Origin of the sequence: Pseudarthrobacter niigatensis (genome assembly GCF_030812615.1) — a bacterium.
GTDB classification, from domain to species: domain Bacteria; phylum Actinomycetota; class Actinomycetes; order Actinomycetales; family Micrococcaceae; genus Arthrobacter; species Arthrobacter niigatensis.
Genome location: NZ_JAUSTB010000006.1, coordinates 115,343 through 228,511 on the forward strand (window position 1 = coordinate 115,343; position 113,169 = coordinate 228,511).

The following is a 113,169-nucleotide window of genomic DNA, read 5'->3' on the forward strand; positions in this document are numbered from 1 at the left end:
ACGAGGGTCTGACAATTACAGATCAAGCCGGTGCCGCTGCCTGCGCAGGTGAGCCGGTGCACCGAAGCGGGCCGCCGTCGTCGTACGTTTTCGACGCGAAGGTTGCCTGTCGCAGCCCAAATGTGTGGCGCGAAAAAGAGCACGCGTGGCGTAGAAAAAGACGCGACCCTCACTTTGGCGCGGCAGCCGCTTAAATGGATTCGGCCGCCATTGGGTGGTGACGCCGTTGTCACCACCCAATGGCGGCCGAAGTTTGCCCGGGCACAACCCGGGGACCTCCCCGGAGTGGTCCGGGAGGAAGGGGAAGGGTCAGATGGTGACGGCTCCGTTGGCGGTCTCAAAGGTGACCGAGAGGATGCCCGGCGTACCGTGCGGGGCCACCCATTCCACCGCAACGTCCTCGAGCGGCTTCTCCACGGGCTCACCGAGCCACTCGGTGACGCGCGAGGCGGAACCGGCGATGGTCAGGCAGCTCATCTTGAGGTTGCTCTCGTAAGCGTGGGACGGGTGGAGGGAGGGGTCGCCCTCCCACTTGAGCATGTACGGCACCTGGGGATCGGCGATGAGGCCCAGGATGCCAATTTGCTTCCAGACCAGCTCGCGGCCGTCCGGGAACTTGCGGTTGCCGTTCACGGCAGCGCGGCCCAGGCGTTCCTCGAAGGGGGCGAGGTCGTCCACTTCGACGCACCAGCCCATCCAGCCGCCACCGGCAGCGGAGCGGGCACGCACCGCCTGCCCGAACGGTGCCTTGTCCGACGCCGGGTGGTCGAGGACCTCGACGACTTCGAGGTACTTGTGGCCCGCCAGGGGGATGATCATATTCCGGGTTCCGAAGCGGGGGTGTACGCCACCCTTCACTGCCTCAACGCCGAGGGCAGTTGCAATACGTTCGGTAGTGGCCGCGAGGCCATCGTGTTCACAGGCGTAAGAGACGTGATCCATGCGCATGCGAACATCTTGGCACTTTGTGATCGGGCTCTCAGCTAAGGGTACCCTTACTGGCATTTTGGGTGGCCGCCGTCCCTGTCCAAATGCCCCTGGGCCTGCGCCAAGACCATGTTCGTCACAATGCTGTCCGGGCCGGATTGAAGTTCCTAGACTGGGCCCAGGTCATGAGTGCCAGCGCCAAGCCCCGGCTCGCTGGCCGGCAACCCTCCATCCGCGGTGGGGTGCCCCGGGTGAGGACCAGGCTGTCCGGCAATGGCCGGAGAGCAAGCGCGGCCCGTGGTGCTCCCAGCATGCCGGGCCCATGTCATAGGAGACTGAGATGTCCAACGGATGGTCCTTCGAAACCCGCCAGATCCATGCCGGCCAGGAGCCTGACAGCGCCACCGGAGCCCGCGCCCTTCCCATCTACCAGACCACGTCCTTCGTGTTCCCCAGTGCCGAGAGTGCGGCCAACCGCTTCGCCCTGGCCGAACTTGCACCCATCTACACCCGCATTGGCAATCCCACCCAGGACGCCGTCGAGCAACGGATCGCAAGCCTTGAAGGCGGCCTGGCGGCATTGCTGCTGAGCTCCGGCCAGGCCGCGGAGACGTTCGCAGTGCTGAACATCGCCGAGGCAGGCGACCATATAGTGGCCAGCCCCAGTCTTTACGGCGGAACCTACAACCTGTTCGCCCACACGTTGAAGAAGTTCGGCATCTCGGTGACCTTCGTGGCTGATCCTGACAACCTGGACCAGTGGCGCGACGCCGTGCAGCCCAATACCAAGCTCTTCTTCGGTGAGGTGGTGTCCAACCCGCGCCAGGACGTGCTTGATATTGAGGGCATCTCCGAAGTGGCCCACCAGGCCGGCGTGCCCCTGATCGTGGACAACACCCTTTCCACCCCCTACCTGATCCGCCCATTGGAGTGGGGCGCGGACATCGTCATCCACTCGGCCACCAAGTACCTGGGCGGCCATGGCTCGGCCATCGCCGGCGTCATCGTTGATTCCGGCAGGTTCGATTTCGGCAAAGACCCGGAACGGTACCCCGGCTTCAACACCCCGGACCCCACCTATAACGGCCTGGTCTACGCACGCGACCTCGGCGAAGGCGGCGCGCTCGGCGCCAACCTCTCCTACATCCTCAAGGCCCGGGTGCAGTTGCTGCGCGACCTTGGCTCGGCGGTCTCGCCCTTCAACGCGTTCCTCATTTCCCAAGGCCTGGAGACCTTGAGCCTGCGGGTGGAGCGCCACGTTGCGAACGCCACGGAGGTTGCGCGCTGGCTGGAGGCAAGGGACGACGTCGAGTCCGTCGCCTACGCGGGGCTGCCGTCCAGCCCCTGGTACGAGCGTGGCCGCAAGTACGGGCCAAAGGGAACGGGCGCCGTGGTCGCCTTCAACCTGGCCGGCGGCGCGGAAGCCGGCAAGCGCTTCGTCGACGCACTGGAGCTGCACTCCCACGTGGCCAACATCGGCGACGTGCGATCCCTGGTCATCCACCCGGCGTCGACCACGCACAGCCAGCTTTCGCCGGAGCAGCAGGTTGTGGCCGGCGTTCACCCGGGCTTGGTCCGGCTTTCCGTCGGTTTGGAGCACATCGACGACATCCTGGCTGACCTGGAGGCAGGCTTCCGGGCCGCCAAGGGCACCGGGGCCTAGCCCCAACCGCGAGGGCGCATCACGTGCCGGCCGGCAAGCCGGGAAGTCACAACCAGTCATACTCTTGGCCTGGAGCGGGGGGTGTTTCGTACACTCGAACCAGGTCATGAGTGCCAGTGACAGCCCCGGCTTGCTGGCCGGCAACCCTCCATCCGCGGTGGGGTGCCCCGGGTGAGGACCTGGCCTGCCGGTCAGACGACGGCGGGCAAGCGCGTAGAAGAGGTCTTGCCATGACGGTTACCGTCGCCCGAACCGCCATCCCTGAACACGGAATTGTCCGTTACGCCTCCATCGGGGGACTGGAACTCGAAGCCGGAGGCTACCTCCCGGACGTCACCCTGGCCTACGAAACCTGGGGCACGCTCAACGCGGACGCCAGCAACGCCATCCTGATCGAGCACGCACTGACCGGCAGCACCCACGTGACCCGCGGCGACACCGACGAAGAAGGTTGGTGGGAGCAGCTGGCCGGCCCCGGAGCCCCCGTGGACACGGACCGTTTCTTCGTGGTGTCCATCAACATCGTGGGCGGCTGCTACGGGTCCACCGGGCCGTCGTCGCCCGCGCCTGATGGGAAGCCCTGGGGCTCCAGGTTTCCCCTGGTCACGCTGCGCGACAGTACTGTTGCCGAGGCCCGGCTGGCGGACCAGCTGGGCATCAAGAGCTGGTTCGCCGTCCTGGGCGGCTCCATGGGCGGTGCACGGGCCCTGGAATGGGCTGTGACGTACCCGGACAGGGTGCAGCGCTGCGCCGTGATCTCCGTCGGAGCCGCCAGTACTGCCGAACAGATTGCCTTCGCCCAGGCGCAGACCCTGGCCATCAGGCAGGATCCCAACTTCAACGGCGGGGACTACTACGGCGGCCGGAGTCCTGAAGAGGGACTGGCCCTCGCCCGCAGGATCGCCCACATCACCTACCGGTCCGCCACCGAGCTGGAGGGCCGTTTCGGGCGGGAACCCCAGGCGCCGGAATCGCCACTGCGGGGGGAAGTCCTGGCCTCCCGCGGCCGCTACCAGGTGGAAAGCTACCTGGACCACCAGGGCAACAAGCTGGTGAAGCGCTTTGACGCCAACAGCTATATTGCCCTGACCGAAGCGCTGATGAGCCACGACGTCTGCCGCGGACGGGGAACCTTGGCCGAAACCCTGGCCGCATCCACGGCACGGTTCTTTGTGGCCGCCGTCGACTCCGACCGCCTCTATTTCCCATCGCAGTCCCACGAGCTTGCCCAGGCCCTGCCCGGGGACGTGGATGTCCACCTCATCCGGGCGCCGATCGGGCATGACGGGTTCCTGACCGAAATTGGACAGCTGGGCAGCCAGCTCCGAAGCAGCTTCCTGGCGTAGCCGCCGCCGGGAGGACGGCCGGCAATGTGCATTCCTGCAGATGCCTTCTGCACTATTTGGCGTTGAGGTTGCACCGCGGGCAGACCATACTCAATCGAATCCGGTGTCCGTGGTGTGCATCACACCCCGGGCCCCATCGACTGGTCCCCGTGGCGTCGACGACGACGCCGAAGGAGTTCGCATGAGTACGGAAAACGCCGCCGCGAGGCGTACAGAGGAAACCGACGTCAAGGCTTCAGGCCTCAAGAAAGTCGTTGCCGCCTCCATGGCCGGCACGGTGGTGGAGTGGTACGAATTCTTCCTCTACGCCTCCGCAGCCACCCTGGTCTTCGGCAAGGCTTTCTTCCCTAATTCCCAGACCGAGTTGGACGGCATCCTCGCCGCCTTCCTGACCTACGCCGTCGGCTTCGTTGCCCGCCCCATCGGCGGCATCGTCTTTGGCCATTTCGGCGACAAGTTCGGCCGCAAGCAGCTCCTCCAGGTCAGCATCATCCTGGTGGGCGTCTCCACCTTCCTGATGGGCTGCCTGCCCACCTTCGCGCAGATCGGCTACTGGGCACCGGCCTTGCTGGTCTTCCTGCGCTTCGCCCAAGGCTTCGCCGTCGGCGGGGAATGGGGCGGGGCTGTCCTGCTGGTGGCCGAACACAGCCCCAGCAAGTCCCGCGGCTTCTGGGCCAGCTGGCCGCAGTCCGCCGTGCCGCTGGGCAACCTTTTCGCCACCGCGGTGCTGTTCATCCTTTCCTCTGTCCTGTCCTCCGCCGACTTCCTCGGCTGGGGCTGGCGCGTGGCGTTCTGGCTCTCCGCCGTGATCGTCCTGATCGGCTACTACATCCGCACCAAGGTCAGCGACGCCCCGATCTTCCTGGAAGCACGAAAAGAGGTGGAGGCCGGCCACAAGGGTTACGGTGTTGCCGAGGTCTTCCGCCGCTACCCCCGCGGCGTGTTCACCGCCATGGGCCTGCGCTTCGCGGAGAACATCCTCTACTACCTCGTGGTGACCTTCTCGATCACCTACCTCAAGACCGTGGTCCACGCCGACACCACCCGCATCCTGATGCTCCTGCTCGTGGCACACGCCATCCACTTCTCCGTGGTGCCCGTGGTGGGCCGGCTCTCCGATCGCCTGGGCCGCCGTCCGGTCTACATGGCCGGCGCTGTCCTCGGTGCCACCTGGGGCTTCTTCGCCTTCCCGATGATGGATACCGGCAACGACTTCATCATCCTGGCCTCGGTCATCATCGGACTGCTGTTCCACGCCCTGATGTACGCCGGCCAGCCGGCCATCATGGCGGAAATGTTCCCCACCCGGATGCGTTACTCCGGCGTCTCCCTCGGCTACCAGGTCACCTCGATCGTGGCCGGGTCGCTCGCCCCGATCATCGCTGTGGCCCTGCTGGGTGAGTACAAGTCCTCGGTCCCGGTGGCGGTCTACCTCGCCATCGCCTGCGCCATCACCGCCGTCGCGGTCTTCTTCCTGAAGGAAACCCGCGGCATCTCGTTGCACGACGTTGACGCTGCCGACGCCAAGGGCACGGCAGACCTGCTTGCTGCCAGCAAGAAGTAGGCCCATGAAAGCCGCCGTCCTCTATTCCACCGTTCCCGCCCCGGCCGCCGCAGGGGTAAAGCAAAGCTATGCCGAGTCCCGGCCACTGCTGGTGCAGGAACTGGACCAGCCGGAGCCGCGCACCGGTGAACTCGGAGTTTCCATCACCTTCTCGAGCCTGTGCCATTCGGACCTGTCAGTGGTGGACGGTTCCCGCGCCCGGCCCCTTCCCATGGCCCTGGGACACGAGGCCGTGGGGCGGGTGGTGTCCGTGGGAGACGGCGTCTCCGACGTGTCCGTGGGAGACCACGTGGTTTTGGTGTTCGTTCCCAGCTGCGGCCAGTGCAGGGCCTGCCTGGCAGGCAGGCCCGCGCTCTGCCACCGGGCAGCTGAGGTGAACGGATCCGGAGACCTGCTCCACGGTCCGGCGCTGTTGCGGACGCCGGAGGGCGGGCGCATCAACCACCACCTGGGCGTATCCGCCTTCGCTGACTACGCGGTGGTTGCCCGGGAATCAGTGGTAGTGATTGACGACGACGTCCCGGACACCGTCGCTGCGATGTTTGGTTGCGCCGTGCTCACCGGAATGGGCGCGGTGTTCAACACCGCAGGAGTCGGCCCGGGCCAGTCCGTGGCAGTGTTCGGCCTGGGCGCGGTGGGCTTGTCCGCCGTGATGGCAGCCCGCCTCGCCGGGGCCGCCAGCGTCATCGCCATCGATCCCAACCAGGGGAAGCACCAACTGGCCCGCGACGCCGGGGCCACCGCGGTGGGGACGCCGGAGGACGCGGGACGGCTGATCGGGGAAGCAGCCGGCGACGGCGTCGACGTTGCCGTCGAGGCGGTGGGCTCGGCCGCTGTGATCGCGTCCTGCCTCGAGCAGGTCACCAGGGGTGGCGCGGTGGTCTCGGTGGGCCTGCCCCACCCGTCCGCCGAATTGACCGTACCTGCCCTGCAGTTCGCCGGCGCCGGCAAGCGGCTGCTGGGCTCCTACATGGGTGACGCCGTTCCCGCACGGGACATCCCCAAGTACCTGGCGTACTGGCGGGAAGGCAAGCTGCCCGTTGAGCTGCTGCACACCGACACCCGGCCACTCAGCGAGATCAACGAGGGCCTTGATGCGCTCGCAGCGGGACAGGTAGTGCGGCGGCTCTTCCAGGCCTGAACCGTCGGGCCGGGCCCGCCGGACGCGTCGGGCCTGACCCGTCGGACCGGATCTTCAGCCGGCGAGCAGCACAGAGCGCTTTTTCACCTCGTCCTTCAGGGCCGCGATCACGGCCTGTACCCGGACCGAGCGGAGCGATTCCGGCCTGGCAACGGCCCAGATGGGCAACTGGCGCTCAAACTCACCGGGCAGCACGGGGACGAAATCTTCGCGGTCTCCCACCATGAAGTTCGGCAGCAGCCCTATGCCGGCGCCCTGGCGCACCGCCTCCACCTGGGCGAACACGCTGGTGGCCTGGAAGCTCGTCCTGGGCGTCGGAAGCTGCGATGACCAGCGGGGCCCAAGCTCCGCCACCTGGAGCGCAGACTCCACGTAGGAGACGAACGCGTGCTGCCCCACGTCGTCGAGCGTTTCCGGCAGGCCCTGCTGCGCGGCGTAGCCGCGGCTGGCGTAGAGGCGCAGGTAGTAGTTGCTCAGGAAGATGGTCTGGGCGGTGCTGACGTCTGCCCGGCCCACCACGATCTCCAGGTCCACCCCTGACCGGTTCTGGCTGACTTTCCGGGTGGCGCTCAGCATTTCAATGTTCAGCTGCGGGTTCTGCTGCTGGAGCCGCACCAGCGACGGGGTGACAAACACGGCTCCCACTCCGTCGGTGGTGGCCACGCGCACCAGGCCGGCCAGGGCACTCTGGTCCTGGCTGATCAGGCCTGACAACGAGCCAAGAGTCCTTTCGATCGCCTCCGCCGCCTCCACTGCGGACGCACCAAGCTGGGTCAACTCCCAGCCGTGCGGGCTGCGTTCCAGGGTCCGGCCGCCCAGCTGTTTGTCCAAGGCCAGGATGCGGCGGGAAATGGTGGTGTGGGTGGTGCCCAGGGTCTCGGCCACGGCGTTGAACCGGCCCAGGCGCGCCACCGTCAGCAGGATGAGCAGGTCGTCGGGGCTTGGCAGCCGTCTGGAGTCCACGCGTAGCCTTCCTCTTATGTGCATCGATGCACAGAGCGTCTGTAATTTTTCCCCTTGATTGCACTCTAGCAAGGTGTGATCGTAGACACAGGCATGCCGGCAGTAACGCCGGAATGGAAGCAAAGGAGCTTACGCATGGCAGTTATCGGATGGATCGGCCTGGGAAACATGGGCGGCCACATGTCAGTGAACCTGGTGAAGGCCGGGCACGACGTGCGCGGGTTCGACCTCAACCCCGCGGCACTGGCAGCCGCCGAGGCAGGTGGCGTCAAGCGCGCAGCCAGCATCGCCGAAGCCGTGCGCGGCGCGGACGCCGTGTTTACCATGCTGCCCAAGGGCGAACACGCCCGGGCCGTCTACCTCGGGGAGGACGGCGTGCTCAAGCACGCGGATACCCGCACGCTGCTCATCGACTCCTCCACCATCGATATCGCCTCCGCGCAGGAACTGCACGACGCCGCTGCTGCCGCCGGCTTCCGCTTCGTGGACGCCCCGGTGTCCGGCGGAATGAGCGGCGCGGAAGCAGGGACCCTGACCTTCATGGTGGGCGGCGAAGAGGGCGCCGTCAAAGACGCCTCGGACTACATCGGGCCCATGTCCGGAAACATCATCCCCACCGGCGGCCCCACCACGGGCCAGGCGGCCAAGATCTGCAACAACCTGATGCTCTTCATCAACCTTGCCTCCACCGCGGAGGGCGCTGTCCTGGCTGACCGGCTGGGCCTGGACAAGCAGGTCTTCTGGAACATCGCCTCGGTCTCCTCGGGAGACTCTTGGGCGCTCCGGACCTGGTACCCGGTCCCCGGCGTGGTGCCCACGGCGGCGTCCAACAACGACTTCGCACCCACCTTCACTACCGAGCTTGCCAACAAGGACATCGGCCTGGCCATCAGCGCCGCCGAGGACACCGGCACGCCCCTGGAAATCGGCAAGCACGTCCAGCAACTGTTCCAGCGGCTCATTGACGCCGGGGACGCAGGCAAGGACTGCTCCATGATCATCAAACTCGTGGACGGCTCGCTCCAGCCAGCCGACCAGGCACCGTCCAACTAAACACGCCGCCCAACTGGCCACACCGCCAGCACCGCAGGAAAAGAGACTCCCTTGGAAACCATCCCGCACTACATCAACGGCACCCGCGTCACCGACGCCGACCGTTTCGGCCCAGTCTTCGACCCCGCCACCGGCCGGCAGGAAAAGCAGGTGGCGCTCGCCTCCGCAGCCCGGACAGAGGAGGCCATCGCGGCAGCCCGCGCCGCGCTGCCGGAATGGCGCGCCACCAGCCTGGCCAGGCGCACCACCATCTTCTTCAAGGTCCGCGAAATCCTGACCCAGCGCAAATCGGAACTCGCTGCGATCCTCACCAGCGAGCACGGCAAGGTCCTCTCCGACGCCGAAGGTGAAATTGCCCGCGGCCTGGAAAACATCGACTTCGCCACGGGCCTGTCCCACATGCTCAAAGGCGAACGCTCGGAGCAGGTCTCCAGCGGCATCGACGTCCACTCCGTCCGCCAGCCCGTAGGCGTGGTGGCGTGCATTACTCCGTTCAACTTCCCGGCCATGGTGCCGCTGTGGATGATCGGCAGCGCGCTGGCGTGCGGCAACACGGTGCTGCTGAAGCCCAGCGAGAAGGATCCGTCCGCCGCCGTCTTCATCGCCGAAGCCTTCGCCGAGGCGGGACTGCCCGCCGGCGTCCTGAACGTGGTCCAGGGGGACAAGGAAGCCGTCGACGTCCTGCTGGAGCACCCTGAGGTGAAGGCAGTCAGCTTCGTCGGCTCCACCCCCGTGGCCCAGTCCATCTACAAACGGGCTGCCGAGCACGGCAAGCGGGTGCAGGCCCTGGGCGGTGCGAAGAACCACATGGTGGTGCTTCCCGACGCCGACCTGGACATGGCCGCCGACGCTGCGGTTTCCGCCGCCTATGGTTCCGCCGGCGAACGCTGCATGGCCGTCAGCGTCCTGGTGGCCGTCGGAAACATTGCCGATGACCTGGTCAAGGCGATCTCCAGCCGCATGGCAGACCTGAAGATCGGTGCCGGCACCGATCCCGCTTCCCAGATGGGTCCCCTGATCACCGCGGAACACCGGGACCGGGTGGCGTCCTACGTCACGGGAGCCGAAGGCGAAGGTGCCACCGTGGTGGTGGACGGCAGCTCCCAGCAGTTCGACTCCGACGGGTTCTTCATCGGCGTCAGCCTGGTGGACCACGTCAAGCCGGGCATGAAGGTCTACGACGACGAGATCTTCGGCCCGGTCCTGTCGGTGGTCCGCGTGGACACCTACAGCGACGCGGTACAGCTGGTCAACGACAACCAGTTCGGCAACGGCACTGCCATCTTCACCCGCGACGGGGGGGCGGCACGGCAGTTCGAGTTCGACGTCGAGGCAGGCATGGTGGGCGTCAACGTCCCCATCCCGGTCCCGGTGGGTACGTTCTCGTTCGGCGGCTGGAAGAACTCACTGTTCGGCGACACCCACATGTACGGGCCCGACAGCATCCGGTTCTACACCCGCGGCAAGGTAGTCACCACCCGCTGGCCGGACCCGTCCACCTCCGTGATCGACCTTGGCTTCCCGCAGGTGGACTAGCCAGGTGCACTGAGCGCGACGACCAAGCAACAACAGGCCGGGGACCGTCATTCGGTCCCCGGCCTGTTGTGTGCAGGTGTTGCTAGCCGTTCATGATGTCGCCACGGCGCTTCATGTACTCCTCCATGGACAGCTCACCGTTGCTGTACTGCTGGTCCAGTTCAGCGAGCTTCCGCGCCCGGTACCCCTGGGGAGCTGCCGGCGGCGGCGGTGCAGCCGGTCCGGAGGAGGGCTCGTGTCCATAAGGCTGCTGCCCGTAAGGCGGTTGCTGGGGCTGCTGCTGGAACGGGGGTTCCTGCCCGAATTCCTGCGACGGAGCGTCGTAACGGGGGTCCGCCATGGGCGGCTGCCCGTACTGGTAGGGCGGCAGGTGCTGGCCGCCAATGGGGCCCTGCGGCTGGCCGGCCTGGCGGAAGCCGCCGGAGAAGTAATCCTGCTGGGTGTAGCCGTCACGTGGCTGGTTGCTCTGGGGCCCGGCGGAGCCAGGGAACTGGCCGTAGCCCGGGAACTGGTTCGGACCGGGGAACTGGCCCGGCAGGCCCCGGTCCCGGTCCCGCCGTGTCATGGAGCGCCGGTACGCCCGCATGGCCAGGGGGACAACGAAGGACAGGATGATAATCCAGAAAAACAAGCTGCTCACGGTGCCGCGCCTCTCGAGTGTTGTCCTTCCAGCGTAACCCCGGCAGCCTTAACGGCGGCTGGGTTCGGAGGTTCCCAGCGGACCCTCGCCCGAACCCATCGGAACGCCCGGTCCAAAGACGGGACCCGGCGTCGGACGTTTTGCCGTGATGCCGTCGCCGGAGGACTGGTGGCGCAGGCGGCGCAGCACCCATGGCACGAAGTATTCCCGCGCCCATACCAGGTCGCCGCTCCTTGCCTCGCGCCAGGTCCGGGGCGGCAGCGGCTTGGGCTGCAGGGGTTTCAACGAGTGCTCCACGTTGAGCGCGTCCAGCACCATGGCCGCGATGGTGTGGTGGCCCAGGGGGGAGAAGTGCAGCCTGTCCTGGTCCCACATCTGCGGGTCGCTTAACTGCCGCAGGGACCACATGTCGGCGATGACGGCGTCGTGCCGGGCCGCCACCGTCCGCAGGTTTTCGTTGTAGATGGCCACCTTGCTGCGGATCCGGCCCAGCACCGACGACCCCGTGTCCGGCCCGTTGAACAGGACCACCGTGGCGCCGCCCGTGGAAAGGATCTGGACCACGGAATCCAGTTTCTCGGCCAGCGCGTCCGGGTCCCCGCCAGGGCGGATGAGGTCGTTCCCGCCCGCGGACAAGGTGACCAGGTCAGGCTTCAGGTCAAGGGCGGGTGCCAGCTGCTGATCCACGATCTGCTGCAGCAGCCTGCCGCGGACGGCAAGGTTGGCATAGGCGAAGTCCGGCTGGGTGCGGCCCAATTCCTCCGCAACGCGGTCGGCCCAGCCGCGGTGGCCACCGGGGCTTGAGGGTTCGGGGTCGCCGATGCCCTCGGTGAAGGAATCGCCCATTGCCACGTACCGGGTCCAGGGATGGGAACCGGCGGGCGAAGGAGTAGTGGAAACGGCACTTGCATCAGTCACGGTCCTATCCTGCCTTCCGCTCCGCTGCCTACGCGAACGTAGGTTGTTACTTTCGGGTAACTGTAAGAATGGAAACCATGACTGACGCCGAAGTATTTCCTGCCCCCGTTGTCCTGTGGTCCCATCCGGAAGACCAGCGCGCCGGTAAGCCACTGCTGGTGCTCCTCCACGGCTACGGAGCCAATGAGCAGGACCTGCTCAGCCTGGCCGACATGCTGCCCGGGGACTTCGCCGTCGCGTCGCTGCGGGCGCCCATCGCCATGGGCCCCGGCTTCACCTGGTTCCCGCTGACGGCCTCGATCGAGTACTCGCTGGAACGGGTCAAGAAGGCGTCCGCGTATGTGCTGGAGTGGATCGACAGTATCCGCGCCGGGCACCCGTCCGTCACCCTGCTGGGTTTCTCCATGGGCATGGCCATGGCCACCACGCTCCTGCGCCAGCGGCCCACGGACTTCGCCGCCGTCGTCGGACTCTCAGGGTTCGTAGTGGACGCCGCCGGAGACCCCAGCTTCAGGGACGACGAACTGGACGGCACCGTGCCCATGTTCTGGGGACGGGACCAGCAGGACCCCGTGATCACCCAGGACAAGATCGAGTTCACGATGGGCTGGGTGCGCAGGCACGTCAAGCTCACCAAGGTCCTCTACACGGGCATGTGGCACGGCATCAACCAGCAGGAGATTGGGCACGTGGGGGAGTTCCTCACGCATGAGGTGCTGAACAAGTAGAACGGACGACGGCGGCGGGCCGCCGGGCGCTTAGTCCGCCGTGGGTGCCACGACCCGTATGGTCTGGCCATTGACGGCGACAGTGTCCCCGTTGTGCAGCTGCCGGCCCCGGCGGTCATCGATCTCGCCGTTGACCTTGACCAGCCCGTTTTTGATGAGCTCCGCCGCCTCCACCCCGTCCTCGACGAGATTGGCCAACTTCAGCAGCTGGCCGAGCCGGATCATGGTGTCGCGGATGGGGACGTCCTCAATGGGGTTGCTCATAGAGCAATAATGCCTGAACTAAGGTGGATTCAATGACCTCCCCTTCCCGCCTGCCGGCACTGGCGGGCCTGCCCCTGGCCGTAGGTTCAGGCCTGGCCATCCCCGTCCAGGGCCGCATCAACGGCGCCCTGGGGGCGCGCCTGAATGACGGAATTGCCGCCGCGGCCGTGAGTTTCAGCACAGGCCTGCTGGTCATGATCCTCATTTCCCTGGTGTTGCCACGGGGCCGGGCCGGCCTGGCGGCCATCATCCCGGCCGTCCGCAGCCGCGCGTTTCCCCGCATCTATGTGGTGGCCGGCGCCATTGGAGCCCTGTTCGTCTTTGCCCAGTCCTTCACCGTCGGCATCCTCGGCGTGGCGCTGTTCACCGTGGCCACTGTCACCGGGCAGACCGTCAGCGGCCTCGTGGTGGACCGGCTGGGCATAGGGCCCGCCGGAAAGAAGTCGGTCACCGCCATCCGGATCGTCGGCTGCGTCCTGACCATCGCCGCCGTGGCCTGGGCGGTTTCGCCGAGGTTCAGCGGCGGCGGTTCCGGGGACGGGGCGGCCGGGTTGCTGCTTCCCCTCATACTGCCTGTGGCGGCGGGATTCCTCATGAGCTTCCAGCAGGCCATGAACGGTACCGCCACGCTCCACTACGGCACTCCCATTGCCGCCACCCTGGTGAACTTCGTGGCCGGCTGCATCGTGCTGTGGGCCGCGTTCGCCGTGAAGCTCGCCGTTGCCGGCCCCGGCAACCCGCTGCCGGGGGAGTGGTGGTACTACCTGGGCGGCCCCATGGGCTGCATCTTCATTGGGCTGGGCGCCCTGCTGGTCCGCAGCCTGGGCGTACTGGTCACCGGCCTGGGAATGATCGCGGGCCAATTGCTTGGCTCGCTGGCCCTGGACCTTGCCCTGCCCGCCCCGGGAACCGTCGTCGCGCCGGCCACCGTCCTGGGAACGCTGCTCACGCTCGGCGCGATCATCCTGGCCACCCTGCCCTGGCCCCGGGGCGCGCTTCGCAGGCAGCGGCCGGTACGCTAGGACACAAGCTTTCCCCTGATCTTCCTTCATCCGCCCCGACCCGTTGCCGCTGTGCCGCAGGCACATGGCAGCCGGGGGCCTGACAACCCGCGGACCGCACCCAGCGGCCCTGTAGAAATTGGAGTTACCCCATGGCAGCAAAATCCGTCCTCGACCAGGTCATTTCCCTTTCCAAACGGAGGGGCTTCGTGTTCCAGGCCGGTGAGATCTACGGAGGTTCGCGCTCTGCCTGGGACTACGGCCCCTTGGGCGCTGAGCTGAAGGAAAACATCAAGCGCCAGTGGTGGCAGTCCATGGTCCGCGGCCGCGAGGACGTGGTGGGCCTGGACTCCTCGGTGATCCTGCCCCGCCAGGTATGGGAAGCATCCGGCCACGTGGAAGTCTTCTCCGATCCGCTGGTGGAGTGCCTCTCCTGCCACAAGCGCTACCGCGCTGACCACCTCGAGGAAGAATACGAGGAAAAGAAGGGCCGCCCCGCCGAGAACGGCCTGAAGGACATCGCCTGCGCCAACTGCGGCACCCGGGGCCAGTGGACCGAGCCGCAGGAGTTCTCCGGCCTGCTCAAGACCTACCTGGGACCGGTGGCCAGCGAGGAAGGCCTGCACTACCTGCGGCCCGAAACCGCGCAGGGCATCTTCGTGAACTTCAACAACGTGCTCACCACCTCGCGGAAGAAGCCGCCGTTCGGCATCGGCCAGATCGGCAAGTCCTTCCGCAACGAGATCACGCCCGGAAACTTCATCTTCCGCACCCGCGAGTTCGAGCAGATGGAAATGGAATTCTTCGTCGAGCCCGGCACGGACGAAGAGTGGCACCAGTACTGGATGAAGGAGCGCATGGCCTGGTACACGGGCCTGGGCATCCGCGAGGAGAACCTGCGCTTCTTCGAGCACCCCAAAGAGAAGCTCAGCCACTACTCCAAGGGCACCACGGACATCGAGTACCGGTTCGGCTTCCAGGGTTCCGAGTGGGGTGAGCTGGAAGGCATCGCCAACCGCACCGACTTTGACCTCTCCACCCACGCCAAGGCCTCCGGCACGGACCTGAGCTACTTCAACCAGGCCACCAACGAGCGCTACACCCCCTACGTGATCGAGCCCGCGGCCGGCCTGACCCGGTCCTTCATGGCGTTTCTGGTGGACGCCTACACCGAGGACGAGGCCCCCAACGCCAAGGGCGGCGTGGACGTGCGCACGGTCCTGAAGTTGGACCCGCGCCTGGCCCCCGTCAAGGCCGCCGTGCTGCCGCTGAGCCGCAACGAGGACCTGTCCCCGAAGGCCAAGGCCCTGGGCGCGCAGCTGCGGAAGAACTGGAACATCGACTTCGACGACGCCGGCGCAATCGGCCGCCGCTACCGCCGCCAGGACGAGATCGGCACCCCGTTCTGCATCACGGTGGACTTCGACACCCTCGAGGACCAGGCCGTCACCATCCGCGAGCGGGACACCATGAGCCAGGAGCGCGTCTCCCTGGACAAGGTGGAAGGCTACCTGGCGGCACGGCTGATCGGCGCCTGAGCGTGGCCATCGAATATCGTGAATGGCGGGATGGCGACGACCTCGCGCTGCTGGAAATCTGGGGCGGTCCCGAGACTGCCCAGGCCCGCCAGTTCCGTGGCGCCCTGGCCGTATCCTCCAACGGTGGGAACGGCACGCCGTGGCGGCGCTGCATCGTCGCCGAGGACGTCGTTGACGGCGTCGGCATCCCGGTCGCGGCCGGCGTCGTCTATGAAGCGTCCCTGCACCCGGAACGCCTCTGGGCCTACATTGAAGTCGCCAGGGACCACCGCCGCAACGGCATCGGAGCCACCCTCCTGGCCATGCTGCGCCGCGAAGCCGGACACGCGCCGTCGGGCGTTACCAAGCTCCGCGCCAAAGTGGAACCGGGCACGCCCGGGGCCGCATTCGCCAAAGCGGCCGGGCTGGCACCCATCCAGCGCTCCCGGCTGGTTATCGTGGAGCCCGGAGCCCTCCGGCTGCCCGTCTTCCCGGACAAGGACCACGGCGGCCGCCCCATCGATGGTGAAAACGCCGGTTCCGACATCGTCATGGACCTGGCTACCGGCTCGGTGGAGCTGACGGACGTGGTGGGCCGGTACTACACCTCCATCCACGGCTGGGACTCACCTGGTGTTCTGTCCGTGGGCCAGGTGCAGAAGCTCTTCCTGGATGAGCTCACCGGAGCCCACGGCGCCATCGTGGTCCGGGCCCAGCCGGAATCGGCGTTCGGCCAGGGCGTGGCACCCAGCAAGAAGGGCCGCATCCGGGCGTTCGCCGTCAGCTACGCCGCCCCTGCCGGCCCTGACGACGCACCGCAAACGGAAGTGGGCACGGGACCGGACACTCCCACGGACGTTTTCGTGGGGCACGAGCCCTCGCTTGCCGCCGATGACGCGGCCGAGGCCGTCCGGGACATGCTTGCGCTGATCGCCTACCAGCACCCCGTCATGCTGGAACTGGACGACTCGATGGCCGCGCTGCGCGCCGCCGTCGAACCCCTCCTGGCAGGCGGCAAGGCCCGCCTGGCCGGCGCCGAGACCCTGGTGGTCTCCGACTAAGCGCGCTCCGCTTCCCAGCTGGGTAGCGCCAGGTGCCGTTTTGAGCCGTCAAAACGGTACCTGGCGCTACCTGCTTGGGCTGCGATGCTACCTGGTGCGGGGAGCCCGACGGCGGCCCGCGGCGGCGTCGGCAGCGTCCAGCAGTTGCCGCTCGGCATCCGTGGGCGCACCACCACCCAGCCGCGCCGGCATCCACCAGGCTCCAGGCCCCGGCCGGAGCGGAAAGCCGGCGATGCAGCGGTCGATCCCCGCCTGCAGGGTGCCGCGCAAAGCTTCCGTTGCCGCCTCAACGTCAACGCCGGCCGGAAGCACCACCGGCGCGTCCACGTGGACCCGGACCGGCGCCCGCCAGCTGCGGCGGAAGGAAAAGCCGTGCCCCCGGGTCAGGATGCGGTGGGCGCCCCAGATGGATACCGGGATGACCGGAACCCCCGCCTCCGCCGCCATCCGGACAGCACCCGTGCGGCATTCGCGGACCGTGAAGCTCCTGCTGACCCCCGCCTCGGGGAAAACAGCCAGGTATTCGCCTTCCCGCAGCCTGGCAACGGCAGCCGCGTAAGCGTCTGCGCGGCCCGTATATCCCACCACCAGGTGGCCGCTGGCGCTGATGGCCGGGCCGGCCAGCCAGTGGTCCGCTGCGCCCTGGTGAACCAGGAACCGCAACTGGGCGTGTGCATGGCGCCACAGGAGCAGTTCCAGCACGGCAAAATCCACATAGCCGAAGTGTGTCACGGCGAAAACGGCCCCTTTCCCGCGGACCGGCTGCCGGGATGGCCCCGTCCGCGGCCCGGGAGGGGGCAGGTGCTCCACGCCCGTGGCTCGGAGGTCCAGCTGGAGGGCCCAGCGGAGGAACTGCCCCGTGCGGACGATCAGCCGGTAGAAGCGGTCGTTGGGCGGGGGACGCCACGTCACGGGACCGGTCCCTACAGGGTGACGTGTACGGCGGACTCGGGCAGCAGCTCCACGAACGCACGGGACGGCTGGACGCCGGCGCCCGTGCTTTCGGCGAAGGATTTGATGACAAACCCGGTGGCCAGGGTGTGCCACACGCGGACTTTCCGGAGCATGAAGTGCCCCACGCCCTTGAGCGAGACGTACTGCATGCTCGCCGCGTCCGCGGACGCCCGGCGGGCAAAGGCCAGCGACTGCGAGGGGCTGGTCATATGGTCGGTGGTGCCATGGATGATCAGCACCTTCCGGCTGGCGACCCGGTAGGCAGGGGTTTCGGGGCTCAGCCATGGTGCCAGTGCCACCACGGCCTCCACCTGTGGGTGGTCTGCCGCGCACATGGCGGTCAGCCCGCCCATGGAGTGGCCCAGCAGGAACACGGGAACGCCCGGGTGGCGGTCCGCAATCTGCTGCAGCGCCCAGCGGGCATCCTGGAGCGGGGACATGTCGGAGCCGTTCCAGCCGCGGACGCTGTTGCGCAGGGACCACACCGCCAGCCCATGCTTCCGGCCGGCACGGTGCAGGTCCCTGGCGAAAGGGACCATCCTGGCCGGGCTAAGGTGCCGGGCCTCCACCGGGTCCCGGCTGTGGGCCTTGCCGCCATGCAGGACCAGGACCACGCCCCGGGTGTTGCCGGATGCTTCAAGGACGCTCAGGACCGGCCGATGGGCGGAAACGCGCGGCACCTGCCCAGCCTGTACACCGCCCTTGTCGGGTGCTCCGTTTCTGCCGCCCCCATGCCCACCACGGTTGTCCATGCCAGGTTCCTCCCCATCCGATGGTCCATTTATAAACCCTATGGCGCCGCACGTAGAGTTCAACCATGAGGTTGTACTGCTGATGGGCGCCGGTCACTCCCACGCTTCCTTGGATCATTCGGAGCCGACGCCCCAGGCGATGGCTGCCCGCAGCAAGGCGAACCGGATCCTGGCCGCCGTGCTCATTCCGCTGGCACTGCTGACCCTGGCCGGGATGGCGGCGCTATGGCCATCCGGCAGCAAGGAAGGGGTTTCGCTCGCCAACCCGTACTCCACCGCCCCCGGCGTCACCTTCGATACCGGCACCATCCAGAGCGTGGTGACCGGGAACTGCATGCAGGGGAGTGCCCAGCAAGGGCCGGCCCAACAGGCGCCCGGCCAGCAAGGGGGAGGCCAGCAAGGCGCGCAGCAGCCACCGGGCAAAGGCTCGGACTGCACGTTCGCCTACACCGAGCCCGACAAGGGCGGCAGCCCGGTCAAAGTGGTCATCAACCCGGATGTGGCCTCATCGCACGGGGTCAAGCCCGGGGACCAGATCCGCTACCTGAACCTGTCCAACGCCCAGGGCGCCGGCGGATCGCAGGGATCGCCGGCGTACATCTTCGTGGACTTCGTCCGGACCCTTCCCATCATCCTGCTCGCCGTGCTGTACGCCGTGGTGGTCATCGCCGTCGCCAGGTGGCGCGGACTCCGGGCCCTGATCGGGCTGGTGGGGGCATACTTCGTGCTCGCGAACTTCCTGCTCCCGGGCCTGGTGGAGGGGAAACCGCCGCTGTTGTTGGCCCTGGTGGGATCCACCGTGATCATGATCGGGGTGCTGTACTTCGCCCACGGGTTCTCCGCGCGCACGTCCACGGCGCTCCTGGGCACGGTCTTTGGACTGGCAATCACCGCCCTGCTCGCAGCGTGGGCTACGGATGCGGCCAACCTGGCCGGCGTCGGGAGCCACGACGCCGCCACCCTGGTGAACACGTCGTCCAACATCTCCATCTCCGGCGTGATCCTCTGCGGGCTAATCATTTCCGGCCTGGGCGTCCTCAACGATGTCACCATCACCCAGTCCTCAGCCGTGTGGGAGCTTTACGAGCTTGCACCGGCCAGCAGCGCCCGGAAGCTGTTCACTTCCGCCATGAGGATCGGCCGCGACCACATCGCATCCCCGGTGTACACCATTGCGTTCGCCTACGCGGGCGCCGCGCTGCCCATCCTGATCATCGTCATGCTCTACGACCGGCCCCTGCTGGACACGCTCACCAGCGCCGAACTCTCCGAGGAGGTGATCCGGACGCTGGTGGGTTCCATCGGGCTGGTCCTGGCCATTCCGGTCACCACGCTGATCGCCGTGCTGGTGGTGAAGGCCACCGGGGTTCCGGTGCCGGGTCCCGTCCCGGCAGGCGGAGTCCATCCGCCCGTCGCCGGGCCAGGGGACGGAAAGCACGACGACGGGCACAGCCACGCGGACGACGTCGCGGACACCGGGGCGCTCGCCGCGGCCGTGCTTGAGGAACGCAGCCGGCGCGCCGCCGTCGAACCCGCCGCCGTGCACACCGACGCGCCGGTGCCTCCGGAAGTACCCGCCACCCGCCGGGGCCGGCGGGCGGACCGCGGCTGACCTGCGGACCAGGGGCTGGACCGGCGTTCGCTGGAGGCGGCTACTGGTAGTCGGCCAGCCAGAGGTCCGGTCCGAAGACTTCGTACTGGATGTCCTTCGCCCGGACACCTGCCCCCACCAGGGCGGACCGTACGGCCTGCATGAAGGGCACGGGACCGCAAAGGTAATACTCGGCGTCGGACGGCAACGAGATGTCCTTGACGTTCATGAAACCCGGGTGCACCGTACCGGCGTCGCTGTCCGCGGAGGAGCCTTCACCGTCCGGCTCCAGGAACCACGACGTGAGGGAGGCGTCCGCCAGCGCCGCAAGGTCGGCCGTCACCTGGTTCCGCAGGGCAAAGGAGGCCGGGGAGTCGGCCGCATGCAGGAACAGGACCTTCCGCTGGGAGCCGGACTTGACCAGGTGGGACAGCATGCCGGCCATGGGCGTGATGCCGATTCCCGCGCTCGCCAGCACCAGGGGCCGGTCCGTGTATTCCAGGACGACGTCGCCGAAGGGGGCGGAGAGGGTGACCTCGTCGCCAACGTTGACGTGGTCGTTCAGGAGGTTGGACATTTCGCCGTCCGGCGCCCCCTCCGCGCGTACCCGCTTGACGGCGAAGCGCCGGTGCTGGCCGTCGTCTGCCTGGGTCAGGCTGTACTGGCGGGGCTGCAGGACGCCGTCGGGCATCTGCATCCGGAGGGTGACGTACTGTCCCGGCAGCGATGGCTTGACTTCGCGCTCGTCGGTCCGCTCCACCACGAAACTGACAACGTCATCGGTTTCCTGGATCTTTTCGGCCACCCGCCATGTGCGCCACACAGTTTCCGGGCTGAGCCGGACGGCGTCGTAGAGCCCGCGTTCCTTGTTGATGAGCATGTTGGCCATGAGCCAGTAGACCTCGTCCCAGGCCGCGGCCACCTCGGGTGTCACGGCGTCGCCCAGGACATCCACGATGGCCCACATCAGGTTGTCGTGGACCACCTGGTATTGCTCAGGACTCAGGCCCAGGGAGACGTGCTTGTGCGAAATGCGGGACAGCAGATGGTCCGGCAGGTGGGTGGGGTCGTTGACCAGGAAGCCGGCGAAAGCGGCAACCGAACCGGCCAGCGCCTGTTGCTGCCGGCCATCTGCCTGGTTGCCGCGGTTGAACAGGCCGTTGAGCAGCTCGGGGTGTTCGCCGAACATGTGCTTGTAGAAACGGGACGCGATTTCCTGGATGTGTTCGCCCACCACGGGAAGGGTGGCCTGGATGACGGGATATGAGGTCTCTGACAGCATGGGTAAGTCTCCTTGAAGCGTCCTGGCTGGTGGTCCGTCCCCGCGCCACGCTAACAGCCGGCCGGAACGGGGGGTCAGGTACTTTGGCACTGGCCGGAAGCACCGATTTGCCCGGCTTTGCAACAATGGACAGGTGACTGTTGCTGCAACTCCTCCCGCCCCCAAGCTGGAACTCCCGCCCCTGAAGCTGGGACCCATCACGGTGGACACCCCGGTGATCCTCGCCCCCATGGCCGGCATCACCAACTCCGCCTTCCGCAGGCTCTGCCGTGAATACGGCGGCGGCATGTACGTGGCGGAGATGGTCACCTCCCGTGCGCTGGTGGAGCGGACCCCCGAATCCCTCCGCATCATTTCGCACGACGACGACGAGAAAGTGCGCTCCGTCCAGCTCTACGGCGTGGACCCCGGCACGGTCGGCGCTGCCGTGCGGATGCTCGTGGAGGAAGACCGGGCCGACCACATCGACCTAAACTTCGGCTGCCCTGTCCCCAAGGTAACCCGGCGCGGCGGCGGCTCGGCACTGCCCTGGAAGATCGATCTCTTCACCTCGATCGTGCAGACCGCCGTCAAGGAAGCCTCCAAGGGCAACGTTCCGCTGACCATCAAAATGCGCAAGGGCATCGACGATGACCACCCGACGTACCTCGACGCCGGCCGCATCGCCCGTGACTCCGGTGTCGCCGCCGTCGCACTCCACGGCCGGACGGCCGCCCAGTTCTATTCCGGCAAGGCCGACTGGTCCGCCATCGCCCGGCTCCGCGAGGCGCTGCCCGACATTCCGGTGCTGGGCAACGGCGATATCTGGTCCGCCGAGGACGCCGTCCGGATGGTCCGCGAAACCGGCGTGGACGGCGTGGTGGTGGGCCGCGGCTGCCAGGGCCGGCCGTGGCTCTTCGGTGACCTGCAGGCCGCGTTCGAAGGCAGCGACGTCCGGCACCGGCCCAACCTGCGCCAGGTGGCCGAAGGCGTGTACCGCCACGCCGAGCTCATGGTGGAAACCTTCGGCGACGAAGGTAAGGCGCTGCGTGAGATCCGCAAGCACATTGCCTGGTACTTCAAGGGCTACGTGGTGGGCGGGGAACTGCGCACGCGGCTTGCCCTGGTGACCAGCCTGGAGGTACTCCGGGACACACTGGCCGAACTGGACCTGGACTCGCCCTACCCCGGGGTGGACGCCGAAGGCCCCCGCGGCCGCGCCGGCTCCCCGAAAAGGCCGGCCCTGCCCAAGGACTGGCTGGACTCCCGGGCACTCAACGAGGACCAGTCCAAGGACATTGCGGCAGCAGAACTGGACGTTTCCGGTGGCTGAAGCTTCGGTTGCCGGGCACCGGCCCGCGGGAACCCCCACCGCGGCCCTGGCGCTGCCCGGTTACGACACGCACGATTCCGCCCGCTGGGTGGAGGAGCCGCCCAAGAACACGTACCGCTCAGACTTCGAACGGGACAGGGCAAGGGTGCTGCATTCGTCCGCGCTGCGCCGGCTGGGCGCGAAAACCCAGGTGGTGGCCCCGGACACGGACGACTTCGTGCGCACCCGCCTTACGCACAGCCTGGAAGTGGCGCAGGTGGGCCGCGAACTGGGCCGGGCCCTGGGCTGCGACCCGGACGTGGTGGACACGGCCTGCCTCAGCCACGACCTGGGCCACCCGCCCTTCGGCCACAACGGCGAGTCGGCGTTGAACGAGGTGGCACATGCCATCGGCGGCTTCGAGGGCAACGCCCAGACCCTCCGCCTGCTCACCCGGCTCGAGCCCAAGGTGCTCACGGCTGACGGCCGGCCCGCGGGCCTGAACCTCACCCGCGCAAGCCTTGACGCGGCGTCGAAATACCCCTGGTCAGCCCTGGAAGCGCCGGTGATCCATGGCCAGCGGACCAGCAAGTTCGGAGCCTACGAGGACGACCTCCCCATCTTCACCTGGCTCCGCGAAGGCGCCCCGGAACGCCGGAGCTGCCTGGAAGCCCAAGTCATGGACCTCGCGGACGACATCTCATACTCGGTGCACGACGTGGAGGACGCGATTGTTGCCGGCCACTTCCAGCTTCGCTGGATGGACAACCCGGACCACCGCGCCCGCGTGGTGGGCTACGCCAAGCAGTGGTACCTGCCGCACAACGACCCCGCGGCCATCGATGCCGCACTGGCCCGGCTGGAGGCCACGGATGTCTGGGTGCGGGAGGCCGATGGCAGCCGTAAATCGATGGCGGCGTTGAAGAACATGACCAGCCAGCTGATTGGCCGGTTCTGCCAGAGCGCCCTGGAAACCACCCGTGCCGTCTACGGGCCGGAAAACCTGACGCGCTATAACGCCGAACTCATGGTTCCCGACGAAACCGTCATGGAAATCGCGGTGATGAAGGGCCTGGCCACCACGTTCGTGATGACCACCGAGCACCGGCAGCCCATCTACGAGCGGCAGCGGGAAGTGCTCCACGCCCTGGTCACCGCCCTCAGCGCTACGGGGGACCGGCACCTGGAGCCGATGTTCGCGGCAGACTGGCGGGCGGCGGACGACGACGGCGCGCGCCTGCGCGTCGTCATCGACCAGGTGGCGTCCCTGACGGACGGCTCCGCGCTGGCCATGTACGAGCGCCTGGTGGGAAGCCTGCCCTCGCTCTGGTGACCAGCCCTGGTGCGGCCGGACGTCCCTGCGATCAACAGCTTCCTTAAAGCATCTTCACAGGAAGGAGGCGCACCATGGGAGGAAAGACAGGCCGCTAGGAACGGGAGCTGGTCATGAGTACTCGCAGCAGGGGCAAGCGCCTTGCCACCGGGATCACCGCGGCCGTGGGCGTTGGCAGCTTCGCCGCCGCCGGGGTCGCGGCATCCGCCGTCTACGCCGCAACGCCCTCCGTGATCGCCAGGACCACTCCCGCCACCGACACCAGCACCACACAGTCAAGCACGCCCAAATCTGACGACGATAACCGCGGGACCACCAAGAACAACACCTCACGCCGCTCGAAAACCTACGGCAGTTCCGGCAGCACCACGCCGGTCCAGCCGGGAAAAGGCAGTACCGTCCATGGCCGGTCATCGGGGTCCTGACATGGCAGGCTCCGGCAGGGCCGCTCCCGGCGCAGCCGGCACCTGGACCGCCGAACAACCTTCGCATGCGAGCAACACTGCGTCGCCGGACAACACAGCACGGGCCAGCTGGACTGTCTGGGAACTTGAGGCATCGGTCACCGTCACCGATCCAGAACTGCTCGCCGCCGCCGAAGAGGCCGTCCGCGGCGTTGTAGCGGCAATCGACCTCGCCTGCAGCCGCTTCCGGGAAGACTCCGAACTGATGATGGTCCAGTCCCGGATGTCGCAGGGCGTAGGCGTCAGCCCCCTGTTCCGGCTTCTGCTCGAGCGCGCACTGGAGGCGGCCCGGCTCACCGGCGGCGATGTGGACCCCACCCTCGGAGCTGAGCTGGCCGCCTTGGGCCATGGCCCGGAATGGCAGAGGCCCGGGCTCACCAGCATCCCGGTGCCGCTGCAGCCCGCACCTCCCCGGCGGCCTTCGGTACCGCGGGCACCCGGCTGGACCCGCCTGAACCTCGACGCCTCGACCCTGACCCTCCCGGCCGGCCTCCGGCTGGACCTGGGAGCAACAGCGAAGGCAGTCGCAGCCGACCTCGCCGCTGCCGCCGTGCACCAGGCACTGGGTTGCGGGGTGCTCATCAACCTGGGCGGCGACCTGGCCAGCGCAGGCCCGGGGCCGCGGGAGGACAGCGGGCCCGGCCAGTGGCAGGTCATGGTGCAGGACCTTCCTGCCGACCCCTGCCAGCAGGTCTCCCTGGCCCCGGGCTTTGCCCTGGCCACATCCAGTACGCAAAAGCGCCGCTGGAAGCACCAGGGGACCGAGGTGCACCACATCCTTGACCCCCGTTTTGGCCTGCCGGCCGAGCCGGTCTGGCGGTCGGTGACCGTTGCCGCCCCCACCTGCCTGGAAGCGAACGCGTTCAGCACGGCGGCAGTCGTCCGCGGCTTCGCTGCCGTGGACTGGTTCCGGGCCGAAGGCATAGCTGCCCGCCTGGTGGACAGCCGGGGCAGGGTGGTCACCACCGGGGACTGGCCTGCCGACAACGGCAGCCCTTCCCTGGCCGCCGGCGGAAGCTCCCATGCCGGGGGTGGCCGCCGTGGATGAAGCAATGTGGGCGTTCGGGCGGGTCAGCGGCTTCGTGTCCCTGGCACTATTCACCGTGTCCGTGCTGCTGGGGATCCTCAACAGGTCCGGCCGCCCGCTGCTGGTGCTGCCCCGGTTCTCCATCAGCCTCCTGCACCGGAACATAGCGCTGCTCGCCACGGTGTTCCTGGGGCTGCACGTGGGATCCCTGCTCCTGGACTCGTTTGCCAAGCTGAACCCGGTGGACGTCGTCGTCCCGTTCCTGGGCTCGTACCAGCCGTTTTGGCAGGGACTGGGGACGGTGGCCCTGGACCTCGTCCTCGCGGTGGTGGTGACGGGCCTGCTGCGGCACCGGATCGGGCAGCGTAGCTTCAAGGCCGTGCACTGGCTCAGCTACGGCGTCTGGCCGGTCGCCATGGCGCACGCCCTCGGCAACGGCACCGACGTCTCCAGCGGATGGTTCCTCCTGCTGGCCGTCGCGTCAGCGGTCGCCGTAGCGGCGGCCCTGCTGTGGCGCCTGAGCCCTTCCTTCCTCGAAACCTCCCATGCCAGGCAAGGACGCGTCCTGTGACCCACCCCCATGACACCCACCAGCCGGTGCCGCTCCACGCGGAACAGGACAGCCTGCGGCAGCAGCCGCGGCTCCTGGCCGCAGGCCCAGGCGCAGGCTGGTCACAGCATCTTGAGGCGTTTGGGCCCTGGGAAGCGCAGGCTGCCGGACCCGGGCTGCTGGACACGCTCGCCGCAGCCGGGCTCACCGGGCGGGGCGGCGCCGCGTTCGAAACCTGGCGCAAAGCCAGTGCCGCTGCAGGGTCCGGAAGGAAAGGCATGTTCGCGGCCAGGCCGGTGGTGATTGCGAACGGTGCAGAAGGCGAACCCCTGAGCTTCAAGGACCGGACCCTCCTGGCCCATGCACCCCACCTGGTCATCGACGGGCTCGTTGCCCTGGCCGAGGCACTGGGCGGCGCAAGCATGTACATGTACGCGCCGGCGGCCAGTCTTCCCCGCGTGGAACAGGCCGTCGGCGAACGTCCCCGGGGCAAGCGGATCCGCATGGTCCAGGCTCCCGAAACCTTCATCTCCGGTGAGTCGAGCGCCGTCGTCAACATGATTGCCAACGGCAGCGCCATCCCCACGGACCAGCGGCCCCGCCTCAGCGAATCCGGCCTCAACGGCCGGCCCACGCTGGTGGTCAACGTCGAAACCCTTGCCCAGGTTGCCCTGATTGCCCGTTACGGAGCGCCGTGGTTCCGCCAGGCGGGGACACCGGCTGACCCCGGCACCCGGCTCGTGTCCGTTTCCGGCCCTGCCCCGGTACCGGACGTCGTGCTGGAAGTGCCCGGCGGTGCACAACTTTCGGCGGTCCTGCAGGAGGCCGGGATGGATCCTGCCGCCCTGTCCGCCGTCCTGGTGGGTGGCTATCACGGGCGGTGGGTGCGGCCCGCCGCGCACGCGCTCTCTCCAGCGGGGCTGCCCGGCCGGACCGTCCGGCCGGGAGCAGGCGTGATCCATGCCCTGGACCTGCAGGCGTGCGGCATCCAGGCCACTGCCAGGATCGTGGGCTACCTGGCCGACCAATCCGCCCGGCAATGCGGACCCTGCATGTTCGGGCTGCCGGCCATGGCGTCCATCCTGAACCGGATCGCCGGCGGGGAAACCAATCACCGGCTTGCTTCCGAGCTTGACCGGCTGGGGAAGCTGGTTTCGGGACGTGGCGCGTGCCGGCACCCGGAGGGGACCGCCGGCCTGGTCGGCAGCGCCCTGGAGGTCTTCGCCGGCGACTTCCGCGCCCACCTTTCCGGCTACTGCACGGGCCCGGGAGGAGCAGCGGCATGAAAACCCACCTGCACATCGACTGGACCAGCTGCGACGGCCGCGGCCTGTGTGTCGAACTGCTTCCCGGCGTACTGGACCGGGATGACTGGGGGTACCCGGTGGCACGGGGGAAGGTGGGCCGGGACCGGACAGATGTTCCGCTGCGTGATGCCGACCGGGAAGCCGCGCAGGAGGCCGTCATCCTGTGCCCCAAGCTGGCGCTGAGCCTGCTGGAGGGAAAGGCTCCGGAACCACAGAAGCGGGCGCCGGGGACGTGAAGCCGGGCGGTGACACTAAGATTGCTGTGTGGCTGGGCTGATTAAACGTGAAGATATCGACGAAGTACGCCAGCGCACGGACATCAAGGAAGTGGTTGACGGCTACGTCACGCTCAAGGGTGCGGGGCTGGGAACCTTCAAGGGCCTGTGCCCCTTCCACGACGAGCGCTCGCCGTCCTTCACCGTCCGTCCCCAGGTAGGCCGCTACCACTGCTTCGGCTGCGGCGAGGACGGCGACGTCATCGCCTTCGTCCAGAAGCAGGACCACAGCTCCTTCCAGGAAGCCGTGGAGAAGCTTGCATCCCGGATCGGCTACGAGTTGCGCTACGAGGACGGCGGCACCGGCCCCAACCGTGAGGAAGTGGGCCGGCGCCAGCGGCTGCTGGACGCACATAAGATCGCGGACGAATTCTTCCGGGCCCAAATGCTCACCCCCGGCGCCGCCACGGCCCGCAACTTCCTGTTTGGCCGCGGCTTCGACCGGGCCGCCGCGGAACACTTTGGCTGCGGTTACGCACCCCAAGGGTGGGATGCGCTGCTGAAGCACCTCCGCGGCCGCGGCTTCACCGACGCCGAGCTCAAGCTGACCGGCATGTTCAGCGAAGGAAACCGGGGCATCTACGACCGTTTCCGCGGCCGCCTCATCTGGCCCATCAAGGACATGGCCGGCGACACCATCGGCTTCGGCGCGCGCAAGCTGTATGAGGACGACCAAGGCCCCAAGTACCTCAACACCCCGGAGACCACCCTCTACAAGAAGTCACAGGTCCTCTACGGCATCGACCTCGCCAAACGCAGCATTGCCAAGGACCGGCAGTTGGTGGTGGTGGAGGGCTACACGGACGTCATGGCGTGCCACCTCGCCGGGATCACGACGGCGGTGGCCACCTGCGGCACGGCGTTCGGCACCGAACACATCAAGATCGCCCGCCGGCTTTTGTCCGACGACGGCACCGGGGGAGAAGTGGTGTTCACCTTCGACGGCGACGCCGCCGGGCAGAAGGCCGCCCTGCGGGCCTTCGAAGAGGACCAGCGCTTCACCGCCCAGACCTACGTGGCCGTGGAACCCACAGGCGCCGATCCCTGCGACCTGCGCCTCAGCCGCGGGGATGACGCGGTGCACGCCCTGATCCAGTCCCGCCGGCCGCTGTTCGAATTCGCCATCCGCAGCACCTTGAAGCAGTTCAACCTCGATACCGTTGAGGGCCGCGTGCAGGGCCTCAAGGCTTCCGTGCCGGTGGTGGCCGCCATCCGGGATGCCTCCACCCGGACGGGTTACTGCCAGGCGTTGACCGGCTGGCTGGGCATGCCGGACCCCAACGAGGTCCTGCGCATGGTCAACGCAGAAGTGAAGAACGCCGGAAAGCGTGGCGACCCGGGACGGTCCCCGGTTCCGGGCCAGCCGCAGGCAGGCGGTCCCTCCCGCCCGGCTCCCGCCCAGCCCGGGGCGCCGGGCGTAGCTGCCGGGCCGTCGTCGGGCGTTGTCCCGTCCTTCCACCGGCCGGACCCCCGCGATCCCGTGGCCTCCATGGAGCGGCAGGCGCTGGAGGTGGCGCTGCAGCAGCCTGCGCTGCTGGCGGGCGGGGTGTGGGACCGCTTTGCCGCTGCCCGGTTCGCCATCCCTGCCTTCCAGGCCGTCCACCACGCCATGCGTGCCACGGGTCCCGGCCTGACCGTTGATCCGGTGCGCTGGGTGGAACACGTGATGCACGAGGTTCCAGAGCCCCTCCGGCCGCTGGTGTCGGAACTCGCCGTGGTGCCCCTGCCGGCCCATACTGAGGAAGCGGTCCTGAAATACTGCCGCGACATTCTGTCCCGGCTGTTCGAACTGCAGATCACCCGGATCAAGGCTGACAAAATGGGCCAGTTGCAGCGCCTTGACGCGGCGGCGGAGCCGGAAACCTACCAGCGGCTCAACCGGGAACTGATGATGCTGGAAATGGAACGCCGGGCCCTGCGGGCCGAGGCGTAGGGGTGGCCCGGGCCGCGGACCCGGGGTGGGCCAGGTCACGGCAGTCCGATTTCGTTTCCCCGCCGGGTGTTTGCTAGGCTGGTACCCGCTTCATTCCTCCTTAGCTCAATTGGCAGAGCATTCGACTGTTAATCGAAGGGTTGCTGGTTCAAGTCCAGCAGGAGGAGCTTCCAATCCCCGTTCCGGCTTCCGGAACGGGGATTTTTGTTTCCCCGCAAGGCAGGCTGGGCCTGGGGAACTGCCGATTTCCCTGTGCCGGAATCCTTTGCTAATGTCATACCTGCTTCATTCCTCCTTAGCTCAATTGGCAGAGCATTCGACTGTTAATCGAAGGGTTGCTGGTTCAAGTCCAGCAGGAGGAGCGCAACGAAAAATCCCCGTTCCTCCGGTTGGAGGAGCGGGGATTTTCTTATGCGGTGCCGCAGTGATCAGACGAAGTCCATTTCCACCTGCAGGAACCTTTCGGCCTCGGCGATGGCCGCCTGGAAGGCTTCCTTCTCGGTCGGCGACTTCCGGGGCTCGCGGGGGTTCCATTCGTGCGGCGCGGAGTGGATCCTCACGAAGCCGGCGTCCGGGGGAGCGTAGAAGATTCCGAAGCGCTGCACCGGCCATTCAGGGGAGGTTTCCGGCGCCACCAGCAAGGCCGCGTTGAAGGCGGGATTGAACCATTGGGCGATGGGCCGGCGCCGGTCTTCGGTGAACAGTCCCGCAGCGTACAGGGCCGCCGACTGCTGGCCTGCCTGCGCACACAGCCGCTCCCACCACAGTGGCAGGATCCGGGCGTCGCACCGTTGCCATGTGGCCGGAAGTGGCGGTTGGTTCTGCCAGTTGGGCACGGCATCATTTTATCGCGGGAGGGACCCGGACGGCAGGGAATGCCGCACCGGACCGGCCATAACAATCAGTGCCGGGAATTCAGCGGCGCCGGCGGGAGCCCGGGTTGACCCGGTACAGGAGCGCGGCGCCTGCCAGCGTCCCCAGGATGATGCCCCAGCCCGGGTTTCCCAGGAGACGGCCGGCGAAGTAGCCGACGACGGCGCCGAGCACCGCCCCGAGGAACAGTCCCCGTCCGTTACGGTGCGGTTTGCGGCTCACGGGCTGCCTTTCGATTGGAGGCAAAGGGGCTGGCACGCGCCCCTGATGATGGCCTGGCTCAGTGGATCGAGGGTACCGTGCGCGGCCGGACCACCAGCCACAGTGCGGCGGCCGCCAGGAGGATGCAGGCTGCCTGCACCCCGCCCATGGGCGCGGCGCTGGTGATGCCGAGCCAGCCCACCACCGGGGAAATGAGCCCGGCCATCAGGAACGTCGCGGCACCCAGCAGCGACGCTGCCGTTCCCGCCTGGGCCGCGTGTCCGGCCAGGGCGAGCACCTGGACGCAGGGGAACATGAAACCGGTGCCCAGGATGTAGAACCACAGCGGGACCATGACGCCCCACAGTCCCAGGCCGGCGCGGTCAAGAACCACGATCAACAGGGCCATCAGGAACATCCACGCCGTGGCGCCGGCCAGGATCCACTGCGGCGGGACGATCCGGATGAGCCGCGCACTGGTCTGCACGCCGGCCACGATGCCCAGGGAGTTGATGCCAAACAGCAGGCCGTACTGCTGGGCTGAAAACCCGAAGACGTCCTGGAACAGGAATGGCGAGGCCGAAAGGTAGGTGAACAGTCCGCCGAAGTTGAATCCCGCAACCATCAGCAGCCCCACGAAGATCCGGTCGCTGAACAGCGCTTTGTAGCGTTGCCGGGCTGTCATGCCGGTCCGCCCGCGTTTTTCCGGAGGCAGCGTTTCGCGCACCAGGAGGAGCGCGGCGACAACCACGAGGGTTCCGTACGCTGCCAGGAACACGAAGATGCCCGGCCAGGGCATCACCAGCAGAAGCTGTGAGCCGATGACCGGGGCAAGGATGGGCGCCAGCCCGTTGACCAGGGACATCCTGGAGAACATGCGCACCATGGCGTAGCCGGAAAACAGGTCGCGGACCATGGCCATGGCCACCACGCCGCCGCCGGCCGCGCCAACCCCCATCAGCACGCGGAAGATCCCCAGCGTGGCGATGTCCGCGGATACTGCGGCGCCCAGCGATGCCGCGATGTGCAGTGCCGTGGCCAGGATCAGCGGGGTCCGGCGGCCGAACTTGTCGCTGAAGGGGCCAACCACCAGCTGCCCGAACGCGAATCCGACCGTGGTGCCGGCCAGGGTGAGCTGAACCTGGGCCTCCGTCACCCCCAGGCTTGCCTCCAGCGCCGGAAAGGCGGGCAGGTAGAGGTCGATGGTAAACGGACCAAGGGCGGTCAGGGCGCCCAACAGGAGGATGTACAGGAGCTTCCGGCGGCGGCTCAGCAGGTCGCCCGGATTGGGGGGATTGGTCACGGAGAACAATCCTAGGCCCGCGCATGCCGGTTTTTGCAGCGTTGTAGGCCGCGCCCACCGGCAAGCCCCCAAGTTCGCCCTGAACCTGAATGGTAGTTTTGGTGGCGTGGACTGTGCGGCTGCACATTCCACACCCAACGGATGCAGTATCGACCCATGAACCAGTAAGGCGGAACCGATGAGCGGACGTCACAGCGGGCGTACCAGCCCGGGATTGCGTATCACTGCGCTGCCCGGGACGGCAAGACTCCTTTTCCGGTTGGCCCCCCGCCAGCTCAATGACGAGATCGCCTTCGCCAAGATCGAACTCAAGCGCAAGGGAATCCAGGTGGGGGTGGCCGCGGCCTTCTTCGCCGTCGCGCTGCTCTTCCTCGCATTCCTGGTGGTTGGACTGATCGTTGCGGCCATCATGGGCCTGGCCACCATCATGCCCGCCTGGCTGGCAGCCCTGCTGGTCTCCGCTGCTTTCCTGCTGATAGCCCTCATCGGCGGCCTGGTTGGCCTCGCGAGGTTCAAGAAGGCCATGCCGCTGATGCCGGAAGAGACCATCCGCGGCATCAGGCACGATATCGGGGTGGCCCGCGAGGGCTCGGCCTTCAACCCGGCCATCCTTGACCCGGAGAGCCCCGAGGCCAAGGCTGCCAAGGCCGCCAAGGCCGACGCAGCCGCCAAGGCAAAGGCGGAGAAGGAAGCCAAGGCCGCCCAGCACGAGCAGGAATTCCCGCACGCGTCCGAAGCAGATCTGGTGCGGCGCCTGAGCCAGCGCCGCCACCACCTCACCGAGGTCAGGGACGAACTCGGCACGGAGCTGGATGTGAAGACCCAGGCCCGCTACCTGCTCGCCGCCGCCCAGGTCAAGGCGCGCGAGGGCCAGGTGCTGGCGCGGCACGGCATGGAATCGGCGGGGCAGCGGTTCGCGGCAGTATCCGGCTCCGCCGACCTGTCCAGGCGCTGGAAGCCGCTGGCCGCCTTCGTCGCGGCAGGCACGGTCCTGGTGGTCCTCCTGCGCAGGCTCTTCCGCGCCAACTAGGTCCCGTTCCGCCACGCAAGATCCCGGCGGACGCTGTTTCCGCCTGTAAAGGCACAACCGAAAGACCGCGCCGCGGCGCTGCAGGAAGGAGAGGGGACGGGTGAAGTTCATTGGTGCAGGCGCCCGCCCCGGCCGTCCCCAGGTGGACCATGACCGCGTGGCCACCATCCCCAACCTGCTCACCGTGGTGCGGTTCATGGGCGTTCCGCTCTTCATCTGGCTTGTGCTGGCCCAGAAGGAATACGGGGCCGGGGTGGTTGTCCTGGCTGTCATGGCCGGGACGGACTGGATCGACGGCTACATCGCCCGCCGGTTCGACCAAGCCTCCAAGCTCGGCCGGGTCCTTGACCCCATTGCCGACCGCCTGGCCCTGCTGGCGGTGGCCTTCACCCTGGTGATTGCCGGCGTCGTGCATTGGCTTTACCTGGCGGCACTCGTGGTTCCCGATGCCGTCCTGTTGGTATTGACGCTCTCCCTCTTCCACGGACACCCGGACCTCCCGGTCAGCGTGGTGGGCAAGGTGCGGACCGGGCTGCTGCTGCTGGGCACGCCCCTGCTGCTCCTATCCCGCCTGGATACCGTCATGTCCGCCACCCTCCTCACCGCCGCCTGGGTGGTGCTGGGCCTGGGCCTGGTCGGCCACTGGATTGCCGCGTACAACTACTTTTGGGCCATGCTGCGCAAGGGCCGGGAACAACAACAGCACGACGGCGGGAACGGCTGATGGTGTGGCTTGCCGTCGGCCTGGCGGTGCTTGGCGCCTTCTGCCTTGCCCTGGGTGCCCAGCGCCAGGGGAGCGCGGTCAAGGCCGACACCGGTGGCCTGGCCCTCAGCTCGAACGGTTTCCTGCGCCTCCTGCGCAACCCCCGGTGGATGCTGGGGCTCCTGCTGTTGTGCACCGGCATGGCCATGAATGCCGTAGCCCTGGTCTCCGCGCCGCTTACCGTGATCCAGCCCATTGGTGCCATTGCCCTGGTGATCACCACAGTGGTCAACGCCAGGGACCAGGACCTGACGATCAACCGTGCCACGGCGGTCTCCATCGCCGCGTGCGTCACTGGGTCCGCGCTGTTCGTCCTCCTGGCGGTCAACGTGACCCAGGAGAACCACCATGTCAGCCCGGAAGACGAGCTCACCATCGTGCTGCTCCTGGCCCTGGCGGTGGGGCTGTTCGGCACGCTGGCCGTGATGTTCAGGCACCGGATGAACGCGTTCATCTATATCCTCGGCGCCGGCATCCTGTTCGGTTTCGTGGCGGTGCTCACCCGGATCATCGGCAAGCACCTTTTGGACCCGAATGGGCTCTTCCTGCTGAACGTCCAGTGGTATTCCGTGGTGGCCATCATCGCGGCCGGCGGCCTGGGGTCATGGTTCGTGCAGAGCGCCTACTCCACGGGGCCGCCGGACCTGGTGATCGCCGGACTCACGGTGGTTGACCCCATGGTGGGCATTGCCATCGGCATCATCATCCTGGGTGAACTGCGGCCCGACGTCCATGCGGTCATGGCCATTGCAATGGGAACGGCGGCCTGCCTTGCTATCGTTGGAGTCATCGCCCTTTCCCGGCACCACCCGGAAGTTACCAAGCGCAAGAAGGACGCGCGGAAGGCTTCCGGAAGGCCCACCCACTAGTTCACTTCCAGTCCAACGTCACCAGCAATTCCACGAAGCCCGGCGCCCCCTGCGCCAGCGGCCAACCGTGCTGTCAGTTCCACGCTGTCCGCACCGTGACCATCAGGAGTACTCCCCATGACCACGCCAGCCGACCAGCGACCCCTGACCATCCTGATCGCCGCAGACACCTATCCGCCGGACGTGAACGGTGCTGCCCAGTTCGGATACCGGCTGGCCAAGGGGATGACGGCCCGGGGCCACAACGTCCATGTCCTGGCTTCCCGCGACAGCAAGGGAAAGAGCTTCACCGAGTTCCGCGAGGAAGCCACGGTTCACCGGCTCCGCTCGCACAAGGCATTCACGCACGAGAGCTTCCGCCTCTGCTTCCCCTGGGAAATCAAGAAGGAAATCAGCCTCCTCTTCGACCGGGTCAACCCGGACGTTGTGCACATCCAGAGCCACTACATGATTGGCGAGCATGTGCTGTATGAGGCCGTGAAACGTGGCGTCCGCATTATCGCCACCAACCACTTCATGCCCGAGAACCTCAACCCCTTCCTGCCGTTCCCGCAGTGGTTCAAGGACATCATCGGGCGGGTCTCCTGGAAGGACATGGGCAAGGTCATGGGCCAGGCCGACGTCGTCACCACCCCCACCCCGCTTGCCGCCCGGGCCATGCACGAGCACGCGTTCCTGCGCAAAGTCCTGCCGTTGTCCAACGGCATCGACTCCGCCGCCTACGAACTGAAGCCCGGCGAGCACATCGAGCCGCACCCGCACCCCACCGTCCTGTTCGCCGGCCGCCTCGCCGAGGAAAAGCACGTGGACGTCCTGATCGAGGCCATCGGCAAGACGCCGCCGGAGCTGAACGTGCACCTGGAGATCGTGGGCGGCGGCGAAGTGCGGTCTGCCCTGGAGGACCTGGTGCGCCGGCTCGGGCTCACCGGGCGGGTCAAATTCCTGGGCCTGGCCAGCGACGAGGAACTGCGGACCGCCTATATCCGCGCCGACCTGTTCTGCATGCCCGGAACCGCGGAGCTGCAGTCGCTGGTGACCCTGGAAGCGATGTCCGCGTCAACACCCGTGGTCCTGGCCGACGCCATGGCGCTGCCCCACCTGGTCCGCGACGGCGAGAACGGGTACCTCTTCACGCCCAACGACAGCGACGACCTTGCCAAGAAGATCACCCAGGTCCTGGAACTGCCCAAGGAGGAACAGCGCGCCATGGGCCGGGCAAGCCGGCAGATGGTGGAACCCCACAGCATCCAGGGCACGCTGCAGACCTTCGAGGACCTGTACCGCGGCGCGTCCTACGAGGACAAAGTGGTCTGAACCCTTTCCCGTGTTTGCTAGAGTGTTCATGCCCTGCCGGAGCACGGCGGTCCACCGCCTGCTCCCGGGGCTTGGGGGCTATAGCTCAGCTGGTTAGAGCGCGGGACTCATAATCCTAAGGTCCTCGGTTCAAGTCCGAGTAGCCCTACCCATAGACCGCGGCCGACAATTTCTGTTGGCCGCGGTTTTCTTGGTTAACCCCACACCCTGCGGTATGTTACTGACCAGTAACATACCGTGCTCCGTTCCGCGGCATGGTCAGCGCTGATCACCCAAGAAGGTAACAATGGCCACCTCCACAGCCGACTTTCCCGAGCTTCCCTACGCCGACGGCGACTTCTTCGCGTTCGAGCAGCTTCTCTCCGGCAAGGAGCAGGACCGGCTCGCCGAAGTCCGCGAGTTCCTGGACCGCGAGGTCAAGCCCATTGCCGTGGACTGCTGGAACCGCGGAGAGTTCCCCATGGACCTGGTGCCGAAGCTTGCCGGGCTGGACCTGGTCAGCCCGGTCCGGCGGCAGGGGTACTCCAACCTCTTCGCCGGCATGCTGCACGCCGAAACCACCCGGGCCGACGCCTCCATCGCCACCTTCCTGGGGGTGCACGACGGGCTCTTCACCGGGTCCATCGAGTTGCTGGCGTCCCAGGAACAGAAAGATGAATGGCTCCCCGACATCTACGCACTGAAGAAGATCGGCGCGTTCGGCCTGACCGAGCCGCTTGGAGGCAGTGACGTGGCCGGCGGAACGCGCACCACAGCGCGCAGGGACGGCGGCAACTGGATCCTTAACGGCGCAAAGCGGTGGATCGGCAACGCTACCTTCTCCGATTGGGTGGTGGTGTACGCCCGCGACGTGGCGGACAACCAGGTCAAGGGCTTCCTGGTGGACACCACGCTGGCCGGATACAGCGCAACAAAGATCGAGAACAAGATTTCCCTCCGGACTGTCCAGAATGCCGACATCGTCCTGCACGACGTGGTGGTCCCGGATCACTTCAAGCTCGCCAATGCCAACAGCTTCCGCGACGTCAACAAGGTACTCAAGGTCACCCGCCTGTCGGTTGCCTGGCAGGCCGTGGGGCTCCAGATGGCCGCCTTCGATGTTGCCCGGCGCTACGCCGTGGAGCGCCGGCAGTTCGGCCGTCCACTGGCCTCCTTCCAGCTCATCCAGGACCAGCTGGTCCGGATCCTGGGCAATACCGTCAGCTCCATGGGCATGATGGTCCGGCTGTCGCAGCTGGAGGATGCCGGGGAGGCCAAGGATGAGCAGTCAGCGCTGGCCAAGGCCTTCGCCACCGACCGCATGCGGGAGAGCGTGGCGCTGGGCCGCAGCATCCTCGGCGGAAACGGCATCGTGACCGACTACGGGATGGCCAAGATCTTCGCCGACGCCGAAGCCATCTACTCCTACGAGGGCACGGCCGAGATCAACACCCTGGTGACGGGCCGCGCCATCACCGGCATCTCGGCCATCGTCTAGGCGGGACGCTCCCACGGGCAGTTGCCCGATCGGCTGATGCTCCGGGTCCATGCCTGCGTTTAGTGGTCATGGTCCACCCGCGAGTGGCAGCAAAATGGATGGCCGCAGGTCCAGGACGAACTGCAGGGGATTGACGTAGTCCCCACCGTCCCGGACTCCCCAATGGAGGCACTGCGCCGGCGGGCAGTGCCCCGGCAGTACAGTGCCAATCACCTGGCCCGCAGCCACGGCGGCGCCCTGCGGCAGCGTGCTTTCCACCGGTTCGAAACTGCTGCGCAGGCCCCCGCCATGGTCGATGGTGATCACTGGCCGGTCTACCACCACGCCGGCGAAGCTGACCGTTCCCGCGGCCGGGGCGTGGACCTCGGTGCCGGCCCCGGCAGTGCCGAGATCCACGCCCCGGTGTCCGCTGAGCCACGGTTTCGGTGGGGGATCAAATCCGCGGAGTACCTCGGGCCGCGGAGCCAGCGGCCACTGCCAGGACGCCCGGGCACCTGGCCGGGCCGCCGTCGTCGGCATCCCTGCCTGGCCCGGACCCGCTGCCCGGGCCGTGGCGCCGGTGGTGATCGGTGCGAGCGGGACGCCGGTGCCCACGGAGGCGACGGAGGCCGGCAGCAGGAGGATTGCCGCCAGCAGGACTGGTGTCTTCATGCGACCAGAATGCCCGCCCTGGCCCGCAGGCGGCAGGGCGGAATCCGGCTATGTGGACAACGGTCCGTTCAGCGCGCAGTGTCCGGCGGCAGGGGCCGCCTGTAGTACACTTGGTGGAGCAGTTTGCTGCGCCCTCAACGCTTTCCGTCCCAGTGGTCCACCCCCGCGGTGCACCGCCCTGTCCGGACGGCGTCGGCACATCTCATTCAGGAGTGTGGGGGAGCGGCGGCTGACTACGCGCATCCGGCCTTCCGGCAGACAACGCTCCGGCGTTGTCCACGGAGGACCGCGCTTCCTGCGGTCAGGCCTTGGTCCTGATGGGAAGGGCGGTGGATGCCAGGAGCACGGCCCGCCCGGGCCACGCTGATCAACCGTCAACTATTGGCAGGGTAAGAAGCCTCCGGGTTTTCTCATGAATGACCTGCCGGAAAATAAGGAGCGCCGGAATGCCCGTCGTAACCATGCGCCAGCTGCTTGACAGCGGCGTCCACTTTGGACACCAGACCCGCCGTTGGAACCCGAAGATGAAGCGCTTCATCTTCACCGAGCGCAACGGCATCTACATCATCGACCTGCAGCAGTCGCTGTCCTACATCGACCGCGCCTACGAGTTCGTCAAGGCCACCGTTGCCCACGGCGGCACCGTGCTCTTCGTCGGCACCAAGAAGCAGGCCCAGGAAGCAATTGCCGAGCAGGCAACCCGCGTGGGCCAGCCCTACGTCAACCAGCGTTGGCTCGGCGGTATGCTGACCAACTTCCAGACGGTTGCCAAGCGTATCCAGCGCATGAAGGAACTCGAAGAGATCGACTTCGACGACGTCGCCGGTTCCGCCTACACCAAGAAGGAACTCCTGCTCCTCAAGCGCGAGCTGACCAAGCTGGAGTCCAACCTCGGCGGTATCCGCAACCTGACCAAGGCTCCGTCCCTGCTGTGGGTTGTTGACACCAAGAAGGAACACCTCGCCGTTGACGAGGCCAAGAAGCTGAACATCCCGGTTGTGGCCATCCTGGACACCAACTGCGATCCGGACGAAGTCGACTTCCCGATCCCGGGCAACGACGACGCCATCCGCTCCGTGAACCTGCTGACCCGCGTTGTTGCCGACGCCGTTGCCGAGGGCCTGATCGCCCGCAACAACCGCGGCACTGGCGCTGCTGAAGCTCCGGAAGAGCCGCTGGCCGAGTGGGAGCGCGAGCTCCTCGAAGGCAGCAAGGCAGAAGCCGCTGCAGCTCCGGCAGAGAACGCTGAAGCTCCGGCAGCCGAGGAAGCCCCGGCAGCTGCCGAGGCTCCCGCCGAAGACGCCAAGTAGTCACGCAAAAAAACCGGATTCTCCGCGCTGTCCGCAGCCGGAGCTGCTGACAGGATGGCAGCCCACCTCCGTGGGCTGCCGTCCTGTCGGTCCGTACACCACCACACATTTCTAGACAGAGGGGTTCACATGGCGAACTACACTGCCGCGGACATCAAGGCCCTGCGCGAGCGCACCGGCGCCGGCATGATGGACGTCAAGAAGGCTCTTGACGAAGCCAACGGTGACGCCGAAAAGGCCATCGAGATCATCCGCATCAAGGGCCTCAAGGGCGCTACCAAGCGCGAAGGCCGCTCCACCGCCGAAGGCCTCGTGGCCGCCAAGGTCAGCAACGGCGTCGGCGTCATGATCGAGGTCAACTGCGAGACCGACTTCGTCGCCAAGGCTGACAAGTTCATCCAGCTGGCCGACAAGGTCCTGGCTGTCGCTGTCGAGTCCGGCGCTGCCGACCTCGAAACCCTGCTGGCCACCGACGTTGACGGCAAGCCGCTCTCCGAGGTTGTCGTCGAAGAAGGCGCCATCCTGGGCGAGAAGGTCGTCGTCCGCCGCATCTCCCGCGTTGAGGGTGCGACGGTTGACGCCTACCTGCACAAGACCTCCAAGGACCTCCCGGCCCAGGTCGGCGTGCTGTTCGCCGTCGACGGTGAAGGCGAAGCCGCCACCGCCGCCGCCCACGACGTCGCCGTGCACATTGCCGCCATGGCCCCGAACTACCTCACCCGTGAGGACGTTCCGGCCGAGCTCGTCGAGTCCGAGCGCCGCATCGCCGAAGAGACCGCCAAGGCCGAGGGCAAGCCTGAAGCTGCCCTCACCAAGATTGTGGAAGGCCGCGTAACCGGCTTCTACAAGGGCGAGGTCCTGGTTGACCAGGCATTCGCCAAGGACGCGAAGAAGTCCGTGGCACAGGTCCTCGAAGAGGCCGGTGTCAAGGGAATCGCGTTCACGCGCTTCCGCGTCGGCTCCTAGTCGAAACTGCAAGGGGGTGGCCACTTCGGTGGCCGCCCCTTTTGCATGCGCCCAAACGGACGCAGCAACAGTCCGCTTGGACCACTGCCGGTTCCGACCACCGGAGCCGGCAGGATACCCTTTTTTCAGAGTCACCAACGGGAAGGCATCATGGAAGCCGTCAACACTGTCACGCATTCGGAGAAGAACCGGCGGCGGGTCCTCCTGAAGCTCTCCGGAGAGGTCTTCGGCGGCGGGAAGCTCGGTGTCGATCCCGAGACCGTCCGCAACGTCGCCAAGCAGATTGCCGCAGCCGTTCCCGAAGTGGAAGTGGCCATTGTGGTGGGCGGCGGAAACTTCTTCCGTGGCGCCGAACTGTCCCAGAGCGGCATGGACCGGTCCCGTGCCGACTACATGGGCATGCTGGGAACGGTCATGAACTGCCTGGCCCTGCAGGACTTCCTGGAGCAGGCGGGCGTCGAAACCCGAGTCCAGAGTGCCATCACCATGGGCCAGGTGGCCGAGGCCTACATCCCGCGCCGCGCCATCCGCCACATGGAAAAGGGCCGCGTGGTCATCTTCGGTGCAGGCGCAGGCCTGCCCTACTTCTCCACCGACACCGTGGCAGCCCAGCGTGCCCTGGAAGTCCACGCCGACGTGGTCCTTATGGCCAAGAGCGGGGTGGACGCTGTCTACACCGCCGACCCCAAGAAGGACCCCACCGCAGAACGGCTGGAAACGCTCAGCTACGACGACGCCCTCCGGCGCGACATCCGCGTCATGGACCAGACGGCCATGACCATGTGCAAGGACAACGACCTCTCCATGGTGGTTTTCGGCATGGAAGGTGAAGGCAACGTCACCCGCGCCATCCTTGGCGAAAAGCTGGGCACCCTGGTCACCGCCTAGCTGCGGCTAGGATGATTTCAGGACAGTTCCGTCCCCGCCCCACCGGGCGGGGACGGAAACGGCAACATAGAACCACGTGAGTGCAGGGAACCGGCTCCCCGGACTGCACCAGAACCGTCAGGAGAGACCGTGATCGAAGAAACCTTGCTCGAAGCCGAAGAAAAGATGGACAAGGCGGTAGAGGTAGCCAAGGAAGACTTCGCCGCCGTCCGCACCGGCCGCGCAAACCCCGGCCTCTACAACAAGGTCCTGGTGGACTACTACGGCTCGCCCACGCCGCTGCAGCAGCTGGCCTCGTTCGCCATCCCGGACGCCCGCACCATCCTCATCACTCCGTTCGACAAGACCGCCATGCGGGACATCGAACGCGCCTTGAGCGATTCCGAGGTCGGTGCCAACCCGTCCAACGACGGCAACGTCATCAGGATCACCATCCCTGAGCTGACCAAGGAACGCCGCAAGGAATACGTGAAGATCGTCAAGACCAAGGGCGAGGACGCCAAGATCTCCATCCGCAACATCCGCCGCAAAGCCAAGGAAACCCTTGACCGCCTGGTCAAGGACGGCGAGGCCGGCGAGGACGAAGGCAACCGCGCCGAAAAAGAACTGGACAGCCTCACCAAGGCCCACGTGGACGGCATCGACGAGCTGCTCAAGCGCAAGGAAGCAGAGCTGCTCGAAGTCTGATGGGCCAGGCAGATCAGGCCCCCGCACCACGGGCGCGCACACGGGGGAAGCAGCCCAGGAGCAACCCGACGCCAAAGGCCGGGCGGAACCTGCCGGCCGCCGTCGTGGTGGGCCTGTCCATGCTCATCGCCGTGCTGGGCGGCCTGCTGTTCGTCCCGCTGGCCTTCGTAGCCATCGTCACGGCCTTCGCGGTCTTTGGCGTATGGGAGATCTATCGGGCGCTGGAGGCCAACGGCACCAGGATGCCCATTGTGCCGGTCATGACCGGCACACTGGCCATGCCGTTCGCCGCCTATTTTGGCGGCATCGAGAGCCAGCTGTTCGCCCTGCTGCTCAGTGCAGTGGCCGTGCTGTTGTGGCGGTCGATCGAAAGTGCCGCCGGCTCGGCCAACAGCATCTTCGCCGGCGTGTTCACGCTGGGGTGGGTCCCGTTCTTCATCAGCTTCGCGGCACTGCCGCTGCACGCGGCCGGCACCACCCCGCTGGGGCTGTGGCCCGGCGGCCTGGCCCCCCTCGGGGCGTGGGAGATCGCCGTCATGCTGCTGCTGGTGGTCTCCAACGACACCTTTGGCTACCTGGTGGGCGCATCCCTCGGGAAGCACCCGATGGCACCGAAGATCAGCCCCAAGAAGTCCTGGGAGGGCTTCGCAGGGTCGGTGGCGGGTGCCATGCTGATTGGCGTCCTGGCCGCCATCTTCGTACTGGACAAGCCGTGGTGGGTGGGTGCGGTCCTGGCCGTAGGAACCGTGGCAGCGTCCACCGCCGGCGACCTCGCCGAGTCCATGGTCAAGCGTGAGCTGGGAGTCAAGGACATGAGCAGCATCCTGCCCGGGCACGGTGGAGTGATGGACCGGCTGGACTCCATCGTTTTCGCCTCGCCGGTGGCCTTCATCCTGTACGGCATAGTGGCCGGCGCATAACCCCCTCCGGCGCATCACCCTTCCGGCGCCCAAAGCCGGAAATGACACACAACGGGGGACCCGCGGCCGCGCTGGTCCCGGCACCCTAAACTGGTGCGGAAGCACTACCGGCTGAAGAGCATTGAAGGAATCGAAGTGGCATTGGACATTCATCGGCAGATCCCTGCGTCCTTTGAGCGCGTGCAGCGCAGCGAGTACGGGTACAACGCCCGGCAGGTGGACCAATTCCTGCAGCGGGCACGGATCTCCCTGGAAACTCCCGAGTCAGCCACCGAGCCCGTCAACAGCGCCGACGTGCGGGCGGTGTCCTTCGACCCCGTCAAGGGCGGCTACTCCGCCGCCGTGGTGGACGCCGCACTGGACCGGCTCGAGGACGCGTTTGCCCGCCGGGAGCGTGACGAGCTGATCGCGGCGCAGGGGGAAGAGGCCTGGCTGCGGGAAATCGGCAGCCTGTCCGGCATCCTCCGCGGACGCCTGCACCGGCCCGACGGAGACCGCTTCCGCCGGCCCAGCAAAAACAGGGCGCGCAGCTACAACACCGACGACGTCGACAGGCTGTGCCGCGAACTCGTCGCCTACCTCGAACAGGACAAGCCGCTGAGCGTGGACAGTGTGCGCCGTGCAGTCTTCCGCCCGGCCGTCGGCCGGGAAGGCTACGAGGAATCGCAGGTGGACGCGTTCCTGGACCGCGTTGTCGAGCTGATGGCAGCCATCGACTGACGGGGCTGCTGCGGGAGGGGCCTCAGTCCCCGTCCGGCGGGGTGGGGGAGAGCGGCGTGAAGCGGCGCCACACCTCCTGGTAGCTCCGGTACCCGCGAACAGCGGACACTGCCAGGAATGCCAGTCCGCACAGCGCCCCGACGATGAGCCCGCCTGATGTCCCCGCCCCGGCCAGGGTGACCAACAACCCGGCAACGATGGCAATCAGGGCGGCGTTCGCCGTCGTCATGAAGATCATGCTGCTGCCCGCGACGTGGCTGAAGGAGCCGCGGTTGCCAAAGAAGTAGTAGGTCTGCCTTGAACCGGCCTCGTCGTCGTGGTACGCGGCCATCAGATAAGGCGCCACGCCCGGATCCAGGTCCACGTAGGCAGCACGCAGCCTGTTCATGGCCGTCACGTACATCAGGTCCTCGTGGGCCACGTTCATCACCCGGAGCTGGGTCAGCAGCCCGATCGCCGTGTCGATGAGCAGGACCACGACTGCCAGCAGGACGAATGCATCCGAAAAGCCGGTGGCCTGCCCTACCAGGGCCACGCTGACAATGCTGGCCGAGGTGAACGTCAGGAACATGCTGATGCGGGTCAGGACCTCGCCCTGGGCCGTACTGCGCGACGCCAGCAGGCCCCAGTGTTCCGTGGCGAGCAACTGGGCGCGCACGGAGGGAGGGACCCCGCTTTGCTGGTGGGAGGCACCGCCGTCCTCGATGGACATGGCGCTATTGTCCCCCGGTCACCGCTCCGTTGCCAGCGGCCGCTCCGGGGTGTGCAGCCGCGTCATGATGCGCGGCATGGTCCCGGGAATCCGGTGCGAAGTGGCCCGGGACACGATGACCGTCACGGCGAATGCGGCCGGGACGCTCCAGGCCGCAGGCTGCGCCAGCCAGGGCGGCGTCGGGCCGGATCCCGACAGTGCGCCGGCGATCATCGCCCCGCCGCACAGCACCCCGCCGGTCACCATGCCGGCAATGGCTCCGGCGTCGGTCAGGCCCCGCCACCAGATGCCGAGCAGCAACACGGGGCAGACCGTGGACGCCGTGAAGGCGAAGACCAGGCCCACACTGCCCGCCAGGGCCAGGGAGCCGGTCATGAAGGCAAAGCCAAGCGGGACGACGGCGGAGATGACGGCGGCGAGCCGGAACCCGCGGACGCTGCCGCCCAGGACATCCTGGCTGATGACCCCTGCCAGGGACACCACCAGGCCGGAGGTGGTGGACAGGAACGCTGCGAAGGCCCCGGCCACCACCAGGGCCGAGAGCAGGTCGCCCGCCACCCCGCCAATGAGTTCACCGGGCAGCCGCAGGACCATGGCGTCCGGCTGCCCGGAACGGGCAAGATCGGGGGCAAACATCCTGGCCACCAGCCCGAACGCCGTGGGGAAGAGATAGAACACGGACAGCAGTCCAAGGACGATCAGGGTGGTCCGCCGGGCCGAATGGCCGTCCGGATTGGTGTAGAACCGGACCAGCACGTGCGGCAGCCCCAGGGTGCCGAAGAGCAGCGCCACCAGCAGGGACACGTTCTGGTAGAGCCCCGCGGGTGCCGCGCCCGTGGGGTTCACCGCGGGAGCGGACTCGGGTTCGGCTCCCTGGCCGGCCAGCACGAAAATGATGAACAGGATGGGCACGGCCAGCGCCGTCAACTTAAGCCAGTACTGGAACGCCTGGACAAAGGTGATGGAGCGCATGCCGCCCGCCACCACCGTGAGGCATACCACCACCACGACGGCCAGCGAACCCACCCAGTTGGGCAGCCCTGTGGCGATATGGATGGTCAGGGCCGCACCGTGCAGCTGCGGCACGATGTACAGCCACCCCACCATCACCACCACCAGGCTGGTGACCCGGCGGACTGTCCGGGAGGCGAGCCTGGACTCGGTGAAGTCAGGGATGGTGTAGGCGCCGGACCGGCGCAGCGGGGCGGCGACGAAGAGCAGCAGCATGAGGTAGCCGGCGGTGTAGCCCACCGGGAACCACAGCGCGTCGGTCCCGGACACCAGGATCAGCCCGGCGACGCCAAGGAAGCTGGCCGCAGAGAGGTACTCGCCGCCGATCGCCGAGGCATTCCACCAGGGCCGCACGGTCCTGGACGCCACGTAGAAATCCCCGGTGGTGCGCGAGATGCGCAGCCCGTAGAACCCGATGATGGCCGTGGCGAGGGACACCACCGTGACGGCAGTGATGGCGATGCCGGCATTCACGGCCGCGTCACTGGTCCCCGGCCAGGTCCCGGTAGCGCGCCTCATTGCGCGCCGCGGTCCTGACATAGAGCCAGGCGCCCAACCCGATCACCGGGTAGATTCCCACGCCCAGCAGCAGCCAGCCGAACGGGATGCCGGCGATGGTGGTGTCCGCCAGGCCGGGAACCAGCACCAAAGTGAGCGGGAACGCCGCCAGGATCAGCAGGAAGCCGGCCGCCACCACCAGGGCCAGCCGCAGCTGGGACCTGATCAGCGACCGGACGAACACCTGGCCTACCTCGGAATCCTGCGCGGCTTCCCGCGACTCAAACGGACGCGGGGCACCATGGACAGCGGTGCGGGCAGCTGCGCTGGGGGCCGTAACCCGGACCCGGGTCATGTGTGCGGCCTGATCCTGGTTGCCTCCAGCTTCTCCCGCACAATGGGCAGGTGCCGCCGGCTGATGGGCAGCCCGGCGCCGGCCACCGTGACGCGCGGCCCGTCGGCGGCCAGCTTCATGGAGGACACGTGTTTGAGTGCCACCAGGTAGGAGCGGTGCGTGCGGATGAAGCCGGCGTCCGCCCATTGCTGTTCCAGGTCAGCCAGCGGCACCCGGATGAGGTAGCTTGCGTCGGCTGTGTGCAGCCGGGCGTAGTCGCCCTGGGCCTGCACATAGGTGACGTCGTCGCGCCGGATCATCCTGGTGGTCCCGCCTTGGTCCACCGTGATCATCTCCGGCGCCGCTCCGCCCTCCCGCAGCTCGCAGACCCGCCCAACCGAACGCGCGAGGCGCTCCGCACGCACCGGCTTGAGCAGGTAATCCACGGCGGCAAGTTCAAACGCGGCCAGGGCGTGGTCCTCGTCGGCGGTGACAAAAACTACCGCCGGCGGACTGCTGCTCCGTGCGATGGCGGCGGCGATGTCCAGGCCCGAGACCGCAGGCATGTGGATGTCCAGGAAAACAGCGTCGATGCTGCCGCCGGACAGGGCCGTGAGCGCCTCTGCGCCGGACGTGGCCCGCAGGACCTTGCCGATGCGCTCATCCCTGCCCAGCAGGAAGGCCAGCTCCTCAACGGCGGGCAGCTCATCATCAACGACGAGGACGTTTATCATTCTCCTAGGTTACGTCCAGCGGCAGGCCGGCCTTACGCATCATGCCCCGGCTGGGACTTCGGCACCCGCATGGTGATCAGCGTTCCCTCGCCCGGCGCCGTTTCCACCACCAGCCCGTGGTCGTTGCCGTACACCTGGCGCAGGCGCGCATCCACGTTCCGCAGCCCCACGTGGTCCCCGTCGGTATGGCCCGCCAGCACGGACCTCAGCTGCTCCGGATCCATCCCCACGCCGTCGTCCTCAATGGTGACTTCGGCGAACGCCCCCGCGTCCTCCGCCGTGATGGTGATGTGCCCCGGCCCCTCCTTGGCCTCGAGCCCGTGCCGGACGGCGTTTTCAACCAGCGGCTGCAGGCTGAGGAACGGAATGACGGTGCCCAGCACTTCCGGCGCTACCCGGAGGCTGACCTGGACGCGCTCGCCGAACCGGGCCCGCTCCAGGAGCAGGTAGCGGTCAATGCAGCGGAGCTCCTCGGCGAGGGTGGTGAAGTCGCCATGCCGCCGGAAGGAGTAGCGGGTGAAATCCGCGAACTCCACCACCAGCTCCCTGGCCCGTTCCGGATCGGTGTTGATGAAGGAGGCGATGGCGTTGAGCGAGTTGTAGATGAAGTGCGGGCTGATCTGGGCCCGCAGCGCCCGGACTTCCGCTTCCATCAGGAGCGTCCGGGAGGCGTCCAGCTCGGCGAGCTCCACCTGGACCGCCACCCAGTCGGCCACTTCCCCGGTTGCCCTGACCAGGCCTGCCCCGGCGGACGGTGCGAAGGCTGCCAGCGCGCCCACCACCCGGGTGCCGGCGCGTACCGGGGCGATGACGCCGGAAAGGTGGCCGCCGGTTCCCTCCGCGCCGGCGGAGAGCACTGCTGTCCGCCCGGAGGCCAGGACATCCGCTGCGAGTTCCATCAGGCGCGGCCGGATGTCCTCGGCACCCCCGTCCCAGGCCAGGACGCCGGAGGTGTCGGTGATCGCCAAGGCTTCGCAGGCGAGGAGGGTCCGCAGCTGGCGGCTGGCTTTCGCGGCGCCGGCGGGGTTCAGGCCGCGCCTGAGGTGCTGCCCGGCCTGGGAGGCGGCGTGGAGCGTGTGGTACGTGGCGCGCTCTGCGTCGGTGCCCAGCTCCCGGAAGGAGCGGAGCACCTTCAGGCCCACGCCGACGACGACGGCAATGGCCATGGCGATCACCGCAACGGCCGCGGCGGTAAGGAGGGGGGAGTCCGGCATGGTGCCCAGCGTAGCGCGGGTGCCGCTTGCCGCAGCATCGCAGCCGTTGAGCGACGGCGGGCGGCCAAGTGCTGGAACAGGGCCACTGCCGGGCGGCACAGTGATTGGTGTCACATCTGCGGTGCCCCCGCGTGGTGCTGCCGGCCAGGTACCTGTCCGGCAGTCCGGGGCCCTCCGCCCGGTGTGTTCCGGCAACTCAATGAGGAGGAACGATGGGTAATGATGCCCATACTCCGGACGCAGCGGCGTCCGTGGACTTCGAGCAGGTCCAGTCGACCGGGCAGTTCCAGGAATTGCGCAAGCGTCACCGCAGCTTTGTCTTCCCCATGGCAGTGGCCTTCCTGCTGTGGTACTTCGCCTACGTCCTGCTCGCGGACTATGCGGTGGGCTTCATGTCCACCAAGGTCTGGGGCAACATCAACGTCGGTCTGATCCTGGGCCTGCTCCAGTTCATCTCCACGTTCGCGATTACCGGCTGGTATGTGCACTACTCCAACAAGCGGCTGGACCCCATTGCCACGGAGATCAGGCACGAGATCGAGGGCCACGAATTCGACAAGAACCAAAACCGAGTGGGCGGAGCCAACAAATGATCGCAATTCCCGCTGCGGTGGATGTCGCCGCGCTCAAGGACACCACCCTGCTGAACATGGGCATCTTCGGCCTGTTCGTGGCCGTAACCATGGTGATCGTGCTGCGTGCCAGCAGGAACAACAAGACCGCCGCCGACTACTACGCCGCCGGGCGCTCGTTCACCGGCTCGCAGAACGGCACCGCCATCGCAGGCGACTACCTGTCCGCGGCATCCTTCCTGGGCATCACCGGCGCCATCGCCATCAACGGCTACGACGGCTTCATGTACTCAATCGGCTTCCTGGTCGCCTGGCTGGTGGCATTGCTGCTGGTGGCTGAGCTGTTGCGCAACACCGGCAAATTCACCATGGCGGACGTGCTGTCCTTCCGGCTCAAGCAGCGCCCGGTCCGGATCGCGGCCGCCATTTCCACCCTCGCGGTCTGCTTCTTCTACCTGCTGGCCCAGATGGCCGGCGCAGGAAGCCTCATCTCCCTCCTGCTGGGCATCAGCGACTGGGGCGGACAGGCCCTGGTAATCATCGTCGTCGGCGCCCTCATGATCATGTACGTCCTGATCGGCGGCATGAAGGGCACCACCTGGGTCCAGATCATCAAGGCCATGCTGCTGATCGCCGGCGCCGCCGTGATGACCCTCTGGGTCCTGGCCATTTACGGCTTCAACCTCTCGGCCCTGCTGGGCGGCGCCGTCGAAACCGCCAACAATCCCGCAGTCCTCAACCCGGGCCTGCAGTACGGGAAGACCGAAACCTCCAAGCTGGACTTCATGTCCCTGGGCCTGGCGCTGGTCCTGGGCACGGCAGCCCTCCCGCACGTGCTGATGCGCTTCTACACCGTGCCCACGGCCAAGGAAGCCCGCAAGTCCGTGGTCTGGTCCATCTGGCTGATCGGCCTGTTCTACCTGTTCACCCTGGTGCTGGGCTACGGCGCAGCTGCCCTGGTGGGCGCGGACACCATCAAATCCGCACCGGGCGGTGTCAACGCTGCCGCACCGCTGCTGGCCTTCCACCTTGGCGGGCCGCTGCTGCTCGGCTTCATCTCCGCGGTGGCGTTCGCCACCATCCTGGCGGTGGTGGCCGGCCTGACCATCACTGCCGCAGCATCCTTTGCGCATGACATCTACGCCAACGTCATCGCCAAGGGCAAGGCCGACGCCGCCACGGAAGTCCGGGTGGCCCGGCGCACCGTGGTGGTCATCGGCATCCTGGCCATCCTGGGCGGCATCTTCGCCAACGGCCAGAACGTGGCCTTCCTGGTGGCGCTGGCCTTTGCCGTCGCTGCGTCGGCGAACCTGCCCACCATCATCTACTCACTGTTCTGGCGGAAGTTCACCACCCAGGGCGCGGTGTGGAGCATGTATGGCGGCCTGGCTTCGGCCATCCTGCTCATCGTGTTCTCCCCGGTGGTTTCGGGACTGAAGACCTCGATGATCCCGGGTGCCAACTTCGCCCTCTTCCCGCTGAGCAACCCCGGCATCGTGTCCATCCCGCTGGCCTTCTTCCTGGGCTGGCTGGGCACCACCCTGGACAAGCGGCGGGAGGATCCTGCCAAGCAGGCAGAGATGGAGGTCCGCTCGCTGACCGGCATCGGTGCCGAAAAGGCTGTGGACCACTAAACCGGGCCACCCCTGAAACCGGGACCACAACAACCAGCGCCGCGACTGTTCCGGCGCAACGTGAAGAGCCTCCTGCCGCGGATGCGGCACGGAGGCTCTTTCGTTGGGACGGACCCGGTGTGTTTTCCGGTGGCCGATCAGGGATGGTGGTGGCCGCCCGGTGCCAGGTTCCCGTGTTCACCGTGTGGCACGGCGTACTGTCCCGCCGTCGAGGCGGCGAGGCCCGGCGTCGTAATGCCTGCCACCAGCACCGCCCCGGCGAACGCTGCCAGCAAGAGCCTGCCGGGGCGCATGCCGACCCCAGCTGGCTGCGGCGTCCCGTCCGCCGGGGTGTTGTGCCGCTGGAGCCACCCGAGCGAGGCGATGATCATCAGCGTCAGCAGCAGCGCCGAAAGCTGCGTCAGGCTGAGCCGGGAGGTGGCGGAGATGGGGAAGGCTATGGCGGCCACGTGGGTGGCGGCCGCACCGGCCAGGGCGTACCGCGCCCACCTGTTGCCGGCCAGCCGGTCCTTGGCCAGGAAGGCCACGGTCCCGGCCAGCAGCCCGGCGCCCCAGAGGCAGGCCGCCACGCCCGCAAGGAGCGCTGCCGGTCCAGAAGCGCCTCCTGCGAGGAAGCTGGAGGAGATGGCCAGGTTGACCGAGCCTGCGCCGAAGCCGGCGAACCCGGTGACCAGGCGGACCAGAGAGTCCGCCCGGGGCGCCGTGGACTGCACCACCACCGGGTGGGCGCGCGGTGCGGTGGGCCGGAGCGAAACCATGCCGGACCGTGCCATGCTAGGCGCGGGCAGCGGCCGGCGACTTGTCCAGGGACAGGCCCACGCCGAGGAGGAGCACGGCGCTGGCGAGGTGGAGGACGTTGTCGGCACCGTTCAGGGCGATGATGTTCAGCGGCGAATCCAGCAGGAACAGCCCCACGATGCCGACCAGGAGGTAGACGGCGCCGACGGCGGCGTTCACGGTGCGTGCGCTGTCAACCCCGCGGAGCCCGGCGAAGAGCAGTGCGGCGCCGATGGCCAGGTGGATCACGTTGTGCAGCGGGTTCACCTCGAAAATGATGAGGTTCGCGCCCTCGGTGGCCGCGAAACCGACCCCGGACGTAACGGCGAAGCCCAAGAGGCCCACCAGCAGGTAGACGGCTCCGAAAGCGGAGGCGACGAGGCGGTTGGGTGAATTTCGCATGACCCGAATCCTTCCTTCAGGGCGGGTGGATTGTCCCGCCGGATATGGCCCCCGGGTGGGGCCCTCGGAAGCGATTCGGATCATTGCCGGGGGCGGATGGGTGGAAAGGTCAGTACCCTTTCCATTTTTCCGCCGGCTGGACCTGCCTAGGCCGCGGGCCGAAGCTTGATGTTGGTCATCAGCAGCCTGTCAGTGCCCTGGAACCGGTAGGCGAGGTCCACTTTCTTGCCGGTGCAGCTGATCTGGCCCACCACCTCGGCCGATTTGACGCCGTTCTCGGTGGCCACTTTGAGGTCGGTGTAGGCGGGCTTGCAGGAACTGTCCATTTCCAGGCTCTGCACGCCGGAGATGAAAGCCTCCTTGGAAAGCTGCTTCTGCAAGGCAGGGTCGAGGTATTGGTCGTAGGCGCCCGAGGTATCGCCGGCAATCACCTTTTTGGTGAAATCGTCGGCCAGGCCCCGGGCCTGGTTGGTGGCACTGCCCACCACATTCACCAGGATCACGACGCCGAGGATCACCAGGAGCAGCACCCCGCCAATGCTCCCCAGGATGATCCATAGCCTCCTGCGGCTCCTCGGCGGTGGTGGTTCCCCCGGGAGGCCGAACGGCGCCGGCCGGGCCGGCATCGGGGGCAACCCCTGTGGGGTGAAGCCCTCTTGGCCCTGCCGGTACGGATCCTCGGGACTGCCCGGACCGTGGGAACTGCCCGGACCGTGGGAACTGCTCAAAGGGGGAGCCTTTCGTCGAACAGGCGCTGCGGCGCCGGCGAAGTGGCCGGACCCTCCCGGCCCGGCGCATGACTGGACCAGCCTATAACCCTGCCTGCCGGCGTCGTGCCGGTAGCTGCGTCCGGACGCTGCCGCTATCCGGCTTCGGAGCCCCGGTCCAGCAGCGGCTGCACCCGGAAGGGGATCAACTCGCCCATGGCAAGGGCCGTATCTGCCCGCTCCACGCCGTCGCAGGCCAGGATCTTGCCGTTGATGCGGAAAAGGTCCTCAGCGTCTTTGGCCACCACACGCAGCAGGAGGTCTGCCGAACCCGTCAGCCCGTAGCCTTCCAGGACCTCGGGGATGGCGGCGATTTCCTCCGCCAGCCGCCCGAGTTTCTGCTGCTGCACGTGGACCGAGATGAAGGCCATGAGCGGATAGCCCAGGGCTGCCGGGTTGAGGCGCCGCTCGAAGGACAGGAAGACGTGCTTCTTTTCCAGCTGGGCCATGCGCGCCTGGACGGTATTGCGGGACAGGCCCAGCTTCTGGGCGAGGGCCACCACGGTCCGGCGGGGGTCCTGCGCCAATGCCGCCAGCAGGCGGGTGTCAGTGCCATCCAAAGCTCGCATAATGCGCAACGCTAGCACGGTGGAGCGGAGCGCGACAGGGCACTTTGCTCAGAAATGGCGGCGGTGGTTGTACCTCCTGGCTGTTGTGAGTAGGGTCACAGTATCTGGGGCAATGACGCCCGGAAGGCCGGTGGCAGCCGGAGCCAAAAGCCCCAAAACCACAGGTCAACGACGTTCGAAGGTTGCGGCAATCGTGTCTACAGACCAAACGGGCCATAGCGGCGCAAGTACCCCCGAAAGCGCAGGAAATCCTGGTGCAGCCGGGCCGGAGTTCCTCCAGCTGATCACCCCGGCCGGTGAGCGGATCAGCCACCCGGAGTTCGATTTCTGGGTCAGGGACATCACGGATGACCAACTGTGCTCCCTCTTCGAGGACATGACCGTCATCCGGCGGATCGATGTTGAGGCCACGGCGCTGCAGCGCCAGGGTGAGCTTGCCCTCTGGCCGCCACTCCTGGGGCAGGAAGCAGCCCAGATCGGCTCCGGGCGGTCACTGCGCGCCGACGATTTCGTGTTCTCCAGCTACCGGGAGAACGGCGTGGCCTACTGCCGCGGCGTGGACCTGACGGACCTCCTGCGGGTCTGGCGCGGCAACGCCTCCGGCGGCTGGGATCCCTACAGCATCAACATGGCCACCCCGCAGATCATCATCGGTGCCCAGACCCTGCACGCCACGGGCTACGCCATGGGCATCCAGAACGACGGTGCCGACGCCGTGGCCGTCACCTACTTTGGCGACGGTGCCACCAGCGAGGGCGACGTCAACGAGGCCATGGTGTTCGCGGCCAGCTTCCAGGTCCCGGTGGTGTTCTTCTGCACCAATAACCACTGGGCCATCTCCGAGCCCGTGCGCCTGCAGTCGCACATCCAGCTCGCGGACCGGGCCGCCGGATTCGGCATTCCCAGCCTCCGGGTGGACGGCAATGACGTCCTGGCGGTCATGGCTGCCACACGGCTGGCCCTGGACCGGGCGCGCCGCGGCGGCGGCCCCACCTTCATCGAGGCCGTCACCTACCGCATGGGCCCACACACCACCGCCGATGATCCCACCCGTTACCGTGACGCCAACGAGCTCGAGGACTGGGCCGCCAAGGACCCCATTTCCCGGCTGGCCGGCCTGCTGGAGCGGAAGGGGCTGCTGACCGGGGAACTGCAGCAGCAGGTCAAGGACAAAGCCGACACCGTCGCAGCGCAGATGCGCCGTGGATGCACCACCATGCCGGAGCCCCAGCCCATGGACATCTTCAAGCACGTTTACAGCACGCCCAATTCCTGGCTGGAACGCCAGCAGGACCACTATGCAAGGTATTTGGCCTCCTTCGGTGATCCCGCAGGAGCCGTTCAAGAAGAAGGTGTCCGCTGATGACCCAGTTGACCTTTGCCCGTGCCATTAACGCCGGGCTCCGGAAGTCCCTTGAAAACGACTCCAAGGTGGTTCTCCTCGGGGAAGACATTGGCGCCCTGGGCGGCGTCTTCCGGGTGACGGACGGGCTGCAGAAGGACTTCGGCACCCACCGGGTAGTGGACACGCCCCTGGCGGAGTCCGCCATCGTGGGAACCGCCGTCGGCCTGGCCTATCGCGGCTACCGGCCCGTGGTGGAAATCCAGTTCGACGGGTTTATCTACCCCGCGTTCGACCAGATCGTCAGCCAGGTGGCCAAGCTGCACTACCGCACCCGGGGGGCAGTCAAGATGCCCATCACCATCAGGGTCCCGTTCGGCGGCGGCATCGGCTCGCCCGAGCACCATTCCGAGTCCCCGGAAGCGTATTTCACGCATACCTCCGGGCTGCGCGTGGTCACTGTTGCCAACCCGCAGGACGCCTATACCGTCATCCAGCAGGCCATCGCCTGTGATGATCCCGTCCTGTACTTCGAGCCCAAGCGCCGCTACCACGACAAAGGCGAGGTGGACGAGGGCACCGATCCTGCCTCGGCCCTGCCCATGGACAAGGCGCGGGTGTTGACCAACGGCAGTGACGTCACGCTGGTGGCCTACGGGCCGCTGGTCAAGACCGCCCTGGATGCCGCATCCGCGGCAGCGGACGAGGGCATCTCCATTGAAGTCATCGACCTGCGCTCGCTGGCGCCTGTGGACTACGAACCCGTGGTGGCGTCCGTGCGGAAGACCGGGCGCCTGGTGGTCACGCACGAGGCAGGGCAGTCCGGCGGGCTCGGCGCGGAAGTGGCGGCCAGCATCACCGAGCGGTGCTTCTACCACCTCGAGGCGGCCCCGGTACGCGTCACGGGCTTCGACATTCCCTATCCGTACTCCAAGTTGGAAATGCATCACCTGCCGGGCCTGGACCGTATCCTGGACGGCGTGGACCGCGCCTTGGGACGTCCCAATTCCCTGAGTGGACTGGAAGGATGAGCGCCACCATGATCAAGGAATTCCGTCTCCCGGACCTGGGCGAGGGACTCACAGAATCCGAAATCCTTAGCTGGAAAGTGGACGTTGGCGACACCGTCAGCCTGAACCAGGTCATCGCCGAAGTGGAAACCGCCAAGGCCGTGGTGGAGCTTCCCTCGCCGTTCGCCGGGGTCATCAAGGAACTTCACGAACAGCCCGGTTCCGTCGTGGAGGTGGGCAAGCCGATTGTCTCCTTTGAGGTGGCGGACGACGCCGGCGCCCCACCTTCGGCGCCGTCCGGCGCCGCGGGCGCGGGGTCCGGGGAGACCGTGGCGGAGACGCCGAAACGGGAACCTAACCTCGTGGGGTACGGGGCCGTCGTTGAAGGTTCCGGCCGCCCCATGCGCCGGGCGCGGACGTTTGCCCCAGTGGTTGGGCCTGCCGAACCCAAGCATTCGGTGGTTGGGCCTGCCGAACCCAAGCCTGTCGCAACCGGTCCTGCTGAAACGCCGCCCGCTGAGACCGGGCGAGCCGAGCGTCCCCGGTCCACGCCTCCTGTCCGCAAGCTGGCCAAGGACCTGGGGCTGGACCTCGCGCAGGTTCCGGGGACCGGTCCCGGCGGACTGATCACGCGGGAGGACGTGCAGGAGTTTTCCGGCCACGCCGCGGAACCTGTCCCGCAGCAGCGGCGGGAATCGTCTTCAGATGGAGCCGGGACGGGGGAGCGGGAAACCCGGACGCCCATCAAGGGGGTGCGTAAGCACACCGCTGCCGCCATGGTGCAGAGCGCCTTCACCGCGCCCCATGCCACGGAGTTCCTGACCGTGGACGTCACACCGAGCCTTGATCTCCTGGCCAAGCTCAAGACCAGCAGGGAATTCTCCGGAATCAAGCTGACCCCGTTGACGCTGGCCGCCAAAGCCGTACTGATCGCCCTGGGGCGGAATCCGGCGCTGAACTCCCGCTGGGACGAAGAAAACCAGGAGATCGTCACCTTCAACTACGTGAACCTGGGCATCGCCGCCGCCACACCGCGCGGGCTAATGGTTCCCAATATCAAGGACGCCCACGCCCTGCCTTTCCCGCGGCTGGCGCAGGAGCTCACGGCGCTCGCCGACGCCGCACGGGCGGGCAAGACCACGCCGGCTGACCTGTCCGGCGGCACAATCTCCATCACCAATATCGGCGTCTTCGGCATCGACGCCGGTACCCCTATCCTCAACCCCGGGGAGGCAGCGATCCTTGGCCTCGGAGCGGTCCGGACCATGCCATGGGAATACCGGGGCGAGGTGGCGCTGCGCCAGGTGGTCACGCTGAGCCTGTCCTTCGACCACCGCCTGGTGGATGGGGAGCAGGGTTCCCGGTTCCTGGCGGACGTGGGAGCCATCCTGGCCGAACCCGGCATGGTACTCACCATGGTCTAGCGGTGTCCGCACCACCGGCCCCGGCCCGCACAAGCGGTGCTGCCCGGGGCCCGGTGGTGCGGCCCGCGGCCGTTGGTGTCCGGTGGGCGTTGGTGTCCGGTGGGCGGTTGGGTCAGGCCGAGGGCACGGTCAGGGCGGCCATGGCCATGGCCTCCAGGAGGGGCCGCGCGGTCCTCGAGGCCATCCGGCGGCCATGGCTGCGGACGGAGTGCGGGGTGGAATTGATCAGCCCGAACGTGGCATGGGCCCGCATCCGCAGGTCCGAAACGTCGGTATCGGGATGGATCCGCGCCAGGACGTCCACCCAGATTTCCACGTAGCTGCGCTGGAGCGTCCGCACGGCCAGCTGGTCCTGCTCCGACAGGTTCGGAAGATCCCGGTCCTGCACCCGGATCACGTCCGGCTTGCCGAGGGCGAAGTTGACCTGGAACTCCACCAGCTGCCGCAGTGCGGCCATGGGGTCGGCCGTGCGCTCCACGACCTGCCGCCCGCCGTCGAGAAGTTCCTGGCTCACGGTGACCAGCAGGCCGGCCAGGACTGCCTGCTTACCGGAAAAGTGGCGGTACACGGCAGGTCCGCTGACACCCGCAGCCGCGCCAAGGTCTTCCAGTGAAACCCGGTTGAAGCCGTTGGCCGCGAACAGTGAGGCGGCAGCGGAGAGCAACGCCTGACGCCGGTTCTCCTTGGCCTTGCCGCGCTGGGTGGTGGGGGCCTGGGCGGCAGGGGCCTGGGCGGCAGGGGCCGGCTGCGCGGTATTGCTGGACACTTTTCCTCCTTGGGCCGTCCCAGAGTCTAGCAACGCGATGCTGTGTTGGACATCACAGTTAGATGCTGTGTTGGACATCACAGTTAATCGAGACTAACCTGAATTTCAGTTATTAGTCACTAACCGAGTTGGCCTCCATGGCCGCCCGGACCCACTTTAGGACGGAGCCTCGATGGAGACCCTGGCCACCCGGCTCGACCCGGCAAGCGAGTCCTTCCGCGCCAACCGGGAGGAACAGTCATCGCTCGCGGGAGAGCTGCGGAAGAAGCTGGCGGATGCTGCACTGGGCGGCCCCCGGAAGTCGCGGGACCGCCACGTGGCCCGGGGCAAGCTGCTGCCGCGGGACCGGATCGACCAGCTCCTCGATGACGGCAGCCCTTTCCTCGAAATCGCCCCGCTCGCCGCCAACGGCATGTACGGCGGCGACGCTCCCGGCGCCGGGGTCATCGCCGGGATCGGCCTGGTGCACGGCCGGCAGGTCCTGGTCATCTCCAACGACGCCACCGTCAAGGGCGGCACCTACTACCCCATGACGGTGAAGAAGCACCTCCGCGCCCAGGAGATCGCCCTGGAAAACAGGCTGCCCTGCATCTACCTGGTCGATTCAGGCGGGGCCTTCCTCCCCATGCAGGACGAGGTCTTCCCGGACAAGGACCACTTTGGCCGGATCTTCTACAACCAGGCACGCCTGTCCGCCGCCAAGATTCCGCAGCTCGCCGCCGTCATGGGGTCCTGCACCGCCGGCGGAGCCTACGTCCCCGCCATGAGCGATGAAACCGTCATTGTCCGGAACCAGGGCACCATCTTCCTGGGCGGGCCGCCACTGGTAAAGGCAGCCATCGGTGAAATCGTCACCGCCGAGGAACTGGGCGGGGGCGAGGTGCACTCGAAAATCTCCGGAGTCACCGACCATCTGGCAGAAAACGACGAACACGCCCTGCAGATCATCAGGGACATCGTTGCCACCCTCCCGCCGCCGGCCGCGCCGGCCTGGCAGGTGGAACCCGGCGTCGAACCGGCCGTGGACCCGGAAGGGCTCTACGGCGCCGTGCCCACGGACGTCAACGCCCCCTACGACGTCCACGAGGTCATTGCCCGCCTGGTGGACGGCAGCAAGTTCCACGAATTCAAGAAGGATTACGGCACCACCCTGGTCACCGGATTCGCCCGGATTGACGGACACCCTGTAGGGATCGTGGCCAACAACGGCGTGCTGTTCAGCGAGTCCTCGCTCAAGGGTGCGCATTTCATTGAACTCTGCGACCAGCGCGGCATCCCGCTGCTCTTCCTGCAGAACATCTCCGGCTTCATGGTGGGCAGGGACGCCGAGCAGGGCGGCATCGCCAAGAACGGTGCCAAGATGGTGACCGCCGTCGCCACCGCCCGCGTCCCCAAACTGACGGTGGTCATTGGCGGCTCCTTCGGCGCGGGAAACTACTCCATGTGCGGACGGGCCTATTCCCCGCGGTTCCTGTGGATGTGGCCGGCCGCGCGGATCTCGGTGATGGGCGGCAACCAGGCAGCCAGCGTGCTGGCCACCGTCAAACGGGACCAGTACGAAGCCGCAGGGGAGGAATGGGCTGCCGGGGACGAGGAAGCCTTCAAGGCGCCCATCCGCCGGCAGTACGAGGACCAGGGCAGTCCCTACTACTCAACCGCCCGGCTGTGGGACGACGGCGTCATTGACCCGGCCGATACCCGCACCGTCCTGGGCCTGGCGCTCGACGTCGTCTCCCGCACCCCCTTGCCGGAGACTTCCTTCGGCCTCTTCCGGATGTGAGCCAGCAATGACCATGCAGACCAACACCGCAACGCAGCGGTTCGCCGCAGGCACGCCCGTCGGTGAAGCCGTTAGCGCGGAAACCGGCGGCGCACCCCTCTTCAGCAGCGTCCTGGTGGCCAACCGGGGGGAAATCGCCTGCCGCGTCATCCGCACGCTGCGCGCGCTGGGAATCCGATCGGTGGCCGTTTACAGCGATGCCGATGCCGGCGCCCGCCACGTCCGTGAAGCTGACACAGCCTTACGCATCGGCCCGGCAGCGGCAACCGAAAGCTACCTCAGCATCGACGCCATCCTTGAGGCCTGCCGGCAGTCCGGGGCGGAAGCGGTCCACCCCGGCTACGGCTTCCTGAGCGAGAATGCGGACTTCGCCCGTGCGCTCGAGAAGGCCGGCATAGCGTTCATAGGTCCCGGAGTGGACGCGCTGAACGTGATGGGCGACAAGATCCGCGCCAAAAACCACGTGGCAGGCTACTCCGTGCCGGTAGTCCCCGGCATCGCCAGGCCCGGCATGACGGACAGTGAGCTCGAGGAGGCCGCCGGCGCCGTCGGCTTCCCGCTTCTCATCAAGCCCTCCGCCGGTGGCGGCGGGAAAGGCATGCACGTGGTGGAGAAGCCCGCGGACCTGCCCGCCGCCCTGGCCACCGCACGGCGGGTGGCCGCCGCCGCGTTTGGTGACGACACCCTATTCCTGGAGCGCCTGGTGACCACCCCGCGGCATATCGAAGTCCAGGTACTCGCCGACGGCCACGGCAATGTCATCCACCTGGGCGAACGCGAATGCTCCCTGCAGCGGCGGCACCAGAAGGTCATCGAGGAAGCCCCCTCGCCCCTGCTGGAGGGCCTGCCGAACGGTGCGGACGTGCGAGCGCGGATCGGCGAGGCCGCCTGCAACGCCGCCCGCAGCGTGAACTACACCGGGGCCGGAACCGTGGAGTTCCTGGTCTCGGACAATGCGCCGGATGAGTTCTTCTTCATGGAGATGAATACCCGGCTGCAGGTGGAGCACCCCGTCACGGAAATGGTGACCGGCGTCGACCTGGTGGAATGGCAGGTGCGGATCGCCGCCGGTGAGCCGCTCACCATCCGGCAGGCCGACGTCGGGCTTTCCGGCCACGCGGTGGAGGCCCGCGTCTACGCCGAGGTGCCGGAAAAGAACTTCCTTCCATCCACCGGGACAGTGCTCCAGTTGGGCGAATTGGCGCCGGACGCGGACGGCCGGGTCCGGGTGGATTCCTCGCTGCTGGAAGGGCTGGAGCTCTCCGCCAACTATGACCCCATGATTTCCAAGGTCATCGCCTGGGGCGGAGACCGTGCAGAAGCCGTGGAAACCCTGGACAAGGCGCTGGCCGGGTACACGGCACTGGGCATCGAGACCAACGTCGAGTACCTGCGGCTCCTGCTCAGCGATCCCGATGTCCGGGCCGGGCGACTGGACACCGGACTGATCGAACGGAAGATGCCGGCGCTGGAATTCAGGCGCATTGGCGATCACGAACTGGTGGCTGCCGCGCTGTACTCACTCGCACAGGAGGATGGGAACCATCCCACTCCCTCCGGCGGACCGTGGTATTCCAGGAGCAGCTGGCGGCTGGGGGCGCCGGCGCCCCGCCGGATCAGCCTGGGAACGCCCGACGGCGGGGTGGCCACCGTAGCGGTGACGGACAGTCCGACTGGTGGAGGCACAGCCGTGGCCGCCGTCAACGGGGGCGCGCCGCAGGAAGCGTCGCTGCACGAGGCGGTAGACGGCAGCGCAGTCCTTACCCTTGGCGGGGCAGCCCGGGAGTACCGGGTGGCCGTGGCCCCCGGGCAGATCTTCCTCGGCAGCGGCGGCTGGTCCTGCCGGCTGGAACTCCTCACGCGGGAAGCCCGGCTGCAGCGGGTCCTCGCCGCAGTCCAGCGACAGGAAGGTGCCGCCGATCCCGAGGTGCGCTCGCCGATGCCCGGAACCGTCGTGGCGGTCCCGGTCAACGACGGAGATGCGGTGGAAGCGGGGGAAGTCCTGGTGTCCGTCGAGGCCATGAAGATGGAACACCACCTGGTGGCCCCCCTTGCCGGCACCGTCCACCTGACCGCCCGTACCGGTGACCTTGTCAAGGCCGACCAGATCCTGGCCACCATCCACCCTGCGGATGCGGAACCCGCACACACCGACGCAGACACCGTTACAGGCGAAGCTGCAGAACAAGGCGAAGGAGCCTGACCATGACCGGTTTTGAACTCACCGAGGAATACCAGGACCTCAGCGACACCGTCCGCGACTTCGCTGACAACGTCGTGGCCCCGGTGTCCGCCAAACACGACGAAGAGCACAGCTTCCCCTATGAAGTGGTGAAGCAGATGGCGGAAATGGGCCTGTTCGGGTTGCCGTTCCCCGAGGAATACGGCGGAATGGGCGGGGACTATTTCGCCCTGGCGCTCGCACTGGAACAGCTTGGCCGGGTGGACCAGTCTGTCGCCATCACCCTGGAGGCGGGCGTGTCCCTCGGTGCCATGCCGGTGTACCGGTTCGGCACGGACGCGCAGAAACAGGAATGGCTGCCCATGCTGGCCTCCGGCCAGGCGCTCGCCGGGTTCGGGCTCACCGAGCCGGAGGCCGGCTCGGATGCCGGCGGCACCAAGACCCACGCCCGGCGGGAGGGCGGCCAGTGGGTGATCAACGGGAACAAGGAATTCATCACCAACTCCGGAACCGACATCACCCGTCTGGTCACCGTCACCGCCGTCACCGGACAGCAGGAACGCCCCGACGGCAGCATCAAGAAGGACATCTCCACCATCCTGGTCCCCACCGACACGCCCGGTTTCAAGGCGGAAAAGCCCTACAACAAGGTGGGCTGGAACGCCTCGGACACCCACCCCCTCACCCTGAAGGACGTCCGGGTGCCGGAGGAAAACCTGCTGGGGACCGAGGGGCGCGGGTACGCCAACTTCCTGTCCATCCTGGACGAGGGCCGGATTGCCATCGCCGCCCTGGCCACCGGTGCCGCGCAGGGCTGCGTTGACCAGTCCGTCAAGTATGCCCGCGAACGCCGGGCTTTCGGCCACGAAATCGGCAAGTACCAGGCCATCTCCTTCAAGATCGCCCGGATGGAGGCCCGCGCCCACACCGCCCGCCTGGCGTACTACGACGCGGCCGCCCGGATGCTTGCCGGCAAGCCGTTCAAGACCCAGGCGGCCATCGCTAAGATGGTCGCAGGCGAGGCAGCCATGGACAATGCGCGGGATGCCACCCAGGTATTCGGCGGCTATGGCTTCATCAACGAGTTCACCGTGGCGCGCCACTACCGCGACTCCAAGATCCTTGAAGTGGGGGAGGGCACCACGGAGGTCCAGCTGATGCTGATTGCCCGCGAACTGGGACTCTAGCCGGCCCGAAAGGATCAATGATGATTGACAAGGTTGTTGCGAGCGCTGACGAAGCCGTCGCGGACATCCCCGATGGCGCCTCGCTGGCGGTGGGCGGTTTCGGGCTCTGCGGGATCCCGGTGGCCCTGATCGATGCCCTCCACCGGGCCGGCACCTCGGGCCTGGAGACTGTCAGCAACAACTGCGGCGTGGATGACTGGGGGCTCGGCATCCTGCTCCGCGACGGCCGCATCCGCCGCACCATCAGCTCCTACGTGGGCGAGAACAAGGAGTTCGCCCGCCAGTACCTCGCCGGCGAGCTTGAAGTGGTGCTCACCCCGCAGGGCACGCTGGCCGAGAAGCTGCGGGCCGGCGGGGCCGGGATCCCGGCGTTCTATACCAAGGCGGGGGTTGGCACGCAGGTGTCCGACGGCGGCCTGCCGCAGAAGTACGACGCCAACGGCGGGATCGCGGTCGCCTCTGCGCCGAAGGAAGTGCGCCCCTTCGGGGGAGTGGACTACGTCCTGGAAGAGTCGCTTACGCCGGACTTCGGGCTGGTGCATGCGTGGAAGGGAGACCGCCACGGCAACCTGGTGTTCCACGCCACGGCCATGAACTTCAACCCGCTGTGCGCCATGGCAGGGCGCATCACCATCGCCGAGGTGGAGGAACTCGTGGAGCCCGGCGAACTGGATCCCGAACACATCCACACCCCCGGCATCTTCGTCCAGCGGGTGGTCCTGGCCCGGGACGGGGAAAAGCGGATCGAAAAGCGGACGGTGGCACTCAACCAGGCAGGAGCATGACCATGGATCCCAACAGCCCCGACGCCCCGCGGCCAGAAGCCGTACGCCCGGAATACCGGCGTGGCGGCGAGCACCAGCCCGGGCCCGGCGGAGCAGGCGCCGCCGAAACCAAAGGCTGGACGCGGAACGAGCTCGCCGCCCGGGTGGCCAAGGAACTCCGCAACGGCCAGTACGTGAACCTCGGGATCGGGATGCCCACCCTGATCCCCAACTACATCCCGGACGGAGTGGAGGTGGTGCTGCACTCGGAGAACGGGATCCTCGGCGTCGGCCCCTACCCGGCCGAGGACGCCATCGACCCCGACCTGATCAACGCCGGCAAGGAGACCGTGACCGTCAACAGGGGAGCGGCGTTCTTCGATTCGGCAACGTCCTTCGGCATGATCCGCGGCGGCCACGTTGACGTGGCCGTGCTCGGCGCCATGGAGGTGGCAGCCAACGGGGACCTCGCCAACTGGATGATCCCGGGAAAGATGGTCAAGGGCATGGGGGGCGCCATGGACCTGGTGTTCGGGGCCAAGCGGGTGATCGTGATGATGGAGCACGTCGACCGCAACGGCAACCCCAAGATCGTCCAGGAGTGCTCATTGCCGCTGACCGGGAAGGGCTGCGTGGACCGGATCATCACGGACCTGGCCGTCATCGACGTCGTGCGGGACGGCGGCGGATCGCGGCTGGTCCTGAGCGAACTGGCCCCCAACGTCTCCGTGGAGGATGTAGTGGCCGCTACCGGGGCGGACCTGTTCGAGGAAGACCGGGAACTCACGGTATGACCGGCAGCAACCCCACGGACGGCAACTCCGGGGCCGGCGCCCGCAGAGGCCCCGCTGCCGGCCCGCGGGTCATCGAACAGCGCGGGCTGTACTTCGATGAGCTGGAGGAGGGGCTGGTGTACGCCCACCGTCCCGGCAGGACGGTGACGGAAACGGACAACGTCCTGTTCAGCACCCTGACCATGAACACCCAGGCGCTGCACCTGGACGCCGCCTGGAGCGCCGGCCAGCCGTTCGGGCAACGGCTAATGAACTCCATGTTCACCCTGGCCACCATGGTGGGCCAGTCCGTCACCCAGCTGACCCAAGGGACCATCATTGCCCAGCTGGGCCTGACGGACGTTTCCTTCCCGCACCCGCTGTACCACGGGGACACCCTGTACACGGAGACCGTCATCACCGGCAGGAGGCTCTCGGCCTCACGCCCCGGCCAGGGCATCGTGACCATGGAACACACCGGCCGCAACCAGGACGGCGCCGTGGTGGCACGGGCCACCCGCAGCTGCCTGATGTGGACGCGGGAGGCGCATGGGAACGCACAGGGCAGCCAAAACGTCGGAGAATAGCCTTATGACCTTTGTGATGGGCCCCGCCCTGCTCTTCTGCCCCGCCGACCGTCCCGAGCGCTACCAAAAGGCCGCCGCGCGTGCGGACGCCGTCATCCTGGACCTCGAAGACGCGGTGGCGCCGGCGGACAAGCAGCGGGCCCGCGGCGCTATCCTGGCCCAACTGGGCACCACCGGCGTGGAACCCGAGCTTGAACCCAGCTGCACCATTGTCAGGGTCAACCCCGTGGGCACCGAGGACTTTGAAAAAGACCTCCACTGCCTGGCGCACACGCCCTACCGCACCGTGATGCTGGCCAAGGCGGAGTCGGCCGACCAGCTCAAGGCGCTGGAGGGCTACCAGGTGATTGCGCTGTGCGAAACGGCCGTGGGCGTGCTCAACGCCCCGGCCATCGCTGCCGCCCCCAACGTGGTGGGCCTGATGTGGGGGGCCGAGGACCTGCTGGCCTCCCTGGGCGGTACGTCCAGCCGGAAGGACGACGGCGGCTACCGGGCAGTGGCGCTGCACGCCCGCTCGTCAGTCCTCCTGGCAGCGCGGGCCCACGGCAAGGAAGCAGTGGATGCCGTCTACACCAACATCCCCGACCTCGACGGGCTGGCTGCTGAAGCGGCCGACGCCGTGGCCTCCGGCTTCAGCTCCAAGGCCTGCATCCATCCCAGCCAGGCAGCCGTGGTGCGGAAGGCCTATGCGCCCTCGGCCGACGAGGTGGCAGCGGCCACGGCCCTGCTGGACGCTGCCGCGTCGGCGGGATCCGGGGTCTTCAAGTACCAGGGCAAAATGATCGACGGCCCCATCCTCAAGCACGCCCAGGAGATCGTCCGCCGCGCCGCCGTGGAGGCATAACTACCGCTGCCGTCCCTTGGGCCGGCGGAGGGACGTGGCCGGGATCGGCTCGGAAAGCAGGGTCCGCACCCAGCGGTTCCCTGTTTCGCGGAACTCCTTCCGGCTGGCGAAGCGGTAATGGAAGCTGCGCACGCGCACCCAGCGTGGCGCGGCGCCGTCGAACGGGTCCTTCCGCAGCAGCCGCAGCACCTGCCGGTCAGCGGCCAGGAGCTTGCCGAGGAAGGCGTAGAACCATTCCTCGTGGACGGTCCGCAGCGGCAGGAACCACATCAGCCAGTCCAGCCGCAGGTGGTAGGGGGCCCACTGGCGCGGGAGCCGGCGGACGTCCCCAGGCTTGCCTTTGAAGCCGTACTCGCGCCAGTCCGAACCGTCATGGGGGTCCTCGTCCAGCGTGCCCTCCACCACGATTTCGATGCGCTGTTTGGTCACTGTGCCGAAGGCCCCGTAGGCGTTAACCAGCTGCCACCGGTTGAAGCTGGCATTCATCAGCTGCCGGCGGGAGAAGAGGTTCCGCAGCGGCCAGTAGCTCAGCACCAGCAGCAGGATCGACGCCGCCAGGGTGATGGCCAGCCACCACAGCGGCGTTTCCGTCCGGGCGCCCGTGGCGGCATTCCAGTCCGCCGGGATGGCAGGTATCACGGCGTGCGCCACGGGGTCGCTGACCGCCGCGAACGCCAGCACGATCGCCATCCAGTTCAGCCAGGCGAAGTTGCCGGTGGCCACCAGCCACAGCTGGGTCAGCACGACCACCCCCGCCGCAACGCTTGCCACGGGCTGGGGGGCGAACAGCAGGAACGGCACCACCAGCTGGGCGATGTGGTTGCCCACCACCTCGATCCGGTGCAGCGGCTTGGGCAGCAGGTGGGCCTGCCGGCTCAGCGGGCCGGGCATGGGCTGGGTTTCGTGGTGGTAGTACAGGGCGGTCAGGTCGCGCCACTCCCTGCCGCCGCGGATCTTGATCATTCCCGCGCCGAATTCCAGCCGGAACACCAGCCACACGACCAGGACCAGGATGGTCCGGGGCGGATCCGTCTGGTTGGAACCGAGGAACCCAACGGTGAAGCCCGCCTCAAGGAGCAGCATTTCCCAGCCGAACCCGTAGAAGGTCTGGCCCACGTTCACGATGGACATGTACAGCAGCCACAGGGCCAGGAACGCAAGCAGGGGCACCCAGGGCGGGCCCAGCTGCGGGAGTCCGGCCACCAGCAGTGCCGATACCACCAGGCCGGCGGTGCAGACTCCGCGCAGCAGCCCGTCCGAGTACCGCCAGCGGAACAGCGTGGGCCGGCGGAAACGGGGGAACGCGGCAAGGAACCCGGGCACCGGGAGGAGGCCGCGCTCGCCGAGCAGGGCGGGGAACTGGTTCATCGTGGACAGGAACGCAACAAAATACAGTGCCGCCACACCCCGTTGCAGCACCTGGCGGGCGAACCCGTATTCCGGCGCGTCAAACCACCACAGCCAGTCCACGGATTCCACGTTACGCCCGGTCACGCGGGGGTCAAGGTGCATCATCAGGCCGGGCACAGCAGGACCGGGGGCGTCAAAGGGGCCGGACTGGTGCGGGATACTTAACCCATGCAGCCACGCAGAATCGTCCTCCTCGGATCCACTGGTTCCATCGGCACCCAGGCGATTGACGTCGTCGACGGCGCCCCGCACCTGTTCGAAGTGGTGGCCCTCAGTGCCGGGGGCGGCAACCTGGAGCTCCTGGCGCAGCAGGCGGTCCACACCGGCGCCACTGCGGTGGGGATTGCCGGCGGGGATCCTGCCCGGCTGGCATCGCTGATCAGCGACGCCGCGGCTGCGGCAGGCCGCCAGGGGTACCGGCCGGAGATCGTGGCAGGCCCGGACGCCTCCGCCCGCATCGCGGCGGTGGAAGCGGACGTGGTGCTCAACGGCATCACCGGATCAATCGGCCTGGCCCCCACCCTCGCGGCACTCAAGTCCGGAGCCACGCTGGCCCTTGCCAACAAGGAATCCCTGATCGTCGGCGGCAGCCTGGTCAAGGCAGCGGCCCGCGAAGGCCAGATAGTCCCCGTCGATTCGGAGCACTCGGCCATCGCCCAGTGCCTGCGCTCCGGCACTGCCGTTGAGGTGGACAAGCTCATCCTCACAGCTTCAGGGGGACCGTTCCGGGGCAGGAGCCGGGAAGAGCTCCACTCCGTCACCCCCCGGGAAGCCCTGGCCCACCCCACCTGGGACATGGGCGTCATGGTCACCACCAACTCCGCCACGCTGGTGAACAAGGGCCTGGAAGTCATCGAGGCGCACCTGCTGTTCGATATTCCGCTGGACCGGATCGACGTCGTGGTGCACCCCCAGTCGGTGGTCCATTCCATGGTCCAGTTCGTGGACGGCTCCACCATCGCCCAGGCTTCCCCGCCGGACATGCGCCTGCCCATCGCGCTGGGGCTCGGCTGGCCCGCCCGGGTGCCCAACGCCGCCAGCCCCTGCGACTGGACCCAGGCCGCCACGTGGACCTTTGAACCGCTGGACACCGAAGCTTTCCCCGCCGTCGGACTGGCCAAGGACGCCGCCAAGCAGGGGAGCACCTACCCTGCTGTCTTCAATGCGGCCAACGAGGAAGCGGTCACGGCGTTCCATGCCGGCCGGATCCGGTTCACGGACATCGTCGACACCGTGGACAGCGTGCTCAGCGAACACTCAGGTTCCTCCGGGCTGACGGTGGAATCCGTGCTGGATGCTGAAAGCTGGGCACGCGCACGGGCCCACGAACGTTTAGCAGTCAGCAGACTCTAGGAAGCAGCAGCACCTCCATGACCCCTGTCCTACTTTTCATTCTCGGCGTCGTCTTCGTCGCCCTTGGCGTCGCCGTGTCCATTGCGCTCCACGAAGTGGGCCACCTGGTGCCCGCCAAGCTCTTCAAGGTCCGTGTCACCAAGTACATGATCGGGTTCGGGCCGACGCTCTGGTCTCGCCGGAAGGGCGAGACCGAGTACGGCGTGAAAGCTGTGCCGCTGGGCGGCTACGTCTCCATGATCGGCATGTACCCGCCCAACAAGGAGGACGGCTCGGTCCGGCCCTCCAGCACCGGCATGTTCCAGACTTTGGCCACCGAGGCACGTTCCATGGCCCATGAGGAAGTGGGGCCGGGCGACGAAAACCGGGTCTTCTACCGGCTGCCCGTCTGGAAGAAAGTCATTGTGATGCTGGGCGGCCCGGCCATGAACATGATCCTGGGCGTGCTGCTCACCGCCGTGCTGCTGATGGGGTTCGGTGTTGCCACGGCCACCACCACCATCTCGGACGTCTCCAAGTGCCAGGTGGCAGCGGGACAAACCGTTGATCCTGACTCCGCCGACTGCCAGCTGACGCCCGCAGCCGCGGCAGGCCTGAAGCCCAATGACACCATTACCTCCTTCGACGGCAAACCCGTCACCCGGTGGGACCAGTTGACGGAGTGGATCCGCGCGTCGGCCGGCAAGGAGGTGGCCATCACCGTGCAGCGGGACGGCCAAACGGTCTCCACCACCGTGACGCCGGTGCTGTCGGCCCGGCCGGTCATCGGAACCGACGGGCGCCAGGCCACCGACGCCGCCGGCAACCTCCAGTACCAGGACGTCGGATTCCTTGGTATCGGTGCGCAGACCGCACTGGTGCCCCAGCCGGCGTCGTCCGTCCTGCCCATGGCGGGGGAGAACATCCGCCAGGTGGCCGGTGTGGTCCTCAACCTGCCTGCCCGCGTAGTGGGGGTGGCCAAAGCTGCGTTCAGCGAAGAGCCGCGCGACCCCAACGGCCCCATCAGCGTGGTGGGCGTCGGACGGGTGGCAGGCGAGGTGGCAGCCATGGAGGCTGTTCCGATGCAGTCCCGGGTGGCAACCCTCGTTGGCCTGCTGGCCGGCCTGAATTTCGCCCTCGCGGTGTTCAACCTCGTCCCGCTCCTGCCGCTGGACGGCGGCCACGTTGCCGGCGCCCTGTACGAGGGCGCCCGGCGCAGGGTGGCGAAGCTGCGCGGACGGCCGGACCCGGGGGCGTTCGACATCGCCAAACTGCTTCCCGTCACCTACGTGGTCGCAGCCCTGTTGATGGGCATGAGTGCGCTGTTGATCTACGCGGACATCGTCAAGCCGGTCAATTTGTTCGGCTGATCGGCCCCTTATGGTTGACTACAATAAATCAGTCAAATCTGATTGATTGACCGGTATCAACCGTCTATGGTTGAGGTATGTTCGTCATGACCATTGACCAGCGGGGAAGCACTGGAGACCAGGACCGCGTACCGGCCCTGCTCGAACAGCTGGCACGCCTCGAACTGCCGGGAACGGACAAGCCCATCTTCGACCGCTCCGTGGGGGATGAAGTCCAAGGCGTCGTGCGGGACGCGGCCGCCGTGGTGGAGATAGCCCTGCACGCGCTCCGCGGCGGACGCTGGTACGTCGGAATCGGCGTCGGAACTGTAGCCCTGCCACTCCATGCCAGCCCCCGGGAAGGCACGGGAACGGCCTTTGTTGCCGCCCGCCGGGCGGTTGAGCTTGCCAAAGGAGCCGGCTCCCAGGTGCCGCTGTCAGTGGTGCCCGGCATTATGGCTAGGGAAGCGGCCAAGGGCGCCGCCGGGGAAGGAGTGCGGGCATGCGCCAATGCGGAAGCGGTACTCAGGCTGCTCGGCAGGCTCGTCCAGGACCGTACGCAGGCCCAGTGGCGGGTAGTGGATGCCCTGCGCCGCCTGGGCACCCCCGGGCAGCGGCAGGGCCGGCACGGAAGCCAGAAGCACGTGGCTCTTGAACTCGGAATCTCGGAACAATCGGTGAGCCGAACCGTCATCCGCTCCGGGTGGCAGGAAGAATGGGCAGCCAGGCCGGCCGCGTCCATGCTTCTTGGGTATGCCGACTCCCGGCTCGGCCAAGCCCTGGAGGACGCTCCGGGCCGGAAGGAAGCCCCGGCCGGCCAGGAGCCGGCGAACAGGACTGAAGGAGACAGGTGACCGCACTGTGGGTGGCAGTGGCCTTGGTAATGGCAGGTTTCGCCGGCTGGCCGGTGACTGCGCTGGTCTTCAGGCTCGCCCGGACCATCGACGACAAGGCCGATGCCGCCAAGGCCGCCGAGGATGCCCGGGCGGCTGAAGAGGACCCCTCGGCTGACGTCACCCTGGACCCCGTCCCGGACGCCGGGGGCGGAGGCGGCGGCCAGGCGGTGGACAACGAGCTGACCGCCCCTCCCGGCCGGACGCCGTCGAACGCCCCCGCGGCCGGAGCTGCCGCACCCAGCCAGCGCATCCTGCGCGGCGGGGCCATCATCGGCGTACTGGAGCGGCTGGGGGTGTGCCTGGCCATCCTCACCGGCCAGCCCGTGGCCATCGCCTACATCGTTGCCATCAAGGGCCTGGGCAGGTTCGCTGAACTGAAGGAGACGCCGGTAGCCGCCGAGCGTTTCATCATTGGGACCCTCACTTCCATGCTCTGGGCGGCCGGCACCGCTGCCGCGGTCAAAGTCCTCTTCCTGCACTGACCGCAGCCCGCGGTGCAGGCGTGTGCTCCGCCCCGGCACGTCCTCCGGCATGGGGGATGGGGACGGTACCAGGCCGGCCATGGAGATAGGGTAGCGGTATGACAGTTTTTGCCGTTGAGTACGTTTATGCCGCCAACTCCACTGAAACCCGCAACGAGGTCCGCCCCGCGCACCGGGAATGGACAGGCAGGCTGGCGCAGGACAGCGTCATCGTGGCCAGCGGACCCTACGGCGACGGCGCCGGTGCCCTGCTGATCTTCAAGGCATCAGACGAAGCCGCCCTTAACTCGATCCTCAAGCAGGATCCTTTCGCCCAAGCCGGCGTGATTGCCGGAACCCGCATCACGGAATGGTCCCCGGTAACCGGCATGCTGGCCGGGATCGCCGCGTAGCCGCTTATCTACCCTTTCAACTCAAGGAGTCCACGTGACCTCGGTCAGCCTGGGAATGCCGTCAGCACCACCGCCCGTCCTTGCCCCCCGCCGCAAGACGCGCCAAATCAAAGTCGGCTCGGTAGGCGTCGGATCTGATTTCCCCATCAGCGTGCAGTCCATGACCACCACGCCCACAACGGACATCAACGCCACCCTGCAGCAAATCGCCGAACTCACGGCGTCCGGCTGCGACATTGTGCGCGTGGCCTGCCCCTCCGCCGACGATGCCGAGGCGCTGCCCATCATCGCCCGGAAGTCCCAGATCCCCGTCATCGCGGACATCCACTTCCAGCCGAAGTACGTCTTCGCGGCCATCGAGGCCGGGTGCGCGGCAGTGCGCGTGAACCCCGGGAACATCCGCAAATTCGATGACCAGGTAAAAGAAATCGCCGCCGCGGCCAAGGACCACGGAACCTCCATCCGCATCGGGGTCAACGCAGGATCCCTGGAGCCGGGAATCCTCAAGAAGTACGGCAAGGCCACCCCGGAGGCGCTGGTTGAATCGGCAGTCTGGGAAGCTTCGCTCTTCGAGGAGCACGGCTTCCACGACTTCAAGATTTCCGTGAAGCACAACGACCCCGTAGTCATGGTGGCCGCCTACGAAATGCTCGCCGAAAAGGGCGACTGGCCCCTCCACCTGGGCGTCACCGAAGCCGGGCCTGCCTTCCAGGGCACCATCAAGTCCGCCACCGCGTTCGGGGCACTCCTCTCCCGGGGCATCGGCGACACCATCCGGGTGTCCCTCTCCGCGCCGCCGGTGGAGGAAATCAAGGTAGGCAACCAGATCCTCCAATCGCTGAACCTGCGGCCCCGCAAACTTGAAATCGTGTCCTGTCCTTCCTGCGGCCGCGCCCAGGTGGACGTGTACACCCTGGCCGAGCAGGTCACTGCCGGGCTGGAAGGGATGGAGATCCCGTTGCGCGTGGCGGTCATGGGCTGCGTCGTGAACGGGCCCGGTGAGGCGCGCGAGGCTGACCTCGGTGTCGCCTCCGGCAACGGCAAGGGGCAGATCTTCGTTAGGGGCGAGGTCATCAAGACTGTTCCCGAGAGCGCAATTGTTGAGACACTGATCGAAGAGGCTATGCGTATCGCGGAAGAGATGGGGGAGGCCGATGGCGAAGATGCTGTCAAAGGTAGCCCCGTGGTTAGCGTCTCGTAGGGACGCGGCAGACCCCGCGGGGCTTTCCGTCCGCATCCTGGACGGCCAGGATACCCCGGCGCTGACACTGCTGGCCCAGCGGGATCCGGTGACCAACGTCTTCATCCTCTCGCATCTCCGGGCCACGGGGACGGCGGCGCCCACCAGCGGTGGGGCCGGGGTCATTGGGGTTTTCGACGACGGCATCCTCACGGGCGCGTGCTGGGCCGGAGCCAACCTGGTTCCGGTTCAGCTTGATCCCGCCCTTGCCCCGCTGGTGGCGGAGGCCGCCAACACTTCCGGGCGCCGGTATGCGTCCGCTTTTGGGCCTGCTGACGCGGTGCTCGCACTCCATACCCAACTCGCCGGGCTGGGCCACCGGGCCCATGAGGTCCGGGACGACCAGCCCCTGATGGTTATTGAGGGGCCGGCGTTGGTACAGCCCAACCCCGGACTGGCCCTGGGCAACCTCGCCGATTTCGACCGCATCCTGCCCGCCTGCGCCGCAATGTTCGAGGAAGAGGTAGGTTATTCGCCCTACCTGGGCGGCAGGGAGTTCTACAGCCGCCGCGTGGAGGGCCTCATCAGGCAGGGGCACTCCATGGTCCACCTCAACGACCAGGGGGACGTGGTGTTCAAGGCGGAGCTTGGGGCGGTCACGGACCACGTCACCCAGGTCCAGGGCGTGTGGATGAACCCGGTCTTCCGTGGCCAGGGGCTCAGTGCCGGCTACATGTCCGCCGTGGTGGAAAAGGCCCAGCAACTGGCCCCCGTGACCAGCCTCTACGTCAACGGATTCAACACCAGGGCGCGGTCCACCTACGAACGCGTAGGCTTCCGCCAGGTAGGCACCTTCGCTACAGTTCTCTTCTAGCCGGCGATCACCGGCAGCACGCAGAATATTGGGGGAAATTTGAAGACGTCGGTGCTGGGAACTTTCGCGGTCTCTGTCCTTCTTGCCACAGCAGTCTCCGCCTGTGGTGGAACACCCGAACCGAAAGCGGCCGGGTCCACACCCGCAGCCCCTGCCGGCCCCGCCACAACTGTTGCCGCCACCACCACGCCAACCCCAACCCCGACAGCCAAGGCGTATACCGCCGGAGAACTCGCGGCCATCGTCGGGCAGGTGAGGGACGCCGCCGACCGGAGGCTGACCGTCCTGCCCAGCGCAGACATTGCCACCACGCTGGAACAAACGAAGGCAATGCTTTCCTCCATCGACGTCAAGCCGGCCGAGTGCAAGGAACTCGCAGCCTCGAGTACTGTCCCGTCCGTCGATGGCGCCGCCATGGCCGTGGGCATGAGCACCGACGCTGCCACGGGGGCCGTCACTGCGCTGTCCCTGGTGTCCGGCCTGGACCAAAGCTTCCTTGCCAGGCTCAAGGGCCAGCAGGACCAGCTGGCAAAGTGCTCCTCAATGACCATGACGGCCTCGGGCATGGAGGTGGCCGTCACCGTCACGGCGCTGCAGGGAGTCAGCAGCCGTCCCGGCACCATCGCCTACCGCACCGACACCGCCTTGCCCGATGGGCAGAAGCAGTCCACGGTCACGGCGCAGGTTGTCCAGCAGGGCGTAGTGCTTACCTCGGTGGCGTCCGGCGGGGCCAGCGAGGCAGACGCCGTGCAGCGCGCGGGGGCGCTCCTCGAATCGGCCGGTGCTCTGGTCAAGTAAACACCCGGCGGCTGAAGAAACAATGTGCGCCAGTCGCAGGCAAGCGGATTCCGAAAAATGAAAACTCTTGTCAAACGTGCGCACGATCACATAAGTTCGATCTAGCTGCGCTGGAAGTGGGGTGGGCGGTCTCACCAGTCCTCACCAGTACTAAGGCGATAACGGCGTCGAGCCACGCCCGGATGCGATGACCAGCCCTATTGGGGGGCCAGGGGCTTTGCATTCCCGGGCGTGGCTCTACTGTTTTCCCGGCGTGGCCCTGGCCGGCTGCGGCCCGCCAGTCCGTACCGTTCGTTCCCTGCCGGTAGATTAGTACCCAGACGAATTGTCCGGCCCTGCTGACCCAGCACTTCCCCAGAAACGGATACCACCCGTGGTCCTACGACTGTCCCAGCTTTTCCTGCGCACGCTGCGCGAAGACCCCGTCGATGCCGAGGTCGCCAGCCACAAACTCCTGGTCCGCGCCGGCTACATCCGCCGCGCCGCCCCCGGCATCTACACCTGGCTGCCGCTGGGGCTCAGCGTCCTGCGCAAGGTCGAGGAGATCATCCGCCAGGAAATGGCCGCCATCGGTGCCCAGGAAGTCCACTTCCCGGCCCTGCTGCCCCGGGAACCGTATGAGGCCACCAACCGCTGGACCGAGTACGGCGAAGGATTGTTCCGGCTGCAGGACCGCAAGGGCGCAGACTACCTGCTGGCCCCCACGCACGAGGAGATGTTCACACTCCTGGTCAAGGACCTGTACTCGTCCTACAAAGACCTGCCGCTGAGCCTCTACCAGATCCAGAACAAGTACCGCGACGAGGCGCGCCCCCGCGCGGGACTCCTCCGCGGCCGCGAATTCATCATGAAGGACTCCTACTCCTTCGACGTGGACGACGCCGGCCTGGACGCCAGCTACGCCGCGCACCGCGCCGCCTACCTGAAGATCTTCGAACGCCTGGGGCTCGAGGTTGTGCCGGTCGCGGCCACCGCCGGCGCAATGGGCGGGTCCAGGAGCGAGGAATTCCTGTTCCCCACCGAGATCGGCGAGGACACCTTCGTCCGCTCCGCAGGCGGCTACGCGGCCAATGTGGAGGCCGTGACCACGGTGGTTCCCGAGGAGATCGACTTCACCAACGCCCCGGCTGCGGAGGTCCTGGACACCCCGGACACCCCCACCATCGAGACCCTGGTTGCCGCGTCCAACCAGATCGCCCCGCGCGCGGAGGCCGACGGCGGCGCCTGGACGGCCGCCGACACGCTTAAGAACGTGGTCCTCGCCGTCACCCTGCCCACGGGTGAGCGGCAGCTGGTGGTCATTGGCGTCCCGGGAGACCGGGCCGTGGACCTCAAGCGCGTCGAAGCGAACATTGGCTCGTTCCTGCCCATCGCGGGCGAGATCGGACTCGAGCAGGCCGGCGAGGAGGACCTGAAGAAGCAGCCGCTGATCGTCAAGGGCTACCTGGGACCGGGCCTTACCCTGGACCAGGCACTTCTCGGCGCCGAAAGCGCAACAAAGCTCCTGTACCTGGTGGACCCCCGGGTGGTTCGCGGAACCGCCTGGATCACCGGCGCGAACCAGGCCGGCAAGCACGTCTTCGGCCTCGTGGCAGGCCGTGACTTCACCTGGGACGGCGTCATCGAGTGCACCGAAGTCCGCGCCGGCGATCCCTCTCCGGACGGCTCCGGCCCCCTGGAAACCGCCCGCGGCATCGAAATGGGCCACATTTTCCAGCTGGGCCGCAAGTACGCCGAAGCGCTGGACCTGAAGGTGCTCGACCAGAACGGCAAGCAGGTGGTGGTCACCATGGGTTCGTACGGCGTCGGTGTCACCCGTGCCGTGGCCGCGCTGGCTGAGGCCAACCATGACGAGCGCGGACTGGTCTGGCCCCGCACCGTGGCCCCTGCCGATGTGCACGTGGTGGCCGTGGGCCGGGGTGAGGAGATCTTCCAGGCAGCGGAGAAGCTCTCGGCAGACCTTGAAGCAGCAGGCCTTTCAGTCATCTACGACGACCGCCCCAAGGTCTCGCCCGGCGTGAAGTTCGGCGACGCGGAACTGGTGGGCGTCCCCACCATCCTGGCAGTGGGCCGCGGCCTGGTGGACGGCGTGGTGGAGATCAAGGACCGCCGCAGCGGTGAGGCCGAGAACATCGAGGTGGACAAAGCCGTCGACTACCTGGTCAACGCCGTCCGCAACCATTGATCTCCGGCTTCGAGTCGATCCAGCTCACCACGATCATCCTGATTGTGGTGGCTGGATTCGCAGCCGGCTGGGTTGACGCGGTGGTGGGCGGCGGAGGACTCATCCAGCTTCCGGCGCTGCTCCTGGTGCCCGGCATCGCGCCCGTCCAGGCGCTTGCCACCAACAAGATGGGCTCCATTTTCGGAACCGCCACCAGCGCCGCCACGTACTACCGGAGGGTGGGGCCGGACCTCCGGACGGCCGTCCCCATGGCCGTCATTGCCCTGGCGGGCAGCTTCGGCGGAGCCAGCCTGGCGGCCACCCTGCCGGCCGGAGTCTTCAAGCCCATCATCGTGGTGGCGCTGGTCGCCGTCGCGCTCTTCACCGCCCTGAAACCGAATGTCGGTGAGCTGACGGCGCTCCGGCACGCGGGCCACCGCCACTACGTCGTCGCCTGCCTCATCGGTGCCGTGATCGGCTTCTACGACGGACTCATCGGGCCCGGGACGGGATCCTTCCTGGTCATCGCCCTGGTGTCCGCCATGGGATACGCCTTCCTGGAGGCCAGTGCCAAGGCAAAAATCGTCAACATGGCCACCAACGCCGGGGCGCTGCTGTTCTTTGCCCCGCACGGGTCCATCCTGTGGGGGATCGGCCTGGTCCTCGGCGCGGCGAACATGGCCGGCGGCTACCTCGGTGCCCGGACCGCGGTGCAGCAAGGCAGCAAGTTTGTGCGGGTGGTCTTCCTTGTGGTCGTCGCGGCTTTGATCCTCAAACTCGGCTACGACGTCTGGCAGGAAAACTTCGCCTGACCCCTGGCCAGGACTCGTCCTCGTGGCACTCGCCCGCCCGGCGTAGCATGCAGGTATGGCACACGGCGATGACGAGTATGCCGCGGCACTGGCGGCCGCAGCAAGGCACTCGCAGGCCTGGCTGGCCAGCCTCCGGCACCGCCCCGTGGGACCAAGGCTGCATGCGTCAGACCTTGGCGGGGTGTTCGGTGGTCCGTTGCCCGAAGCGGGCGTGCCGGCCGCTGAAGTGATCGACTTCCTGGCCACGAACGCCGAGCCCGGACTGATGGCAATGCCCTCCGGCCGGTTCTTCGGCTGGGTCATCGGCGGCACCCTGCCTGCCGCCCTGGCGTCCGACTGGCTGGTCAGCGCCTGGGACCAGAACGCAGGACTCCGCTACGCCACCCCAGCCACCGCCGCCATCGAGGAAGCCGCCGGACAGTGGGTACTGGAATTGCTGGGCCTGCCGTCCGGAGCCGATGTCGGATTCGTTACCGGCGCCACCATGGCAAATTTCACGGGGATGGCTGCTGCCCGCTGGCGGTTGCTGGCCGACGCCGGCTGGGACCTTGACCGCGACGGGCTCTCCGGTGCACCACGCATCCGCTGCTTTGTGGGCCGCGAACGGCATGACACCGTTGACCTTGGCCTGCGCTACCTGGGCCTTGGACGGCCGGCGCAGGTCGACGCTGACGGCCAGGGCCGCCTTGATCCCGAAGCACTCGATGCCGCCCTTGCTTCCGGGAGCGGTCCGGCGCTGGTGTGCCTCCAGGCCGGCAACCTGCACTCGGGCGCCTTCGATCCCTTTCCCGAAGCCATCGCCGTGGCGCGCAAACATGGCGCTTGGGTCCACATCGATGGCGCCTTCGGCCTGTGGGCGGCTGCCGCGCCGGACCTGCGGCACCTCACCCAGGGGTTTGAAGAAGCGGACTCCTGGGGCACGGATGCCCACAAGACCTTGAACGTTCCCTATGACTGCGGCATTGCCATCGTCCGGGACCCGTCTGCACTGCGGGCCGCGATGGGACTGCACGCGAGCTACTTGGTGCACGACGCCGAAGGCCCCGGAGATCCTTTCGAGAAGGTCCCGGAGCTGTCCCGCCGCGCGCGGGGAGTGCCGGTATGGGCGGCCCTGAAAAGCCTGGGCCGGGACGGTGTGGCGGCCCAGGTGGGCGGCCTGGCCGCTGCGGCCAGGGCCATCGCTGCGGGGCTGGCGGCACTGGACGGGGTGGAGGTCCTCAACGACGTCGGCTACACCCAGGTGTGCCTGGCGTTCGGGGACGATGCCACCACCCGGGCGGTCACCGCCCGCATCATCGAGGAGGGAAAGGTCTGGATGTCCGGTTCGCGCTGGCAGGACCGGGACATCCTCCGGGTGTCGGTGAGTAACTGGCACACGGCGGGCGAGGACGTGGCCACGGCAGTGGACGCTGTCCGGTCAGCGCTGGCCGCCGTGAAGGACCCGGCCTAGAGGACTCCTGGGCCCGCCGGGCGTCCGGACCGCGTGTGGTGCCGGACTACCCCGGGCGGTGCCGGACCTTATCCGTCCTGTCCGGGCTCGGGAAGGGAATGTGGGTGGGGAAGGCCGGCCAGGGTGTTCCCGGCGAGGGTGCTGGCTACCCAAAGCGAGCGGGCCAGGTCTCCCCGGTGCCCGTTCCGGAAATACCACAGCGCGTTGTCAACTTCCCTGGCGATGGCCCATTCCCGGGCCGCGTCCGGGTCCAGCCCTGCGGCGGCACTGAAGTTCTGGCAGCGCTCCACCAGCGCAGGACCCGGCAGGGCAGCAGGGAGGTCTTTGAGGCGGTTCCACAGCAGCGGAGCAACCGCGAACCCGGCCTCGCCGACCATGGGCTGGGGGTCGATCGCCGCGTAGCCGGCCGAAGTTGCCCCCGCTGTCCCCGGCCGCGCCAGGACGTTGTCGAAATGCAGGTCCGTGTGGACCAGGACATCGTATGCGGACCTGCGTCCCACCGCGCCGCGCTTCTGGCACACCTCCAGGGCCGCCTCCAACAGCCACCTGGGAAAAGGACGGCCCAGTAGATCCCAGTCAGCGGGCAGGTCGTCGCTCCATTGCTCAGCCCGGGCGGCTATGTGGCTGAATTCCTGCCACTCCGGGCGGTGGTCCGGGACCAGCCCCAATTCCCGTACCAGCCCGCCCCACACGTGCACGGCTTCATCGACCGGCAGGGCGGCCAGCGAGCGGCCGCCCTCAAGGCGCTCCAGCAGCATGGCGCACGACGCGCCGTCCGAGGCCAGCAGGAGAACGGCGCCGCGGCCGCCCCAGAGCGCCAGTGCATGCCGCTCCACCTGGGCCTCGTCATGCGGGAAAGCGATTTTGAGGGCTGCGGGGGATCCGTCGTCCTGCCGCACCGGGACCACGAGGCCGCCGTGGCCGCTCCACGGGAAGCTTCCTGGCTCCAGGTCCACCTCCAGGTGCCACTGCTCCAGGCGATCGGCCAGCAGGCCAGGCAGGCCGCCAAGCCAGTCCCGGCCGGCGCTGCTGCGTGCATAGCGGGCAGCGAGCCTGGGCGGGATGGGGACCGCGGGCACCACGGGGCGTGGCACTGCGGGATCAGACAACACCGGAAGCGCCGAGCAGGTTGCCGATCATGAACGTCGCCGCCAGCGCGAGGGCCCCGCCCACCACCACCCGTACTGCTGCCCGGGTCTTCGACCCGCCGCCGATCCAGGCCCCGAGGGCGCCGGTCAACGCCAGGGCCACCAGTACCGAGATGAACGTAAGTGGTACCCGGATGCCCGGCGGCGGCAACAGGATGGCCAGCATGGGCAGGATGGCCCCGATGGTGAAGGCGATTGCCGAGGCAAAGGCGGCATGCCAGGGGCTGACGATGTCAGCTTCGTCGATGTTGAGTTCGGCAGACAGATGCGCCGCCAGGACGTCGTGGGCCGTCAGTTCCTTGGCAACCTTGGCCGCCGTTTCGGCGGTGAGGCCCTTCTCCTGGTAGATGGCGGCCAGCTCCGCCAGTTCAGCTTCCGGATCCTCGGCCAGCTCACGCCGTTCCTTCTCGATCAGCGCCCGCTGGCTGTCGCTCTGGCTGCTGACGGAAACGTACTCACCCAGCGCCATGGACACTGCCCCGCCCACCACACCGGCCACACCCGCGGTGAGGATGGGGGCCACCTCAGGAGTGGCCCCGGCAACGCCCACCACGATCGCGGCAACCGAGACGATGCCGTCGTTGGCGCCCAGGACACCGGCACGCAGCCAGTTAAGCCGGTGCGCAGTGTCGTCACCGTGCGGTTCCGCCTGGGGGTGCCGGCCCAGGCCCCGGCCCGCTGCCGTGGGTTCCGGACGTCCGGCCGGTTCGTCCGCATTCATCCCTTCAGCAAACCATCCCGGCCCGCCCAACGCCACCCTACCGGAGGCCTTCCCTGCGGGACTGCGCCAAGGGCCGGAAAGCTGCGCGGTTGCGGACCGGGTTCAGGATGCAACGGACGACGACGGCCGGGGTCCGGCGGCAAGGCCGTCCCCGGCGGGAAGCCCAGGCAATTGGCCTGCGTCCAGGGTGAGGCCCGGAACGGGGCCCGGATCCGCACCCCATCGAAGGGTGCGGGCGGCGGCTGACCGAAGGGCTGCCAGCGCCCACTTCCGGTCCTGGCCCTGCGCAGCCGCCACCAAATCGCCATAGGCCACCACCGTGGCCGCCTCAAGCCTGCCCAGCGCCGCCGCCGGGGCAGCCAGGAAACCGGGATCAAGGACGTACCCGGGCTGTTGCGGTACCTCCGTACCGCAGGCCAGCCGCAGGCGTTCCACCGCCGCGGCAGCCAGTTCCTTGTGCGCACCCAGGAATTCCGACGCCGGGCCGGCGTCGGCGGGTGCGAGGCGGGGGAGCGCTGCCTGGTAGCCGTAGACGGCCTGCTGTTCGGCGGACACGGCGGCGGCCAATGCGGCGGGGGATGAAACAGCGGGAGCCGGCGCGGCAGCCCGGGCAGGTGGGGACGGGCACGGCGACGCAGGCTGTGCTGTTGCCTGGACCTCGGTGCCGGGTCCTGCCGCCTCCGGCGGCACGGGAACCCCGGCTGCGGAAGCCAACTGGGCGGCGGCGAGGAGCTGTGCGGTGCCGGTGCCGGCCAAAAGCCGGGCCATGCCGCCGTCGGCCGTCTCCGCGTCCTTGAGGCGGGCTGTCCCGCTGACGGCCAGGGCCCGGACCAGCTCGGCGGTGTTTTGCGGACCGGCGTCTGCGGACGGCGTCGCCGCTGCCGGTGGCGGGGACGCCTCCGTGGGTGCGGACGGGGACCCGGACGCGGGGGCCAACAGGGCCCTGGCCTGAATGGTCAGCAAGGTCACAACAGGGCCCAGCGCAGTGGATTGGCTGGTGTCTGCTGATGCAAGGGCCAATCCTGCAGTGCGCATTTCCAGGACCGCACTGAGGGCCGCCGCCCGGGCCCGCTCGGAAAACGGCGGCTCGGCAGGGACAGGTTTTTCCGCGGGAATCAGGGCAAAACCGAGGCTCAGGACAACCAAGGCGGCAAGGGCAAGGACGGCATACCGGAACGGGCGCATGCGGTGCTTGGGGTCCGGGCGGCGGTCTTTCACAACAGACCATGGTGTCACGCTGAGGGGGCACCCGGGTGCACCACTGGGCCGGTAAAATAGCTACGCTAGTAAACACCACATCATCTATAGGGAGGGCGGCCGGCATCGTGAGCAATGCAGAAGCCACAGCTTCACCAGACCACACCGGTACGGGAAGCGGATCCGCGCCGGCCCACAATCCCGAAGCCGCCCGGCTCCGGGCCCTCCTGGAACCCGCCGTCCAGGCCAACCGCCTGTACCTTGAGGACGTAGCCATCATCCCCGGCTCCCACCGCGTGGTCCACGTGGTGGTGGACCTGCCGCAGGAAGAGACCGGCGGAGTCAGCCTGGACGTCATTGCGGACATCTCCAAGGTGCTCTCCGATGTCCTGGACAACGACCCCAACGACGACGGCCGCCCCTATGACCTCGAAGTGTCCTCACCCGGCGTCGGGCGTCCCCTCACCGAACCCCGGCACTGGCACCGCGCCCGCGGCCGGATGGTCAAGGTCAACGTCATCCAGGGCGAAAACGTCACCGGCCGCATCCAGGCCGTGGACGGCGGGGGAGTGACGCTCATCCCCGAAGTGCCCGTCAAGAAGGGCATGAAGCCCCGGCAGGGCGAACCAGTAACGCTTCCTTTCGACAGGATCCGCAACGGAAAAGTCGAGATCGAATTCAGCCACCTCCCGGAGGATGGTCTGGAACCTGAACACAATGGACCTTCCGAGGAGGCCTGATGGATATTGACATGAGCGCACTGAGACTTTTGGAGCGTGAGCGTGAAATCCCGCTGGACCTCCTGATCCCCACCATCGAGCAGGCGCTCCTGGTGGCGTATCACAAGTCGCCCGGCGCCTTCGAAAAAGCGCGCGCCGAACTCGACCGCAAGAGCGGCCACGTCACCATCTGGGCTGTCGAAATTGACGACGACGGCGCCCCCATCGGTGAATTCGAGCACACCCCCGAAGGCTTTGGCCGCATCGCCGCAAGCACCGCACGGCAGATCATCCTGCAGCGGCTCCGCGACGTCGAGGACGACAACGTCCTGGGCGAATTCAAGGGCCGTGAGGGCGAACTGGTATCCGGCACCATCCAGCAGGGAAACAACCCGCACATGATCCAGGTCAACCTTGGATCGCTGGAGGCGCTCCTGCCGCCGCCCGAACAGGTTCCCGGTGAAAAGTACATCCACGGCAACCGGCTCCGCGCCCTGGTCATTGACGTGCACCGCGGCACCAAGGGCCCGTCCGTGACGCTGTCCCGCTCGCACCCGGGCCTGGTCCGTAAGCTCTTCGAACTCGAAGTACCCGAAATCGCCGACCATTCGGTGGAAATCGTGGCGCTGGCCCGCGAAGCCGGGCACCGCACCAAGATTGCCGTGAAGGCCAACACGCCGGGGATCAACGCCAAGGGCGCCTGCATCGGTGAAATGGGCTCCCGCGTCCGCGCCGTCATGAACGAACTGAACGACGAAAAGATCGACATCGTCGACTTCAGCGAGAACCCGGCAACCTTCATTGCCAGCGCCCTGTCGCCGTCGCGCGTGAATTCGGTCACCATCACGGACGAGGCCACGCGCTCCGCCCGGGTCGTGGTCCCGGACTACCAGCTGTCCCTGGCCATCGGCAAGGAGGGCCAGAACGCCCGCCTGGCGGCCAAGTTGACCGGGTGGCGCATCGACATCGTCTCCGACGCCGCGGGCAACCGCGATAAGTGAGGTCCGGCCCGGGCGGCTGATGCAGCGCAGCAGCCGCCCGGTTTCGGGCATAACGGCCTGAAGGGGCTAGAATAGACAAGACCGCGCCTAACGGCCGGCAGCCGTGTGCCTTGGGCGTGCTCGTTTCCGTGACTGCGGAGGCGGACAACCTGCGGCCAGCAGAAAGAACGTCAGGACGATGACCGTGGCAGAAGTGCTTTCCACCGGGAATCAGCCCCAGCGTACCTGCATCGGATGCCGGAAGAAGGGCCCGCGGTCGCAGTTGCTCCGGCTCGTCGCCGAAGGCAGCGGGTCAACCGCTGTCCTGGTGGATGAACGACGCCGGATGGCTGGCCGGGGTGCATGGCTGCACCCCAGCACATCGTGCCTGGCTCTGGCGATCAAGCGGCGAGCCTTCGGACGTGCCCTCCAGGGCGCGACCGGGACCGCCGCCGTCGAACACCGGATCACGTCAGGCCCGAACGTTGACGCCGCCCCGGTGGCTGCAACACCAACCGTCCAACCTGAAAGCGGGTCAGAAATCTGATGGAAACCCGATGAGTTCCCAGCGATGAGTGCGTAACGATGACAACTTTGTTGCGCTCTGCAATGGGCCCCTTCGCATCAACAGCGGCTGGGGTCCGCAGTAAGAAGTAGACGGTTCGTGCCTGGCTCGGTGCGGACCGAGACAGGAGAAATGTGGCCAAGGTCCGCGTACATGAGCTCGCCAAAGAGCTCGGTATAACTTCCAAAGATGCAGTAACCAAACTGCAGGAACTGGGCGAATTCGTTCGCTCCGCCTCGTCAACCATCGAGGCCCCCGTTGTGCGGAAACTGCGCAACGCCTTCCCCGACGCTGCCGCAAAGTCGGCGGCACCGGCCGCAGCGCCCGCCGCTGCCCCCAAGGCACCCGCCCCCGCGACAGGCAACCGTCCTTCAGCACCGGCTCCCGGCCCGGCTGCGCCCAAGGCGCCGGCCCCCAAGGCAGAGGCGCCGGCTCCGGCAGCCCCCGCCGAGCCGGCAGCGAAGGCAGCCGCACCGGCAGCCCCGGCTCCCGCAGCCCCGGCAGCACCGTCTGCGGGTGCTCCGTCCACCGGTGCCAAGCCCGGTGCACGTCCGGCCCCCAAGGCCGAGACCCCTGCTCCGTCCGCACGTCCGGGTGGTTCAACGCCCGGTGGTTCCGGTCCCCGTCCCGGCGGTCCCCGTCCGGGCAACAACCCCTTCGCCACCTCACAGGGCATGCCCCGTGGCCGCGGCGGAGACGGTGACCGCGCCCCGCGTCCCGGCAACAACCCGTTCGCCACGTCCCAGGGCATGCCCCGTCCGGGCGGCGGCCGCGACGGCGACCGCCCCGGTGGTCCCCGTCCCGCAGCCGGTGCCGGCGGACCGCGTCCCGGTGGGCCGCGTCCCGCAGCCGGTGCCGGTGGTCCCCGCCCCGCCGCAGGCGCAGGCGGACCCCGTCCGGGTGCACCGCGTCCCGGCGGTCCCCGTCCCACTCCCGGCATGATGCCCAACCGCACTGAGCGTCCCGCACCGGCAGGTGCAGGCCGTCCCGGCGGCGGCCGCGGTCCCGGACGCCCCGGTGGCGCTCCCGGTACCGGTGGTCCCGGTGGCGGCGGTGCTCCCGCCGGCGGCGGCTTCGGCAAGGGCGGCCGCGGCCGCGGCGGCACCCAGGGTGCCTTCGGCAAGGGCGGCGCAGGCCGTGGCAAGCAGCGCAAGTCCAAGCGCGCCAAGCGCCAGGAACTTGAGCAGATGAGTGCCCCGTCGCTGGGTGGCGTGAGCGTACCCCGCGGCGACGGCAACACCGTCATCCGGCTTCGCCGTGGCTCGTCCATCACGGACTTTGCCGACAAGATCGAGGCAAACCCCGCCGCACTGGTCACCGTGCTGTTCCACCTCGGTGAAATGGCCACCGCGACCCAGTCGCTGGACGAAGACACCTTCGCCCTGCTCGGCGAGGAGCTGGGCTACAAGCTCCAGGTCGTTTCGCCGGAAGACGAAGAGCGCGAGCTGCTCTCCAGCTTCGACATCGACTTTGACGCCGAACTCGAAGCCGAAGGCGACGAGGAACTGGAAGCACGTCCTCCAGTAGTCACCGTCATGGGCCACGTCGACCACGGTAAGACCCGGCTGCTCGATGCCATCCGCAAGTCCGACGTCATGGCGGGCGAACACGGCGGCATCACCCAGCACATCGGTGCCTACCAGGTCACGCACAGCCACGAAGGCACCGACCGGAAGATCACCTTCATCGATACCCCGGGCCACGAGGCGTTCACCGCTATGCGTGCCCGTGGTGCCAAGGTCACCGACATCGCCATCCTGGTGGTCGCAGCGGACGACGGCGTTATGCCGCAGACCGTTGAGGCCCTCAACCACGCCCAGGCGGCCAACGTGCCGATCGTCGTGGCCGTGAACAAGATCGACAAGGAAGGCGCCAACCCGGAGAAGGTCCGCGGCCAGCTGACCGAGTACGGCCTGGTTCCCGAGGAATACGGTGGCGACACCATGTTCGTGGAGGTCTCTGCCCGCCAGAACCTCAACATCGACGAGCTGCTCGAGGCCGTCCTGCTCACCGCGGACGCTGCCCTGGACATGCGCGCCAACCCGAACAAGGACGCCCGCGGCATCGCGATCGAAGCCAACCTGGACAAGGGCCGCGGTGCGGTTGCCACCGTCCTGGTGCAGTCCGGTACCTTGCGCGTCGGCGACACCATCGTGGCAGGCACGGCCCACGGCCGCGTCCGTGCGATGTTCGACGACGACGGCAGCGCCCTGACCGAGGCAGGCCCGTCCCGCCCCGTACAGGTGCTGGGTCTGTCCAACGTCCCGCGCGCCGGTGACACCTTCTTCGTGACCGCTGACGAGCGCACCGCCCGCCAGATCGCCGAGAAGCGTGAAGCCGCCGACCGCAACGCCGCCCTGGCCAAGCGCCGCAAGCGCATCAGCCTGGAAGACTTCGACCAGGCCGTCGCCGAAGGCAAGATCGACACCCTCAACCTCATCCTCAAGGGTGACGTGTCCGGTGCCGTGGAAGCCCTCGAAGACGCGCTGCTCAAGATCGACGTCGGCGAAGGCGTGCAGCTGCGCGTCATCCACCGCGGTGTGGGTGCCATCACCCAGAACGACGTCAACCTGGCAACGGTCGACTCCGCCGTCATCATCGGCTTCAACGTCAAGCCCGCCGAGCGGGTTGCCGAACTGGCAGACCGCGAAGGCGTGGACATGCGCTTCTACTCCGTCATCTACGCAGCAATCGATGACATCGAGGCAGCGCTCAAGGGCATGCTCAAGCCGGAGTACGAAGAGGTCCAGCTCGGCACGGCCGAGGTCCGCGAAGTCTTCCGCTCCTCCAAGTTCGGAAACATCGCCGGCTCGATCGTCCGCTCGGGCATCATCCGCCGCAACGCCAAGGCACGCGTCACCCGCGACGGCAAGATCATCGGTGACAACCTCACGGTCGAGTCGCTCAAGCGGTTCAAGGACGACGCCACCGAGGTCCGCACGGACTTCGAATGTGGTATCGGTCTTGGGTCGTACAACGACATCACCGAAGGCGACATCATCGAGACCTTCGAGATGCGCGAGAAGCCGCGCGTCTAGGCTGGTCCGAGGGCGGGGTGCCTCCAAGTTTTGGGGGCACCCCGCGCTTTTCCGCCGTGAAGGGGGCCCCGCCCCTACGACGGGTTGCTGGCGATCTACGATCGCCAGCAACCCGTCTCCGGCAGGCCCGATGCCACTCCCGGGCCCCCTTCACGGCTCCAAAGCGCTGCCGGAAGCACCCGCCGGCATCGTCGTTGGCCCGCCGTTGGTGCGTGGCACATAACTGAAACGTTCGACGCCGGCCCCGCGCCGCCGTCGTACGTCCCATATTTTTCTTAGGAGTTGTTCATGGCTGATCCGGCACGTGCTGCCAAGTTGGCGCAGCGGATTAAGGTTGTTGTTGCTGAGGCTCTGGGCCGGAAGGTCAAGGATCCCCGGCTCGAGGGCATTACTGTCACCGATGCCCGTGTGACCAATGACCTGCAGCACGCCACTGTCTACTACACCGTGCTTGGCGACCAGGCCGTCCAGGCAGATGCCGCCAAGGGGCTTGAGAAGGCCAAGGGGGTGCTTCGGCAGGAGGTTGGACGCAACATTACCGTGCGCCTGACCCCCACCCTCGAGTTTGTGGCTGACCAGATCCCGGTGGTCGCTTCAAACCTCGAAGAACTCCTTCGTGAGGCGAAGAAGCGCGATGCCGAGGTAGCCGCGCTTGCTGCCAACGCGCAGCACGCGGGTGACGCAGACCCCTACAAGACCGATGCCTCCGGTGAGGTCGAAATCGACGAAGACGACTTCGACGAGGAAGACACCGACCTCAGCGTTGACGGAGACGTCGAGGAAGACAGCAACAAGTAGGACCCGGCAACACCCACACAGCATGGAAACGGCAGGACCGCGTGCGGTCCTGCCGTTTTCCTGTCCGGGTCAGCGGTGGTCGACTTCGATCAGTCGGCCCCCGGGTTGGGGCGTCGGACCGCCGCTGGGCGCCATGGGATCGGGTGCACCCACCAGTGCGTCAACCGTGGCAAAGACGTCGCCGTTCCTGAACTCAACGTCGGCGGGCTGGTTGACGGCCAGGAATTGTGACCGGTGTCCCTGGCAGTCGAACTTCAGGATTTCGCCGCCGAAAAGGGACGCGACATACACATCGCCATCGTCACCCACAGCGAGGCCGGTGGGGCTCATGATGTGGTCCGCCCAAACGTCCGCGTCGCCGCTCCACGGATTGATCTTGAAGACGGCTCCACGGGCACCGAGCGACGGGTCCTCGGGTCCACCCGGCAACGACGTCACGTACAGCCAGCCGTCCGTACCGATTTCCACGTCCGTTGGCACGGGCTCAAAGGCGTACGAGAAGCCGGCGCAGTCCGGGGCGCCCAGGGTCGCTGCAATCTTCTTGGTCAGGGTCAATGGGCGCGGCGGAAGGACTGCCACCGTGGAAATCTTCCCGGACTCCAGGTCGACTTTCAGGATGGCGTTCATGCCCGCGTCCGCGACGTAGGCCGTGTCTTTCCAGAGGGCCAGGGCGTAAGGATGTGAGTCCACGGTGCCCGTATACTGCGGCGGGGGCGCGTCCGGCAGGCCACCAGCCTCCGTGAGGCACTGCTGGCTGGCGTCCGGTTCCAGGCCATAATGCTGCTTGGCGTCTGGATTGGCCTTCCGCTCGTAGTCGGCGAAGTTGGCGATCGTCTCCACGTGGCCCTTGGCGTCGATGGACTTCAGGTATCCGTGCAGTGCGGCCGGGTCACCTTGGCCCGCTCCAATGCTTTCCAGGAAATAGGTCTTGTCGCCGCGGATCTCTGCCCCGGCGACTTCCCACCCTTTCTTGGCGGTGTAGACGTCGTGGCGCTCTCCATCGTGCTCGACCTGCGTGAGCATTCCGGAAAAATCCTGGCTGACCTTTACGGATTCGCCATCGCCTACCGCCAGGTGCAGGGGTGAAAGCAGGCCGGTGGCCATGACTTCGTAGTCCTGGTGGGGATCAGAGGCGAACGCCGGCGCGGCCTGGACCACCAGGCCGGCGGCCACGCAGGTGATAAAAGTGAGTTTTCGTTTCATGGGGTACTCCGGGGTGCGAGGCCCTTGCGGGCTGGATATGGAAGCCTCGGTAGAGGCGAAATACATCCCCCGGGCGCCAGCGTAGGCCGCTACCAGCCAGTAGTCCTGAGGTGAGCCTCCCCTTCTTGGCCCCCAATCCATCCCCCCACGGGGTCCCCGTGGCTAGGATCGTGCTATGACCTCCGCGGACCCCGGTAACAGCCCCTCCCGCCACCCCGACTCGAGCCGGTATCTTGGGCAGGCCGTGGACCTAGCCGTGCAGAATGTCGGTCAGGGCGGTGGCCCCTTCGGTGCGGTGGTGGTGACGCCTGACGGGCGGGTCCACACCGGCGTGAACAGGGTGACCCGGGACAACGACCCCACCGCCCACGCTGAGGTGGTGGCCATCCGGGCAGCAGCGGCGGCAACGGCGGACTTCGACCTCAGCGGCTCCGTCCTCTATGCCAGCTGCGAGCCGTGCCCCATGTGCCTGGCGTCCGCTTTGTGGGCCAGGATCGGCCACGTCTACTTCGCCGCGGACCGGCACGGGGCCGCGGCAGCAGGTTTTGATGACGCACTCTTTTACGACTACTTCAGCGGCGCCGCGCCGGAGTTGATGCCGGTCACCAGGGGTGAGGTCCCGACGTCGGACCTCCCCTTCCAGGCGTGGCGCGGCTTTGACAGCAGGAAGGAATACTAGGCATGGAAACCACACTCCTCAGCTGCCCCCAGTGCGGGAAGACCAACCGGGTGCCGGCACAGGCTGCCGGCCACCCCCGCTGCGGGAACTGCAAGGCGGACCTGCCGTGGATCGTGTCGGCAGGCGATGCCGACTTCGCTGCCGTGGCGGAGCAGTCGTCAGTTCCGGTGCTGGTCGATTTCTGGGCGGCCTGGTGTGGGCCCTGCCGGATGGTCAGCCCCGTCCTGGACAAGCTGGCACGGGAACGGCCGGGGAAGATCAAGCTGGTGAAGGTGGACGTGGACACGTCGCCCGGCCTTTCGCGCCGGTTCGACGTGCAGGCCATCCCAACACTGATGGTACTCGTGGACGGCAAGGTCGCGGCACGGCAGGCCGGTGCCGCCCCGGCCGAGGCGCTCCGTACCTGGCTGGACAAAGCGCTGGCCCGCACCCGCCCCTGATACCCCTTTTAGCGGCCGCCGGCGCCCGGTAACCGGGACAGTCCTTCCAACAGGTCCTGCTTCCGGCCGCACAGAGCAATCCGCACCCACCCCTCGCCAATGGAGCCGAATGCGGTCCCGGGAGCCAGCGCCACCCCGGAGTCGGCCAGGAACCGCCGGACCCAGCTCCGCACATCCCCGCCGGTCACATGCGACATGTCCGCCCACAGGTAGAACGCCCCCTGGGCCGGCAGGTAACGGATCCCCTTCGCAGCCAGCACCGCGGAGGCCGCATCCCGGTTTTCCCGGTAGTGCCGGTGCGCGTGACGCACGTATTCCTGCGGCCCGGTGAGGGCTGCGAGAGCGGCGTACTGCGGGGCGGACGCCACGCAGGAGACGATCGATTCCATGACGTTGTCCATCTTCTGTCCGAGCCCCGGCGGGCAAATCAGCGCGCCAATCCGCAGGCCCGTCAGGCCGTAGGTCTTGGACAGCGTCAACGAAGTGAACACCCGCGCATCCTCCGCTGTGCCGCCGTCGAACCTTGCCGGGCTGACGTGGGGGACATCGTAGGTGAATGCCTCGTAGCACTCGTCCGAGATGACCCAGATGTCATGCCTGCGGGCCAACTCCACCAACTCCCGGACCAGGTCTTCACTGAGAACAGCGCCCAGCGGGTTTGACGGGGAGTTGAGCACCAGGACGCGGGTGCGGCTGGTGATGAGGGCTTCCACGTCGGCGACCCGGGGCTGGAATCCGTGGTCCGGGTGCAGGGGATAGCCCACCGGAACGGCGTTCAACAGCCGGCCGGTCATGGCGAAGGTGGGGTAGCCCGGGTTCGGGATCAGGACCTCATCGCCGGGGGAGAGCAGCAGGCTCATGGCGAAGTGCAGGCCCTGCTGCGCGCCGGACACCACGTACACGCGCTCCGCGCCGACATCCACGCCCTGCTCCTCGCGGAACCTCGCGGCGAACGCCTCGCGCAGGGCCGGTATCCCGGCGTTGGGCGTGTAGTTGGTCTCATCCCGGTCCAGGCAGGCGATGCCCGCGTCCAGGACATGGCGGGGGAGGGGGAAACCGGGCTCCCCGATGCTGAGCACCACGGCGCCGGGAGTGCGCCACGCGGCCTCGGTGATCTCACGAATCTGGTTGATGGGCACGTCGCGGACATGGGCGGCAAGCTCAGGCATGCCAGCCATCCTAGCCGTCCCCTGCCCTGCCTCAGCCCCGCCCGGTGACGTGGCCCCGTGGTGGGGCGCCGCCGTCGTCCGCACCCTGCCGGTTCCCTGCACATGCGCCCCAACCTGCGCCCATATACTGGGAGGCGTGCTTTCTGGACTGGTGATAGTGGACAAGCCGCAGGGATGGACCAGCCATGATGTGGTTGGCCGGATGCGGCGCCTCGCAGGGACCCGGAAAGTGGGGCACGCAGGAACCCTCGATCCCATGGCCACCGGTGTCCTGGTGCTTGGCATCAACAAAGCCACCCGGCTGCTGACCTACATCGTGGGCACCTCCAAGACCTACACCGCCACCATCCGGCTGGGGCAGTCCACGGTGACCGACGACGCGGAGGGCGAGGTCACGGCCACCGCCAGCGCTGCCGGCATCACGGACCAGCAGATCGACGACGGCGTTGCGGCGCTCACGGGCGACATCCAGCAGGTGCCCAGCAGCGTCAGCGCGATCAAGGTCAACGGCGAACGGGCGTACGCGCGAGTCCGGTCCGGCGAGGACGTCAAGCTCGCCGCGCGCCCCGTCACCATCCACCGCTTTGATGTCCACGGCATCCGCCGGGACGATGCAGCAGGGGTGGTGGACCTGGACGTGACGGTCGAATGTTCGTCCGGCACGTATATCCGCGCCCTGGCCCGGGACCTCGGAAACGGCCTTGGCGTGGGAGGCCACCTCACGGCGCTCCGCCGGACCCAGGTAGGCCCCTACTCCCTTGAGCAGGCGCGTACCCTGGAACAGCTCGCCGGTGAACTCAACGTCCTGGACATGTCCCTCGCCGCCAGGGCGCTGATGCCCAACCGCGAACTCACCGCCGAAGAAACCGCCGAAATCTCCTTCGGGCGGCGGATCGCGGCCGGTGCCGCCCCCGGCACCGCCGGCGCCGCCACGGTGGAACACCCTGCCGCGGCCTTCGCTCCGGACGGCAGCCTGGTGGCCCTTCTTGCCGACGCGGGCAGCTACGCCAAACCGGTCCTGGTTTTCGCCCCAGGCACCGGCCCGGCCGCAACCGCGCCTGCGGAGGCATAGCGGATGGACGCATATTTTTGGATCATCCTGGTGGTCGGCCTGGCATCAACCCTCCTGTGCCTGGGCGCCGGAATCCTGAAGAAGGCACCCAACGACATCACCATCCTGTCCGTCGTGGCCGTCGAAGTGTCCCTGGTGGTCTACCTGGTGGGGTCCATCGTCCGCGTGATCGCCGGCGAACCGATCGCGGGGGAAGCCTGGGAGTTCTGGGGCTACATGGCCACCGCGATGCTCCTGCCGCCCGCCGCCATCTACTGGTCCATCCTGGAGCGCACGCGGTGGAGCAACTTTGTCCTGGCCGCCGTCGGCGTCACAGCGCTGGTGATGGCTGCCCGAATGAACCAGATCTGGTACTGAAGTGGAAGAAGCAGCAGAAATGAAAGACCAGCAGGCCCAGCCGGCCACCGGAGAAACCGTCCGCAACACCCGCAACACGGGACCGGGACGCCTCCTGATCGCGGTGTACGGTGTGTTCGCCATCTCGGCCACCGCCCGCGCCGGCTACCAGATCCTCACCAAGTTCTCCGAGGCACCCCTGGCCTACCTGCTGTCCGCCTTTGCGGCCCTGGTGTATATCCTGGCCACCGTGTCACTGGCCAAGGCCGGAACCACGTGGTTCAAGGTTTCGGTTGCGGCGGTGCTGGTTGAACTTGCCGGCGTCCTGGTGGTGGGCACCCTGAGCATCCTGGACTCCGTGCAGTTCCCGCATGAAACCGTCTGGTCGCTGTTCGGACGCGGCTACGGCTTCATCCCCCTGCTGCTGCCCATCCTTGGGTTGGTGTGGCTGTACCGGCGCCGGCCATCACGCGCCAAAGCTGCGCAGTGAATCCGGGTAACCTTGAAGAGTTCCGCGGCCGGAAGGGTCCGGGAACGTTGATGCTTTCAGGCAGCTTAAGGCGAGGGTGATGGTTTACATCTGGAACGATCCGTCCGATGTCCCGGCGGACTTCGGCCCATCCGTTGTCACTTTCGGCAACTTCGACGGCGTTCACCGCGGCCACCAGCAGGTGCTGTCCCAGCTGATCCGGTCGGCCCGCCTGTCCCATGCCAAGGCAGTGGCCGTGACGTTCGACCCCCACCCGGCAGTAATCCACCGCCCGGAGGCCGCGCCGGAACTGATCATGGGGCTGGATGACAAGCTGGACGCGCTGGGTGAGCTGGGCCTGGACGCCATCCTGGTGGTCAAGTACTCGCTGGACCTCGCCAGCCTCACGGCCGAAGAGTTCGTGGAGCAGTACCTGGTGGACTGCCTGCACGCCAGCCACGTGGTCATCGGCCACGATGCCAGGTTCGGCCGTGGCAACTCCGGTGACCTGGACACCATGAAGGCGCTGGGCGAAAAGTTCGGCTTCGATGTCCAGGTGATCAGCGAATTCGGGGCCGAAGGCTACCCCCTGCATGACGACGGCGGCACGGACCGCCGCTGTTCCTCCACCTGGGTGCGGGAAGCACTGCAGGCCGGAGACGTCACCACCGCCGCCTCGGTCCTGGGCCGGCCGCACCGGATGCGCGGCGAGGTGGTCCACGGCGCCGCCCGCGGCAGGGCGCTGGGGTTCCCCACGGCCAACCTCGCTTCCAATGCCACGGGGCTGATTCCCGCCGACGGCATCTACGCCGGCTGGCTGGTGGACCAGGCCGGCAAGCGCTGGCCGGCAGCCATCTCCGTAGGCTCCAACCCCACCTTCGACGGCGTCAGCCGCCAGGTAGAGGCCCACGTGATTGACCGGCCCAAGGAGGCCGTTGAGGACTTCGATCTGTACGGCCAGACAGTGATCGTCGAATTCGTGGAACGGCTTCGGGGCATGGTGGCTTACCGTGGCCCTGAGGCCCTGGTGGAACAGATGCGCCTGGACGTGGCGCAGGCCCACCAGCTTCTGGCCGGCCACTGACAAGACTGCCCGGTGGCAGCAAGCGAAAGGCAGGACGTGTCCGTCGAGAAGAACACCCGCACGCTGGATGAGGGGATCGTCCGCGACTTCAGCTCCCGGATGAGCTACGCCTCCTACCTGCAGCTTCCCACCCTGCTCAGCGCGCAGCAGCCGGTCAGCAAGCCTGAGCACCACGATGAGTTGCTGTTCATCATCCAGCACCAAACCACTGAACTGTGGCTGAAGCTGGTCCTGCATGAACTCCGCAGCGCAGCCGCCTGGCTCCGGGAGGACGACCTTGGTTCGGCGCTCAAGGGCATCGCCCGGGTCAAGCACATCCAGAAGACCCTCACCGAACAGTGGTCCGTGCTGGCCACCCTTACGCCCACCGAATACTCGCAGTTCCGCGGCTTCCTGGGCAACTCATCAGGTTTCCAGTCCGCGCAGTACCGGGCCGTCGAATTCGTCCTGGGGAACAAGAACCACAGGATGCTGCCGGTTTTCGAATCCGATCCTGAGGCGCACGGCATGCTGGCGGAACTGCTGGCCGCACCCAGCATCTATGACGAGTTCCTGGCCTACCTCTCCCGGCAGGGGTTTGATGTCCCGCCGGCAGTCCTGGACCGGGATGTGACCCTGGCCCACGAGTTCGTCCCGGAGCTGGTACCGCTCTTCAAGCACATTTACGAAAATGCGGCGGACAACTGGGCGGCCTACGAAGCCTGCGAGGAACTGGTGGACCTGGAGGACAATTTCCAGCTCTGGCGGTTCCGGCACCTGCGCACAGTCCAGCGGACCATCGGCATGAAGACCGGCACCGGCGGATCCAGCGGTGTGACCTTCCTGCAGAAGGCCCTGGAACTGACGTTCTTCCCGGAACTATTCGCCGTCAGGACGGAGATCGGACAATGAGCATCCACCAGGAAAGCCACCTCGACGTGTCTGCTGAAGCGCTCCGGGGGCGCGCTGAAGAGCTGGACCGCCGGGACGCCCTGGCGCACTACCGGGACCTTTTCATTGGTACCGACACACCGCTGTCCTACCTGGACGGCAATTCCCTGGGCCGGCCCCTGAAGCGCACTGCCGACGACGTCGCCGCCTTCATCCGGGATGAGTGGGGCGGACGCCTCATCCGGGGCTGGGACGAACAGTGGCTTAGCATGCCGCAGGCCATCGGGGACCAGCTCGGACGTGCCGTCCTCGGGGCAGCGCCGGGGCAGACCATCATTGCCGACTCCACCACGGTGGTGCTGTACAAGCTGATCAGGGCTGCCCTGGCCGCCGTACAGGATCCAGACCGCAACGAGCTGGTGCTGGATACGGAAAACTTCCCCACGGACCGCTACCTGGTGGAGGGCATCGCCCTCGAGGAAGGCCTCACCCTGCGCTGGATCGAGCCCGACCCGGCCGCCGGGGTGACCCTTGACCAGGTGCGCCAGGCCACCGGGCCGCGCACCGCCGTCGTGCTCCTCAGCCAGATCGCCTACCGGTCGGGCCACCTGGCGGACCTGCCGGGCATCACCGCGGCAGTGCACGACGCCGGCGCCCTGGTGGTGTGGGACCTGTGCCATTCCGCGGGGTCGGTGGAGATCGACCTGGACGGTGCCGACGTCGACTTCGCTGCGGGCTGCACCTATAAGTACCTCAACGGGGGCCCCGGCTCCCCGGCGTTCGCCTACGTCAACGCCCGGCACCTGCCCTCGCTGAACCAGCCCATCTGGGGCTGGATGGGACGCAAGGACGCTTTCGAAATGGCTGCCGGTTATGAACCGGCCCAAGGGATCCGCGGGTTCCTCAGCGGCACTCCCGCCATCTTCGGCATGATCGCCATGCAGGCCACGCTCGAGCTCATCGAAGAAGCCGGCATGGCGGCCGTCCGTTCGAAGTCCGAAGACCTCACCGCCTTCGCCGTCGAGGTCTTCGACGCATGGCTGGCACCGCTGGGGGCCGGGCTTGCGTCGCCGAGGAACCCGGAGGAGCGGGGCGGGCACATCACGGTGGACCATCCCAACTTCACCAAGGCCACGGTCGAGGCCCTGTGGGACGGCGACGTTATCCCGGACTTCCGCTCGGCGCACGGCATCAGGGTGGGTTTGTCGCCGCTGAGCACGAGCTTCGCCGAGGTGCTGCACGGCATGGCGGCCATCCGGGACAGGCTGCAGGGCTGAGCGCCCTGCGAACCTGGCGGGCGTGTTTCGACAAGGTTAGGCCACGCCCGGTAAACTGGACGATGGATCCGGCTGCAGTCCGTGGCGGCTGGTTCCTGTTGTAGTCGGCCTTCTCCGGTTATCCGGATCAGGACCAACACGGCAGACCCGGCAGTGAGTTACTGACCTGGGCCCGCACGGCACATCCCAAGGAGATATTGTGGCACTTGACGCCGCTGTAAAGCAGTCCATCATCCAGGAATACGCAACTGGCGAAGGTGACACCGGTTCACCCGAGGTCCAGGTTGCCGTCCTGACCCAGCGGATCAAGGATCTGACTGAGCACATGAAGGAGCACAAGCACGACTACCACACCCAGCGCGGTCTGCTGGCCATGGTTGGTCGCCGCAAGCGCATGCTGAGCTACCTCAAGAAGACTGACATCGCCCGCTACCGTTCGCTCATCGAGCGTCTCGGCCTGCGCCGCTAGTCACACTTTGGGGCGGCCCTTTCCCTCCGGAACGGGCCGCCTTCTTCAAATAAAAACTAAACAGGAGGATCAACCGCATCACGCATTCGCGGTCCTCGGTAGTGATCCCCGGGAACGGCTTCGTTGACTGAAGCCGGCGGCCCGTGGGTCTCGATCGATGACCGGGTGCAGGGCCAGTAGACAGATGCTGGCTGGGTTGATGCGGCTGGACTTCCGTAAAAAGAAACGGAGGTGACTCTCTTGGAGGGTCCCGAAATCCAGTTCTCGGAAGCAGTCATTGACAATGGCCGTTTCGGCAAGCGCGTAATCCGCTTCGAAACCGGCCGCCTCGCCAAGCAGGCCGCCGGCGCAGCCATGGTGTACATCGACGATGACACCGCACTGCTGTCCGCAACCACCGCCGGCAAGCACCCGCGTGAGGGCTTCGACTTCTTCCCGCTGACGGTCGACGTCGAAGAGCGCATGTACGCTGCCGGCCGCATCCCGGGCTCGTTCTTCCGCCGCGAAGGCCGCCCGTCCACCGAAGCCATCCTGGCCTGCCGCCTGATGGACCGCCCGCTGCGCCCCGCCTTCATCAAGGGCCTGCGCAACGAGGTCCAGATCGTGGTAACCGTCTTGGCCATCAACCCCGATGAGCTGTACGACGTCGTTGCCATCAACGCTTCCTCGATGTCCACCCAGCTGTCCGGCCTCCCGTTCTCCGGCCCCATCGGCGGCGTCCGCGTTGCCCTGGTCAACGACGAAAACGGATCGCAGTGGGTTGCCTTCCCCAAGCACTCCCAGCTGGAAAACTCCGTGTTCAACATGGTGGTTGCCGGCCGCGTTGCCGGTGACGACGTCGCCATCATGATGGTCGAAGCCGAAGCAACCGACAACTCCTGGAACCTCATCAAGGAACAGGGCGCCACCGCGCCCACCGAAGAGGTTGTGGCCGAGGGCCTCGAAGCTGCCAAGCCGTTCATCAAGGCACTCTGCGACGCCCAGGCCGACCTCGCCGCACGCGCTGCAAAGCCCACGGTCGAGTTCCCGGTCTTCCTGGACTACGAGGACGACGCTTACGCCGCCGTCGAATCCGCTGCTGCCGACAAGCTCGCCGCCGTCTTCCAGATCGCCGACAAGCAGGAACGCGACAACGCCTCCGACGCACTCAAGGACGAGGTCCTCGCCAACCTCGCCGGCCAGTTCGAAGGCCGCGAGAAGGAACTGTCCGCAGCCTTCCGCTCGGTCACCAAGCACGTTGTGCGCCAGCGCATCCTCAAGGACCAGGTCCGCATCGACGGCCGTGGCCTGACGGACATCCGCCAGCTGACCGCCGAGGTCGAGGTCCTGCCCCGCGTCCACGGCTCCGCCATCTTCGAACGCGGCGAGACCCAGATCATGGGTGTCACCACGCTGAACATGCTCAAGATGGAGCAGCAGATCGACTCGCTGTCTCCCGTGACGCGCAAGCGCTACATGCACAACTACAACTTCCCGCCGTACTCCACCGGTGAAACCGGCCGCGTGGGCTCGCCCAAGCGCCGCGAAATCGGCCACGGTGCCCTGGCCGAACGTGCACTCGTGCCCGTCCTGCCGTCCCGCGAGGAATTCCCCTACGCCATCCGCCAGGTATCCGAAGCCCTCGGTTCCAACGGTTCGACGTCGATGGGTTCCGTCTGCGCCTCCACCCTGTCCCTGCTGAACGCCGGTGTGCCCCTGAAGGCCGCCGTCGCCGGTATCGCCATGGGCTTGGTCTCCGACCAGGTGGACGGCCAGACCCGCTACGCAGCGCTGACCGACATCCTGGGCGCCGAAGACGCCTTCGGTGACATGGACTTCAAGGTTGCCGGCACCGCCGAGTTCGTCACGGCCATCCAGCTGGACACCAAACTCGACGGCATCCCCGCTTCGGTGCTCGCGGCAGCCCTGAAGCAGGCCCGCGAAGCCCGCCTGCACATCCTCGAGGTCATCAACTCGGCCATCGACACCCCGGACGAGCTCTCCGAGTTCGCACCGCGCGTCATCGCCGTCAAGATCCCCGTGGACAAGATCGGCGAGGTCATCGGCCCCAAGGGCAAGATGATCAACCAGATCCAGGAAGACACGGGCGCCGACATCTCCATCGAGGACGACGGCACGGTCTACATTGGCGCCACGAACGGTCCGTCTGCCGACGCAGCACGCTCCGCCATCAACGCCATCGCCAACCCGCAGGTTCCGGAAATCGGCGAGCGCTACCTGGGTACGGTCGTCAAGACCACCACCTTCGGTGCCTTCGTGTCGCTGACCCCGGGCAAGGACGGCCTCCTGCACATCTCCGAGCTGCGCAAGATCGCCGGCGGCAAGCGGGTGGACAACGTTGATGACGTTGTTTCCGTGGGCCAGAAGATCCAGGTGGAAATCACCAAGATCGATGACCGCGGAAAGCTGTCCCTGTCTCCGGTCGTGGCTGAAGAGGAAGGCGCCGACGAGACCGAGCGCGTTCACGCCACGGAGCCTGCTGAAGGCGCTGAGGTCTAACAGCAGGGGCTTCCCGGCATAAGCATGAATCGGCGGGACCGGTGGATGATCCACCGGTCCCGCCGCTGTTACGATGGCAGCCAGATCCGGCTGCCCGTCCTGAAAGGCATCAATGACTGTTGTACCCCTGCCGCTTGAGCAGAACCACGCCGGCGACACCCTGGTCCACGGCTCCGACGGCGGGTCCGAGGTCCGGCGTTCAGTGCTGCCAGGGGGAGTGCGGGTACTGACCGAGGCGATGCCGGGCCAGCGGTCTGCCACGATCGGGTTCTGGGTGGGCGTCGGATCCCGTGACGAGGCTCCCGGCCAGCACGGTTCCACCCACTTCCTTGAGCACCTGCTGTTCAAGGGGACCAGGCGCCGCACGGCCCTGGAGATTGCTTCCGCCTTTGATGAGGTGGGCGGCGAATCGAACGCGGCCACTGCCAAGGAAAGCACCTGCTACTTTGCGCGGGTGCTGGACTCGGACCTTCCCATGGCCATCGACGTCATCGCGGACATGATCACCGGCGCCGTGCTGGACCCTGACGAGATGGAGCAGGAACGGGACGTGATCCTCGAGGAAATTGCCATGGACAGCGATGACCCCACCGACGTCGCACACGAGCACTTCGTCGCCGCGGTCCTGGGCAGCCACCCGCTGGGCCGCCCCATCGGCGGCACTCCCGCTGCCATCAAGGCCGTGGCCCGGGACTCCGTGTGGGAGCACTACCGCAGGTACTACAAACCGGAGGAGCTGGTCATCACCGCCGCGGGCGGGCTGGACCACGACGTCGTCTGCGGACTCGTGGTGGATGCCCTCCAGACCGCGGGCTGGTCGCTTGAGCCCGACGCGGCACCGGTGCAGCGGCGCTCCACCGAACGCGCCCTCATCACCGGGACCGCAGGCCTGCACGTGGTCAAGCGCGCCGTGGAGCAGGCGAACATCATCATGGGCTGCCCCACCATCGTTGCCACCGACGAACGCCGCTACGTCATGAGTGTGCTGAATGCGGTCCTGGGCGGCGGCATGTCCTCCAGGCTGTTCCAGGAAGTCCGCGAGAAGCGCGGCCTGGTGTACTCCACCTACTCCTTTGCCTCGTCCTACGCCGACGCCGGCTACTTTGGGATGTACGCGGGCTGCACGCCGTCCAAGGTCCGGCAGGTGCTGGACCTCCTGGCTGTGGAGCTGGACAAGCTCGCCGAACACGGCATCTCCGACGACGAGCTCCGCAAGGCGGTGGGACAGCTCGGCGGCGGCATCGTCCTGGCCCTGGAGGACACCGGCTCACGGATGTCCCGCCTGGGCAGGGCCGAACTGGTCTCCGGCGAATACCAGGACATCGACGAAACCCTGCGGCTCATCAAGGCGGTCACCGCAGAACAAGTCCAGGAATTGGCCGCCGGACTCGCCGCAGCCCCGCGGACCGTCACCGTGGTTGGCCCGTTCGAGGAGACGGAGACGTTCGGGCTGTAAAGAACCGGCATTCCTGGACGCGCACGGGGCAGGGAAGCTGGCGGTGCCACCGGTAACAGTCCATCCTGAGTAGCAGGGGTTGTTTCGGCACGGGCGGCGATGGGCGGTTCAGCAATGGAGCACGGGCATCCGGCTTTGTCCGGCCTGCTGGGTCACTGGCGGGGACGGACCCAGGTCGCTGCAGGTCCGTGGGGGCCCGAACGCAGCGTTGATGCAGAAGTGACCTACAGCCAGGTGGCCGGAGGTCTCGGCGTCGTGCAGAGCTACCGGCACGTTGAACCCGACGGCAGCCATTTCGAAGGCCACGGCATCTTCACGATCGATCCGGTCCACAACGATGTGCTGTGGTACTACGTGGACAGTACCGGAGTGCCGCCCGGAACCGCCGAGCGCTGCACGTGGCGCAACGGCGTCCTCCGCGTCGAACGCCGCAGCGGCGCAGGGTGGACACGCCACTCCCTCCTGCTTGGGGACGGCGTGCTCACCCACGTCACCGAGCTGCGGTCACCCGCCAAGGACGACGGCCGCAGGCCGGCAGGTGCGGACGCCACTGCGGACGGACGAAGCCCGGCCTACAGGCCGTTCATGCGTTCCGTCTTCCACCGGGCCTGAACTGCTTCCTCTCGCCCGGGCTGCGCGCAGCGCGGTTCCGTGGCGGCGACGCCCGGGCTCGCCGACGTGCGGCGGCGTCACGCCGCCGACGGCCAATGTCGTTGACAGAACCGAGGGTCCGCTCTACATTTGCTGTAATCTGAATCACCTTTCAGGTTGGAGGGGTTTCCCTCCCGAACGCATATCCTGCGGATCTTCACCGAAAGGCATCCCGTGAAGGAAACAAAGAAGTTTTTGATGGCCGCCGTTGTGGCATCCGGGCTGGCCCTCAGCGCATGCGCGCCCACAGCCGGCGCCGGCGCTCCGACGGGCACCGGCAACGCCGCCGAGCCCGTCAACGTGGGCATTATCTACTCCAAGACCGGCGCGCTGGCCGCGTACGGAGAAACCTACTACCAAGGGCTGCAGGCAGGGATCGACTACGCCACCAACGGCACCGGCGAGGTCAACGGCGCCAAGATCAACCTGACGTACGCTGACGACGCCGGCGACCCGGATAAGGCCGTCACGGCAGCCAAAGACATGATCGGCAAGGGCTACAAGATCATCGGAGGGACCGCCTCCTCCGGCATTGCGCTGAAGCTTGCCGAACAAGCCCAGCAGAACAAGGTGCTGTACATCTCCGGCCCCGCAGCCACCGACGCCATCCAGGGCGTCAACAAGTACACCTTCCGCTCCGGCCGGCAAAGCCTGCAGGACGTTGCCACGGCCGGTACCTTCATCGACACCAAGGGCAAGAAAGTCGTGGTGTTCGCCCAGGACAACGCCTTCGGGCAGGGCAACGTCGCTGCCGTCAAGGCCGTCCTCGGCGCCAAGGGCGCAACGGTGGAAGCTGTCCTGGTTCCCGAAAACCAGGAGCTCACCCCCTTCGCGCGCCAGCTGCTTGATGCGAAGCCGGACATGGTCTTCGTCGCCTGGGCCGGTGCGACCTCCGGCACCATGTGGCAGGCGCTGAACCAGCAGGGCGTCTTCGACGCCGCGCCGGTGGTGACCGGCCTGGGCGATTCCGCCACGTTCGGCGCCTACGGGCCCGCGAGCTCCAAGATCAGCTTCCTCAACCACTACTTCCCCGGGGCGGCAGGAAACGACGTGGAGAAGAAGATGATTGCCGCCGTCGGGAAGGCCGGCGGCAAGCCGGACCTCTTCACTCCCGACGGGTTCGTCGCCGGCCAGCTGATTGCCCAGGCCGTCAAGCAGGGCGGGGGAACCGATCCTGACGCGATGGTCAAGGCGCTCGAGGGTTACAGCTTCGACGGCCCCAAGGGCAAGGAAACCGTGCGGGCCTCGGACCACGCCCTGATCCAGGACATGTACCAGGCAAAGCTCGTCCAGAAGGGTGACAGCTGGGCTCCCGAGCTCATCAAGGCCGTTCCGGGCGACACCGTCGCTCCGCCGGAAAAGAAGTAGGAACCGGATGGCAACCCCAGCCCTGCCGGCCCTGGCGGTGGACGGACTCGGTCTCCAGATCGGTGGCGCACGCATCCTGCAGGATGTGGACTTCACCGTCAGCGCCGGTGAAATGATCGGCGTGATCGGCCCCAACGGGGCCGGCAAGACCACCCTGTTCAACCTGATTTCCGGCGTCCTGCGGCCCACGGCAGGACGCATCACGCTGAACGGCAGGGAGATCACGGCCGCACCAATCCACCGCCGGGCCTCGGCAGGGCTGGGACGGACTTTCCAGACCTCCAATCTCTTCCCGAGGCTCAGCGTGCTGGAGAACGTCAGGCTGGCGGCCCAGGCAAAACTCGGCGGCAGCTTCAGCATCCTGCGGTTTCCCTCGGACACAGACCAGGCGACCCGGATTGCCCGCGGCACCATCGCCGAGGTGGGCCTCACCGGGAAATTGGCGACGGCGGCGGGAGACTTGTCGCACGGCGACAAACGCAAGGTGGAGATCGCCGTGCTCCTGGCCACCGATCCCACCGTGGTGCTGCTGGACGAACCGATGGCCGGAGTGGCATCGGGGGATGTTCCCTCCCTCACGGCAATCATCAGGGGAATGCACCGCGAGCGGGGCTGCACGGTCCTGATGGTGGAGCACCACATGGACGTCGTTCTGGGCCTGGTGGACCGGGTTGCCGTGATGCACCACGGCAGCCTGTTGGCCCTGGACACCCCTGACGCCGTCATGGCCAACCCCACAGTCCAAAGCGCCTACCTCGGAGAAACCGTATGAATACCGCCACTGGCCCCGCGTCCGGCGCAGCCACACCCATCCTCAGGGTTGCGGGCCTCAGCGCCAGGATCGCCGGGCAGCAGGTGGTGGAGGACGTGTCCTTCTCCGTGCCGGCCACAGGCATCACCGCCCTGCTGGGCCGCAACGGCGTGGGCAAGACCAGTACCATCAAGGCCATCATCGGCTTGATTGACCGCAGCGGCGTGGTGGAACTGGGCGGCGAGCGGATAGACAAGGAGGCCACCTACAAAATCATCAAGCGCGGCGTGGGATATGTCCCGGAGGACCGTGAAGTATTCTCCAAACTGACGGTCGCGGAGAACCTTCGGCTCGCCGAACGCGACGCCGCCCCCCGCAGGCAACTGGTGGAGGAACTCTTCCCGGATCTGCTGGCCCGCTCCGGCCAAATGGCCGGAACGCTGTCCGGCGGCCAGCAGCAGATGGTCTCCCTGGCCCGCGCCCTCCTGAATACCAACAAGGTCCTGCTGGTTGATGAACCGACCAAGGGCCTAGCCCCAAGGATTGTGGGCGAGGTGGCCGAAACCCTCGCCGAAGCCGCCAGGACCGTCCCCATCCTGCTCGTCGAGCAAAACCTGCACGTCGTCCGCCAACTCGCCGGCGGCGCCGTCGTGCTCTCCGGCGGACGGGTTGTCCACACCGGCCCCGCCCGCGACTTCCTTGATGACGCCGCCCTGATCCACAGGCATCTCGGTGTCTCCACCGATGCGGCAGCCCCCGGGGACCCGGTCCGGAGAGGCGCTGCGCAATGAGCACCGTCATCCTGCTGACGTTCACCGGACTCGGCCTTGGGGCACTGTATTTCCTCGTGGCCGCCGGACTCTCCCTGATTTACGGCCTGATGGGCGTGCTCAATTTCGCGCACGGTGCCTTCCTGACCCTGGGTGCCTTCACCGGCTGGGAGATTGCCCGCCGGGCCGGCTCCGACAACTGGGGAACGTTCCTGCTGTCCCTCGGAATCGGTGCCGCCGCCGGGGCAGTCTTCGCCGCCTTCACCGAGTTCGTCCTGATCCGCCGGCTGTACCAGCGGCATATCGAGCAGGTCCTGGTCACCGTGGGCCTGTCGCTTGCCGCAGTGGCCCTCTTCGACGGCATCTGGGGAACGGACCCCGTTTACATCCAGGGGCCGGCCTGGTTCAAGGACACCACGGACATCCTTGGTGCCCGGATTCCCAACGACCGGTTCGTCTGCATCGTGGCGGCGGCTTTGGTGCTGCTGGCCCTGGTGTTCTTCCTGAAGAAGACCAGGTACGGCATGATCATCCGCGCCGGCGTCGAAAACCGGTCCATGGTCACCGCACTCGGCATCGACGTCCGCAAAGCCTTCACCCTGGTCTTCACCATCGGCGGGGCGGCCGCGGGGCTGGGCGGGGTTCTCGCCTCGCACTATTTCGGCTACGTCTCACCGATGCTCGGCGGTTCGCTGCTGATCTTCGCCTTCATCGTCACGGTGATCGGCGGCCTGGGATCGTTGACCGGAGCGGCCATCGCCGCCGTCGTCGTCGCCGTCGTGCAGCAGTTCGCCAACTTCTACCTGGGCGGCACCGGTGACTTCGTCGTCGTGCTGGCGCTGGCGCTCGTGCTGCTCTTCCGTCCCACCGGCCTGCTTGGGAGAACCGCATGACCACCGATACCGACACCAACAGCACCGGCAGGCCGGCGACCGGAGGCGGCACCGCGCTCCAGCCAGGCAAGCGCCGGCGCGGCCGCGGCGCAGCTGCCTCCGGCGGCGGCCCTGATGCCCGGCGCCCCGTACCCGGGGGCCGCCGCGTTGCAGCCTGGGCCGGGGGCCTGGCGGGGGTTCTGCTGCTGATCCTGCTGCCGCTCCTGGACATCCCGCTGCCGGGCATACTGCCCGGCCCCAGCTACACGCCCGGATCCCTGCAGCTGCTGGCCATGTGCATGCTGATGGCCGCGGCGGCCCTGACCTACCACCTGCTCCTCGGCGTTGCCGGACTGCTCTCCTTCGGGCATGCGCTCTATTTCGGCGCCGGGGTGTACGGCCTGGCAATCATCCTCCAGAACCTCGACATCCCGCTCCTGCCCGCCATGGGGCTCACCCTGCTGGTCGTCATCGTGCTGGCCCACGTCGTGGGGAGCATCAGCCTGCGCGTCAGCGGCATCCCCTTCGCCATGGTGACCCTCGCCTTCGCCCAGGCCGGCTCGGTCATTGTGGGGCGCAATCCAGACGGCCGCACCGGCGGTGACGAGGGACTGACGCTGCGCACCGACAACCTCCCGGACTTCCTGGTGGGCGTGGCCAACACCCGCAACCTGTATTGGCTGGCGCTTGCCGTGCTGGTGGGCGTGTTCGCGGTGGTTACCTGGGTGCAGTCGTCCCGGGCCGGCCACGCAGCAGCCGCCGTCCGGGAGAACGAGCTGCGCGTCCGCGTCCTTGGCCTCCAGCCGTATCTGGTCAAGCTGCTGGTCTTTGTCGTCTCCGCGGTCCTGGTCTGCGTGATCGGGATGGTCTTCCTGCTCCTCCAGAGCGGTGCCATACCCCGGGCAGTCTCGTCGGACCTGACCATCACGCTGCTGGTCATGGTGGTCCTTGGCGGGGTGGGCTCGCGCTGGGGCGCGGTGGTGGGCGGGGTGTTCTACACGATCCTGGACCAGCGCCTCACCGCGCTGGCCAACTCGGAAGGCATCAAGTCCCTGCCGGACATCCTGCGGGTACCGTTGTCAGAACCGTTGTTCATTCTCGGCACGCTCTTCATCCTCGTGGTGCTCTTCCTGCCCGGAGGCCTGGCGGGAACCGCCGGACGGCTGGCACGGCGGCGCCGCGGCGCGCAGACGCGCGCCGGTACCGAAACCCCGCGCGACATCCTGGAGGACGCTGCATGACCAACCCAACTTTGCCCACCTCCGACGGGCTCCACACCCTGGGCCGCTGGACCACGGACCGCAGCGCTGCCACCCCCAACCGGATCGCCATCGACGACCGCGGCTGCACCCTGGCCTACAGCGAGCTGGAGCGCCGCGCGGCCAACCTCGCTGCCGGCCTGCGCTCGGCCGGTTACCGGATCGGTGACCGCATAGCGACCCTGACCGGCAACAGCTCTGACCACGTGGTGGCTTTCTTCGCCTGCGCCAAGGCAGGACTGGTCCTGGTCCCGCTGTCCTGGCGGCTCGCACCCAGGGAACTTGCCCTGCAACTCGAGGTGGCCGAGCCCCAACTGCTGCTTGTTGAAGACGACCTTGCGGCGCTGGGCGCGGCGGCATGCGCCCTGCTCGCGCATAGGCCCCGTGCCGCGTCGCTGGGACCGGGCGGGGTGGAAAAATCCGTCCCGCCGCCCACGCGGGTGTCGCCGGCGCCGGAAACCACCGGGCGGCAGGACGTGCACGACGACGACGCCCTGCTGATGGTGTTCACCTCCGGCACCGAGGGGGCAGGCAAAGCAGCAGTCCTGACACACGCCAACTGTTTCTGGAACAACCTGTCCCTCTCGCGCACCCTGGACATGGGCAGCAGCGACGTGGTGCTGGCCGTACTGCCGCAATTCCACGTGGGTGGCTGGAACATCCAGCCGCTGCTGGCCTGGTGGGTCGGCGCCACCGTGGTGCTGGAACGCGGTTTCGATCCCGGGCGGGTCCTGCAGCTGATCCCCGAACGCCGCGTCACCATGCTGATGGGGGTGCCTACCCAGTACCTGATGCTCGCGGAGCATCCTGATTTTGCCTCCGCCGAACTGGGCAGCCTGCGGCACGCCGTGGTGGGTGGGGCGCCCATGCCGGCGCCGCTCCTGCGGATCTGGCACCGCAGGGGAGTGGCCCTGAGCCAGGGCTACGGTCTCACCGAGGCGTCCCCCAACGTGCTGTGCCTGGCAAATGAGGATGCCGAACGGATGGTGGGCTATTCGGGCAAACCCTACCCCCACGTCTCCGTCGCCGTGGCGGACCCGGCCACCGGGGAGCTCCTGGAGGGCGCTGCTGCCGGCGAGCTGCTGGTCGGTGGTCCGGGCGTGTTTGCGGGCTATTTCCGCGATCCTGCCGCCACGGCGGCCGTCCTGGCCGGCGGCTGGCTGCACACCGGAGACCTCGTGGAACGCGACGCCGAGGGCTACATCAGGGTGGTGGACCGGCTCAAGGACATCTACATTTCGGGCGGGGAGAACGTGGCACCGTCCGAAGTCGAGGCTGTCCTGCTGGGCCACCCTGCGGTGGAACAGGCCGCAGTCGTCGGCGTGGAGGATGCCCGCTGGGGTGAAACCGGCCTCGCCTTCGTGGTGGTCCGTCCGGGAATGGCCACGGACGAACAGGAACTGCTGGAACACTGCAGCTCCCAGTTGGCCCGCTTCAAGGTCCCTGCCCGGATCGAGATGGTCGCCGCCCTGCCGCGGACAGCCCTGAACAAGGTGCTGCGCGCCAAGCTGCGCCAAGAGCTGGCCGGGCGTCCCGCACCGGGGCTTGAACCCGCGGCGGGAAACCGGGCATGAGTACGGCGCCGCGCACCGCCAGGGGGAACCGGACCCGGGCCAAGCTGCTTGAGGCAGCCGAAGCGGTCTTCGCCTCGGTGGGCTACCACGAGGCCTCCATCGTGAAAATCACCGAGGCCGCCGGCGTAGGGCTGGGCACGTTCTACCTGTACTTCGACGGCAAGCAGGCCATCTTCGACGAAGTGGTGGAGGACCTCAACCGCAGGGTCCGGCATGCCATGACGGACGCGGCCAGGAACGCCGCCAACCGGATGGAGGCGGAACGGGCAGGGTTCCGGGCGTTCTTCCGGTTCACCGCCCAGCACCCCGCCCTGTACCGGATCATCAGGCAGGCCGAGTTCGTCTCCCCGGGCGCTTTGCGGCTGCACTACACCCGGATCGTCAACGGCTACATCGAGGGTTTGAAATCGGCGCAGGCAGGCGGCGAAGTCAGGGACATGGACCCCACCGTCGCGGCCTGGGCCCTCATGGGAATCGGCGAACTGATCGGCATGCGCTGGGTCCTGTGGGACGAGGAAGGCGCACCGCCGGTCGAGGGAGCCAGGCCCGAGGTGCCCGAAGAAGTGTTTGAAGAAATGATGCAGTTCATCGAACGGGGCCTCGCCCCTGACACCCGCCCCAGCTCCACCCCACCCCAGGAAGGGACGTTGCCATGACCCGGACAACCAGCCAGGAAACTTACCGCACGGCGGACGTTGCGGTGCGCGGCGGAACACTGCATACCGCCATCTGGGGGCCGGATGATCCTGCCGCTCCAGCCATCCTTGCCGTGCACGGTGTCACCGCCTCGCACAAGTCATGGGCCTACCTCGCCGCCGCCCTGCCCGACGTCCGGATCATCGCGCCCGACCTGCGCGGACGCGGCCAAAGCAACCAGCTCCCCGCACCCTACGGGATGACTTCCCATGCGCAGGACCTGGCAGCCGTCCTTGGGGAACTGGCGCCGGGGCCGGTCGTCGTGGTGGGACACTCCATGGGAGGCTTCGCGTCGCTGGTCCTTGCGGATCTCTTCCCGGAACTCGTCCGCTCGCTAGTGCTGGTGGACGGGGGCCTGCCGCTTCAGGTCCCGGCGGGATTGAGTGACGAGGAGATCATCTCATCGGTCCTGGGCCCGGCGGCTGAACGCCTGAATGCCACCTTCCCGAACCGCGAGGTCTACCGATCCTTCTGGCGGCAGCACCCCGCCTTCAGCTCCGGCTGGGGCCCACTGGTGGACGCCTACGTGGACTACGACCTCACCGGTGAAGAACCCGAACTCCGGCCCGCCACCCGCTACGAGGCAATGGCGGAGGACACGGCGGACCTCCACCGCGGCGCGTCACTGCTGAAGGCCCTGGCGGACCTTGCCGTAGACACCGAGGTCCTCCGGGCGCCGCGGGGCCTGCTGAATGAGCCGGCGGCCCTCTACGCCCCCGGCTACGTGGAGTCATGGGCCGCAAAGCTGCCCAACCTTCGGGTCAGGCAGGTGCCGGACGTGAACCACTACACCATCATCATGGGCCAGGCGGGAGCGGCAGCGGTTGCGGAGAGCGTCCGGGCGGCCCTGGCCGGACACTGAGCGACGGCCGGGCCACGCCCCGGCCGCTTCAGCCCCCGGCGAAGGGCGGCAGCACGTCCACGACGTCGTCAGGGGCAAGGACGGTGGCGCGGTCCCGCACGGCCACCTCATTGAGCAGGAAGCTGCTCCGGGCCAGTATGCGGGGAAGCGGCGGCGTGCCCGCCGGAGGCGCGGAACGCTCGACGGCGGTCACGGCTGCCAGCAGGTCCGCCACGGTGGCGCCCTCCGGCAGCTGGAATATTTCTTCCTCGGAGCCGGCGGCAGCGCGCGCGGCAGCAAAATAACGTACAAGCATCCGTGTCAGCCCCCGATGGCGCTCATGCTGCGGTCCGGCTGGACGAAGTCCGGAGCGTCGAGTCCCACGTGGTCCATGCCGTGGGCCTTTGGTTTGATCCACATGGCATCCTGCCACCGCTGAGCCAGCTCGTCGTCGCCGGCACCAGTGCGCAGCAGGCCCAGCAGGTCGAACTCCTCCCGGGAAAACAGGCAGCTCATGATCTTGCCTTCGGCAGTGATCCTGGTCCGCCTGCAGTCAGCGCAGAACGGTTCGGTGACGGAGGCGATGATCCCCACCGTCCCAAGGAGGGGACTGCCGGCGCCGTCCGCCGGACCTTCCCGCCGCCGTCGTACCTCAAACCGCTCCGCAGGAGCGCCGTCACGCGCCCGGGGATCGGGGGTGAGGACGTAGTCCCGGGACAGCAGGGCGCGGATTTCGGCGGCGGTGATCATATTGCGGCGGGTCCAGCCGTGATCGGCGTCGAGCGGCATCTGTTCAATGAACCGCAGTTCGTACCCGCGCTCCAGCGCCCAGGCCAGCAGCTGGGGCGACTCGGCGTCGTTAATGCCCCGCATCAGGACAGCATTCAGTTTGACCGGACCCAGGCCGGCGGCCCAGGCGGCGTCCACTCCGGCCAGGACCTGGCCGAGGAACGGGCGCCGGGTCAGTTTGGTGAACGTCTCCTCATGCAGTGAGTCCAGCGACACATTGATGCGGGTCAGCCCTGCATCCTTCAGCACGGCAGCCTTCCTGGCCAGGCCCACCCCGTTGGTGGTCATGGAGATCGGCAGGTCCGGGTGGTTGGCCCGCAGGGCGGCGATGATGTCCACCAGGTCATGCCTGACCAGCGGCTCACCGCCGGTGAGCCGCAGTTCCCGGACCCCCAGCTGCTCCACGCCGACTTTCACGATCCGCACGATTTCCGCTGCGGACATCACTGCCTGCTTGGCGAGCCATTCCAGGCCGTCCGCGGGCATGCAGTAGGTGCAGCGGAGATTGCACTTGTCCGTTAGTGACAGCCTCATGTCCGTGGCGCGGCGGCCATACCGGTCCGCCAGCCCGGCCGGCGCGTCAGCGGGGCGGCGCGCCGGAACGCCTGGCAGCGCAAGGGCTGCTTCCTCGCGCGGCTGCGGCATTCCTAGCTGGACACTCATGATTTCAGGCTACGCCACGTTGCGCTGCGCATCACACCCGTGACCGGCGCAGAACCACCGGACGGAACCTGCGCCGGGGACCGCCGCCGAACCTATGCTGGAAGTTGTGAAGAGTTCCCCGCAACAGCACGGGGCGGTCGACGACGGCGCCGGCCCCGGGGAGCGTGCGGAAAGTCCCGTCCAACACCAGGCAGTCCCGCACCAGTCAGTCCCGCGGCCCGGGGCACGGTGGGGTGCGGCCGCCGGGATCGCAGCGGCCGCCGGCGGCCTCGCGGCGGGGGAGCTGCTGGCGGGTTTTGCCAGCCCCTCCCTTTCGCCCCTGACCGCTGTGGGCGGCGCTGTCATCGATGCCGTCCCGCCCGGAGTCAAGGACTGGGCCATCACCCTCTTCGGCACTGCGGACAAGGCCGCGCTCCTGGCGGGCATGGGGCTGGCCATTGCCGCTCTGGCGGCCCTGGCCGGGGTCCTGGAGCTCCGCCGCCGGTGGGCCGGTGCCTTCGTGATGGGGATTTTCGGGCTGGCGGGACTGGCTGCGGTCCTCACACGGGCCCAGGCGACCCCCTTGGCCCCCATGCTGCCGGTCCTGGCCGCGGCAGCCGCCGTCGTGCTGTTGCGGTTCCTGGTCCGGCGGCTGCAGTCGTGGGAAGGCTCCGCCCCGGGGAAGGCAGGGCCCGGAGGAACCGCCGGTTCCCGCCGCGGCTTCCTCCAGGCTCTCGCCGCCACCTCAGCCGCCTCAGCGCTGGGGGGAGTGCTGGCGGGATTCTGGCGCGGAGCCGCCATCGCCGCCACCGAAGCCAGGGCACGGATCACCCTGCCGCCCCCTGCGTCCGCGGCACCGCCCATTCCGGCGGACGCAGAGGCGGGCGTACCCGGGACGCCGCCGCTGGTCACCCCCAACCCTGGGTTCTACCGGATCGACACTGCCCTGGCTGTTCCCACGGTCAACCCGGAGACCTGGGTCCTGAAAGTCACCGGAATGGTGGCCCGGGAAGTCCAGCTCTCCTTCGCCGACCTCCTGGGGAAGCCCCTGGTGGAACGCCACATGACCATTGCCTGTGTTTCCAACGGGGTGGGCGGGGACCTGATTGGAAACGCCCGCTGGCTCGGTTGGCCGGTCCGCGAACTGCTGGCCCTGGCTGTTCCGCACCAGGGGGCCGACATGGTCCTCTCCCGCAGTGCCGACGGCTGGACTGCCGGAACGCCACTGGAGGCCCTAACCGACGACGGCAGGGACGCGCTCCTTGCCGTCGGCATGAACGGTGAACCGCTGCCGCTGGAGCACGGATTCCCGGTACGCCTGGTGGTCCCGGGCCTCTACGGGTATGTGTCGGCCACCAAGTGGGTTACTGAACTCAAGGTCACCAGGTTCGCCGACGACGCCGGGTACTGGACGCCGCGGGGCTGGTCGGCGCGCGGTCCCATCAAGACGTCGTCGCGCATCGACGTACCCCGCAGCGGGCGTCCGGTCAGTGCCGGAACCGTACTCCTGGCGGGCGTTGCCTGGGCCCAGCACACCGGCATCCAAAAGGTGGAACTGCGGGTAAACCGGGGGCCGTGGCGGGAAGCCGAGCTGGCCCCGGGCATCTCCATAGACACCTGGTACCAGTGGAAGCTGGCGGTCAGCCTGGTCCCGGGGCAGTATGAGGTCCAGGTCCGCGCCACCGATCTCAGCGGTGTGGCCCAGGATGAAACTGAGCGGCCTCCCGCGCCGGACGGAGCCACGGGATTCCACACCGTTAGAGTGGACGTGAAATCCTGACGGCCGCGACCAAAGGCGTACCCATGACCAGCCACCCCCACGGCAAAGCAGGCCCGGCCGACCACGCCCGCTCCGTTGCTGAGCATCTGGCGGCGGTCACGGACCTCCTGGCCCGGCTGGCGGCAGAGTCCCGCGCTGAAGTCCTCCCCTTGACCGGTGCGCTCGGCCGGGCACTGGTGCACGGCTTACTGGCGCCCATCAGCCTTCCCCCATTCGACAACTCCCAAATGGACGGGTACGCAGTCCGGTCAGTGGACATCTCCGATGGCGGAGCTGACCTGCGCATCATGCCCCCGGTTCCCGCCGGGTCCAGCCCGCAGCCGCTGCGGCCCGGGACCGCGGCGCCCATCATGACCGGTGCCATGATCCCGGCGGGGGCGGACGCCGTCGTCCCCATCGAAAAGGCGGTGCCTGACCACTTCCGCACGGAGGGCAGCGATGGGCTGGTGAAGCTGCCCGCAACCGTTCCGGGGACCTACGTGCGTACCGCCGGCAGCGACATTGCGGCGGGGGAGCGGGCCATGGCCGCCAGGACGTGCCTGGGACCGGCGCAGCTGGGACTTCTCGCAGCCCTCGGTATGGCTGAGGTGGAGGTGTACCGGGCAGTGACTGTCCTGCTCGTCACCACCGGGGACGAGGTAGTCCAACCGGGACAACCACTGCCGCAGGGCAAGATCTACGACTCCAACGGAACCCTCCTGGAAGCGGCCATGAAACAGGCTGGACTCAACGTCCGGCGCACCGGCATCTCCACCGACAACCCCGCCGAACTCCAGGCCCTGCTGCGGACCGCCGGCCATGACGTGGACCTGATCGTGACCACGGGCGGGGTCAGCAAGGGCGCGTATGAGGTGGTGCGCCAGGCCATGGCGGACCAGCCCGCCGAGTTCCTGCACGTGGCCATGCAGCCTG

General features: G+C 67.4%; 110 protein-coding genes, 3 tRNA genes and 2 riboswitches (1 of these 115 running past the window's edge). Of the genes, 83 read left to right on the top strand and 30 right to left on the bottom strand.

Going from position 1 to position 113,169, the window contains the following annotated elements; all coding sequences use genetic code 11:
* Positions 1-309: 309 nt before the first annotated feature.
* Positions 310-948 (bottom strand): VOC family protein, encoded by a 639-nt coding sequence (locus tag J2T23_RS10905; RefSeq protein WP_141161063.1) that lies wholly within the window; start codon positions 946-948, stop codon positions 310-312.
* 160 nt (positions 949-1,108) lie between these two features.
* A riboswitch (SAM riboswitch) is annotated at positions 1,109-1,224 on the top strand.
* A 43-nt stretch (positions 1,225-1,267) separates the two neighbouring features.
* Between J2T23_RS10905 and J2T23_RS10910 the strand changes: the two genes are divergently transcribed.
* The 4 genes from J2T23_RS10910 (at position 1,268) to J2T23_RS10925 (ending at position 6,641) form a co-directional block, all read left to right on the top strand.
* Complete coding sequence (locus tag J2T23_RS10910; RefSeq protein ID WP_141181112.1) at positions 1,268-2,590, top strand: bifunctional o-acetylhomoserine/o-acetylserine sulfhydrylase; 1,323 nt, start codon at positions 1,268-1,270, stop codon at positions 2,588-2,590.
* A 102-nt stretch (positions 2,591-2,692) separates the two neighbouring features.
* A riboswitch (SAM riboswitch) is annotated at positions 2,693-2,808 on the top strand.
* 12 nt (positions 2,809-2,820) lie between these two features.
* Positions 2,821-3,936 (top strand): homoserine O-acetyltransferase MetX, encoded by a 1,116-nt coding sequence (gene metX, locus J2T23_RS10915; protein WP_141181113.1) that lies wholly within the window; start codon positions 2,821-2,823, stop codon positions 3,934-3,936.
* A 181-nt stretch (positions 3,937-4,117) separates the two neighbouring features.
* Positions 4,118-5,500, top strand: a complete 1,383-nt coding sequence (locus J2T23_RS10920) for an MFS transporter (RefSeq protein ID WP_307359882.1) — start codon at positions 4,118-4,120, stop codon at positions 5,498-5,500.
* Between the two features lie 4 nt (positions 5,501-5,504).
* On the top strand, positions 5,505-6,641 hold the full coding sequence (locus J2T23_RS10925) for a zinc-binding dehydrogenase (protein ID WP_307359883.1): 1,137 nt from the start codon (positions 5,505-5,507) through the stop codon (positions 6,639-6,641).
* 54 nt (positions 6,642-6,695) lie between these two features.
* On the opposite strand, the gene J2T23_RS10930 is transcribed toward J2T23_RS10925, so the two are convergent.
* Positions 6,696-7,628: a LysR family transcriptional regulator gene (locus tag J2T23_RS10930; protein ID WP_370871400.1), complete on the bottom strand. Its 933-nt coding sequence runs from the start codon at positions 7,626-7,628 to the stop codon at positions 6,696-6,698.
* A 111-nt stretch (positions 7,629-7,739) separates the two neighbouring features.
* Between J2T23_RS10930 and mmsB the strand changes: the two genes are divergently transcribed.
* Positions 7,740-8,657: a 3-hydroxyisobutyrate dehydrogenase gene (gene mmsB, locus J2T23_RS10935; protein ID WP_307359887.1), complete on the top strand. Its 918-nt coding sequence runs from the start codon at positions 7,740-7,742 to the stop codon at positions 8,655-8,657.
* Positions 8,658-8,708: 51 nt separating this feature from the next.
* A complete protein-coding gene (locus J2T23_RS10940; RefSeq protein WP_307359889.1) occupies positions 8,709-10,193 on the top strand; it encodes a CoA-acylating methylmalonate-semialdehyde dehydrogenase in 1,485 nt (494 codons plus the stop codon).
* 82 nt (positions 10,194-10,275) lie between these two features.
* Here the strand turns inward: J2T23_RS10940 and J2T23_RS10945 are convergent, their stop codons facing one another.
* Both J2T23_RS10945 and J2T23_RS10950 read right to left on the bottom strand, forming a co-directional pair.
* Entirely contained in the window at positions 10,276-10,833 is a 558-nt protein-coding gene (locus tag J2T23_RS10945; protein WP_307359891.1) for a hypothetical protein, read from the bottom strand.
* Between the two features lie 48 nt (positions 10,834-10,881).
* Complete coding sequence (locus tag J2T23_RS10950) at positions 10,882-11,679, bottom strand: SGNH/GDSL hydrolase family protein (protein WP_307360134.1); 798 nt, start codon at positions 11,677-11,679, stop codon at positions 10,882-10,884.
* A gap of 149 nt (positions 11,680-11,828) precedes the next feature.
* Between J2T23_RS10950 and J2T23_RS10955 the strand changes: the two genes are divergently transcribed.
* Positions 11,829-12,479, top strand: a complete 651-nt coding sequence (locus J2T23_RS10955) for an alpha/beta hydrolase (RefSeq protein WP_307359893.1) — start codon at positions 11,829-11,831, stop codon at positions 12,477-12,479.
* A 30-nt stretch (positions 12,480-12,509) separates the two neighbouring features.
* Here the strand turns inward: J2T23_RS10955 and J2T23_RS10960 are convergent, their stop codons facing one another.
* Complete coding sequence (locus J2T23_RS10960; protein WP_307359895.1) at positions 12,510-12,743, bottom strand: RNA-binding S4 domain-containing protein; 234 nt, start codon at positions 12,741-12,743, stop codon at positions 12,510-12,512.
* A 32-nt stretch (positions 12,744-12,775) separates the two neighbouring features.
* Between J2T23_RS10960 and J2T23_RS10965 the strand changes: the two genes are divergently transcribed.
* The 3 genes from J2T23_RS10965 to J2T23_RS10975 all read left to right on the top strand — a co-directional run bounded on the left by J2T23_RS10965 (position 12,776) and on the right by J2T23_RS10975 (position 16,322).
* Positions 12,776-13,765 carry a DMT family transporter gene (locus J2T23_RS10965; protein WP_141161051.1) on the top strand — a complete coding sequence of 330 codons (990 nt, stop codon included), beginning with the start codon at positions 12,776-12,778 and terminating at the stop codon, positions 13,763-13,765.
* Positions 13,766-13,896: 131 nt separating this feature from the next.
* Complete coding sequence (locus J2T23_RS10970; RefSeq protein ID WP_141161050.1) at positions 13,897-15,282, top strand: glycine--tRNA ligase; 1,386 nt, start codon at positions 13,897-13,899, stop codon at positions 15,280-15,282.
* A gap of 2 nt (positions 15,283-15,284) precedes the next feature.
* Entirely contained in the window at positions 15,285-16,322 is a 1,038-nt protein-coding gene (locus J2T23_RS10975; RefSeq protein ID WP_307359898.1) for a GNAT family N-acetyltransferase, read from the top strand.
* Between the two features lie 87 nt (positions 16,323-16,409).
* Here J2T23_RS10975 and J2T23_RS10980 read toward each other — a convergent pair whose 3' ends face one another.
* Together J2T23_RS10980 and J2T23_RS10985 are read right to left on the bottom strand one after the other, a co-directional pair.
* Positions 16,410-17,234, bottom strand: a complete 825-nt coding sequence (locus J2T23_RS10980) for a lysophospholipid acyltransferase family protein (RefSeq protein WP_307359901.1) — start codon at positions 17,232-17,234, stop codon at positions 16,410-16,412.
* Positions 17,235-17,245: 11 nt separating this feature from the next.
* Positions 17,246-18,028 carry an alpha/beta hydrolase gene (locus tag J2T23_RS10985; protein WP_307359904.1) on the bottom strand — a complete coding sequence of 261 codons (783 nt, stop codon included), beginning with the start codon at positions 18,026-18,028 and terminating at the stop codon, positions 17,246-17,248.
* A gap of 139 nt (positions 18,029-18,167) precedes the next feature.
* On the opposite strand from J2T23_RS10985, the gene J2T23_RS10990 reads away from it, so the two are divergent.
* On the top strand, positions 18,168-19,640 hold the full coding sequence (locus J2T23_RS10990; RefSeq protein ID WP_307360136.1) for a YibE/F family protein: 1,473 nt from the start codon (positions 18,168-18,170) through the stop codon (positions 19,638-19,640).
* 40 nt (positions 19,641-19,680) lie between these two features.
* On the opposite strand, the gene J2T23_RS10995 is transcribed toward J2T23_RS10990, so the two are convergent.
* Positions 19,681-20,901, bottom strand: a complete 1,221-nt coding sequence (locus tag J2T23_RS10995; RefSeq protein WP_307359907.1) for a globin domain-containing protein — start codon at positions 20,899-20,901, stop codon at positions 19,681-19,683.
* A gap of 133 nt (positions 20,902-21,034) precedes the next feature.
* Between J2T23_RS10995 and dusB the strand changes: the two genes are divergently transcribed.
* The 10 genes from dusB to J2T23_RS11045 all read left to right on the top strand — a co-directional run bounded on the left by dusB (position 21,035) and on the right by J2T23_RS11045 (position 29,443).
* Positions 21,035-22,213 carry a tRNA dihydrouridine synthase DusB gene (gene dusB / locus J2T23_RS11000; RefSeq protein ID WP_307359910.1) on the top strand — a complete coding sequence of 393 codons (1,179 nt, stop codon included), beginning with the start codon at positions 21,035-21,037 and terminating at the stop codon, positions 22,211-22,213.
* Positions 22,206-23,525, top strand: a complete 1,320-nt coding sequence (locus J2T23_RS11005) for a deoxyguanosinetriphosphate triphosphohydrolase (protein ID WP_370871401.1) — start codon at positions 22,206-22,208, stop codon at positions 23,523-23,525. The genes dusB and J2T23_RS11005 overlap by 8 nt, the downstream gene beginning before the upstream one ends.
* 113 nt (positions 23,526-23,638) lie before the next feature.
* A complete protein-coding gene (locus J2T23_RS11010) occupies positions 23,639-23,950 on the top strand; it encodes a hypothetical protein (protein ID WP_141161043.1) in 312 nt (103 codons plus the stop codon).
* Between the two features lies 1 nt (position 23,951).
* Entirely contained in the window at positions 23,952-25,037 is a 1,086-nt protein-coding gene (locus tag J2T23_RS11015) for an FAD:protein FMN transferase (protein ID WP_141161042.1), read from the top strand.
* Positions 25,030-25,587 carry a ferric reductase-like transmembrane domain-containing protein gene (locus J2T23_RS11020; protein ID WP_246839737.1) on the top strand — a complete coding sequence of 186 codons (558 nt, stop codon included), beginning with the start codon at positions 25,030-25,032 and terminating at the stop codon, positions 25,585-25,587. The genes J2T23_RS11015 and J2T23_RS11020 overlap by 8 nt, the downstream gene beginning before the upstream one ends.
* On the top strand, positions 25,584-26,852 hold the full coding sequence (locus tag J2T23_RS11025; RefSeq protein ID WP_307359916.1) for an NADH-ubiquinone oxidoreductase-F iron-sulfur binding region domain-containing protein: 1,269 nt from the start codon (positions 25,584-25,586) through the stop codon (positions 26,850-26,852). Before J2T23_RS11020 ends, J2T23_RS11025 begins: the two co-directional genes overlap by 4 nt.
* Complete coding sequence (locus J2T23_RS11030) at positions 26,849-27,109, top strand: ferredoxin (protein ID WP_141161040.1); 261 nt, start codon at positions 26,849-26,851, stop codon at positions 27,107-27,109. Before J2T23_RS11025 ends, J2T23_RS11030 begins: the two co-directional genes overlap by 4 nt.
* A 28-nt stretch (positions 27,110-27,137) precedes the next feature.
* Entirely contained in the window at positions 27,138-29,081 is a 1,944-nt protein-coding gene (gene dnaG, locus J2T23_RS11035) for a DNA primase (protein WP_307359920.1), read from the top strand.
* Positions 29,082-29,175: 94 nt separating this feature from the next.
* Positions 29,176-29,248 (top strand) — tRNA-Asn (locus tag J2T23_RS11040).
* 122 nt (positions 29,249-29,370) lie between these two features.
* Positions 29,371-29,443, top strand: a tRNA-Asn gene (locus J2T23_RS11045).
* A 66-nt stretch (positions 29,444-29,509) separates the two neighbouring features.
* On the opposite strand, the gene J2T23_RS11050 is transcribed toward J2T23_RS11045, so the two are convergent.
* The 3 genes from J2T23_RS11050 to J2T23_RS11060 form a co-directional block, all read right to left on the bottom strand.
* A complete protein-coding gene (locus J2T23_RS11050) occupies positions 29,510-29,917 on the bottom strand; it encodes a hypothetical protein (RefSeq protein ID WP_141161038.1) in 408 nt (135 codons plus the stop codon).
* Positions 29,918-29,996: 79 nt separating this feature from the next.
* Positions 29,997-30,176: a glycine zipper 2TM domain-containing protein gene (locus J2T23_RS11055; protein ID WP_141161037.1), complete on the bottom strand. Its 180-nt coding sequence runs from the start codon at positions 30,174-30,176 to the stop codon at positions 29,997-29,999.
* A gap of 58 nt (positions 30,177-30,234) precedes the next feature.
* Positions 30,235-31,458, bottom strand: a complete 1,224-nt coding sequence (locus J2T23_RS11060) for a multidrug effflux MFS transporter (protein ID WP_307359923.1) — start codon at positions 31,456-31,458, stop codon at positions 30,235-30,237.
* Positions 31,459-31,636: 178 nt separating this feature from the next.
* Between J2T23_RS11060 and J2T23_RS11065 the strand changes: the two genes are divergently transcribed.
* The 6 genes from J2T23_RS11065 to J2T23_RS11090 all read left to right on the top strand — a co-directional run bounded on the left by J2T23_RS11065 (position 31,637) and on the right by J2T23_RS11090 (position 36,911).
* Positions 31,637-32,488 carry a phage holin family protein gene (locus tag J2T23_RS11065; protein ID WP_141181133.1) on the top strand — a complete coding sequence of 284 codons (852 nt, stop codon included), beginning with the start codon at positions 31,637-31,639 and terminating at the stop codon, positions 32,486-32,488.
* A 100-nt stretch (positions 32,489-32,588) separates the two neighbouring features.
* Positions 32,589-33,212, top strand: coding sequence for a CDP-alcohol phosphatidyltransferase family protein (locus tag J2T23_RS11070; RefSeq protein ID WP_141181134.1), 624 nt, complete (start codon positions 32,589-32,591; stop codon positions 33,210-33,212).
* Positions 33,212-34,120 (top strand): DMT family transporter, encoded by a 909-nt coding sequence (locus tag J2T23_RS11075; RefSeq protein WP_141161033.1) that lies wholly within the window; start codon positions 33,212-33,214, stop codon positions 34,118-34,120. The genes J2T23_RS11070 and J2T23_RS11075 overlap by 1 nt, the downstream gene beginning before the upstream one ends.
* A gap of 117 nt (positions 34,121-34,237) precedes the next feature.
* Positions 34,238-35,434, top strand: coding sequence for a glycosyltransferase (locus tag J2T23_RS11080; protein ID WP_307359927.1), 1,197 nt, complete (start codon positions 34,238-34,240; stop codon positions 35,432-35,434).
* 74 nt (positions 35,435-35,508) lie between these two features.
* A tRNA-Ile gene (locus tag J2T23_RS11085) sits at positions 35,509-35,582 on the top strand.
* 138 nt (positions 35,583-35,720) lie between these two features.
* On the top strand, positions 35,721-36,911 hold the full coding sequence (locus tag J2T23_RS11090; RefSeq protein WP_307359929.1) for an acyl-CoA dehydrogenase family protein: 1,191 nt from the start codon (positions 35,721-35,723) through the stop codon (positions 36,909-36,911).
* A 66-nt stretch (positions 36,912-36,977) separates the two neighbouring features.
* On the opposite strand, the gene J2T23_RS11095 is transcribed toward J2T23_RS11090, so the two are convergent.
* Positions 36,978-37,562 (bottom strand): M23 family metallopeptidase, encoded by a 585-nt coding sequence (locus tag J2T23_RS11095; RefSeq protein ID WP_141181136.1) that lies wholly within the window; start codon positions 37,560-37,562, stop codon positions 36,978-36,980.
* 446 nt (positions 37,563-38,008) lie between these two features.
* On the opposite strand from J2T23_RS11095, the gene rpsB reads away from it, so the two are divergent.
* The 6 genes from rpsB (at position 38,009) to J2T23_RS11125 (ending at position 43,053) form a co-directional block, all read left to right on the top strand.
* Positions 38,009-38,872: a 30S ribosomal protein S2 gene (rpsB, locus tag J2T23_RS11100; RefSeq protein WP_141161029.1), complete on the top strand. Its 864-nt coding sequence runs from the start codon at positions 38,009-38,011 to the stop codon at positions 38,870-38,872.
* Positions 38,873-39,001: 129 nt separating this feature from the next.
* Positions 39,002-39,838, top strand: a complete 837-nt coding sequence (tsf, locus tag J2T23_RS11105) for a translation elongation factor Ts (protein ID WP_307359931.1) — start codon at positions 39,002-39,004, stop codon at positions 39,836-39,838.
* Between the two features lie 150 nt (positions 39,839-39,988).
* Positions 39,989-40,726, top strand: a complete 738-nt coding sequence (gene pyrH / locus J2T23_RS11110) for a UMP kinase (RefSeq protein ID WP_141161027.1) — start codon at positions 39,989-39,991, stop codon at positions 40,724-40,726.
* Between the two features lie 129 nt (positions 40,727-40,855).
* Positions 40,856-41,413, top strand: a complete 558-nt coding sequence (gene frr, locus J2T23_RS11115) for a ribosome recycling factor (protein WP_141161026.1) — start codon at positions 40,856-40,858, stop codon at positions 41,411-41,413.
* Positions 41,413-42,333, top strand: a complete 921-nt coding sequence (locus tag J2T23_RS11120) for a phosphatidate cytidylyltransferase (RefSeq protein WP_307359935.1) — start codon at positions 41,413-41,415, stop codon at positions 42,331-42,333. Before frr ends, J2T23_RS11120 begins: the two co-directional genes overlap by 1 nt.
* A 135-nt stretch (positions 42,334-42,468) precedes the next feature.
* A complete protein-coding gene (locus tag J2T23_RS11125; protein ID WP_141161640.1) occupies positions 42,469-43,053 on the top strand; it encodes a DivIVA domain-containing protein in 585 nt (194 codons plus the stop codon).
* Between the two features lie 22 nt (positions 43,054-43,075).
* Here the strand turns inward: J2T23_RS11125 and J2T23_RS11130 are convergent, their stop codons facing one another.
* From J2T23_RS11130 to J2T23_RS11150, 5 genes are read right to left on the bottom strand one after another with little or no spacing between them, the layout of a single operon-like run.
* Positions 43,076-43,765, bottom strand: coding sequence for a hypothetical protein (locus J2T23_RS11130; protein ID WP_141181137.1), 690 nt, complete (start codon positions 43,763-43,765; stop codon positions 43,076-43,078).
* A gap of 18 nt (positions 43,766-43,783) precedes the next feature.
* Positions 43,784-45,250 (bottom strand): sodium/solute symporter, encoded by a 1,467-nt coding sequence (locus tag J2T23_RS11135; protein WP_141161639.1) that lies wholly within the window; start codon positions 45,248-45,250, stop codon positions 43,784-43,786.
* Between the two features lie 7 nt (positions 45,251-45,257).
* Positions 45,258-45,629, bottom strand: a complete 372-nt coding sequence (locus J2T23_RS11140) for a DUF485 domain-containing protein (RefSeq protein WP_141161023.1) — start codon at positions 45,627-45,629, stop codon at positions 45,258-45,260.
* Complete coding sequence (locus tag J2T23_RS11145; protein ID WP_141181138.1) at positions 45,626-46,342, bottom strand: LytR/AlgR family response regulator transcription factor; 717 nt, start codon at positions 46,340-46,342, stop codon at positions 45,626-45,628. The genes J2T23_RS11140 and J2T23_RS11145 overlap by 4 nt, the downstream gene beginning before the upstream one ends.
* Before the next feature lie 32 nt (positions 46,343-46,374).
* Entirely contained in the window at positions 46,375-47,556 is a 1,182-nt protein-coding gene (locus tag J2T23_RS11150; RefSeq protein ID WP_307359941.1) for a sensor histidine kinase, read from the bottom strand.
* Between the two features lie 212 nt (positions 47,557-47,768).
* Between J2T23_RS11150 and J2T23_RS11155 the strand changes: the two genes are divergently transcribed.
* Complete coding sequence (locus J2T23_RS11155) at positions 47,769-48,149, top strand: DUF485 domain-containing protein (protein WP_307359943.1); 381 nt, start codon at positions 47,769-47,771, stop codon at positions 48,147-48,149.
* Positions 48,146-49,762, top strand: a complete 1,617-nt coding sequence (locus tag J2T23_RS11160; RefSeq protein ID WP_141161019.1) for a monocarboxylic acid transporter — start codon at positions 48,146-48,148, stop codon at positions 49,760-49,762. The genes J2T23_RS11155 and J2T23_RS11160 overlap by 4 nt, the downstream gene beginning before the upstream one ends.
* A gap of 137 nt (positions 49,763-49,899) precedes the next feature.
* Here the strand turns inward: J2T23_RS11160 and J2T23_RS11165 are convergent, their stop codons facing one another.
* The 4 genes from J2T23_RS11165 to J2T23_RS11180 all read right to left on the bottom strand — a co-directional run bounded on the left by J2T23_RS11165 (position 49,900) and on the right by J2T23_RS11180 (position 52,277).
* Positions 49,900-50,520 (bottom strand): hypothetical protein, encoded by a 621-nt coding sequence (locus J2T23_RS11165; protein WP_307359944.1) that lies wholly within the window; start codon positions 50,518-50,520, stop codon positions 49,900-49,902.
* Positions 50,521-50,536: 16 nt separating this feature from the next.
* The gene (locus J2T23_RS11170) at positions 50,537-50,941 is read right to left on the bottom strand and encodes a DUF4383 domain-containing protein (protein WP_141161017.1); all 405 of its coding nucleotides are present in this window, start codon (positions 50,939-50,941) and stop codon (positions 50,537-50,539) included.
* 146 nt (positions 50,942-51,087) lie between these two features.
* Positions 51,088-51,669 carry a hypothetical protein gene (locus J2T23_RS11175; protein ID WP_307359949.1) on the bottom strand — a complete coding sequence of 194 codons (582 nt, stop codon included), beginning with the start codon at positions 51,667-51,669 and terminating at the stop codon, positions 51,088-51,090.
* A 134-nt stretch (positions 51,670-51,803) separates the two neighbouring features.
* The gene (locus tag J2T23_RS11180) at positions 51,804-52,277 is read right to left on the bottom strand and encodes an Lrp/AsnC family transcriptional regulator (protein WP_141161016.1); all 474 of its coding nucleotides are present in this window, start codon (positions 52,275-52,277) and stop codon (positions 51,804-51,806) included.
* Between the two features lie 193 nt (positions 52,278-52,470).
* On the opposite strand from J2T23_RS11180, the gene pdhA reads away from it, so the two are divergent.
* Genes pdhA through J2T23_RS11195 form a run of 3 tightly spaced genes read left to right on the top strand, consistent with a single transcriptional unit; the run spans position 52,471 to position 56,053 of the window.
* Positions 52,471-53,640: a pyruvate dehydrogenase (acetyl-transferring) E1 component subunit alpha gene (gene pdhA, locus J2T23_RS11185; RefSeq protein WP_307359951.1), complete on the top strand. Its 1,170-nt coding sequence runs from the start codon at positions 52,471-52,473 to the stop codon at positions 53,638-53,640.
* A complete protein-coding gene (locus J2T23_RS11190) occupies positions 53,640-54,650 on the top strand; it encodes an alpha-ketoacid dehydrogenase subunit beta (protein ID WP_307359954.1) in 1,011 nt (336 codons plus the stop codon). The genes pdhA and J2T23_RS11190 overlap by 1 nt, the downstream gene beginning before the upstream one ends.
* Positions 54,647-56,053, top strand: a complete 1,407-nt coding sequence (locus J2T23_RS11195) for a dihydrolipoamide acetyltransferase family protein (protein ID WP_307359958.1) — start codon at positions 54,647-54,649, stop codon at positions 56,051-56,053. The genes J2T23_RS11190 and J2T23_RS11195 overlap by 4 nt, the downstream gene beginning before the upstream one ends.
* A 112-nt stretch (positions 56,054-56,165) precedes the next feature.
* Here J2T23_RS11195 and J2T23_RS11200 read toward each other — a convergent pair whose 3' ends face one another.
* Positions 56,166-56,819 carry an SACE_7040 family transcriptional regulator gene (locus J2T23_RS11200; protein ID WP_307359960.1) on the bottom strand — a complete coding sequence of 218 codons (654 nt, stop codon included), beginning with the start codon at positions 56,817-56,819 and terminating at the stop codon, positions 56,166-56,168.
* Positions 56,820-56,991: 172 nt separating this feature from the next.
* On the opposite strand from J2T23_RS11200, the gene J2T23_RS11205 reads away from it, so the two are divergent.
* The 7 genes from J2T23_RS11205 to J2T23_RS11235 are packed head-to-tail and all read left to right on the top strand — an operon-like array spanning position 56,992 to position 64,936.
* Positions 56,992-58,599 (top strand): carboxyl transferase domain-containing protein, encoded by a 1,608-nt coding sequence (locus J2T23_RS11205; protein WP_141181145.1) that lies wholly within the window; start codon positions 56,992-56,994, stop codon positions 58,597-58,599.
* A gap of 7 nt (positions 58,600-58,606) precedes the next feature.
* Positions 58,607-60,802, top strand: coding sequence for an ATP-binding protein (locus tag J2T23_RS11210; protein ID WP_370871402.1), 2,196 nt, complete (start codon positions 58,607-58,609; stop codon positions 60,800-60,802).
* Between the two features lie 2 nt (positions 60,803-60,804).
* Positions 60,805-61,968, top strand: a complete 1,164-nt coding sequence (locus J2T23_RS11215; protein ID WP_307359964.1) for an acyl-CoA dehydrogenase family protein — start codon at positions 60,805-60,807, stop codon at positions 61,966-61,968.
* Positions 61,969-61,988: 20 nt separating this feature from the next.
* Positions 61,989-62,753, top strand: a complete 765-nt coding sequence (locus J2T23_RS11220) for a CoA transferase subunit A (protein ID WP_141183313.1) — start codon at positions 61,989-61,991, stop codon at positions 62,751-62,753.
* Complete coding sequence (locus J2T23_RS11225) at positions 62,750-63,526, top strand: CoA transferase subunit B (protein WP_370871403.1); 777 nt, start codon at positions 62,750-62,752, stop codon at positions 63,524-63,526. The genes J2T23_RS11220 and J2T23_RS11225 overlap by 4 nt, the downstream gene beginning before the upstream one ends.
* Positions 63,523-64,092, top strand: coding sequence for a MaoC family dehydratase (locus tag J2T23_RS11230; RefSeq protein ID WP_246857396.1), 570 nt, complete (start codon positions 63,523-63,525; stop codon positions 64,090-64,092). The genes J2T23_RS11225 and J2T23_RS11230 overlap by 4 nt, the downstream gene beginning before the upstream one ends.
* Before the next feature lie 4 nt (positions 64,093-64,096).
* Positions 64,097-64,936, top strand: a complete 840-nt coding sequence (locus tag J2T23_RS11235; RefSeq protein WP_141161007.1) for an HpcH/HpaI aldolase/citrate lyase family protein — start codon at positions 64,097-64,099, stop codon at positions 64,934-64,936.
* Here J2T23_RS11235 and J2T23_RS11240 read toward each other — a convergent pair whose 3' ends face one another.
* A complete protein-coding gene (locus J2T23_RS11240) occupies positions 64,937-66,406 on the bottom strand; it encodes a lipase maturation factor family protein (RefSeq protein WP_141183315.1) in 1,470 nt (489 codons plus the stop codon). It lies immediately after the preceding gene.
* 108 nt (positions 66,407-66,514) lie between these two features.
* Between J2T23_RS11240 and dxr the strand changes: the two genes are divergently transcribed.
* The 11 genes from dxr (at position 66,515) to J2T23_RS11295 (ending at position 78,075) form a co-directional block, all read left to right on the top strand.
* Positions 66,515-67,699 (top strand): 1-deoxy-D-xylulose-5-phosphate reductoisomerase, encoded by a 1,185-nt coding sequence (gene dxr / locus J2T23_RS11245; RefSeq protein ID WP_307359967.1) that lies wholly within the window; start codon positions 66,515-66,517, stop codon positions 67,697-67,699.
* A gap of 17 nt (positions 67,700-67,716) precedes the next feature.
* Positions 67,717-69,048: a M50 family metallopeptidase gene (locus tag J2T23_RS11250; RefSeq protein WP_307359970.1), complete on the top strand. Its 1,332-nt coding sequence runs from the start codon at positions 67,717-67,719 to the stop codon at positions 69,046-69,048.
* A gap of 77 nt (positions 69,049-69,125) precedes the next feature.
* Positions 69,126-69,881, top strand: a complete 756-nt coding sequence (locus tag J2T23_RS11255; RefSeq protein WP_307359972.1) for a MarR family transcriptional regulator — start codon at positions 69,126-69,128, stop codon at positions 69,879-69,881.
* Positions 69,878-70,405 (top strand): hypothetical protein, encoded by a 528-nt coding sequence (locus J2T23_RS11260; RefSeq protein WP_141161004.1) that lies wholly within the window; start codon positions 69,878-69,880, stop codon positions 70,403-70,405. Before J2T23_RS11255 ends, J2T23_RS11260 begins: the two co-directional genes overlap by 4 nt.
* 98 nt (positions 70,406-70,503) lie before the next feature.
* Positions 70,504-70,797 (top strand): YciI family protein, encoded by a 294-nt coding sequence (locus tag J2T23_RS11265; RefSeq protein ID WP_141161003.1) that lies wholly within the window; start codon positions 70,504-70,506, stop codon positions 70,795-70,797.
* Positions 70,798-70,831: 34 nt separating this feature from the next.
* On the top strand, positions 70,832-71,998 hold the full coding sequence (gene ispG, locus J2T23_RS11270) for a flavodoxin-dependent (E)-4-hydroxy-3-methylbut-2-enyl-diphosphate synthase (protein ID WP_214941078.1): 1,167 nt from the start codon (positions 70,832-70,834) through the stop codon (positions 71,996-71,998).
* Complete coding sequence (locus J2T23_RS11275; protein ID WP_141161634.1) at positions 71,961-72,851, top strand: GNAT family N-acetyltransferase; 891 nt, start codon at positions 71,961-71,963, stop codon at positions 72,849-72,851. The genes ispG and J2T23_RS11275 overlap by 38 nt, the downstream gene beginning before the upstream one ends.
* Positions 72,852-72,890: 39 nt before the next feature.
* Positions 72,891-73,649 (top strand): hypothetical protein, encoded by a 759-nt coding sequence (locus tag J2T23_RS11280; protein WP_307359975.1) that lies wholly within the window; start codon positions 72,891-72,893, stop codon positions 73,647-73,649.
* Between the two features lie 373 nt (positions 73,650-74,022).
* Complete coding sequence (locus J2T23_RS11285) at positions 74,023-75,834, top strand: proline--tRNA ligase (RefSeq protein ID WP_307359978.1); 1,812 nt, start codon at positions 74,023-74,025, stop codon at positions 75,832-75,834.
* Positions 75,831-76,625 (top strand): sulfite exporter TauE/SafE family protein, encoded by a 795-nt coding sequence (locus tag J2T23_RS11290; RefSeq protein ID WP_141181154.1) that lies wholly within the window; start codon positions 75,831-75,833, stop codon positions 76,623-76,625. The genes J2T23_RS11285 and J2T23_RS11290 overlap by 4 nt, the downstream gene beginning before the upstream one ends.
* Before the next feature lie 55 nt (positions 76,626-76,680).
* Positions 76,681-78,075, top strand: coding sequence for a pyridoxal phosphate-dependent decarboxylase family protein (locus J2T23_RS11295; RefSeq protein ID WP_141160998.1), 1,395 nt, complete (start codon positions 76,681-76,683; stop codon positions 78,073-78,075).
* Between the two features lie 68 nt (positions 78,076-78,143).
* Here J2T23_RS11295 and J2T23_RS11300 read toward each other — a convergent pair whose 3' ends face one another.
* From J2T23_RS11300 to J2T23_RS11310, 3 genes are all read right to left on the bottom strand, one after another.
* Positions 78,144-79,169, bottom strand: coding sequence for an aminoglycoside phosphotransferase family protein (locus J2T23_RS11300; RefSeq protein ID WP_246839732.1), 1,026 nt, complete (start codon positions 79,167-79,169; stop codon positions 78,144-78,146).
* Between the two features lie 7 nt (positions 79,170-79,176).
* Complete coding sequence (locus J2T23_RS11305) at positions 79,177-79,944, bottom strand: VIT1/CCC1 transporter family protein (protein ID WP_141160997.1); 768 nt, start codon at positions 79,942-79,944, stop codon at positions 79,177-79,179.
* A gap of 102 nt (positions 79,945-80,046) precedes the next feature.
* Entirely contained in the window at positions 80,047-81,162 is a 1,116-nt protein-coding gene (locus J2T23_RS11310) for a DUF4439 domain-containing protein (RefSeq protein ID WP_307359983.1), read from the bottom strand.
* A 107-nt stretch (positions 81,163-81,269) separates the two neighbouring features.
* On the opposite strand from J2T23_RS11310, the gene rimP reads away from it, so the two are divergent.
* From rimP to rbfA, 5 genes are all read left to right on the top strand, one after another.
* Positions 81,270-81,881: a ribosome maturation factor RimP gene (gene rimP, locus J2T23_RS11315; RefSeq protein ID WP_141181157.1), complete on the top strand. Its 612-nt coding sequence runs from the start codon at positions 81,270-81,272 to the stop codon at positions 81,879-81,881.
* Complete coding sequence (gene nusA / locus J2T23_RS11320) at positions 81,881-82,861, top strand: transcription termination factor NusA (protein ID WP_141160995.1); 981 nt, start codon at positions 81,881-81,883, stop codon at positions 82,859-82,861. Before rimP ends, nusA begins: the two co-directional genes overlap by 1 nt.
* 178 nt (positions 82,862-83,039) lie before the next feature.
* Positions 83,040-83,387 (top strand): YlxR family protein, encoded by a 348-nt coding sequence (locus tag J2T23_RS11325; RefSeq protein WP_141181158.1) that lies wholly within the window; start codon positions 83,040-83,042, stop codon positions 83,385-83,387.
* A gap of 152 nt (positions 83,388-83,539) precedes the next feature.
* Complete coding sequence (gene infB, locus J2T23_RS11330; protein WP_307359990.1) at positions 83,540-86,443, top strand: translation initiation factor IF-2; 2,904 nt, start codon at positions 83,540-83,542, stop codon at positions 86,441-86,443.
* 288 nt (positions 86,444-86,731) lie between these two features.
* Positions 86,732-87,241 carry a 30S ribosome-binding factor RbfA gene (gene rbfA, locus J2T23_RS11335; protein ID WP_141160992.1) on the top strand — a complete coding sequence of 170 codons (510 nt, stop codon included), beginning with the start codon at positions 86,732-86,734 and terminating at the stop codon, positions 87,239-87,241.
* 69 nt (positions 87,242-87,310) lie between these two features.
* On the opposite strand, the gene J2T23_RS11340 is transcribed toward rbfA, so the two are convergent.
* A complete protein-coding gene (locus J2T23_RS11340; RefSeq protein ID WP_307359994.1) occupies positions 87,311-88,444 on the bottom strand; it encodes a ScyD/ScyE family protein in 1,134 nt (377 codons plus the stop codon).
* Between the two features lie 175 nt (positions 88,445-88,619).
* Between J2T23_RS11340 and J2T23_RS11345 the strand changes: the two genes are divergently transcribed.
* Together J2T23_RS11345 and trxA are read left to right on the top strand one after the other, a co-directional pair.
* Positions 88,620-89,123, top strand: a complete 504-nt coding sequence (locus tag J2T23_RS11345) for a nucleoside deaminase (RefSeq protein WP_307359997.1) — start codon at positions 88,620-88,622, stop codon at positions 89,121-89,123.
* 2 nt (positions 89,124-89,125) lie between these two features.
* Positions 89,126-89,563 (top strand): thioredoxin, encoded by a 438-nt coding sequence (gene trxA, locus J2T23_RS11350; RefSeq protein WP_307359998.1) that lies wholly within the window; start codon positions 89,126-89,128, stop codon positions 89,561-89,563.
* Positions 89,564-89,571: 8 nt separating this feature from the next.
* Here trxA and J2T23_RS11355 read toward each other — a convergent pair whose 3' ends face one another.
* Positions 89,572-90,732 carry a pyridoxal phosphate-dependent aminotransferase gene (locus J2T23_RS11355; RefSeq protein ID WP_307360000.1) on the bottom strand — a complete coding sequence of 387 codons (1,161 nt, stop codon included), beginning with the start codon at positions 90,730-90,732 and terminating at the stop codon, positions 89,572-89,574.
* A gap of 136 nt (positions 90,733-90,868) precedes the next feature.
* Between J2T23_RS11355 and truB the strand changes: the two genes are divergently transcribed.
* The 18 genes from truB (at position 90,869) to J2T23_RS11445 (ending at position 109,067) form a co-directional block, all read left to right on the top strand.
* Positions 90,869-91,804 carry a tRNA pseudouridine(55) synthase TruB gene (gene truB, locus J2T23_RS11360; protein ID WP_307360004.1) on the top strand — a complete coding sequence of 312 codons (936 nt, stop codon included), beginning with the start codon at positions 90,869-90,871 and terminating at the stop codon, positions 91,802-91,804.
* Positions 91,805-91,807: 3 nt separating this feature from the next.
* Positions 91,808-92,161 (top strand): hypothetical protein, encoded by a 354-nt coding sequence (locus J2T23_RS11365; RefSeq protein ID WP_141181165.1) that lies wholly within the window; start codon positions 91,808-91,810, stop codon positions 92,159-92,161.
* A 19-nt stretch (positions 92,162-92,180) separates the two neighbouring features.
* Positions 92,181-92,630: a hypothetical protein gene (locus tag J2T23_RS11370; RefSeq protein ID WP_141160985.1), complete on the top strand. Its 450-nt coding sequence runs from the start codon at positions 92,181-92,183 to the stop codon at positions 92,628-92,630.
* A 79-nt stretch (positions 92,631-92,709) separates the two neighbouring features.
* On the top strand, positions 92,710-93,693 hold the full coding sequence (locus tag J2T23_RS11375; protein WP_141160984.1) for a bifunctional riboflavin kinase/FAD synthetase: 984 nt from the start codon (positions 92,710-92,712) through the stop codon (positions 93,691-93,693).
* Between the two features lie 36 nt (positions 93,694-93,729).
* Positions 93,730-94,584, top strand: a complete 855-nt coding sequence (gene kynA / locus J2T23_RS11380; protein ID WP_141160983.1) for a tryptophan 2,3-dioxygenase — start codon at positions 93,730-93,732, stop codon at positions 94,582-94,584.
* Entirely contained in the window at positions 94,581-95,840 is a 1,260-nt protein-coding gene (locus J2T23_RS11385; protein WP_307360007.1) for a kynureninase, read from the top strand. The genes kynA and J2T23_RS11385 overlap by 4 nt, the downstream gene beginning before the upstream one ends.
* Positions 95,841-96,039: 199 nt before the next feature.
* A complete protein-coding gene (gene rpsO, locus J2T23_RS11390; RefSeq protein WP_307360009.1) occupies positions 96,040-96,309 on the top strand; it encodes a 30S ribosomal protein S15 in 270 nt (89 codons plus the stop codon).
* Between the two features lie 240 nt (positions 96,310-96,549).
* Positions 96,550-98,808, top strand: a complete 2,259-nt coding sequence (locus J2T23_RS11395; protein ID WP_141183319.1) for a polyribonucleotide nucleotidyltransferase — start codon at positions 96,550-96,552, stop codon at positions 98,806-98,808.
* Positions 98,809-98,920: 112 nt separating this feature from the next.
* A complete protein-coding gene (locus tag J2T23_RS11400) occupies positions 98,921-100,264 on the top strand; it encodes a M16 family metallopeptidase (RefSeq protein WP_307360011.1) in 1,344 nt (447 codons plus the stop codon).
* 114 nt (positions 100,265-100,378) lie between these two features.
* Positions 100,379-100,876 (top strand): DUF1579 family protein, encoded by a 498-nt coding sequence (locus J2T23_RS11405; RefSeq protein WP_307360148.1) that lies wholly within the window; start codon positions 100,379-100,381, stop codon positions 100,874-100,876.
* 213 nt (positions 100,877-101,089) lie between these two features.
* Positions 101,090-102,283 carry a substrate-binding domain-containing protein gene (locus J2T23_RS11410; RefSeq protein ID WP_307360013.1) on the top strand — a complete coding sequence of 398 codons (1,194 nt, stop codon included), beginning with the start codon at positions 101,090-101,092 and terminating at the stop codon, positions 102,281-102,283.
* Between the two features lie 7 nt (positions 102,284-102,290).
* A complete protein-coding gene (locus tag J2T23_RS11415) occupies positions 102,291-103,055 on the top strand; it encodes an ABC transporter ATP-binding protein (RefSeq protein ID WP_307360015.1) in 765 nt (254 codons plus the stop codon).
* On the top strand, positions 103,052-103,825 hold the full coding sequence (locus J2T23_RS11420) for an ABC transporter ATP-binding protein (RefSeq protein WP_307360017.1): 774 nt from the start codon (positions 103,052-103,054) through the stop codon (positions 103,823-103,825). Before J2T23_RS11415 ends, J2T23_RS11420 begins: the two co-directional genes overlap by 4 nt.
* Positions 103,822-104,697 carry a branched-chain amino acid ABC transporter permease gene (locus J2T23_RS11425; protein ID WP_307360019.1) on the top strand — a complete coding sequence of 292 codons (876 nt, stop codon included), beginning with the start codon at positions 103,822-103,824 and terminating at the stop codon, positions 104,695-104,697. Before J2T23_RS11420 ends, J2T23_RS11425 begins: the two co-directional genes overlap by 4 nt.
* The gene (locus tag J2T23_RS11430; protein WP_307360021.1) at positions 104,694-105,917 is read left to right on the top strand and encodes a branched-chain amino acid ABC transporter permease; all 1,224 of its coding nucleotides are present in this window, start codon (positions 104,694-104,696) and stop codon (positions 105,915-105,917) included. Before J2T23_RS11425 ends, J2T23_RS11430 begins: the two co-directional genes overlap by 4 nt.
* On the top strand, positions 105,914-107,509 hold the full coding sequence (locus J2T23_RS11435) for a class I adenylate-forming enzyme family protein (RefSeq protein WP_307360023.1): 1,596 nt from the start codon (positions 105,914-105,916) through the stop codon (positions 107,507-107,509). Before J2T23_RS11430 ends, J2T23_RS11435 begins: the two co-directional genes overlap by 4 nt.
* Positions 107,506-108,165, top strand: coding sequence for a TetR/AcrR family transcriptional regulator (locus tag J2T23_RS11440; RefSeq protein ID WP_307360025.1), 660 nt, complete (start codon positions 107,506-107,508; stop codon positions 108,163-108,165). The genes J2T23_RS11435 and J2T23_RS11440 overlap by 4 nt, the downstream gene beginning before the upstream one ends.
* Complete coding sequence (locus J2T23_RS11445; protein ID WP_307360027.1) at positions 108,162-109,067, top strand: alpha/beta hydrolase; 906 nt, start codon at positions 108,162-108,164, stop codon at positions 109,065-109,067. The genes J2T23_RS11440 and J2T23_RS11445 overlap by 4 nt, the downstream gene beginning before the upstream one ends.
* Before the next feature lie 28 nt (positions 109,068-109,095).
* Here J2T23_RS11445 and J2T23_RS11450 read toward each other — a convergent pair whose 3' ends face one another.
* Positions 109,096-109,362, bottom strand: coding sequence for a MoaD/ThiS family protein (locus J2T23_RS11450; RefSeq protein WP_307360029.1), 267 nt, complete (start codon positions 109,360-109,362; stop codon positions 109,096-109,098).
* Positions 109,363-109,367: 5 nt separating this feature from the next.
* The gene (moaA, locus tag J2T23_RS11455) at positions 109,368-110,498 is read right to left on the bottom strand and encodes a GTP 3',8-cyclase MoaA (RefSeq protein WP_307360032.1); all 1,131 of its coding nucleotides are present in this window, start codon (positions 110,496-110,498) and stop codon (positions 109,368-109,370) included.
* A gap of 247 nt (positions 110,499-110,745) precedes the next feature.
* Here moaA and J2T23_RS11460 point away from each other — a divergent pair, with 247 nt between their 5' ends.
* Together J2T23_RS11460 and J2T23_RS11465 are read left to right on the top strand one after the other, a co-directional pair.
* Positions 110,746-112,257: a molybdopterin-dependent oxidoreductase gene (locus tag J2T23_RS11460; RefSeq protein WP_307360151.1), complete on the top strand. Its 1,512-nt coding sequence runs from the start codon at positions 110,746-110,748 to the stop codon at positions 112,255-112,257.
* A gap of 23 nt (positions 112,258-112,280) precedes the next feature.
* Positions 112,281-113,169, top strand: partial view of a molybdopterin molybdotransferase MoeA gene (locus J2T23_RS11465; protein WP_307360035.1) — the 5' portion only. Its footprint extends 356 nt past the window's final position; the window shows 889 of its 1,245 coding nt (coding positions 1-889); its start codon is at positions 112,281-112,283; the stop codon falls past the right edge of the window.

Bases quoted from the DNA above. Each gene is read 5' to 3' on its own strand.
- pyrH (WP_141161027.1), top strand. From the start codon at position 39,989: ATGGAAGCCGTCAACACTGTCACGCATTCGGAGAAGAACCGGCGGCGG.
- J2T23_RS10995 (WP_307359907.1), bottom strand. From the start codon at position 20,901: ATGCTGTCAGAGACCTCATATCCCGTCATCCAGGCCACCCTTCCCGTG.
- J2T23_RS10925 (WP_307359883.1), top strand. From the start codon at position 5,505: ATGAAAGCCGCCGTCCTCTATTCCACCGTTCCCGCCCCGGCCGCCGCA.
- J2T23_RS11425 (WP_307360019.1), top strand. From the start codon at position 103,822: ATGAGCACCGTCATCCTGCTGACGTTCACCGGACTCGGCCTTGGGGCA.
- J2T23_RS11075 (WP_141161033.1), top strand. From the start codon at position 33,212: ATGGTGTGGCTTGCCGTCGGCCTGGCGGTGCTTGGCGCCTTCTGCCTT.
- J2T23_RS11130 (WP_141181137.1), bottom strand. From the start codon at position 43,765: ATGTCCATCGAGGACGGCGGTGCCTCCCACCAGCAAAGCGGGGTCCCT.
- J2T23_RS11155 (WP_307359943.1), top strand. From the start codon at position 47,769: ATGGGTAATGATGCCCATACTCCGGACGCAGCGGCGTCCGTGGACTTC.
- J2T23_RS11205 (WP_141181145.1), top strand. From the start codon at position 56,992: ATGGAGACCCTGGCCACCCGGCTCGACCCGGCAAGCGAGTCCTTCCGC.
- J2T23_RS11275 (WP_141161634.1), top strand. From the start codon at position 71,961: ATGCTGTCAAAGGTAGCCCCGTGGTTAGCGTCTCGTAGGGACGCGGCA.
- J2T23_RS11080 (WP_307359927.1), top strand. From the start codon at position 34,238: ATGACCACGCCAGCCGACCAGCGACCCCTGACCATCCTGATCGCCGCA.
- J2T23_RS11325 (WP_141181158.1), top strand. From the start codon at position 83,040: ATGACCGTGGCAGAAGTGCTTTCCACCGGGAATCAGCCCCAGCGTACC.
- J2T23_RS11160 (WP_141161019.1), top strand. From the start codon at position 48,146: ATGATCGCAATTCCCGCTGCGGTGGATGTCGCCGCGCTCAAGGACACC.
- J2T23_RS10955 (WP_307359893.1), top strand. From the start codon at position 11,829: ATGACTGACGCCGAAGTATTTCCTGCCCCCGTTGTCCTGTGGTCCCAT.
- J2T23_RS11355 (WP_307360000.1), bottom strand. From the start codon at position 90,732: ATGCCTGAGCTTGCCGCCCATGTCCGCGACGTGCCCATCAACCAGATT.
- J2T23_RS11250 (WP_307359970.1), top strand. From the start codon at position 67,717: ATGACCCCTGTCCTACTTTTCATTCTCGGCGTCGTCTTCGTCGCCCTT.
- J2T23_RS10965 (WP_141161051.1), top strand. From the start codon at position 12,776: ATGACCTCCCCTTCCCGCCTGCCGGCACTGGCGGGCCTGCCCCTGGCC.
- J2T23_RS11010 (WP_141161043.1), top strand. From the start codon at position 23,639: ATGAGTACTCGCAGCAGGGGCAAGCGCCTTGCCACCGGGATCACCGCG.
- J2T23_RS10920 (WP_307359882.1), top strand. From the start codon at position 4,118: ATGAGTACGGAAAACGCCGCCGCGAGGCGTACAGAGGAAACCGACGTC.
- J2T23_RS11365 (WP_141181165.1), top strand. From the start codon at position 91,808: ATGGACGCATATTTTTGGATCATCCTGGTGGTCGGCCTGGCATCAACC.
- J2T23_RS11430 (WP_307360021.1), top strand. From the start codon at position 104,694: ATGACCACCGATACCGACACCAACAGCACCGGCAGGCCGGCGACCGGA.
- J2T23_RS11235 (WP_141161007.1), top strand. From the start codon at position 64,097: ATGACCTTTGTGATGGGCCCCGCCCTGCTCTTCTGCCCCGCCGACCGT.
- J2T23_RS11345 (WP_307359997.1), top strand. From the start codon at position 88,620: ATGACCTCCGCGGACCCCGGTAACAGCCCCTCCCGCCACCCCGACTCG.
- J2T23_RS11030 (WP_141161040.1), top strand. From the start codon at position 26,849: ATGAAAACCCACCTGCACATCGACTGGACCAGCTGCGACGGCCGCGGC.
- J2T23_RS11415 (WP_307360015.1), top strand. From the start codon at position 102,291: ATGGCAACCCCAGCCCTGCCGGCCCTGGCGGTGGACGGACTCGGTCTC.
- J2T23_RS10930 (WP_370871400.1), bottom strand. From the start codon at position 7,628: ATGCACATAAGAGGAAGGCTACGCGTGGACTCCAGACGGCTGCCAAGC.
- mmsB (WP_307359887.1), top strand. From the start codon at position 7,740: ATGGCAGTTATCGGATGGATCGGCCTGGGAAACATGGGCGGCCACATG.
- J2T23_RS11220 (WP_141183313.1), top strand. From the start codon at position 61,989: ATGATTGACAAGGTTGTTGCGAGCGCTGACGAAGCCGTCGCGGACATC.
- J2T23_RS11065 (WP_141181133.1), top strand. From the start codon at position 31,637: ATGAGCGGACGTCACAGCGGGCGTACCAGCCCGGGATTGCGTATCACT.
- J2T23_RS11340 (WP_307359994.1), bottom strand. From the start codon at position 88,444: ATGAAACGAAAACTCACTTTTATCACCTGCGTGGCCGCCGGCCTGGTG.
- J2T23_RS10960 (WP_307359895.1), bottom strand. From the start codon at position 12,743: ATGAGCAACCCCATTGAGGACGTCCCCATCCGCGACACCATGATCCGG.
- J2T23_RS11225 (WP_370871403.1), top strand. From the start codon at position 62,750: ATGACCATGGATCCCAACAGCCCCGACGCCCCGCGGCCAGAAGCCGTA.
- J2T23_RS11095 (WP_141181136.1), bottom strand. From the start codon at position 37,562: ATGAAGACACCAGTCCTGCTGGCGGCAATCCTCCTGCTGCCGGCCTCC.
- J2T23_RS11400 (WP_307360011.1), top strand. From the start codon at position 98,921: ATGACTGTTGTACCCCTGCCGCTTGAGCAGAACCACGCCGGCGACACC.
- J2T23_RS11190 (WP_307359954.1), top strand. From the start codon at position 53,640: ATGACCCAGTTGACCTTTGCCCGTGCCATTAACGCCGGGCTCCGGAAG.
- J2T23_RS11370 (WP_141160985.1), top strand. From the start codon at position 92,181: ATGAAAGACCAGCAGGCCCAGCCGGCCACCGGAGAAACCGTCCGCAAC.
- J2T23_RS11405 (WP_307360148.1), top strand. From the start codon at position 100,379: ATGGAGCACGGGCATCCGGCTTTGTCCGGCCTGCTGGGTCACTGGCGG.
- dxr (WP_307359967.1), top strand. From the start codon at position 66,515: ATGCAGCCACGCAGAATCGTCCTCCTCGGATCCACTGGTTCCATCGGC.
- J2T23_RS11150 (WP_307359941.1), bottom strand. From the start codon at position 47,556: ATGCCGGACTCCCCCCTCCTTACCGCCGCGGCCGTTGCGGTGATCGCC.
- J2T23_RS11445 (WP_307360027.1), top strand. From the start codon at position 108,162: ATGACCCGGACAACCAGCCAGGAAACTTACCGCACGGCGGACGTTGCG.
- J2T23_RS11375 (WP_141160984.1), top strand. From the start codon at position 92,710: ATGGTTTACATCTGGAACGATCCGTCCGATGTCCCGGCGGACTTCGGC.
- J2T23_RS11305 (WP_141160997.1), bottom strand. From the start codon at position 79,944: ATGAATGCGGACGAACCGGCCGGACGTCCGGAACCCACGGCAGCGGGC.
- J2T23_RS11180 (WP_141161016.1), bottom strand. From the start codon at position 52,277: ATGCGAGCTTTGGATGGCACTGACACCCGCCTGCTGGCGGCATTGGCG.
- rpsB (WP_141161029.1), top strand. From the start codon at position 38,009: ATGCCCGTCGTAACCATGCGCCAGCTGCTTGACAGCGGCGTCCACTTT.
- J2T23_RS11420 (WP_307360017.1), top strand. From the start codon at position 103,052: ATGAATACCGCCACTGGCCCCGCGTCCGGCGCAGCCACACCCATCCTC.
- J2T23_RS11230 (WP_246857396.1), top strand. From the start codon at position 63,523: ATGACCGGCAGCAACCCCACGGACGGCAACTCCGGGGCCGGCGCCCGC.
- moaA (WP_307360032.1), bottom strand. From the start codon at position 110,498: ATGAGTGTCCAGCTAGGAATGCCGCAGCCGCGCGAGGAAGCAGCCCTT.
- J2T23_RS11215 (WP_307359964.1), top strand. From the start codon at position 60,805: ATGACCGGTTTTGAACTCACCGAGGAATACCAGGACCTCAGCGACACC.
- J2T23_RS11265 (WP_141161003.1), top strand. From the start codon at position 70,504: ATGACAGTTTTTGCCGTTGAGTACGTTTATGCCGCCAACTCCACTGAA.
- J2T23_RS11440 (WP_307360025.1), top strand. From the start codon at position 107,506: ATGAGTACGGCGCCGCGCACCGCCAGGGGGAACCGGACCCGGGCCAAG.
- J2T23_RS11170 (WP_141161017.1), bottom strand. From the start codon at position 50,941: ATGCGAAATTCACCCAACCGCCTCGTCGCCTCCGCTTTCGGAGCCGTC.
- J2T23_RS11450 (WP_307360029.1), bottom strand. From the start codon at position 109,362: ATGCTTGTACGTTATTTTGCTGCCGCGCGCGCTGCCGCCGGCTCCGAG.
- nusA (WP_141160995.1), top strand. From the start codon at position 81,881: ATGGATATTGACATGAGCGCACTGAGACTTTTGGAGCGTGAGCGTGAA.
- J2T23_RS11140 (WP_141161023.1), bottom strand. From the start codon at position 45,629: ATGACCCGGGTCCGGGTTACGGCCCCCAGCGCAGCTGCCCGCACCGCT.
- tsf (WP_307359931.1), top strand. From the start codon at position 39,002: ATGGCGAACTACACTGCCGCGGACATCAAGGCCCTGCGCGAGCGCACC.
- J2T23_RS11435 (WP_307360023.1), top strand. From the start codon at position 105,914: ATGACCAACCCAACTTTGCCCACCTCCGACGGGCTCCACACCCTGGGC.
- J2T23_RS11385 (WP_307360007.1), top strand. From the start codon at position 94,581: ATGAGCATCCACCAGGAAAGCCACCTCGACGTGTCTGCTGAAGCGCTC.
- J2T23_RS10990 (WP_307360136.1), top strand. From the start codon at position 18,168: ATGGCTGCCCGCAGCAAGGCGAACCGGATCCTGGCCGCCGTGCTCATT.
- J2T23_RS10905 (WP_141161063.1), bottom strand. From the start codon at position 948: ATGCGCATGGATCACGTCTCTTACGCCTGTGAACACGATGGCCTCGCG.
- J2T23_RS10985 (WP_307359904.1), bottom strand. From the start codon at position 18,028: ATGGACAACCGTGGTGGGCATGGGGGCGGCAGAAACGGAGCACCCGAC.
- trxA (WP_307359998.1), top strand. From the start codon at position 89,126: ATGGAAACCACACTCCTCAGCTGCCCCCAGTGCGGGAAGACCAACCGG.
- J2T23_RS11165 (WP_307359944.1), bottom strand. From the start codon at position 50,520: ATGGTTTCGCTCCGGCCCACCGCACCGCGCGCCCACCCGGTGGTGGTG.
- J2T23_RS10950 (WP_307360134.1), bottom strand. From the start codon at position 11,679: ATGGGCGATTCCTTCACCGAGGGCATCGGCGACCCCGAACCCTCAAGC.
- J2T23_RS11090 (WP_307359929.1), top strand. From the start codon at position 35,721: ATGGCCACCTCCACAGCCGACTTTCCCGAGCTTCCCTACGCCGACGGC.
- rbfA (WP_141160992.1), top strand. From the start codon at position 86,732: ATGGCTGATCCGGCACGTGCTGCCAAGTTGGCGCAGCGGATTAAGGTT.
- J2T23_RS11195 (WP_307359958.1), top strand. From the start codon at position 54,647: ATGAGCGCCACCATGATCAAGGAATTCCGTCTCCCGGACCTGGGCGAG.
- J2T23_RS11145 (WP_141181138.1), bottom strand. From the start codon at position 46,342: ATGATAAACGTCCTCGTCGTTGATGATGAGCTGCCCGCCGTTGAGGAG.
- J2T23_RS11210 (WP_370871402.1), top strand. From the start codon at position 58,607: ATGACCATGCAGACCAACACCGCAACGCAGCGGTTCGCCGCAGGCACG.
- J2T23_RS11295 (WP_141160998.1), top strand. From the start codon at position 76,681: ATGGCACACGGCGATGACGAGTATGCCGCGGCACTGGCGGCCGCAGCA.
- J2T23_RS10970 (WP_141161050.1), top strand. From the start codon at position 13,897: ATGGCAGCAAAATCCGTCCTCGACCAGGTCATTTCCCTTTCCAAACGG.
- J2T23_RS11255 (WP_307359972.1), top strand. From the start codon at position 69,126: ATGTTCGTCATGACCATTGACCAGCGGGGAAGCACTGGAGACCAGGAC.
- J2T23_RS10910 (WP_141181112.1), top strand. From the start codon at position 1,268: ATGTCCAACGGATGGTCCTTCGAAACCCGCCAGATCCATGCCGGCCAG.
- J2T23_RS11015 (WP_141161042.1), top strand. From the start codon at position 23,952: ATGGCAGGCTCCGGCAGGGCCGCTCCCGGCGCAGCCGGCACCTGGACC.
- metX (WP_141181113.1), top strand. From the start codon at position 2,821: ATGACGGTTACCGTCGCCCGAACCGCCATCCCTGAACACGGAATTGTC.
- J2T23_RS11120 (WP_307359935.1), top strand. From the start codon at position 41,413: ATGGGCCAGGCAGATCAGGCCCCCGCACCACGGGCGCGCACACGGGGG.